111 protein-coding genes and 2 pseudogenes (1 of these 113 running past the window's edge) are annotated in these 112,412 nt (G+C 70.5%); 73 read left to right on the top strand and 40 right to left on the bottom strand.

Annotation, left to right across the window (positions count from 1 at the left end; translation table 11 throughout):
- Positions 1–115 precede the first annotated feature (115 nt).
- From ACWD4O_RS20900 to ACWD4O_RS20940, 9 genes are all read left to right on the top strand, one after another.
- Positions 116–760 (top strand): HAD family hydrolase, encoded by a 645-nt coding sequence (locus ACWD4O_RS20900; protein ID WP_451281739.1) that lies wholly within the window; start codon positions 116–118, stop codon positions 758–760.
- Positions 761–841: 81 nt separating this feature from the next.
- Complete coding sequence (locus tag ACWD4O_RS20905; RefSeq protein ID WP_451281741.1) at positions 842–1,567, top strand: VC0807 family protein; 726 nt, start codon at positions 842–844, stop codon at positions 1,565–1,567.
- A 75-nt stretch (positions 1,568–1,642) separates the two neighbouring features.
- Positions 1,643–2,863, top strand: coding sequence for an MFS transporter (locus tag ACWD4O_RS20910; RefSeq protein ID WP_451281743.1), 1,221 nt, complete (start codon positions 1,643–1,645; stop codon positions 2,861–2,863).
- Positions 2,814–3,986 carry an acetoin utilization protein AcuC gene (locus ACWD4O_RS20915; RefSeq protein ID WP_451281744.1) on the top strand — a complete coding sequence of 391 codons (1,173 nt, stop codon included), beginning with the start codon at positions 2,814–2,816 and terminating at the stop codon, positions 3,984–3,986. The genes ACWD4O_RS20910 and ACWD4O_RS20915 overlap by 50 nt, the downstream gene beginning before the upstream one ends.
- Before the next feature lie 183 nt (positions 3,987–4,169).
- On the top strand, positions 4,170–4,985 hold the full coding sequence (locus ACWD4O_RS20920) for a phosphatase (protein ID WP_451281746.1): 816 nt from the start codon (positions 4,170–4,172) through the stop codon (positions 4,983–4,985).
- A gap of 134 nt (positions 4,986–5,119) precedes the next feature.
- Positions 5,120–5,332 (top strand): helix-turn-helix domain-containing protein, encoded by a 213-nt coding sequence (locus tag ACWD4O_RS20925; RefSeq protein ID WP_004984898.1) that lies wholly within the window; start codon positions 5,120–5,122, stop codon positions 5,330–5,332.
- Between the two features lie 189 nt (positions 5,333–5,521).
- Positions 5,522–5,620: a 30S ribosomal protein bS22 gene (locus ACWD4O_RS20930; protein ID WP_003948845.1), complete on the top strand. Its 99-nt coding sequence runs from the start codon at positions 5,522–5,524 to the stop codon at positions 5,618–5,620.
- A gap of 284 nt (positions 5,621–5,904) precedes the next feature.
- Complete coding sequence (locus ACWD4O_RS20935) at positions 5,905–6,999, top strand: NAD-dependent epimerase/dehydratase family protein (RefSeq protein WP_451281747.1); 1,095 nt, start codon at positions 5,905–5,907, stop codon at positions 6,997–6,999.
- Positions 7,000–7,013: 14 nt separating this feature from the next.
- On the top strand, positions 7,014–8,075 hold the full coding sequence (locus ACWD4O_RS20940) for a lysophospholipid acyltransferase family protein (protein ID WP_451281749.1): 1,062 nt from the start codon (positions 7,014–7,016) through the stop codon (positions 8,073–8,075).
- 231 nt (positions 8,076–8,306) lie between these two features.
- On the opposite strand, the gene ACWD4O_RS20945 is transcribed toward ACWD4O_RS20940, so the two are convergent.
- From ACWD4O_RS20945 to ACWD4O_RS20955, 3 genes are all read right to left on the bottom strand, one after another.
- Positions 8,307–9,545 carry a DUF5667 domain-containing protein gene (locus tag ACWD4O_RS20945; RefSeq protein ID WP_451281751.1) on the bottom strand — a complete coding sequence of 413 codons (1,239 nt, stop codon included), beginning with the start codon at positions 9,543–9,545 and terminating at the stop codon, positions 8,307–8,309.
- Positions 9,546–9,824: 279 nt separating this feature from the next.
- The gene (locus tag ACWD4O_RS20950) at positions 9,825–10,601 is read right to left on the bottom strand and encodes an ECF subfamily RNA polymerase sigma factor, BldN family (RefSeq protein WP_398419161.1); all 777 of its coding nucleotides are present in this window, start codon (positions 10,599–10,601) and stop codon (positions 9,825–9,827) included.
- A 446-nt stretch (positions 10,602–11,047) separates the two neighbouring features.
- Complete coding sequence (locus ACWD4O_RS20955; RefSeq protein ID WP_451281753.1) at positions 11,048–11,995, bottom strand: HAD family hydrolase; 948 nt, start codon at positions 11,993–11,995, stop codon at positions 11,048–11,050.
- A 102-nt stretch (positions 11,996–12,097) separates the two neighbouring features.
- Here ACWD4O_RS20955 and ACWD4O_RS20960 point away from each other — a divergent pair, with 102 nt between their 5' ends.
- From ACWD4O_RS20960 to hemB, 6 genes are all read left to right on the top strand, one after another.
- Entirely contained in the window at positions 12,098–12,370 is a 273-nt protein-coding gene (locus ACWD4O_RS20960) for a glutaredoxin family protein (protein WP_451281755.1), read from the top strand.
- 261 nt (positions 12,371–12,631) lie between these two features.
- A complete protein-coding gene (locus ACWD4O_RS20965) occupies positions 12,632–13,396 on the top strand; it encodes a redox-sensing transcriptional repressor Rex (protein ID WP_450945947.1) in 765 nt (254 codons plus the stop codon).
- Positions 13,393–15,126, top strand: a complete 1,734-nt coding sequence (locus ACWD4O_RS20970; RefSeq protein ID WP_451281758.1) for a glutamyl-tRNA reductase — start codon at positions 13,393–13,395, stop codon at positions 15,124–15,126. Before ACWD4O_RS20965 ends, ACWD4O_RS20970 begins: the two co-directional genes overlap by 4 nt.
- Positions 15,127–15,131: 5 nt before the next feature.
- Positions 15,132–16,088: a hydroxymethylbilane synthase gene (gene hemC, locus ACWD4O_RS20975; protein WP_450945949.1), complete on the top strand. Its 957-nt coding sequence runs from the start codon at positions 15,132–15,134 to the stop codon at positions 16,086–16,088.
- Positions 16,085–17,791, top strand: a complete 1,707-nt coding sequence (locus ACWD4O_RS20980; RefSeq protein ID WP_451281760.1) for a uroporphyrinogen-III synthase — start codon at positions 16,085–16,087, stop codon at positions 17,789–17,791. The genes hemC and ACWD4O_RS20980 overlap by 4 nt, the downstream gene beginning before the upstream one ends.
- Positions 17,792–17,986: 195 nt before the next feature.
- Complete coding sequence (hemB, locus tag ACWD4O_RS20985) at positions 17,987–18,979, top strand: porphobilinogen synthase (RefSeq protein WP_451281762.1); 993 nt, start codon at positions 17,987–17,989, stop codon at positions 18,977–18,979.
- Between the two features lie 35 nt (positions 18,980–19,014).
- Here hemB and ACWD4O_RS20990 read toward each other — a convergent pair whose 3' ends face one another.
- Positions 19,015–19,749, bottom strand: coding sequence for a DUF4232 domain-containing protein (locus ACWD4O_RS20990; protein WP_451281764.1), 735 nt, complete (start codon positions 19,747–19,749; stop codon positions 19,015–19,017).
- 188 nt (positions 19,750–19,937) lie between these two features.
- On the opposite strand from ACWD4O_RS20990, the gene ACWD4O_RS20995 reads away from it, so the two are divergent.
- Positions 19,938–21,308 carry a helix-turn-helix domain-containing protein gene (locus ACWD4O_RS20995; protein WP_451281765.1) on the top strand — a complete coding sequence of 457 codons (1,371 nt, stop codon included), beginning with the start codon at positions 19,938–19,940 and terminating at the stop codon, positions 21,306–21,308.
- Here the strand turns inward: ACWD4O_RS20995 and ACWD4O_RS21000 are convergent.
- Positions 21,248–21,469 carry a hypothetical protein gene (locus ACWD4O_RS21000; RefSeq protein WP_451281766.1) on the bottom strand — a complete coding sequence of 74 codons (222 nt, stop codon included), beginning with the start codon at positions 21,467–21,469 and terminating at the stop codon, positions 21,248–21,250. The two genes, ACWD4O_RS20995 and ACWD4O_RS21000, sit on opposite strands and share 61 nt — an antisense overlap.
- A 191-nt stretch (positions 21,470–21,660) precedes the next feature.
- On the opposite strand from ACWD4O_RS21000, the gene ACWD4O_RS21005 reads away from it, so the two are divergent.
- A complete protein-coding gene (locus ACWD4O_RS21005; protein ID WP_451281768.1) occupies positions 21,661–22,884 on the top strand; it encodes an aminotransferase-like domain-containing protein in 1,224 nt (407 codons plus the stop codon).
- Positions 22,885–22,904: 20 nt separating this feature from the next.
- On the opposite strand, the gene ACWD4O_RS21010 is transcribed toward ACWD4O_RS21005, so the two are convergent.
- A complete protein-coding gene (locus ACWD4O_RS21010; protein WP_451281769.1) occupies positions 22,905–23,690 on the bottom strand; it encodes a DUF4253 domain-containing protein in 786 nt (261 codons plus the stop codon).
- A gap of 146 nt (positions 23,691–23,836) precedes the next feature.
- On the bottom strand, positions 23,837–26,941 hold the full coding sequence (locus ACWD4O_RS21015) for a DNRLRE domain-containing protein (RefSeq protein WP_451281771.1): 3,105 nt from the start codon (positions 26,939–26,941) through the stop codon (positions 23,837–23,839).
- 487 nt (positions 26,942–27,428) lie between these two features.
- On the opposite strand from ACWD4O_RS21015, the gene ACWD4O_RS21020 reads away from it, so the two are divergent.
- From ACWD4O_RS21020 to ACWD4O_RS21030, 3 genes are all read left to right on the top strand, one after another.
- Entirely contained in the window at positions 27,429–34,793 is a 7,365-nt protein-coding gene (locus ACWD4O_RS21020; RefSeq protein ID WP_451281772.1) for a ricin-type beta-trefoil lectin domain protein, read from the top strand.
- Between the two features lie 17 nt (positions 34,794–34,810).
- Entirely contained in the window at positions 34,811–35,377 is a 567-nt protein-coding gene (locus tag ACWD4O_RS21025; protein WP_451281774.1) for a hypothetical protein, read from the top strand.
- A 206-nt stretch (positions 35,378–35,583) separates the two neighbouring features.
- A complete protein-coding gene (locus tag ACWD4O_RS21030) occupies positions 35,584–35,901 on the top strand; it encodes a type II toxin-antitoxin system PemK/MazF family toxin (protein WP_351918729.1) in 318 nt (105 codons plus the stop codon).
- On the opposite strand, the gene ACWD4O_RS21035 is transcribed toward ACWD4O_RS21030, so the two are convergent.
- Positions 35,891–36,763 (bottom strand): DUF2690 domain-containing protein, encoded by an 873-nt coding sequence (locus ACWD4O_RS21035; protein ID WP_451281776.1) that lies wholly within the window; start codon positions 36,761–36,763, stop codon positions 35,891–35,893. The two genes, ACWD4O_RS21030 and ACWD4O_RS21035, sit on opposite strands and share 11 nt — an antisense overlap.
- Positions 36,760–37,602 carry a peptidoglycan-binding protein gene (locus tag ACWD4O_RS21040; RefSeq protein WP_451281778.1) on the bottom strand — a complete coding sequence of 281 codons (843 nt, stop codon included), beginning with the start codon at positions 37,600–37,602 and terminating at the stop codon, positions 36,760–36,762. The genes ACWD4O_RS21035 and ACWD4O_RS21040 overlap by 4 nt, the downstream gene beginning before the upstream one ends.
- A 269-nt stretch (positions 37,603–37,871) precedes the next feature.
- On the opposite strand from ACWD4O_RS21040, the gene ACWD4O_RS21045 reads away from it, so the two are divergent.
- On the top strand, positions 37,872–38,315 hold the full coding sequence (locus ACWD4O_RS21045) for a peptidoglycan-binding domain-containing protein (RefSeq protein ID WP_451281780.1): 444 nt from the start codon (positions 37,872–37,874) through the stop codon (positions 38,313–38,315).
- Positions 38,316–38,438: 123 nt separating this feature from the next.
- Here ACWD4O_RS21045 and argS read toward each other — a convergent pair whose 3' ends face one another.
- The gene (argS, locus tag ACWD4O_RS21050) at positions 38,439–40,208 is read right to left on the bottom strand and encodes an arginine--tRNA ligase (protein ID WP_451281782.1); all 1,770 of its coding nucleotides are present in this window, start codon (positions 40,206–40,208) and stop codon (positions 38,439–38,441) included.
- Positions 40,209–40,432: 224 nt separating this feature from the next.
- Between argS and lysS the strand changes: the two genes are divergently transcribed.
- The gene (gene lysS, locus ACWD4O_RS21055) at positions 40,433–42,178 is read left to right on the top strand and encodes a lysine--tRNA ligase (protein ID WP_451281783.1); all 1,746 of its coding nucleotides are present in this window, start codon (positions 40,433–40,435) and stop codon (positions 42,176–42,178) included.
- Between the two features lie 45 nt (positions 42,179–42,223).
- Here lysS and ACWD4O_RS21060 read toward each other — a convergent pair whose 3' ends face one another.
- The 3 genes from ACWD4O_RS21060 to ACWD4O_RS21070 all read right to left on the bottom strand — a co-directional run bounded on the left by ACWD4O_RS21060 (position 42,224) and on the right by ACWD4O_RS21070 (position 45,600).
- Positions 42,224–43,561: a DUF2637 domain-containing protein gene (locus ACWD4O_RS21060; RefSeq protein ID WP_451281785.1), complete on the bottom strand. Its 1,338-nt coding sequence runs from the start codon at positions 43,559–43,561 to the stop codon at positions 42,224–42,226.
- Between the two features lie 76 nt (positions 43,562–43,637).
- Positions 43,638–44,618, bottom strand: coding sequence for a DUF3558 domain-containing protein (locus ACWD4O_RS21065; protein WP_451281787.1), 981 nt, complete (start codon positions 44,616–44,618; stop codon positions 43,638–43,640).
- Positions 44,619–44,736: 118 nt separating this feature from the next.
- A complete protein-coding gene (locus ACWD4O_RS21070) occupies positions 44,737–45,600 on the bottom strand; it encodes a DUF3558 domain-containing protein (RefSeq protein WP_451281789.1) in 864 nt (287 codons plus the stop codon).
- Positions 45,601–45,828: 228 nt separating this feature from the next.
- Between ACWD4O_RS21070 and ACWD4O_RS21075 the strand changes: the two genes are divergently transcribed.
- The 3 genes from ACWD4O_RS21075 to ACWD4O_RS21085 all read left to right on the top strand — a co-directional run bounded on the left by ACWD4O_RS21075 (position 45,829) and on the right by ACWD4O_RS21085 (position 47,687).
- Positions 45,829–47,022, top strand: coding sequence for an RtcB family protein (locus ACWD4O_RS21075; RefSeq protein ID WP_451281791.1), 1,194 nt, complete (start codon positions 45,829–45,831; stop codon positions 47,020–47,022).
- Between the two features lie 198 nt (positions 47,023–47,220).
- Complete coding sequence (locus tag ACWD4O_RS21080) at positions 47,221–47,391, top strand: hypothetical protein (protein WP_451281793.1); 171 nt, start codon at positions 47,221–47,223, stop codon at positions 47,389–47,391.
- Positions 47,379–47,687, top strand: coding sequence for a hypothetical protein (locus ACWD4O_RS21085; protein ID WP_451281795.1), 309 nt, complete (start codon positions 47,379–47,381; stop codon positions 47,685–47,687). The genes ACWD4O_RS21080 and ACWD4O_RS21085 overlap by 13 nt, the downstream gene beginning before the upstream one ends.
- A gap of 3 nt (positions 47,688–47,690) precedes the next feature.
- On the opposite strand, the gene ACWD4O_RS21090 is transcribed toward ACWD4O_RS21085, so the two are convergent.
- Both ACWD4O_RS21090 and ACWD4O_RS21095 read right to left on the bottom strand, forming a co-directional pair.
- A complete protein-coding gene (locus ACWD4O_RS21090; protein WP_451281796.1) occupies positions 47,691–47,888 on the bottom strand; it encodes a hypothetical protein in 198 nt (65 codons plus the stop codon).
- Entirely contained in the window at positions 47,888–48,664 is a 777-nt protein-coding gene (locus ACWD4O_RS21095) for an SDR family NAD(P)-dependent oxidoreductase (protein WP_451281798.1), read from the bottom strand. The genes ACWD4O_RS21090 and ACWD4O_RS21095 overlap by 1 nt, the downstream gene beginning before the upstream one ends.
- A gap of 222 nt (positions 48,665–48,886) precedes the next feature.
- Here ACWD4O_RS21095 and ACWD4O_RS21100 point away from each other — a divergent pair, with 222 nt between their 5' ends.
- The 4 genes from ACWD4O_RS21100 (at position 48,887) to ACWD4O_RS21115 (ending at position 51,886) form a co-directional block, all read left to right on the top strand.
- Positions 48,887–49,366, top strand: coding sequence for a hypothetical protein (locus tag ACWD4O_RS21100; protein ID WP_451281800.1), 480 nt, complete (start codon positions 48,887–48,889; stop codon positions 49,364–49,366).
- Positions 49,367–49,474: 108 nt separating this feature from the next.
- Entirely contained in the window at positions 49,475–49,948 is a 474-nt protein-coding gene (locus ACWD4O_RS21105; protein WP_351918762.1) for a MarR family winged helix-turn-helix transcriptional regulator, read from the top strand.
- 127 nt (positions 49,949–50,075) lie between these two features.
- Positions 50,076–51,107 carry a permease gene (locus ACWD4O_RS21110; RefSeq protein WP_451281802.1) on the top strand — a complete coding sequence of 344 codons (1,032 nt, stop codon included), beginning with the start codon at positions 50,076–50,078 and terminating at the stop codon, positions 51,105–51,107.
- Positions 51,104–51,886, top strand: a complete 783-nt coding sequence (locus ACWD4O_RS21115; RefSeq protein WP_451281804.1) for a TIGR03943 family putative permease subunit — start codon at positions 51,104–51,106, stop codon at positions 51,884–51,886. The genes ACWD4O_RS21110 and ACWD4O_RS21115 overlap by 4 nt, the downstream gene beginning before the upstream one ends.
- A gap of 21 nt (positions 51,887–51,907) precedes the next feature.
- Here ACWD4O_RS21115 and ACWD4O_RS21120 read toward each other — a convergent pair whose 3' ends face one another.
- Complete coding sequence (locus ACWD4O_RS21120; RefSeq protein ID WP_451281806.1) at positions 51,908–52,729, bottom strand: DUF6597 domain-containing transcriptional factor; 822 nt, start codon at positions 52,727–52,729, stop codon at positions 51,908–51,910.
- Between the two features lie 62 nt (positions 52,730–52,791).
- Between ACWD4O_RS21120 and ACWD4O_RS21125 the strand changes: the two genes are divergently transcribed.
- The 8 genes from ACWD4O_RS21125 (at position 52,792) to ACWD4O_RS21160 (ending at position 60,493) form a co-directional block, all read left to right on the top strand.
- On the top strand, positions 52,792–53,409 hold the full coding sequence (locus ACWD4O_RS21125) for a TIGR03086 family metal-binding protein (protein ID WP_451281808.1): 618 nt from the start codon (positions 52,792–52,794) through the stop codon (positions 53,407–53,409).
- Positions 53,410–53,562: 153 nt separating this feature from the next.
- On the top strand, positions 53,563–54,654 hold the full coding sequence (locus ACWD4O_RS21130; protein ID WP_451281809.1) for an LLM class flavin-dependent oxidoreductase: 1,092 nt from the start codon (positions 53,563–53,565) through the stop codon (positions 54,652–54,654).
- Complete coding sequence (locus tag ACWD4O_RS21135; RefSeq protein WP_451281811.1) at positions 54,651–55,262, top strand: FMN reductase; 612 nt, start codon at positions 54,651–54,653, stop codon at positions 55,260–55,262. The genes ACWD4O_RS21130 and ACWD4O_RS21135 overlap by 4 nt, the downstream gene beginning before the upstream one ends.
- A gap of 142 nt (positions 55,263–55,404) precedes the next feature.
- The gene (locus tag ACWD4O_RS21140) at positions 55,405–56,124 is read left to right on the top strand and encodes a response regulator transcription factor (RefSeq protein ID WP_451281813.1); all 720 of its coding nucleotides are present in this window, start codon (positions 55,405–55,407) and stop codon (positions 56,122–56,124) included.
- A 28-nt stretch (positions 56,125–56,152) separates the two neighbouring features.
- Positions 56,153–57,580, top strand: coding sequence for a HAMP domain-containing sensor histidine kinase (locus tag ACWD4O_RS21145; protein ID WP_451282144.1), 1,428 nt, complete (start codon positions 56,153–56,155; stop codon positions 57,578–57,580).
- 197 nt (positions 57,581–57,777) lie between these two features.
- Positions 57,778–59,043, top strand: coding sequence for an ArgE/DapE family deacylase (locus tag ACWD4O_RS21150; RefSeq protein ID WP_451281815.1), 1,266 nt, complete (start codon positions 57,778–57,780; stop codon positions 59,041–59,043).
- Between the two features lie 91 nt (positions 59,044–59,134).
- Positions 59,135–59,830: a hypothetical protein gene (locus ACWD4O_RS21155; RefSeq protein WP_451281817.1), complete on the top strand. Its 696-nt coding sequence runs from the start codon at positions 59,135–59,137 to the stop codon at positions 59,828–59,830.
- Between the two features lie 69 nt (positions 59,831–59,899).
- Complete coding sequence (locus ACWD4O_RS21160) at positions 59,900–60,493, top strand: sigma-70 family RNA polymerase sigma factor (RefSeq protein WP_450946257.1); 594 nt, start codon at positions 59,900–59,902, stop codon at positions 60,491–60,493.
- A gap of 44 nt (positions 60,494–60,537) precedes the next feature.
- On the opposite strand, the gene ACWD4O_RS21165 is transcribed toward ACWD4O_RS21160, so the two are convergent.
- The 3 genes from ACWD4O_RS21165 to ACWD4O_RS21175 form a co-directional block, all read right to left on the bottom strand.
- A complete protein-coding gene (locus ACWD4O_RS21165; protein ID WP_451281818.1) occupies positions 60,538–61,359 on the bottom strand; it encodes an SAM-dependent methyltransferase in 822 nt (273 codons plus the stop codon).
- Positions 61,360–61,460: 101 nt separating this feature from the next.
- Entirely contained in the window at positions 61,461–62,735 is a 1,275-nt protein-coding gene (locus ACWD4O_RS21170; protein ID WP_451281820.1) for an acyltransferase family protein, read from the bottom strand.
- A gap of 302 nt (positions 62,736–63,037) precedes the next feature.
- The gene (locus ACWD4O_RS21175; RefSeq protein WP_451281822.1) at positions 63,038–64,675 is read right to left on the bottom strand and encodes a hypothetical protein; all 1,638 of its coding nucleotides are present in this window, start codon (positions 64,673–64,675) and stop codon (positions 63,038–63,040) included.
- Between the two features lie 239 nt (positions 64,676–64,914).
- Between ACWD4O_RS21175 and ACWD4O_RS21180 the strand changes: the two genes are divergently transcribed.
- A complete protein-coding gene (locus ACWD4O_RS21180; RefSeq protein WP_451281824.1) occupies positions 64,915–65,064 on the top strand; it encodes a hypothetical protein in 150 nt (49 codons plus the stop codon).
- Between the two features lie 56 nt (positions 65,065–65,120).
- On the opposite strand, the gene ACWD4O_RS21185 is transcribed toward ACWD4O_RS21180, so the two are convergent.
- From ACWD4O_RS21185 to ACWD4O_RS21195, 3 genes and pseudogenes are all read right to left on the bottom strand, one after another.
- The gene (locus ACWD4O_RS21185) at positions 65,121–65,585 is read right to left on the bottom strand and encodes a GNAT family N-acetyltransferase (protein WP_451282146.1); all 465 of its coding nucleotides are present in this window, start codon (positions 65,583–65,585) and stop codon (positions 65,121–65,123) included.
- A gap of 50 nt (positions 65,586–65,635) precedes the next feature.
- A complete protein-coding gene (locus tag ACWD4O_RS21190) occupies positions 65,636–66,622 on the bottom strand; it encodes an XRE family transcriptional regulator (RefSeq protein WP_451282147.1) in 987 nt (328 codons plus the stop codon).
- Between the two features lie 57 nt (positions 66,623–66,679).
- Positions 66,680–66,889 (bottom strand): annotated as a pseudogene (locus tag ACWD4O_RS21195) (helix-turn-helix domain-containing protein); the annotation flags it as partial.
- Positions 66,890–67,137: 248 nt separating this feature from the next.
- Between ACWD4O_RS21195 and ACWD4O_RS21200 the strand changes: the two are divergent.
- The 6 genes from ACWD4O_RS21200 (at position 67,138) to ACWD4O_RS21225 (ending at position 70,852) form a co-directional block, all read left to right on the top strand.
- The gene (locus ACWD4O_RS21200) at positions 67,138–67,560 is read left to right on the top strand and encodes an ATP-binding protein (protein ID WP_451281826.1); all 423 of its coding nucleotides are present in this window, start codon (positions 67,138–67,140) and stop codon (positions 67,558–67,560) included.
- Positions 67,554–67,916, top strand: a complete 363-nt coding sequence (locus ACWD4O_RS21205) for a hypothetical protein (protein WP_451281827.1) — start codon at positions 67,554–67,556, stop codon at positions 67,914–67,916. The genes ACWD4O_RS21200 and ACWD4O_RS21205 overlap by 7 nt, the downstream gene beginning before the upstream one ends.
- Positions 67,917–68,038: 122 nt before the next feature.
- Positions 68,039–68,341, top strand: a complete 303-nt coding sequence (tgmA, locus tag ACWD4O_RS21210; RefSeq protein WP_451281829.1) for a putative ATP-grasp-modified RiPP — start codon at positions 68,039–68,041, stop codon at positions 68,339–68,341.
- Positions 68,338–69,306, top strand: coding sequence for an ATP-grasp ribosomal peptide maturase (tgmB, locus tag ACWD4O_RS21215; protein ID WP_451281831.1), 969 nt, complete (start codon positions 68,338–68,340; stop codon positions 69,304–69,306). The genes tgmA and tgmB overlap by 4 nt, the downstream gene beginning before the upstream one ends.
- Positions 69,299–70,486 carry an ATP-grasp peptide maturase system methyltransferase gene (gene tgmC, locus ACWD4O_RS21220; protein ID WP_451281833.1) on the top strand — a complete coding sequence of 396 codons (1,188 nt, stop codon included), beginning with the start codon at positions 69,299–69,301 and terminating at the stop codon, positions 70,484–70,486. Before tgmB ends, tgmC begins: the two co-directional genes overlap by 8 nt.
- Positions 70,487–70,525: 39 nt before the next feature.
- Entirely contained in the window at positions 70,526–70,852 is a 327-nt protein-coding gene (locus tag ACWD4O_RS21225; RefSeq protein ID WP_451281835.1) for a DUF6087 family protein, read from the top strand.
- 53 nt (positions 70,853–70,905) lie between these two features.
- On the opposite strand, the gene ACWD4O_RS21230 is transcribed toward ACWD4O_RS21225, so the two are convergent.
- Positions 70,906–71,343 carry a hypothetical protein gene (locus ACWD4O_RS21230; protein WP_010353923.1) on the bottom strand — a complete coding sequence of 146 codons (438 nt, stop codon included), beginning with the start codon at positions 71,341–71,343 and terminating at the stop codon, positions 70,906–70,908.
- Between the two features lie 567 nt (positions 71,344–71,910).
- On the opposite strand from ACWD4O_RS21230, the gene hemL reads away from it, so the two are divergent.
- The 10 genes from hemL (at position 71,911) to ACWD4O_RS21280 (ending at position 81,760) form a co-directional block, all read left to right on the top strand.
- The gene (hemL, locus tag ACWD4O_RS21235; protein WP_451281837.1) at positions 71,911–73,230 is read left to right on the top strand and encodes a glutamate-1-semialdehyde 2,1-aminomutase; all 1,320 of its coding nucleotides are present in this window, start codon (positions 71,911–71,913) and stop codon (positions 73,228–73,230) included.
- Positions 73,227–73,919 (top strand): histidine phosphatase family protein, encoded by a 693-nt coding sequence (locus ACWD4O_RS21240; protein WP_451281838.1) that lies wholly within the window; start codon positions 73,227–73,229, stop codon positions 73,917–73,919. The genes hemL and ACWD4O_RS21240 overlap by 4 nt, the downstream gene beginning before the upstream one ends.
- Positions 73,920–74,087: 168 nt before the next feature.
- Complete coding sequence (locus ACWD4O_RS21245) at positions 74,088–75,401, top strand: hypothetical protein (RefSeq protein ID WP_451281840.1); 1,314 nt, start codon at positions 74,088–74,090, stop codon at positions 75,399–75,401.
- 66 nt (positions 75,402–75,467) lie between these two features.
- Positions 75,468–76,100: a TlpA family protein disulfide reductase gene (locus ACWD4O_RS21250; RefSeq protein WP_451281842.1), complete on the top strand. Its 633-nt coding sequence runs from the start codon at positions 75,468–75,470 to the stop codon at positions 76,098–76,100.
- 1 nt (position 76,101) lies between these two features.
- Positions 76,102–76,872 (top strand): cytochrome c biogenesis CcdA family protein, encoded by a 771-nt coding sequence (locus ACWD4O_RS21255; protein WP_451281844.1) that lies wholly within the window; start codon positions 76,102–76,104, stop codon positions 76,870–76,872.
- A gap of 3 nt (positions 76,873–76,875) precedes the next feature.
- Entirely contained in the window at positions 76,876–78,627 is a 1,752-nt protein-coding gene (resB, locus tag ACWD4O_RS21260) for a cytochrome c biogenesis protein ResB (RefSeq protein ID WP_451281846.1), read from the top strand.
- Positions 78,624–79,706: a c-type cytochrome biogenesis protein CcsB gene (gene ccsB / locus ACWD4O_RS21265; protein ID WP_451281848.1), complete on the top strand. Its 1,083-nt coding sequence runs from the start codon at positions 78,624–78,626 to the stop codon at positions 79,704–79,706. The genes resB and ccsB overlap by 4 nt, the downstream gene beginning before the upstream one ends.
- A 98-nt stretch (positions 79,707–79,804) precedes the next feature.
- Positions 79,805–80,401: an RNA polymerase sigma factor gene (locus ACWD4O_RS21270; RefSeq protein ID WP_451281850.1), complete on the top strand. Its 597-nt coding sequence runs from the start codon at positions 79,805–79,807 to the stop codon at positions 80,399–80,401.
- The gene (locus tag ACWD4O_RS21275) at positions 80,398–81,312 is read left to right on the top strand and encodes a CU044_5270 family protein (RefSeq protein WP_451281852.1); all 915 of its coding nucleotides are present in this window, start codon (positions 80,398–80,400) and stop codon (positions 81,310–81,312) included. Before ACWD4O_RS21270 ends, ACWD4O_RS21275 begins: the two co-directional genes overlap by 4 nt.
- Before the next feature lie 37 nt (positions 81,313–81,349).
- Positions 81,350–81,760, top strand: coding sequence for an SRPBCC domain-containing protein (locus ACWD4O_RS21280; protein ID WP_451281854.1), 411 nt, complete (start codon positions 81,350–81,352; stop codon positions 81,758–81,760).
- A gap of 25 nt (positions 81,761–81,785) precedes the next feature.
- On the opposite strand, the gene ACWD4O_RS21285 is transcribed toward ACWD4O_RS21280, so the two are convergent.
- From ACWD4O_RS21285 to ACWD4O_RS21300, 4 genes and pseudogenes are all read right to left on the bottom strand, one after another.
- Positions 81,786–83,345, bottom strand: coding sequence for a hypothetical protein (locus ACWD4O_RS21285; RefSeq protein WP_451281856.1), 1,560 nt, complete (start codon positions 83,343–83,345; stop codon positions 81,786–81,788).
- Complete coding sequence (locus ACWD4O_RS21290; RefSeq protein WP_451281858.1) at positions 83,345–85,495, bottom strand: hypothetical protein; 2,151 nt, start codon at positions 85,493–85,495, stop codon at positions 83,345–83,347. Before ACWD4O_RS21290 ends, ACWD4O_RS21285 begins: the two co-directional genes overlap by 1 nt.
- An 84-nt stretch (positions 85,496–85,579) precedes the next feature.
- Positions 85,580–85,696: pseudogene (locus tag ACWD4O_RS21295) on the bottom strand (DUF397 domain-containing protein); the annotation flags it as partial.
- Entirely contained in the window at positions 85,650–86,579 is a 930-nt protein-coding gene (locus ACWD4O_RS21300; protein WP_451281860.1) for a helix-turn-helix domain-containing protein, read from the bottom strand. The gene ACWD4O_RS21300 and the pseudogene ACWD4O_RS21295, both read right to left, overlap by 47 nt.
- 125 nt (positions 86,580–86,704) lie before the next feature.
- Here ACWD4O_RS21300 and ACWD4O_RS21305 point away from each other — a divergent pair, with 125 nt between their 5' ends.
- Positions 86,705–87,097, top strand: a complete 393-nt coding sequence (locus tag ACWD4O_RS21305) for a hypothetical protein (protein ID WP_451281862.1) — start codon at positions 86,705–86,707, stop codon at positions 87,095–87,097.
- Here the strand turns inward: ACWD4O_RS21305 and ACWD4O_RS21310 are convergent, their stop codons facing one another.
- Complete coding sequence (locus tag ACWD4O_RS21310) at positions 87,098–88,090, bottom strand: isopenicillin N synthase family dioxygenase (protein ID WP_451281864.1); 993 nt, start codon at positions 88,088–88,090, stop codon at positions 87,098–87,100.
- Entirely contained in the window at positions 88,083–88,541 is a 459-nt protein-coding gene (locus ACWD4O_RS21315) for a nucleoside deaminase (RefSeq protein ID WP_451281866.1), read from the bottom strand. The genes ACWD4O_RS21310 and ACWD4O_RS21315 overlap by 8 nt, the downstream gene beginning before the upstream one ends.
- Before the next feature lie 96 nt (positions 88,542–88,637).
- On the opposite strand from ACWD4O_RS21315, the gene ACWD4O_RS21320 reads away from it, so the two are divergent.
- Positions 88,638–89,423 (top strand): CDP-alcohol phosphatidyltransferase family protein, encoded by a 786-nt coding sequence (locus tag ACWD4O_RS21320; protein ID WP_351904226.1) that lies wholly within the window; start codon positions 88,638–88,640, stop codon positions 89,421–89,423.
- Here ACWD4O_RS21320 and ACWD4O_RS21325 read toward each other — a convergent pair.
- Positions 89,362–90,120 carry a MerR family transcriptional regulator gene (locus ACWD4O_RS21325; protein WP_451281869.1) on the bottom strand — a complete coding sequence of 253 codons (759 nt, stop codon included), beginning with the start codon at positions 90,118–90,120 and terminating at the stop codon, positions 89,362–89,364. The genes ACWD4O_RS21320 and ACWD4O_RS21325 overlap by 62 nt on opposite strands.
- Before the next feature lie 181 nt (positions 90,121–90,301).
- On the opposite strand from ACWD4O_RS21325, the gene ACWD4O_RS21330 reads away from it, so the two are divergent.
- Positions 90,302–91,012, top strand: coding sequence for an LppU/SCO3897 family protein (locus tag ACWD4O_RS21330; protein WP_451281871.1), 711 nt, complete (start codon positions 90,302–90,304; stop codon positions 91,010–91,012).
- An 18-nt stretch (positions 91,013–91,030) separates the two neighbouring features.
- Here the strand turns inward: ACWD4O_RS21330 and ACWD4O_RS21335 are convergent, their stop codons facing one another.
- Positions 91,031–91,468 (bottom strand): PLD nuclease N-terminal domain-containing protein, encoded by a 438-nt coding sequence (locus tag ACWD4O_RS21335; RefSeq protein WP_451281872.1) that lies wholly within the window; start codon positions 91,466–91,468, stop codon positions 91,031–91,033.
- Between the two features lie 88 nt (positions 91,469–91,556).
- Between ACWD4O_RS21335 and ACWD4O_RS21340 the strand changes: the two genes are divergently transcribed.
- The 9 genes from ACWD4O_RS21340 (at position 91,557) to ACWD4O_RS21380 (ending at position 98,338) form a co-directional block, all read left to right on the top strand.
- Complete coding sequence (locus ACWD4O_RS21340; protein WP_451281874.1) at positions 91,557–93,014, top strand: menaquinone biosynthesis decarboxylase; 1,458 nt, start codon at positions 91,557–91,559, stop codon at positions 93,012–93,014.
- A complete protein-coding gene (mqnP, locus tag ACWD4O_RS21345; RefSeq protein ID WP_451281876.1) occupies positions 93,011–93,913 on the top strand; it encodes a menaquinone biosynthesis prenyltransferase MqnP in 903 nt (300 codons plus the stop codon). Before ACWD4O_RS21340 ends, mqnP begins: the two co-directional genes overlap by 4 nt.
- Positions 93,914–94,001: 88 nt before the next feature.
- On the top strand, positions 94,002–94,658 hold the full coding sequence (locus tag ACWD4O_RS21350) for a UbiX family flavin prenyltransferase (RefSeq protein WP_451282149.1): 657 nt from the start codon (positions 94,002–94,004) through the stop codon (positions 94,656–94,658).
- 78 nt (positions 94,659–94,736) lie between these two features.
- Positions 94,737–95,192 (top strand): Lrp/AsnC family transcriptional regulator, encoded by a 456-nt coding sequence (locus ACWD4O_RS21355; RefSeq protein ID WP_319672767.1) that lies wholly within the window; start codon positions 94,737–94,739, stop codon positions 95,190–95,192.
- A gap of 42 nt (positions 95,193–95,234) precedes the next feature.
- The gene (gene mqnE / locus ACWD4O_RS21360; protein WP_351904201.1) at positions 95,235–96,398 is read left to right on the top strand and encodes an aminofutalosine synthase MqnE; all 1,164 of its coding nucleotides are present in this window, start codon (positions 95,235–95,237) and stop codon (positions 96,396–96,398) included.
- A gap of 2 nt (positions 96,399–96,400) precedes the next feature.
- Positions 96,401–96,925 (top strand): N-acetyltransferase family protein, encoded by a 525-nt coding sequence (locus ACWD4O_RS21365; RefSeq protein WP_451282150.1) that lies wholly within the window; start codon positions 96,401–96,403, stop codon positions 96,923–96,925.
- Positions 96,926–97,001: 76 nt separating this feature from the next.
- Positions 97,002–97,301, top strand: coding sequence for a DUF4229 domain-containing protein (locus ACWD4O_RS21370; RefSeq protein WP_450946013.1), 300 nt, complete (start codon positions 97,002–97,004; stop codon positions 97,299–97,301).
- Between the two features lie 38 nt (positions 97,302–97,339).
- Entirely contained in the window at positions 97,340–97,984 is a 645-nt protein-coding gene (locus tag ACWD4O_RS21375; RefSeq protein ID WP_451281879.1) for a TetR/AcrR family transcriptional regulator, read from the top strand.
- Positions 97,985–97,987: 3 nt separating this feature from the next.
- A complete protein-coding gene (locus ACWD4O_RS21380) occupies positions 97,988–98,338 on the top strand; it encodes a hypothetical protein (RefSeq protein ID WP_451281880.1) in 351 nt (116 codons plus the stop codon).
- On the opposite strand, the gene ACWD4O_RS21385 is transcribed toward ACWD4O_RS21380, so the two are convergent.
- Positions 98,314–99,213 carry a MaoC family dehydratase gene (locus ACWD4O_RS21385; protein WP_451281881.1) on the bottom strand — a complete coding sequence of 300 codons (900 nt, stop codon included), beginning with the start codon at positions 99,211–99,213 and terminating at the stop codon, positions 98,314–98,316. The genes ACWD4O_RS21380 and ACWD4O_RS21385 overlap by 25 nt on opposite strands.
- Positions 99,213–100,520, bottom strand: a complete 1,308-nt coding sequence (locus ACWD4O_RS21390) for a 3-oxoacyl-ACP reductase (RefSeq protein ID WP_451281883.1) — start codon at positions 100,518–100,520, stop codon at positions 99,213–99,215. Before ACWD4O_RS21390 ends, ACWD4O_RS21385 begins: the two co-directional genes overlap by 1 nt.
- A gap of 152 nt (positions 100,521–100,672) precedes the next feature.
- On the opposite strand from ACWD4O_RS21390, the gene ACWD4O_RS21395 reads away from it, so the two are divergent.
- The 3 genes from ACWD4O_RS21395 (at position 100,673) to ACWD4O_RS21405 (ending at position 104,651) form a co-directional block, all read left to right on the top strand.
- Complete coding sequence (locus ACWD4O_RS21395; protein WP_451282152.1) at positions 100,673–101,959, top strand: acetyl-CoA C-acetyltransferase; 1,287 nt, start codon at positions 100,673–100,675, stop codon at positions 101,957–101,959.
- A 211-nt stretch (positions 101,960–102,170) separates the two neighbouring features.
- Positions 102,171–104,105 carry an AMP-dependent synthetase/ligase gene (locus ACWD4O_RS21400; protein ID WP_451281884.1) on the top strand — a complete coding sequence of 645 codons (1,935 nt, stop codon included), beginning with the start codon at positions 102,171–102,173 and terminating at the stop codon, positions 104,103–104,105.
- Positions 104,106–104,111: 6 nt separating this feature from the next.
- Positions 104,112–104,651 (top strand): hypothetical protein, encoded by a 540-nt coding sequence (locus ACWD4O_RS21405; protein WP_451281886.1) that lies wholly within the window; start codon positions 104,112–104,114, stop codon positions 104,649–104,651.
- A 29-nt stretch (positions 104,652–104,680) separates the two neighbouring features.
- Here ACWD4O_RS21405 and ACWD4O_RS21410 read toward each other — a convergent pair whose 3' ends face one another.
- Both ACWD4O_RS21410 and ACWD4O_RS21415 read right to left on the bottom strand, forming a co-directional pair.
- Entirely contained in the window at positions 104,681–105,199 is a 519-nt protein-coding gene (locus ACWD4O_RS21410) for a GNAT family N-acetyltransferase (protein WP_451281888.1), read from the bottom strand.
- Between the two features lie 9 nt (positions 105,200–105,208).
- Positions 105,209–105,712 carry a hypothetical protein gene (locus ACWD4O_RS21415; protein WP_451281890.1) on the bottom strand — a complete coding sequence of 168 codons (504 nt, stop codon included), beginning with the start codon at positions 105,710–105,712 and terminating at the stop codon, positions 105,209–105,211.
- Positions 105,713–105,918: 206 nt separating this feature from the next.
- On the opposite strand from ACWD4O_RS21415, the gene kstD reads away from it, so the two are divergent.
- A complete protein-coding gene (kstD, locus tag ACWD4O_RS21420) occupies positions 105,919–107,703 on the top strand; it encodes a 3-oxosteroid 1-dehydrogenase (protein ID WP_451281892.1) in 1,785 nt (594 codons plus the stop codon).
- Between the two features lie 46 nt (positions 107,704–107,749).
- On the opposite strand, the gene ACWD4O_RS21425 is transcribed toward kstD, so the two are convergent.
- Positions 107,750–108,187 carry a hypothetical protein gene (locus ACWD4O_RS21425; protein WP_451281894.1) on the bottom strand — a complete coding sequence of 146 codons (438 nt, stop codon included), beginning with the start codon at positions 108,185–108,187 and terminating at the stop codon, positions 107,750–107,752.
- A 4-nt stretch (positions 108,188–108,191) separates the two neighbouring features.
- On the opposite strand from ACWD4O_RS21425, the gene ACWD4O_RS21430 reads away from it, so the two are divergent.
- Positions 108,192–108,662 carry a hypothetical protein gene (locus ACWD4O_RS21430; protein WP_451281896.1) on the top strand — a complete coding sequence of 157 codons (471 nt, stop codon included), beginning with the start codon at positions 108,192–108,194 and terminating at the stop codon, positions 108,660–108,662.
- A 400-nt stretch (positions 108,663–109,062) separates the two neighbouring features.
- On the opposite strand, the gene ACWD4O_RS21435 is transcribed toward ACWD4O_RS21430, so the two are convergent.
- From ACWD4O_RS21435 to ACWD4O_RS21445, 3 genes are all read right to left on the bottom strand, one after another.
- Complete coding sequence (locus ACWD4O_RS21435; protein WP_451281898.1) at positions 109,063–109,716, bottom strand: class I SAM-dependent DNA methyltransferase; 654 nt, start codon at positions 109,714–109,716, stop codon at positions 109,063–109,065.
- A gap of 81 nt (positions 109,717–109,797) precedes the next feature.
- On the bottom strand, positions 109,798–110,112 hold the full coding sequence (locus ACWD4O_RS21440; RefSeq protein WP_451281899.1) for an AzlD domain-containing protein: 315 nt from the start codon (positions 110,110–110,112) through the stop codon (positions 109,798–109,800).
- Positions 110,109–110,846, bottom strand: a complete 738-nt coding sequence (locus ACWD4O_RS21445) for an AzlC family ABC transporter permease (protein ID WP_451281900.1) — start codon at positions 110,844–110,846, stop codon at positions 110,109–110,111. The genes ACWD4O_RS21440 and ACWD4O_RS21445 overlap by 4 nt, the downstream gene beginning before the upstream one ends.
- 68 nt (positions 110,847–110,914) lie before the next feature.
- Here ACWD4O_RS21445 and ACWD4O_RS21450 point away from each other — a divergent pair, with 68 nt between their 5' ends.
- Positions 110,915–111,487, top strand: coding sequence for a helix-turn-helix domain-containing protein (locus ACWD4O_RS21450; protein WP_451281902.1), 573 nt, complete (start codon positions 110,915–110,917; stop codon positions 111,485–111,487).
- A 135-nt stretch (positions 111,488–111,622) separates the two neighbouring features.
- On the opposite strand, the gene ACWD4O_RS21455 is transcribed toward ACWD4O_RS21450, so the two are convergent.
- Entirely contained in the window at positions 111,623–111,826 is a 204-nt protein-coding gene (locus ACWD4O_RS21455) for a cold-shock protein (protein WP_003974443.1), read from the bottom strand.
- Positions 111,827–112,124: 298 nt separating this feature from the next.
- Here ACWD4O_RS21455 and ACWD4O_RS21460 point away from each other — a divergent pair, with 298 nt between their 5' ends.
- Positions 112,125–112,412, top strand: the 5' portion of a protein-coding gene (locus ACWD4O_RS21460) for a menaquinone biosynthetic enzyme MqnA/MqnD family protein (protein ID WP_451281904.1). The gene runs 570 nt beyond the window's last position; only the first 288 of its 858 coding nucleotides appear in the window; its start codon is at positions 112,125–112,127; the stop codon falls past the right edge of the window.

The following is a 112,412-nucleotide window of genomic DNA, read 5'->3' on the forward strand; positions in this document are numbered from 1 at the left end:
ACTGCAGGGGGGACCCTGTGGGAGAGTAGGACACCGCCGAACAAATATTACGGGGAACCCCCGCACCTTATGGTGCGGGGGTTTTCTGCGTTCGGGCTCGTTTAGGGTCTTAGTCATGCGCTATGACCTGGTGATCTTCGACAACGACGGTGTCCTCGTGGACAGCGAGCCGATCTCCAATCGGCTGCTGGCCGACTACCTGACCGAGCTCGGGCACCCCACCTCCTACGAGGACTCCATCCGGGACTACATGGGCTCCGCTATGCACCGGATCCACGATCTGGTCCAGGAGCGCACGGGGGAGCGGTTGCCGGCGGAGTTCGACGACACCTTTCACCGGCGGGTGTTCGCGGCCTTCGAGCGGGAGCTGGAGCCTGTGGCGGGTGCCGTGGACGTCCTCGCGAAACTGGCCGCGGACGGGGTGCCGTACTGCGTGGCCTCGTCGGGGAGTCATGAGCGGATTCGGGTGGGGCATCGGGCGACGGGGCTCGACCGGTGGTTCGACGACTCGCGGGTCTTCAGTTCGCAGGATGTCGGGAAGGGGAAACCGGCTCCCGATCTCTTCCTGCACGCGGCTGAGCGGATGGGGGTGACGCCGGAGCGGTGTGTGGTCGTCGAGGACAGTCCGCTGGGGGTGCAGGCGGCTGTGGCGGCCGGGATGGACGTGTACGGGTTCACCGCGATGACGCCGGCGGCGAGGCTGGCGGGGGCCACCCGACTCTTCTCCCGCATGGGGGAGTTGGCCGACCTGCTGATCTGACGGGGGGCCTGACATTTGTCATGCATAGCTCCGGACGATCGTTTCTACTGGGGGACCCGTCCCGGCGGCGAAGCTGAGGGCATGACGACGAACCAGCGCAAGAGCCGGCACCAGAAGCTGAACGCCTTCGCCCCGCTCATCGTGGACGTTGCGGTGCCGATCGGGTCGTACTACCTGTTCAAGAGCGCGTTCGGGATGAGCACGTTCGCCGCTCTCGCCTGGAGCAGTGTCGTGCCGGCCGGGCGGACGCTGTGGAGTGCGGTGCGGGAGCGGTCGGTCAACGGGCTCGCGGGGCTCATCCTCGTCGTCAACGTGGTCGGGCTGGTGCTGAGCTTCCTCTCCGGGGATCCGCGGCTGATGCTGGCCAAGGACAGTGGGGTGAGCAGCACGGTCGGGATCGGGATCCTGGTCTCCGTGGCGCTGGGGAGGCCGATGATGACCGCCGGGCTCAAGCCGTTCCTGGTGAAGGGCGACGCGGTCAGGGAGGCTGCCTGGGAGCGGCTGGAGAGCGGGGCGTCGGTCGCGTCGGCGGACTTCCGGCGGCGGGAGCGGGCCTTCTCGGTCGTGTGGGGTGTGGTGCTGCTCGCGGAGTGCGTCGTGCGGGTCGTGGGGGCGTACACGGTGCCGGTGGACACGATGGTGTGGCTCGGGTCGGTGGTCATGGTCGTGGCAATCGGTCTGGGGATCGGGCTCGGTGGGGCGCTCGGGGCGGGGCCGATGGAGGCGATGGTCAGGTTCGAGGCGGCGGCGGCCGGGGAGGCTGCTGAGGCCGAGGTCGGGAGGGCTGAGCTCGCCCTCGCCCGGTGAGCCAGGGAAAGCTGAGGGAAATTCATCTTTGGCTGGATCTACCCACGAGTACGCCGGGGCCCTACGCTCGCCGCCATGACAGATGTGCTGCGGCGCGGTAGGGCCTCTTTGGCGTTCAGCTTCTTCGCGCAGGGAGTCGCCTTCGCTCTGCTCGTGACCCGGATCCCGGCCATCCAGAACAGGTACGGGGTCTCCGACGCGCTGCTGCCCGTCTTCCTCGCCGCCGTGCCCATCCTGGCCGGGGTCGGGAGTGTGACGACCGAGCAGTTGGTGAAGCGGATACCGCCCAGCCGGGTGCTGCGCTGGGCCCAGCCGGTGGTGCTGCTGGCGCTGCTCGGGGTCGGGGCGGGGCGGGGGCTGCCCGAGCTGGGGATCGCCCTGGCCGTCTTCGGGCTTGCCGTGGGGGCGCTGGACGCCTCGATGAACATGCTCGGGGTGAGTCTGCAGCGGACGTACGGGCGCAGCATCATGCTCAGTTTCCATGCGGTGTTCAGCCTGGGCGGGATCGTGGGGGCCTCGCTGGCGTGGGCGGGGGCGCACTGGCATCTCGCGCTCTGGGTGTCGTATCTGCCGGTGGTGGCGGTGTTGCTGCCGCTCGCTCTCCTGGGGAGCCGGTGGTATGTCGACGGGGGTTCGGAGGCCGGTGCGGAGGACGGGAGCGGTGCCGAGGCGACGTCGGGTGTCGGCTTCAAGTTGTTGCTGCCGCTGTGTCTGGTGATGGCCTTCGCCTATATCGGGGACTCGACGGTCTCCAACTGGAGTGCGAAGTATCTGCAGGACGTGCTGGGGAGTTCGGAGCAGCTGGCGACCGTCCCGTACAACGTCTACATGGTGACCACGCTGCTCGGGCGGGCCATCGGGGATGTCGGGGTGCGGCGGTTCGGGGCTGCGGCGGTGGTGCGGCTGGGGGCTGTGGTGGCGGCTGTGGGGTTCGCGGTGGTGGCCGTCGCGCCCGGGGCGTGGGTGGGGATGCTGGGGTTCACGTTGGTGGGGCTCGGGTTGTGTGTGCTGGTGCCGCAGACGTTCGCGGCGGCGGGGCGGTTGTTCCCGGGGGCTTCGGACGCGGCGATCGCTCGTCTCAATATCTTCAATTACGTCGGTTTCCTGGTCGGTTCGCCGTTGGTGGGGGCGTTGGGCGATGCCTGGAGCTACCGGGGGGCGATGGCGGTGCCGATGGTGTTGGTGCTGGTGACGTTGGTGTACGCCCGGTCGTTCGCCGCTCAACCGGACCGATACGGTGGCGGGCATGAGCGGCCGCGCACAGCTGATGTGGGACGAGGCAGTAACGGGCTATGACTTCGGGCCCGAGCATCCGATGGATCCGGTCCGGCTGGATCTGACCCGGAGGCTGGTCGGTGCCCTGGGGCTCGACCGCGCGATGGACGTCGTCGCGGCGAAGCCCGCCGGGGAGTCGACGTTGCGGCTGGTGCACCGGGAGGACTACGTCGAGGCCGTCAAGGCGGCGTCGGCGGAGCCGGGGGCGGCGGACCAGTCGTACGGGCTGGGGACGATGGACGATCCGGCCTTCGCCGGGATGCACGAGGTGTCCGCGCTCATCGCCGGGCTCTCCGTGGGCGCGGCGGAGGCCGTGTGGCGGGGGGACGCGCTGCACGCGGTGAACTTCTCGGGCGGGTTGCATCATGCGATGCCGGGGGGTGCGTCGGGGTTCTGCATCTACAACGATGCCTCGCTGGCCATTGCCCGGTTGTTGGAGCTGGGGGCGGAGCGGGTCGCGTATGTGGACGTGGACGTGCATCACGGGGACGGGGTGCAGGCGGCGTTCTGGGAGGATCCGCGCGTGCTGACGATCTCGTTGCACGAGCATCCTCGGACGTTGTTCCCGCAGACCGGGTGGCCCGAGGAGACCGGGGCCGGGGCGGGGGAGGGGGCCGCGGTGAACGTCGCTCTGCCGGCGGGGACCGGGGACGCGGGGTGGTTGCGGGCGTTCCACGCGGTGGTGCCGGAGCTGATCGCCGACTTTCGGCCGGATGTGCTGGTGACCCAGCACGGGGCCGATACGCACTTCGAGGATCCGCTGGCTCATCTCGCGGTGTCTCTCGACGCGCAGCGGGCTGTGCAGGTGGCCTGTCATGAGCTGGCGCACGAGTACGCCGGGGGGAAGTGGGTCGCGCTGGGCGGGGGCGGCTATGCGGTGGTGGAGGTGGTGCCGCGGTCGTGGGCGCATCTGGTGGGGGTGGCGGCGGGGGCGCCGGTGGCTCCGGAGACGGTGATTCCGGAGAGCTGGCGGCAGGAGGTGTTCGCTCGTACCCGGCAGTTGGGGCCGGGGCGGATGACCGACGGGCGGTGGCCGGTGGGGTATGCGGAGTGGGATGCGGGATACGACCCCGCTGATCGGCTGGATCAGGCGGTGCTGGCCACTCGGCGGGCGGTGTTTCCGTTGCGTGGGCTGTTGGCGTAGTTTTTCGCCCCCGCCGCCCCTACCCGTCCCATCACTCAGGGGGCTCTGCCCCCTGGATCCCCGTGTCGGCCCTGAAAGGGCCTCGTCCTCAAGCGCCGGACGGGCTGGAAGTGCTTACGCCAACCGTGCGGTGTTCGCCTGATTTCAGCCCCGGCGGGGGCGGGGTGCGTCAGCATCGCTCACGTGCTCAGTTCCGAGGCCCTTCGGGCGCATCTGCTGGCTGCGCGGCTGGCCGGGGTGGTGGCCACCTCGCGGGAGGAGAGTCTGCGGAGTTATCGGCTGTTCGCTGCCCGGGATCCTCGGGTGATGATCGGTCTTGATCCTGAACGGAGTTGGGGGCAGCGGGACCTGATCGCGTTGATGGCGGACAGGTGTGGGGTTTCGGCCGATCCTGAATGCGTGTCCGGGCATGATGTGATCGATCCCGAGCGGACGGTCGCCGCGCTGGACGCGTTCGCGGCGCGGCTCGCCTCGGTTGCCCAGCGTGGTGCTCCCGTGCTCCTCGGCACCGGGCATCCCCATCGGCTGCTGGGGTTCTACGCCGGTCTTGCAGACGCTTTGTCGGCGGCGGGATGTGATGTCCTCACCCCGGCGCAGGGTCACTGTGTCGACATAACGACCCGGTTCGGTCTACGTACGCACAACCTTGATTACGTACGGGGGGTCGCGGTCGTCCGGGAGGCCGGGGTCGAACGCGCCGGTTGTGCGACCGGTGTGCACAGTCATTCTCCGCTGCCGGTTCGGGTCGCTCTGGCCGCGGCCGCCGAGGGCGGTGGGCCGCTGCCCGAGCTGGTGATCGGGGACCACGGGTGGGTCTGCGGGGCAGGTCAGCTGGGGTTCGAGGCCATCGGGCTGGCGGACACCGATGACCCCGCGCTGTTCGTGGGGGAGGCCGAGGGGGTCGTCTCCGTCGTCGTTCCACTTGATGACGCTGTGCGGTCCGGTTACTACAGGCCGCTGACCCGCTACGTACTCAATCGAGCGTGTCTGTCACAGTAGGCCGCTGATGGGTGCACCTCTTCCCCACTCGCATCACCCGCCCCTACATTGGGGAGTGAGCACGCAGCGACGAAGAGTCACCGGAAGGGGAAGCCGGTGGCCGAAGAGTCGAGTGCGGAAGGTTCAGGTGTGTCATGGCTGCAGCTGGCGAGAGGCCTCTGAACGAGGTTCAGTTCCTTACCGTGGCGGAAGTCGCCTCGGTGATGCGAGTGTCGAAGATGACCGTGTACCGACTGGTGCACAGTGGTCATCTGCCCGCGATTCGGGTGGGGCGGTCCTTCCGCGTCCCCGAGCAAGCGGTTCACGAGTACCTCCGCGAGAGCTACGTGGGGGTGGAAACCGCCTGACGGCCGAGGTCCCGGGGCCTGTCCGCAGGGGCAGGCCTCAGGCTGGAGGGGGCCGGCCTCAGGGCCGTCTCGGGCCCCTCCAGCCCCTCGATTACGACCTCAGCCCGTAGGCGGGTAGGCTAGCCCCTCGTAGGTCGTATGGGCCCATGGCGCCCAGCACCGAGTGATGAGAAGTGAGCGAGGGTAGTCGTGGGCTCTGTTATCAAGAAGCGGCGCAAGCGGATGGCCAAGAAGAAGCACCGCAAGCTGCTGAAGCGCACCCGCGTTCAGCGTCGCAACAAGAAGTAAGCGCAACTCTTACTTCGCGCGACGCGAGCCGCGTTGGCGTCGTGTGGCCCCCCATCGTGTTATCGGTGGGGGGCCACACGTATATGCACGTGTCGTGCGGTCGGTTGAACGCCGTGCGTATGCCTGGACGGGCACCATGGCTGATCTGGGCGTACGACCGCACGTTCTGGTCACCTCGTGCATCGGGCGGTCATCACAGCGCAACACCGACCCGCTAAGTTGGCCCGCAGACGGGGAACTCGGCAGGGCGGCAGCGGTTCCAGGACGGAAGGAAGGCGCTGATCTTGGGGAAGGTCGTGCTCGTTACCGGAGTGGCCCGTCAGCTGGGGGGCCGGTTCGTACGACGGATCCAGCGTGACCCACAGGTCGACCGGGTGGTCGCCGTGGACGCCGTGCGGCCCGAGCACCATCTCGGAGGCGCCGACTTCATCCAGGCCGACATCCGGCAGCCCACCATCGCGCGGGTGCTGGCCGAGACCGGTGCGGACACGGTCGTCCACCTGGACGTGACCGCGACCGCGCTGGGCAGCGGCAGCCGGACCACGGTCAAGGAGACCAACGTCATCGGGACGATGCAGCTGCTCGGGGCGTGTCAGAAGTCGCCGAACGTGAAGCGGCTGGTCGTGAAGTCCAGTACGAACGTGTACGGGTCCGCGCCGCGTGATCCTGCCGTGTTCACCGAGACCACGCCGGCCAAGTCGCTGCCGAGCGGCGGCTTCGCGAAGGACACGGTCGAGGTGGAGGGGTATGTGCGGGGCTTCGCCCGGCGGCGGCCCGACGTCGCCGTGTGCGTGCTGCGGTTCGCCAACATCCTCGGGCCCACCGCCGAGACGCCGCTCGCCTCGTACTTCTCGCTGCCCGTGCTGCCGACCGTGTTCGGCTACGACCCCCGGCTGCAGTTCGTGCACGAGGACGATGTGATCGAGGTGCTGCGGATCGCCTCGCACGATCCGCAGCGGGGCACGCTCAACAGCGGCACCTTCAACATCGCCGGTGACGGCGTGCTGCTGCTGTCGCAGTGTTCGCGGCGGCTAGGGCGGCCCACGGTGCCGCTGTTGCTGCCGGCGGTCACCTGGGCGGGGTCCCTGGTGCGTACGCTCGGCATGACGGACTTCTCGCCCGAGCAGATCCGGCTGCTCACCCACGGCCGGGTCGTGTCGACGGTCCAGATGCGCGAGACGCTGGGGTTCATGCCCCGGTACACCACGGCCGAGACGTTCGCGGAGTTCGCGCGCAGTCACGGACCCGGACTGCTGCCGCCCGAGGCCGTCGCCGGGGCCGTCGACCGGATCGCCGCGGTGCCGCTGCCGCTGCCGGGCGGCGGCGGCCGGTCCCCGGCCCGGCGGCCGGCCCACCCCCCGACGCAGAGCGCCAACTGAGGAGCGCATCAACGATGGCGGACGCCAAGGTCATTCCGTTCGACGACGACCGGACCCGGGGGAGCGCCGTAGCTCGGCCGCCCCGGCGCCGGGGCGCGGGGAGCCGGCGCAGGAACGGCGAGCCCGCGCCGGTCCGGGAGATCGGCGAGTTCGGTGAGGTCCAGCCCCTGCCCACCAGGGCGATCGGGCAGGATGATGTTCCTGTGACGGGTGAGGAACGGCCGGGCCAGGACGGGGGCGGCCTTGAGCGGCGGATCGCGGGCGGGTTGTCCTTCCTGCGCCGGCGCCTCACGGGCGACTACGAGGTCGACGACTTCGGCTACGACGAGGAACTGACCGACCAGGTCCTGATGTCCCTGCTGCGGCCGCTGTACGAGAAGTACTTCCGGGTCGAGGTGAAGGGCGTCGAGAACATCCCGGCCGAGGGGGGCGCGCTGATCGTCGCCAACCACTCCGGGACGATCCCGATGGACGGCCTGATGATGCAGGTCGCCGTCCACGACCATCACCCCGCGGGACGGCATCTGCGGCTCCTCGCGGCCGACCTCGTCTTCATGCTGCCGGTGGTCAACGAACTGGCCCGCAAGCTCGGGCACACCCTTGCCTGCGCGGAGGACGCCGAACGGCTCCTGGCGCAGGGCGAGGTGGTCGGGGTGATGCCGGAGGGCTTCAAGGGCATCGGGAAGCCCTTCAGCGAGCGCTACAAGCTGCAGCGGTTCGGCCGGGGCGGCTTCGTCTCCACGGCCCTGCGGCAGGGCGCTCCGATCATCCCCTGCTCGATCGTCGGGGCGGAGGAGATCTACCCGATGATCGGCAACGCCAAGACGTTGGCGCGGGTGTTGGGCTTCCCGTACTTCCCGCTGACGCCGACCTTCCCGTGGCTGGGGCCCTTGGGCGGCATCCCGTTGCCGACGAAGTGGACGATCCAGTTCGGCGAGCCGATCCCGACGGACGGCTTCCCGCCGGAGGCGGCGGAGGACCCGATGCTGATGTTCAACCTTACGGACCAGGTCCGGGAGCAGATCCAGCACACGCTGTACAAGCTGCTGGTGCAGCGGCGGTCTGTGTTCTTCTGACGGGGCCGGTTCGGCGGGGCGGCGGGTCTTTGGCGGGCTGAGTGGAGTCGGCGGACGGAGTCCGGCGCAGCTGGGCGAAGCCTGCGAAGCAGTGCGAGGGCAGCAGACAGGAGGGGCCAAGTTGCTGGTGCAGCGGCGGTCGGTGTTCTTCTAGGTCAGCGTCAGCAGTGCGGCGGTGGGGTTGCCCCTTTCAGAAGGGCAACCCCACCGCCGTCGCATGTGGTGCTGGTGTTACTCCGCGTCCTCGCTGTCGATGCCCAGGCCTGGGAGCAGGCCGGGGAGGAGGGGTGGGAGGGTGACGTCCGGTTGGGTGGTGGGGATGCTGGTGGTCGGGGCGGTGGCGCCGGTGTCCTTCGGGGGGTCGAGCAGGCCGCCGGTGTTGCCGCCGAGGAGGCCGTCGTCGCCGGTGCTGCCCGAGGTGGAGGACTTGCTGGGGCTGCCGGCGCTGCTGCCGGTGCCGTCGGAGGTGTCGGCGCCGGTGCCGGGGCTGGTCGAGTGGTCGGTGTCCGAGGCGCCGGTGGATGCCGAGCCGGGGCCGCCCTGGCGGGTGCCGCCGCCACCCTGGGCCGGGGGTTGCGGGAGCAGGGACTGCAGCGGGGCGACCTCTTCGTCTATGGCTTCGAAGACCGACGAGACCTGTTGACTGACGTCGCCGAGCTGGACGGGCAGGCGGTCGCGCAGGGCGCCCCAGACCTCGCGGTGCGAGCGGGAGAAGGCTTCCAGGGCCTGGATGGGGCCGAGGGAGTTCGGGTCGCGTTCGTACGCCTCGTGGAGAAGGCGGTGGCCTTCCGAGGCGTCGTGCTGCATGCCGTTCAGGGCGCGGCGGATCTCGCCGAGGGACTCGTGGTCGAGGTCGCCGCTGCGGCCCCGTTCCATGAGCCGGCGGGCTTCGCTGAGCCGGGTGGAGGCCTGGTCGAGATATGTGCGTCCGCGCTCGCCGTCCCCGTCGGCCAGGTAGTTGAGCTTGAAGTCCTCGATGCCACGCTTCAGCCCGTAGAGCCCGTCGCCCGGGAGGGCGTCGGAGCTCGCGGCGGCCACGCCGCCGAAGGCGCCCGCCGCGACGCCGACGCTGAGGCCGCCCGCGGTGAGGCCCTTGGCGAGGCGGGAACGTGGTCGGAACTTGCCCAGGGGACCGGCCCGGTGAGTGCCCCTGGCTCGGTGGGAGCGTGGCTCCGGTACCGAAGGGTCCGACGCTTCGCCTCCCGCGGTGCCCGCCTGCAGCATGGCCTCCATTGCGGCGACCAACTGGGCCCGCTGGACGACCTTGACCTCGGGGTCGAATTCCGGCTTGGGCAGCTCGGCGAGACTCGTGGCGAGGGCCAGTAGCTGGCCCTGCCCGGTCTGGTCCGCAGCGGCCGGTGCCGGTGGTGATCCTTCGGTCTGCTCGGCCGCCGTGCCCTGGTCGGACTGCTCCTCCAGGGCCTGGGCGAAGGCGTTCGCCCGCCGGTGCGCCGATACGTTCGCGATCACTGGCGGCACCTCCTCTCGTCATGACGGTCGACTCCCCGGGGGTCCTGAGGGTTGCACGCTCCCGGCCGGGTCCACACGATCGAGTGATCGGGGTCGGCCGGGAGGTGACCACAGGGAGCCTGTATCCCGCACAACGACTGGCGCGGCACTTGGGTTACGGACTGCGGATGATCGGATCGGGAAGGCAACGGACTTTCACTGAAGGTGAGTTGGCGTCACGGAGTGTGTGGCGTCGGCGGTGGGCGGGGGGATTGCGGAAAGAGAGAGGAAGGGGCGGGGTCAGCGGGCGTCTTCCGGGAGGAGACGGGCGAGGGTGCGGACGGCCCGGTACTGGAGGGTCTTGATCGCGCCCTCGTTCTTGCCCATCACGCGCGCGGTCTCGGCGACGGACAGGCCCTGGAGGAAGCGCAGGGTCACGCACTCCTGTTGCTGGGGGTTGAGCCGACGCACGGCGTCCAGCAGCGCGGCGTTGGAGAGGGACTCCAGGACGGAGTCCTCGGGGGAGCGCTCGACCTCGTTGGCGTCGAGCATCTCGCCGGTCGTCACCTCGAGCCGGAAGCGGCTCGACTTGAAGTGGTCGGCGACGAGATTGCGGGCGATGGTGACGAGCCAGGCGCCGAAGTCGCGGCCCTGCCAGGTGAACGTCCCGATGCGGCGCAGGGCGCGCAGGAACGTCTCGCTGGTGAGATCTTCGGCGGTCGCCTTGCCGCCCACTCGGTAGTAGATGTAGCGGTAGACCGTGTCGCTGTACTGGTCGTACAGGCGTCCGAACGCGTCGGCCTCGCCGGCCTGGGCGCGTTCGACGAGGTCCATCATCCGGGCGCTGTCGCTGTCGGCGGCGGGTCGGCGGGCCGCGGGCGCGCCGGCCGTGCGTCCTCGTCTGCCGACCGCGGCGGTGCCGTCGGCCAGTGCGTAGCACGGGCCGACGGGTGCGGCGACGAAGGCGGGGACGGCGTACGCGGTGGGGACGAAGCCGCGCAACAGGTCCTGGACCGTAGCGACCGTTGCGCGCAGCGTAGCCAGGCCCGAGGTGTCAACCCCGACGTGTGGGTACACGGGACTCCCAGAGGCAGAGCTTCCATCACGTGCAGTACGGAACCGTTCACCCGTCGTAGCGACAGGAGGGGTACCGGATTGCGTTTGAGGAGAATAACGCTTCGTGCAGGCCCTGCTACACCGAGTTGCTCAAATCATCGATTACGTCGCTTCTGTGGCCTATTGACGCTCGATCAAGTTGCGTAGGGTGACAGATTGTTGATCGAAACGGTTCGAGTTTCGGGTCGGTACGGGGCGTCTTGTGGCTGTGCGCGGACAACAGGACTGGATGTGGGGTTACGGGGGTACGACCGTTGGATTGGCCGGGTTTGCTCGTGGGTGTGGGGTGTTGTCGGGCGGCATGACGAAAGCGGCCGAGGTGGTTGTAGTACCGCCTCGGCCGCTTCTCGTGTGCCTCGTGTGTCTCGTGCGTCTTGCGTGCCTCGTGTGTCTGGTCCCGGGTCGGGTTACCGCCGTCGGCGGGACAGGGCGATCGCCGCCGCCGTGCCGCCGGCCACCGCGCCCACGCCGGCCGCCGCCGGGATGCCGACCTTCGCCGCCTTGCGGCCCGTGCGGTAGTCGCGCAGCCGCCAGTCGAGCTTGTGGGCGTGCTTGCGGAGCTTGGTGTCGGGGTTGATGGCGTAGGGGTGGCCGACCAGGGACAGCATCGGGATGTCGTTGTGGGAGTCGCTGTAGGCGGCGCAGCGGGAGAGGTCCAGGTTCTCCGCCGCCGCCAGTGCGCGTACCGCCTCCGCCTTCGCGGGTCCGTGCAGGGGCTCGCCGACCAGCTTGCCGGTGTAGACGCCGTCGACCGACTCCGCGACCGTGCCGAGCGCGCCGGTGAGGCCGAGGCGGCGGGCGATCACCTGGGCGATCTCGACCGGGGCGGCTGTGACGAGCCACACCTTCTGGCCGGCGTCCAGGTGGGCCTGGGCGAGGGCGCGGGTGCCCGGCCAGATGCGCTCGGCCATGTACTCGTCGTAGATCTCCTCGCCGATGGACATCAGCTCGGCGACGCGGTGGCCCTGGACGATCGACAGGGCCGAGTCGCGGGCCTCCTGCATGTGTTCGGGGTCCTCGACGCCGGCCAGCCGGAACCACGCCTGCTGCCAGGCGAAGCGGGCCAGGTCGCGGGTCTCGAAGAACTTCCGTTTGTACAGGCCGCGGCCGAAGTGGAAGAGCGCGGCGCCCTGCATCACGGTGTTGTCGAGGTCGAAGAAGGCGGCGGCCAGCGCGTCGCCGTGCACGGGGAACTGCGGTTCCCGGTCGGAAGCGTCCAGGGTGTCCTGGGTGTCGAGCGCGTGCTGTGCTTCCTGCGTGGACTTGCGGGCTGCCTCCGCCGAGGCCTCGCCTGCCAACACGCTCCGCGCCGTGGCGGAGCGCCTACGGGGAGTGAGCCATCCTAGAGCGGCCATGGCGTGAGCATAGCCAGTCTGTTCGGCGGTTCCGCAGGCGCGAGGTTTGAAGGGTGTGAACTCTCCGCGACCGGGCCGTTAAAGAAGCGCGAGAATGGCGGTATGACTCCCCTCTTTCGACGTAAGGCCGATCCCCGCGAGCGGTCGGTCACGCTCATTCGCAAGTCCGGTTGTCATCTGTGCGACGACGCGGAGCTCGTGATCGAAAAGGTCTGTGCGGAACTCGGTGTGTCCTGGGAGCAGAAGGACATCGCCGAGGACCGGGAACTGTACGACCAGTACTGGGAGCAGATCCCGGTGGTCCTTGTGGACGGCCGTCAGCACACGTTCTGGCGGGTGGACGAGGGGCGGTTGCGCAAGGAGTTGGCCGGGTGAGCCGGTTGGCCGAACTGACCAAGCAGTACAAGGCTGTACCGAACGTCGTTTAGGATCGATGGCGGTTTTGTCTCGGGGGCGGGATTCACGAGGAGAGTGGCGGTTTTGCCCCCTGGAATGACGCGCGTGACCCCGGTCACGTTGGGCGGGCAAATCGGACACCATCTTTGTGCACGCGTTCACAAAGACATAGCCTGCTGTCGACGGGGCGGTCCGGGTACGTGTGACCGCCTGCAGCCCCGCTCTACCCGCAGGAGCACCGTGGCAACTGGCCGAACTCACCGACCGGCGACCCGTAGCCGAGGGATTCCCGAGGCCACCGTCGCCCGGCTTCCGCTGTACCTTCGCGCGCTGACCGCACTGTCGGAGCGCTCGGTACCCACGGTCTCCTCCGAGGAGCTCGCGGCCGCGGCGGGGGTCAACTCCGCCAAGCTGCGCAAGGATTTCTCCTACCTGGGTTCTTACGGAACGCGGGGTGTCGGCTACGACGTCGAGTATCTCGTCTACCAGATCTCCCGTGAGCTGGGCCTCACGCAGGACTGGCCGGTTGTGATCGTCGGGATCGGTAACCTCGGCGCGGCGCTCGCCAACTACGGGGGGTTCGCCTCGCGTGGATTCCGGGTCGCGGCGCTCATCGACGCCGATCCCGCGATGGCCGGGAAGCAGGTCGCCGGGATCTCCGTGCAGCACAGCGACGGCCTGGAGAAGATCATCTCCGACAACGGCGTGTCGATCGGCGTGATCACCACTCCGCCGGCCGTCGCCCAGCAGGTCTGCGACCGGCTCGTGGCCGCCGGGGTCACCTCCATCCTGAACTTCGCGCCCACCGTGCTGTCCGTGCCGGACGGCGTCGACGTGCGCAAGGTCGATCTCTCCATCGAGCTGCAGATCCTCGCCTTCCACGAGCAGCGCAAGGCCGGCGAGGAGGCCGCGGCGAACGAAGCCGCCGTGGCCGCGCCCGTCAGCCGCGACGACTCCACCGACCAGGGGCCCGACGGGGACGTACCCGCCGTGATGCCGGCATGAGTCTCCTCGTCGTCGGACTGAGCCACCGCAGCGCACCCGTGAGCGTGCTGGAGCGGGCCTCGCTGTCCACGGACGCCCAGCTCAAGCTGCTCCAGGACACGGTCGCCGCGGAACCGGCCGCCGAGGCCGCCGTCCTCGCGACCTGCAACCGGATCGAGCTGTACGCCGACGTGGACAAGTTCCACGCGGGCGTCGCCGAGCTGTCCACGCTGCTCGCCCAGCACAGCGGCGTCGGCCTGGAGGAGCTCACCCCTTACCTCTACGTGCACTACGAGGACCGGGCCGTCCACCACTTCTTCTCGGTGGCCTGCGGGCTGGACTCCATGGTCGTCGGCGAGGGGCAGATCCTCGGGCAGATCAAGGACTCGCTGGCCCGGGCGCAGGAGCTGCACACCGCCGGGCGGCTGCTGAACGACCTGTTCCAGCAGGCCCTGCGGGTCGGCAAGCGCGCTCACTCCGAGACCGGCATCGACCGCGCCGGGCAGTCCCTGGTCACCTTCGGCCTGGAGCAGCTGGCCGCGGGCGGGGACGTGCAGGACTGGGCGCGGGGCAAGCGGGCCCTCGTCATCGGCGCCGGCTCCATGTCCTCGCTGGCCGCCGCCACCCTCGCGCGCGCCGGGGTCGCCGAGGTCGTGGTCGCCAACCGGACCCTCGACCGCGCAGAGCGGCTCGCCCAGATACTCGTCGAAGCCGACGGTACGGGCGTGTCGGCCCGTGCGGTACCGATGGAATCGGTGCCGGCCGAGCTGACACGTGCCGACGTGGCCGTCTCCTGTACCGGGGCGACGGGCCTGGTCCTGACGGCGGAGGCGGTCGCCACGGCCGTCGAGGGCCGCACGGGCGTGCCCGCCGCCTTCACCGTCTTCGACGCCGAGGCCCCGGTGACGGACGACGTGCGGCCGCTGCCGCCCACCTCCGTCGGGACCGAGGAGGGCTGTCCGCTCGACCTGGCCGCCGTCCAGCAGGCTCCCGTGCAGCCGACGTCCGGCTTCTCCGTGACGGGGGAGGCCGCCGTGGCCGGCATGGACGCGGCCACCCTGGAGCAGCACGCCGCCTGGGTCGACAACGCGACCGTGGACCGGCGGCTCGCCGCCCGCCGCAGCCCCGAGGCCGACGCCGAGCTGATCACCGCGCTCGCCGCGACGGCAGCCACCGTCGGCCGGATCCCCGAGCGCCGTCGGCCCGAGGCGGCTCCCCTGCCCGTCCGCGCGCAGCCCGTCCTGTTCCTGCTCGACCTCGCGATGCCGCGGGACGTCGACGCGGCCGCGCACCGGCTCGCCGGGGTGCGGCTGGTGGACATCGAGTCGCTGGCGGAGGCCTCGGCCGACGCGCCGATGGCCGCCGACGTCGACCAGGTGCGGCGGATCGTCGCCGACGAGGTCGCCGCGTTCGGCGCCGCACAGCGGGCCGCGCACATCACGCCGACCGTGGTCGCCCTGCGCGCCATGGCCGCCGATGTGGTGGCGAACGAGATCGCCCGGCTCGACGGGCGGCTGCCCGGGCTGGACGACAAGCACCGCGCCGAGATCACGCAGACCGTGAAGCGGGTCGTCGACAAGCTGCTGCACGCACCGACCGTACGGGTCAAGCAGCTCGCGGCCGAGCCCGGCGGCGCCGGGTACGCGGACGCGCTGCGAACCCTGTTCGACCTCGACCCGGAATCGGTGGCCGCCGTGTCCCGGGCCGAGGACAGCACCGAGAAGAACGCAGAGAACCGAGGGCCGGCATGAACGGCATGAGTAAGGCACTGAGACTGGGGACGAGGCGAAGCAGACTCGCCATGGCCCAGTCCGGGCAGGTCGCGGACGCCGTGAGCCAGGTGACCGGACGGCCCGTGGAGCTCGTCGAGATCACCACCTACGGCGATGTCTCCCGCGAGCAGCTCGCACAGATCGGCGGCACGGGCGTCTTCGTGACCGCGCTGCGCGAGGCGCTGGCCAAGGGCGAGGTCGACTTCGCGGTTCACTCGTTGAAGGACCTGCCGACCGCGCAGCCCGAGGACCTCGTCCTGGCCGCCGTACCGGTGCGCGAGGACCCCCGCGACGTGATCGTCGCCCGGGACGCGCTGAAGTTCACCGACCTGCCGCGCGGGGCGCGCATCGGCACCGGTTCGCCGCGCCGCATGGCGCAGCTGAACGCGTACGCGCGCGCCCACGGGCTGGACATCGAGACGGTGCCGATCCGCGGGAACGTCGACACACGGATCCGGTACGTGCACGACGGCGAGCTGGACGCGGTGGTGCTGGCCGCGGCCGGCCTGAGCCGCATGGGCCGCCTCGACGAGGTCACCGACTTCCTGTCGATAGACACGGTTTTGCCCGCTCCCGGCCAGGGAGCACTGGCGATCGAATGCGCCGCGGTCAACGCGGACCTCGTCGCCGCACTCGGTGAGCTCGACGACCCGTTCACCCGGGTCGCCGTGACCGCCGAACGGTCCCTGCTCGCCGCCCTGGAGGCCGGTTGCAGTGCCCCTGTGGGCGCGCTGGCCGACCTGCTGGCCGACGGGCAGATTGTCAGAGAAATGCGCCTGCGGGGCGTCGTCGGCACGACCGACGGCACTCGTACGGTGCAGCTGTCCACCACCGGTCCCGTGCCCGAGACGCACGACCGGGCAATGGCGCTCGGTCGCGAACTCGCCGCCGAGATGCTTGCCCAGGGCGCGGCCGGTCTGATGGGGGAGCGAGCACAGTGAGCCCCACCACCCTTCCAGCCGCTGGTCCTGAACACGGGCACGTCACCTTCCTGGGTGCCGGACCCGGGGATCCGGGACTACTGACTCTGCGCGCCGTGGAGGCGCTGGCGCACGCGGACGTCCTCGTCGCCGAGCACGAGGTGCTCGACGTCGTACGGGCGCACGCGAGGCCGGGCGTCACCGTCGTGAACGCGGAAGCGGGTCCTTCGTCGGACCCTCTTCCGGGCACGGGCGCGCCCCTCCCGACGATTGTTGACGGTAAGTCAACAACCGCTGAGGTACCCGCTGTGCGCGATGCCGCACATCTTGTCATGGAGGCCGCACGGGGCGGCAGGCGGGTCGTCCGTGCGGTGTCCGGGGACCCGGGACTGGATACGTACGCGGCGGAGGAAATGCTCGCGTGCGCGGCGGCCGGTGTCCCCTTCGAGGTCGTACCCGGTGTCGCGGCCGCCGTCGGCGTGCCCGCGTACGCCGGTGTGCCGCTGCGGGACGCGCAGGGCGCGGACGTCCGCTTCGTCTACGCGCGGACGGCTTCGGACCGTTGCTGGACCGAGGTCGGAGCGTCCGACGGCACCGTCGTCGTGTCGACGACCCTGGACTCCGTGGCCTCGGCCGCCGGGGAACTGGTGTCGGCGGGACGCAAGCCCGATACACCGATGACGGTCACGGTGGCCGGGACGACGACCCGGCAGCGCACGTGGACGGCGACCCTGGGCACGATCGCGCAGACCCTGAAGCAGGCGAAGGTGCTGCCCTCGCCCGAGGGCGGCCGGCCGGTGATAGTCGTGGTCGGTGAGCGTTCCGCACCCGCCCAGCGCGACCAGCTGTCGTGGTTCGAGTCCAAGCCGCTGTTCGGCTGGAAGGTGCTCGTGCCGCGTACGAAGGAGCAGGCGGTGTCGCTCTCCGACCAGCTGCGGTCGTACGGGGCCGTGCCGCACGAGGTGCCGACGATCGCCGTCGAGCCGCCGCGGACCCCGCAGCAGATGGAACGGGCGGTCAAGGGCCTGGTGACGGGCCGGTACGAGTGGATCGCCTTCACCTCGGTGAACGCGGTCAAAGCCGTACGGGAGAAGTTCGAGGAGTACGGGCTCGACGCGCGTGCCTTCGCGGGCATCAAGGTCGCGGCCGTGGGCGAGCAGACCGCGAAGGCGCTGGTCGCGTTCGGTGTGAAGCCGGACCTGGTGCCGAGCGGCGAGCAGTCCGCGGCGGGGCTGTTGGAGGACTGGCCGCCGTACGACCCGGTCTTCGACCCGATCGACCGGGTGTTCCTGCCGCGTGCCGACATCGCCACGGAGACGCTGGTCGCCGGGCTGATCGAGCTGGGCTGGGAGGTCGACGACGTCACCGCCTACCGGACCGTGCGGGCCTCGCCGCCGCCGGCGGAGACCCGGGAGGCGATCAAGGGGGGCGGGTTCGACGCCGTTCTCTTCACCTCGTCGTCCACGGTGCGCAACCTGGTCGGGATCGCCGGCAAGCCGCACAACGTGACCGTCATCGCGTGCATCGGGCCGGCCACCGCCAAGACCGCGCAGGAGCACGGTCTGCGGGTGGACGTGATGGCTCCGGAGCCGTCCGTGCACAAGCTCGCGGAGGCGCTGGCCGACTACGGGTTGCGGCGGCGGGCGGCTGCGCAGGAGGCGGGCGACCAGGTGAGCCGGCCCAGCGAGCGGCGGCCGGGGGCTCGGCGACGCAGGGCTACCTGACGTAGTGGAGTGGGGTGGGGCGGTGGGGGGTTTCGCCCCCGCCGCCCCTTCCCGTTCCCGTCCCTGGGGGCTGTGCCCCCAGACCCCCCTTTCGGCCTGAACGGCCTCGTCCTCAAACGCCGGACGGGCTGGAAGGGCGGTCCCCCGACTGGGCGTCGGCAAGGGCATCGTTGGGGCGGGCGTAGCGTTAGGCGTATGACGACGTACGGATCCTTTCCCGGTTCGCGGCCTCGTCGGCTGCGGACCACTCCCGTCATGCGGCGCATGGTCGCGGAGACCCGGCTGCACCCGGCTGACTTCATCCTGCCCGCGTTCGTGCGGGAGGGCGTGAGCGAGCCCGTGCCGATCCAGGCCATGCCCGGGGTCGTGCAGCACACGCGCGACAGTCTGAAGAAGGCCGCGCTGGAGGCCGTGCAGGCGGGGGTCTCCGGGATCATGCTCTTCGGGGTGCCGGAGGAGTCCAAGAAGGACGCGGTCGGGACGGCCGGGACCGATCCGGACGGGATCCTTCAGGTCGCCATCCGGGATGTCCGGGCCGAGGTCGGCGACGAGCTGCTGGTGATGTCCGATCTGTGCCTCGACGAGACCACCGATCACGGGCACTGCGGGGTGCTGGACTCCGAAGGGCGCGTCGACAACGACGCCACCCTCGAGCGGTACGCCGAGATGGCTCAGGTCCAGGCCGATGCCGGGGCGCATGTGGTGGGGCCCAGCGGGATGATGGACGGCCAGATCGGGGTCGTCCGCGATGCCCTTGACCAGATCGGGCGGGAGGACGTCGCCGTCCTCGCCTACACCGCCAAGTACTCGTCCGCCTTCTACGGGCCGTTCCGGGAGGCCGTCGGGTCCTCGCTGAAGGGGGACCGGAAGACCTACCAGCAGGATCCGGCCAATGCCCGGGAGTCGATGCGCGAGCTCGCGCTCGATCTGGAAGAGGGCGCCGACATGGTCATGGTCAAGCCGGCCGGGCCCTACCTCGACATCCTGGCGCGGGTCGCGGACGCGGTGGACGTGCCCGTCGCCGCCTACCAGATCTCCGGCGAGTACTCGATGATCGAGGCCGCCGCCGAGAAGGGCTGGGTCGACCGGGACCGGGCGATCTTCGAGACGCTGACCGGCATCAAGCGGGCCGGGGCGCGGAACATCCTCACCTACTGGGCCACCGAGGCGGCCCAGAAGCTGCGGTAATTCCCCCATATCCCCGTGCCTGCCGCTTGCGCGGGTCACCAGGACAGGACGTCCTCCATGCTCTGCTGCCAGTACGTCACCGTCAGGGAGCTGTCGTAGTAGACGCCGCCGGTGGGCAGTGACGGCTTCGCGGACGCGCCGCCGTCGCTGCCCGGGTTCCTGCCCTGGAAGTAGATCGTCAGGTTCTTGGAGGTCGTGCCGCCCTCGCCGCTGCCGTCGGCGGCCGACAGCCGCACTCCCGCGTAGCCGGACTCGCCGGGCGCGAGGGTCGTCACGGCCTGCGGCTGCGTGTCCTCGTCCACCGGCGGCACCGACTGCGCGCCGTCGAACTTCAGGGACGGGTAGTAGTAGAGGTCGCACATCTTGCTGCCGGTGTTGGTGACCGTGAGCAGCATGTGGTTCAGGGGGCGCGTGAGGGTCTGCGCGGTGACCTTGGTGTTCGAGCCGTTGCAGGTGACTCGGTTCGCGGGGTCCGTGTCGTCGGCGGCCTTCGTCGCCCCGGCGGCCGCGGCCGGCGGGTTCTTCGCCGGGGTGCCGGAGGTGCCGGAGCCCGTTCCGGTCGTCGTGCCCGTCCCCGTTCCGGTCGTCGTGCCGGCGTCGGTGGTCGCGTCCGTGGCGGGGGTCGGCCGGCTCGCGGTGGGCTTCGTCGTCGACGATGCCGGCTGCGACGCGCCCTCGTCCTGGACGCCCGTCCCGTTCTCGCAGGCCGTGAGTGCGAGGGCCGTCAGGGCGGTGAGCGCGAGCAGGTGGCGGGTGCGGCGGATGCGCATGGTCAAGTCCTCTTCCGGGATGGCGGGTTGAAGCGACGTGCTTGGATGGCTACAGCTTGGGAGGGGATCCGTCCCAGCTGCCATGCCTGGCGGACCATCCGGGAAGCTGGAACGCTGGCAATGGGTCTGACCTGGGCAAACACGCCATCCCTGGAACGCCGGGATGGGACATGGGGAGTGGGGAAACGGTGTCTACGGCCGAGTTCGCGGAGTTGCTGCGGGAGTTGAAGGAGCGGTCCGGGCTCAGTTACGGGACGCTCGCGAAGCGGCTCCACATGAGTACGTCGACGCTGCACCGCTACTGCAACGGGGACGCCGTCCCCACGGACTACGCCCCCGTGGAGCGGCTGGCCCGGCTCTGCAAGGCATCTCCGCAGGAGCTCGTCGAGCTGCACCGGCGGTGGGTGCTGGCGGATGCGGTGCGGGGGAGGAAGCCGGCCGCCGACGGTGGTGGCAGTGGCAGCGGCAGCGGTGGTGGCAGTGGTGGTGGCAGTGGTAGCGGGGGTGATGGCGCGGATACCGCCGCGGAAGCTGTGGTGGAAGAGGCCGGCGATGTGGGTGCGGGCGTTCTGGACGCCGGCGTCGTGGATGTCGGGGTCGTGGACGTCGGCGTCGTCCCGCAGGAGAGCGGTGGGCGGGGGTGGAGGAGGCGTCGGCCGTTGCTGCTCGCCGGTGTCGGGGTCGTGGCCGGTCTCGGTTCCGTCGCCCTCGCGCTCTCGCTGACTCTGCCGTCCGGTGGCTCGGGGCGGGACGGGGACTCCGACGGCAGTCCCGTGGGGGCGGCCGCATCCGTGCAGGGGAAGGGCGCGGCGAGCGGTTCGCCGTCCGCCTCCGCCTCGCCGTCCGTCTCGGCTTCCGCCTCGGTCTCGAGGTCCGCGTCCCCGTCGGCCGCGGACTCGCCGTCGGCTGCGGCGGCGGGCGGCGGTGCGGAGGACTCCGACGCCGTCCCCCTGACCGTCAGCGCCCGGCCCTACGCCTGGGAGAGCCCCTGCTCGCAGCACTACCTGATCGACCGGGAGCCGGGGCAGGTCGCCCCGCCGCCCCTCGAACAGGACGCGCCCGCCTGGGTGGCCGCGCACGGGGCCGTGTCGTCGGGGAACCAGTTCCTGGAGTTCACCGTGCAGGGGACCGGCGCGGAGACCGTCGTCGTGGAGGACGTCAAGGTCCGTACGGTGGCGAAGCGTTCGCCGCTGGAGTGGAGCGACTTCGCGATGGGCTACCCCGGGGTCGGCTGCGGCGGCGGGGTGCCGACGCGCTACTTCACCGTCGCCCTCGACGCGGCGCGGCCCGCGCTGGTGCCCGAGGCGGGGCACCCCGACTTCCCGTTCAAGGTGAGCGCGTCCGACCCGGAGATCTACTACGTGACCGCCGACGCCTCCGCGTACGACGTGAGCTGGCAGCTGGAGCTGTCCTGGTCCAGCGGGTCACGGCACGGCACGCTGACCCTCGACGACGACGGCAAGCCGTTCCGCACCAGCGGCAACAACGGGCGGCCCGCCTACGAGTTCCCGCTGGGCGGCTCCGCGTGGGGGCCGGCGGGGTCGTTCGACACGCCGTAGGAGCCGGTCCGGGGGCCGGAGCCGTTCAGGGTGCTGGAACTCGACGGGCCCTCGTCGCGCAGGCCCTGGCCGTCGTCGCATGCGGTCAGGGTGAGCACGGCGGCGGCGGTCAGGGCGGCGGCCAGCGGACGGACGCGGCGGCGGGTACGGCGTGTGGGCATGGGGCCAGCCTGTGCCGTATCGCCCGTGGACTGCCATGCTCGGCGGGCAAGTCGGGACGCCGGTTCGGTCCCATGGCGTTCGACCTGCGGAAACAGTGCCGGTCCGGGACGGGTCGTGGGACGCCCGTGCCGGCCGTCCAGATGTCAGAAACCCGTGTGTAGACCGCATCCATCTCTCTAGGGTGCCTCGCATGACCTTCGCACCCGTCTCCGCTCCTGTCTCCGTTCCCGTCTCCGCTCCCGTCCCTGAACTGGCCGGGCGTGCCCGGTCGATCGGCGGCTCGCCCGTGCGGGACATCCTCGCCGTCACCGCCCGCCCCGAGGTGATCAACTTCGCGGGCGGGCTGCCCGCGCCCGAGCTGTTCGACCGCGCGGGCGTCGCCGCCGCGTTCCGGTACGCGCTGGAGGAGGCCCCGGCGCAGGCCCTGCAGTACTCCACGACCGAGGGCGAGCCGGAGCTGAGGGAACGGCTCGCCGCTCGGACGACGGCACGCGGACTGCCCACGACCGCCGACGACCTGCTCGTCACCACCGGCTCCCAGCAGGCGCTGTCCCTGCTCGCGACCGCGCTGCTCGAGCCCGGCGACACCGTCCTCGTCGAGGCCCCCTGCTATCTGGCCGCCCTCCAGGTGTTCGGCCTGGCCGGAGCGAGGATCCTCGCCGTGCCCGAGGACGCGGACGGCCCCGACCCCGAAGCGCTCGCGGAACTGGTCGTCCGGGAACGGCCGAAGCTGCTCTACACCGTCCCCACCTTCCAGAACCCCACCGGCCGCACCCTCCCCGCCGAGCGCCGTGCCGCCCTCGCCTCCGTCGCCGCCCGGCACGGCCTGTGGATCGTCGAGGACGACCCCTACGGCGAACTCCGTTACGACGGCGAGCGCCTGCCCTGGATCGCCGCCCACCCCGACGCCCGCGACCGCACGGTCCTGCTCGGCTCCTTCTCCAAGGTCATGGCCCCCGGCATACGGCTGGGCTGGCTGCGCGCCCCCGCGGAGCTGCGACGGGCCTGCACGGTCGCCAAGCAGGCCGCCGATCTGCACACCCCGACCGTCAACCAGCTCGCCGCCGCCCGCTACCTGGCCGTCAACGACCTCGACGCCCATGTGGCGCGGGTGGCCGCCGTGTACCGCGAGCGGCGGGACGCCATGCTGGCCGGGCTGGGCGAGGCGCTGCCGCCGGGGTCGCGGTGGGACCGGCCCGAGGGCGGCATGTTCCTCTGGGCCCGGCTGCCGCGGTCGTACGACACCGCCGCGCTGCTCCCGCAGGTCGTCGCACAGGACGTCGCCTATGTGCCCGGCGCGCCCTTCTACGCCGGTGAGCCCGACCGGTCGACGCTGCGGCTGTGCTTCGTGACGCAGACGCCGGAGGAGATCGGGGAGGGGCTGCGCAGGCTGGGGCGCGGGTTGACCGGCTAGGACAGGTCCCTAGGTGCGGGTCAGTCCCACCAGAAGGTCCAGGTGGGTTCGCCGACGAGCTGCTGGGCGTAGGCCGCCAGGGTGCCCGGGCCCTGGAGGACGTTGTCCGGGCAGAACGCGAAGTGCTCGGCGGCGATCCGCTCCGCTTCCTCGACGGTGCTGGGCGGGGCCGCGACGGACACGGCGAGGACGTCGAAGCCGAGGCCGACGACCCGTATGCCGAAGCGGTCCTCCCAGGAGCGCAGGACGGCGCTCAGCCGTGCCGTGTCGTCCTCGTGGTTGACCGGGCCGGACCAGCCGAGGGCCGCCGGGACGTCCGCGCTGCGCCGGGCGGGGACCAGTGCGAGGTAGGGCGACCTGAACCAGGAAGGCCCCTGCTCCGCAAGGGTGTCGGCGATCTGCGCGGCGCGTGCGTCGGGGTCCGCCGTCAGGGCGGGGGAGGCGGCGAGGCCCGGCCACTCCTCGCCCTGCGCCGCGCACTCCTCCCAGTACTCCGCGAGGACCTCCTCCGCGTCGTGGTCCCCCGGGTAGGAGACCTCGTCGGGCATCAACTCCCATTCCTGCGGGCCGCCCTGGGATCCGCCGAGGTCGACCAGGACCGGGAGCAGCCCGGCCCGCGCCGCCGGTGCGCCCAGGGCCGTCCAGTTGCCGGAGGACGCGGACTGGTCCGAGTGCCACAGCAACGGCTCGTGCCACGGACCGTCGCAGGTCGCGTCGATCAGTCTCCCGGGCGGGAGTTGGAGCCCGAGGGAACGCCCGCTCGGGTCGGACGCCAGCTTGGGCAGCGGGTTGGGAAGAGTCGCCATGGTGGTGACTGTAAGGGGCGGCACTGACATCGGCACGGGCCGGCGAGCGGGCAGCCGAGCCGGCAGCCGAGCGGGCGGACGGCGAGCCCCGGCCGCCCCCTCGCGGGGACGACCGGGGCTCGGTGGGCTTCGCCGCGACGGGCGGGTCAGCCGAGGGCCTTGACCGTCCTCCAGTCCAAGGTCAGGACGATCTTCACGGCCGCATTGGTGTTGGTCCTCGACGGGTTGTAGATGCGCATCTGTCCGTCGGCGCCGAAGCGGGCCCAGATGTCGGGGATGTCGTCGTTGTTGACGTCGGGGATGCCGAGGGCCGTCGACACGCCGGCCTCGGTCCAGCTGGTGCCGTAGGCGACGTCCCCGTTGAGGGAGTTGGAGGCCAGCTTGAGCGATTCGAGGTCGACGCTGCCGCTGACGGTGCCGGGCTTGCCGTGGCGGACGTACATGTTGCCGTTGTCCAGGTTGCGCCACAGCAGGTCGGGCGTGAGGTCGTCGTTGATGTCGGCGACGTTGACGATGTCCCGGCGGGCCCAGGCGTCGGCGTTCATCTGCGTGGCCGCCTGGAACTTGCCGCCCGTGTAGCCCGAGAGGGTCCAGAAGGCGGGTCCGGCGCGCAGGACCACGTCCGGGAGCTTGTCGCCCGTGATGTCCCCCACCGCCTTGATCTGGGTCCAGGTCGAGGGGGCCGGGGCGTTGGACGGGAGGAGCACCTTCAGGCGCTTGTCCACGTCGAAGCTGCCGTAGCCGTCGCCCGGGTAGAGGTGGAAACCGCCGTCCGGGGTCACCGCGAACAGGTCCGTCGTGCCGTCGCCGGGGTAGGCGTCCCCGTAGTGGGTGATCAGGGCGGCCTTGCCGGTGGTCGCGTTGTACCAGTGGCCCGGCGGGTTGAGGCCGCCGGCCGAGGAGTAGGCCGCGTCCAGGCAGGTGTCGAGTTCGCCGCCCTCGTTGCCGGGGCAGTTGATCAGCTTGCCGGACGCGTCCACCGCCAGCAGGTCCGCGATGGCGTCGCCGCTGGTGTCGCCGGGGCTGTCGGCGACGGCGCTCGGCGGGACGTAGAAGGAGTAGTGGGTGGTCTTGCTCGGGTTGCCGGCCGAGTCGTAGGCGATCGCGTTCAGAGTGTTGGGGCCCGCGTGCTTCGGGGCCAGGTCGGGGACGCTCGACACGCCCGCCACGGGTGCCGGGGCGTCCTTCCAGCCCAGGCCGTCGATGGCGTACCGGATCTTCGCCGCGCCCGTGGAGGTCAAGGTCACCGGGCCCGTTTTGCCGAACTCCACCGTCGCCCAGGTCGCGCCGTCGTCCGTGGCCTCCAGGAAGACGTCGCTCTCCACCGTCGGCGGCGGCGGACCCGAACCGTCCACGGTGAGCGTGCAGTTGCCGCTCGCCGGGTAGTACGCGGAGCGGCCGTCACCCGAGTCCTCGGCCCGTACGTTCCAGTAGTAGACGCCCTTGTCGACCAGGGTGCTGGACGCGATCGTCAGTGTGGCCTTGCCGGCGGAGAGGCTGGTCACCAGCGTGCCCGCGGGCACGGCCGCGCCCGACTTCCAGAACCGGAAGCGCAGTCCGGCGAGGTTGCCGTCGGGGTCGGTGGACTTCGCCGACAGGACCACGTTGGTCTTGCCGACCGTCGCGCCCGCCGTGCTCGTGTTGCAGGCGCCGCCGGGCGTGCTGGTGACGCTGCTCGGCACGGCGGGCTTGCGGTTGTAGGCGACCTCCATGGTCGCCGACTTGGCGTTGAACTTCCGCCAGGTCTGGGTGTCGCTCTCGCTGGTGGCCCGCATCCCGAAGGTGATGTTGGACCAGCCCTTGTCGGCGCCCGTCTGCGCGGCCGACTTCACGTTGAACGCCTCGTACTCGTCCGGGCAGTCGGCGGACGACCAGCCGTGGGCGAAGGACTTGCGCTGGATCTCGTCCGACCAGCTCGGCTGTTTGTTCCAGGTGGTGCCGGACGAGATCGAACCGGTCAGCCAGAACTGGAACTCCCGCTTGGTGCACGACCAGGAGTGGTTGTTGAGCACCTTGAAGGTCGCCGAGGTGATCGAGGCGCCCTTCAGGCTGCTGCTGTAGTTCATCCGCCAGAACGAGCGGGCCGTGCCGTTCGTGTCGTTCTCGCGGCCCACCCGGGCGTCCGAGGTGCCCGAGCTGAAGTTGGTGCCGTTCCAGAAGCTGGAGTTGGGGTACGGCTTGTAGGCCACCGTCCAGGCCAGCCAGGCCGAGATCAGCGGCGGGTCGACGAACACCGGGAACTGCACGTCCGGGTCGCTGAGCAGGCCTGTCTCGGCGACGCGCAGGTTCAGCCGCGCGGTGCCGGTGCCGTCGCCGTCCAGCCGTGTCGGGGCCGGCGCCTGCCGGGCGCCCGGCTCGACGCCGCTCAGCCCGGACAGCTTCAGGACGTCGGCGGGCGTGGCCACCGAGGTGTGCGCCGCGCTGCCCGCGGGCAGTTCCGGGTCACGGCCGGCGGAGTCCCAGGCGAACGGGGTCGGGATGGACCCGGCCTCCTTGCCCGCGGCGTCCAGGACCAGGACCCGGCTCGCCTTGGCGTCGTGACGGAAGCGGGCCGTGGGCGACTTCAGGCCGTACGACACCGTCGCCAGCGCCGGGTTCTGCGCGGCCTCGCGGGTCTTGACGACGAGCAGCTGTGCGAAGCCGCCCTCCTCCCGGGCGACCAGCAGCAGGTCCACGCCGGGCAGCACCTCGGAGTAGAGGGCGCGCGGTCCGTCGAGCACCGGCTCGGGCAGCGGGCCCGGCCAGGTGTAGGAGACGGTGTGGCCGCCCAGCACGGTTTCGGCCAGGAAGGTGTCTTCGGCGGCGGCCAGGGGCTGCCGGGCGTACGAGCGGTCCGCGCGGTCCGCGTCGGCCGTTCCCGCCGAGAAGCGCACCGGCTGGGCCGGGTTGACCGGGCGGATGCCGTCGGCCGTGCGGCGCAGGCGGTTGTCGATCGGCGCCCACCTGCCGGCCGCGTTCTTCGCCCGTTCGGGCAACGCGGTGATCCGGGTGCGCAGTTGGCCGTCCGGCCGGGCCCAGGTCAGTTCGGTGGCGGTGGTCGCGGTGTCCACGGCCACCTCCTTGCCGGTGCGCCTGGCCTCGGCCGCGGCGGCGGCCTCGTCGCGCGGGCCCGTGTCGGCCTGTCGGGCCTCGGCAGGCTTGCGGGACTGCGGAGTCGACGGGTCGTCGGGGTGCCACCAGGGGAGCAGGGCAGCGGTCAGGGCGGCCAGTACCAGGCCGAGAGTGAGGGTCAGCCGGGTGCGCGTGCGCACGAGGGGACTGAGAAAGCGAGGCGGCGCGGACACGGCGGTCTACTCCCGTGTGGTCCAGGCGGATGAGGACATGGGCGCGGCACACGATCACACGCTTTGCGCAGGCCGTCCATATATGAAGATTTTATAAATCCGTGATCATCGCTTGGCGGGGACTTGACCGTCGGTCTCCGATGTCGAAAAAGCACCCCTTGTCCATCTGTTGTGTATTCATGGGGTCGGATTTCGGGCGACTTTCGCATTGGTCAATCGGTGTGTGCTTCTGTTCGGAAATCGCCTGTGACGGACCTCTCAAAAGGACCCTTTCCGTCCACTTCAACTGCCTTGATGCGTGTGGCGGTCATGACAGAAGGTGCTGACCACCTCTGTTGTTTGCATCGCCTGGGTGGAGTCGACGCGTATGCGTGCTCAAGGTCCACTGTCATGGCTGGGGCGCCCACGCCCCGCCCTGACGGAGTCACTACGACGGCGCCGGCGGCTCGGCCGCGTGGCGACCGTCCTTTTGTTGTCCTCGACGCTGACGGTGACAAGCCTGGGCGGGGAGGCGTGGGCGGTACCCGGCCCCGGGATGACCCGGACGATCGACCTGCCCGACCTCCCCGAGAGCACCGAGATCGACGGTGACGAGGAGGCCGACAAGACGATCACCACGGCGCCCGAGGTCCCCGTCGACCCGTACGCGCCGACCGCCGTCACCCCGTGGACGCAGGACACCGGCGTCGCCACGCTGACGGCCGACTCCGCACCCGGCGCCACCGTCCCGGTCGACGATCTGCCGATCGCCGTCGGCGTCCCCGAGGGCACCGCCCCGGCCGCCCTCGCCGGCGACTGGAAGGTCGACCTGGCCCCGCCGGACACCTCCCAGGACGCGGGCGTCTCCGGCCTGATCATGCGGATCACACCGCCGGCCACCGCCGACCCGACCGCGCAGGTCGCGGTCGCCGTCGACACCACCGCCTTCGCCGACCTCTACGGCCCCCAGGCCGCCGACCGCTTCGGGCTGATGCTGCTGCCCGACTGCGTCCTGGACGCCCCCGGCACCGGCGACTGCGCGCCCGAGGGCGCCACGACCATGTCCGGCAAGGCCGAGGACACGGCCGAACGGCTGGCCAGCTCGGTCGAGCTGGTCCCCGCCGGTGAGGCCCCGACCCGGACCAAGGCCGCCAAGCAGGCGACCACCCGCAAGATCCTCTCGGGCTCGGTCCCGGTCGCCGAACTGCTCGGCGGCGACGCGGGCACGGAAGCGACGACCTCCGGCGCGTCCGTGCGCACCGCGGCCGCGCGGACGAGCACCGCCGCCGGCACGGTCCTGCCCGCCGTGGACGCCTCCGGCCCCCAGGTCGTCGGCGCCATGGACACCGGCGCCTCCGCCTCCGGCGACTACACCGCCACCCCGCTGCTGTCCTCGGGCTCGTGGTCGGCAGGCTCCTCCTCGGGCGCCTTCACCTACGGCTACCAGGTGCAGGTCCCCGAGTCGGCGGGCGGCCCGACGCCGAAGGTGAGCCTCAGCTACTCCTCCCAGACGGTGGACGGCCGCACCTCGGCCACGAACAACCAGGCGTCCTGGATCGGCGACGGCTGGGACTACAACCCCGGCTCGATCACCCGCACCTACGCCAACTGCCGTGAGGACTCCAAGAAGGACGGGTCGAACAACAAGACCCACCGCACGGCCGACCTGTGCTGGGGTTCGGACAACGCCACGCTCTCCCTCGGCGGTTCGACGACCGAGCTGGTGTGGGCGGGCGGCAAGTGGACCACCGCCAACGGCGACGGCGCCAAGGTCGAGCGGATCACGGACAACACCAGCGGCAACGGCGCGAAGGACGGCGAGTACTGGGTCGTCACCACGCGCGACGGCACCAGGTACCACTTCGGCAAGCACAAGCTGCCGGGCTGGTCGTCCGGCCAGGACGTCACCGACTCCGTCCTGACGGTCCCGGTGTACGGCAACCACAAGGACGAGGACTGCTACAAGGCCGACGACTGGAAGTCCTCCGCCTGCACCCAGGGCTGGCGCTGGAACCTCGACTACGTCGAGGACGTCCACGGCAACGCCATGTCCCTGTGGTGGAAGAAGGAGGACAACTACTACGCCCGCAACTTCAACTTCAAGGACCCGGTCAAGTACGACCGGGGCGGCTGGCTCGACCACATCGACTACGGCCAGCGCAACACCCTGGGAAGCGTTTTCACCGCCCCCGCCACCTCCCGGGTCTCCTTCGCGGTCGCCGAGCGCTGCATCGACGCCGCCAAGTGCACCGAAGCCAACTTCACCGACAAGGACCCGGGCAAGTACCGCATCTGGTACGACACCCCGGCCGACCTGCGCTGCCAGTCGAAGAAGATGTGCTGGAACGCGGGCCCGTCCTTCTGGACCCGTAAGCGCCTGACCTCCATCACCACCGAGACCCAGCGCGTCGCGGGCAGCACCGCGCGCCAGACGGTCGACAAGTACGCCCTCACCCAGAACTTCCCGGTCCTGAAGACCGGCCCGAACACGGCCCTGTGGCTGGAGTCGGTCCAGCGCACCGGTTACGACCGCGGCGGCGCGAGCGCGACCCTGAACGCGGTGCGTTTCGAGTCCAACGCCGAGGACATGCCCAACCGCGTCAAGGAGGACTCGCGTCCGGGCTTCTCCCGGCTGCGGATCGGGCGCGTCATCAACGAGTACGGCGGCGAGACCGTCGTCACGTACAAGAAGCCCGAAGGCCAGTGCCAGACCGGCGTCGGGCTGCCCGGCAAGGACGACAAGGCGGAGCTGAAGGCCAACACGCGGCTGTGCTACCCGTCGTTCTGGCACCCGGACTCCGAGGTCGAGGACATCGACTGGTTCCACAAGTACGTCGTGGAAACCGTCGAGGAACTCCCCAACGTCGACGGCGCGTTCGCCACGCAGACCGCGTACCAGTACAAGAACGCGGGCTGGAAGCTCGCCGAGGCCGAGTTCACCAAGAAGTCCACGCGCACCTACGCGCAGTTCGCGGGCTTCGAGCAGACCGCGGTGATCACCGGCACCGACGAGCCCGCGATCGGCAGCAAGAAGTCGAAATCGGTTACCCGCTATTTCCGCGGCATGGGCGACGACGTCCCGGTCAAGGACATCACCGGCGCCGAGATCGCCAAGGACCTCGAACCGTTCGCCGGCCGTATCGCCGAGGAACTGACCTACACCAACGCCTCCGACGCCGACACCGACTGGCTGTCGCGCAGCGTCACCGTCCCGGCCGCCACCGAGCTCGCCCGGCGCAACCGCGACGACGGCCTGACCGCGCTGCGCGCCTGGCGCGTCACCGAGCCCGAGGAGTACGCGTACACGCGGTCCTCCGGGACCGGCGACGACACCCGCACCCAGCGCGTCGTCAAGTCGACGACGACGTACGAGCCGGAGTACGGACTGCCCACCCTCGTCGAGTCGCTCGGCGACACCGGCAAGGCGGGCGACGAGTCCTGCACCAAGCTCGAGTACGTCCACCAGACGGCCAAGCACCTCATCGGCCTCAGCAAGCAGGTCCTGGTCTCGCCGACGACCTGCGCCACCGCCGCGTTCGGCGACCTGAAGACGCTGAGCGGCGCGGCCCGTACGGCGTACGACGGCCAGGACTACAACGTCCCGCTCGGCGCCGGCAGCCTCGGCGAGGCGTGGAAGACATGGTCGCTGAACGGCGACGGAACCGCTTTCCAGAGCGAGGGCCGGACCGAGTTCGACGCCGTCGGCCGGGTCGTCAAGCAGTTCGACCCGGACGACAAGCCGTCCTCGATCACCTTCACCCCGCCCACCGGCCAGGTCTTCACGGTCACCCAGACCAACGCGGCCGGCCACACCCAGACGCAGGAGCTGGAGCCGGGCCGGGGCACCTCCCTGAAGACGACGGACGCCAACAGCCTGGTCAGCGAGGCCAGGTACGACCCGCTGGGCCGGCTGATCGAGGCGTGGGCGCCGGGCCGTACCCCGTCGGCCTCGGCCGTGCCGGACTTCAGGGCCGTCTACACCGTCCCGAAGTACGACGAGGACAACCCCGACCGCAAGCCGCCGTACGTCACCACCTACGCGCGCGGTCACGAGAACCGCGTGGAAACGTCGGTAACCCTTTACGACGGTCTCGGCCGGGAACGCCAGACGCAGGAGGAGGCCGACGGCGGCGGTCATCTGATCACCGACACCCTCTACAACAGCTCGGGCGAGGTCTGGCAGACCAACAACTCCTACCTCACCCACGAGGCGAAGTTCGGCGAGCTGTTCAGCCCCCTCGCGGACACCGCCGTACCGAACATCACGCGCTACGCGTACGACGGTCTCGGCCGTGTGGTGACGGAGACCCCGGTTCTCAAGGTCACCGACCCGCTGACCCAGGAGTCCTCGTCCCAGCCGGTCCCGGAGCGGGCCACCCGCTACGAGTACGGCCAGGACTGGTCCAAGGTCGTCAACCCGACCGGCGCCTCGTCCTACCGCGTGTACACGGACGCCCTCGGGCGCACCGCCCGCGTCGACACCTTCAACCCCGAGGCCCCGGGCGGCTTCACGTCGATGCGGTACGCGTACGACAAGCACGGCCGCATGGAGAAGGCGACCAGCTCGGCCGACGCCACGCACCCGTGGACCTGGACCTACGACCACCGGGGCCGTCAGCTCACGGCCACCGACCCGGACACGGGCACCACGGAGACCAAGTACGACGCGCGTGACCGCGTGTCGACGACGAAGAACGCACGCGGTTTCGTCGTCTGGAACGGTTACGACGTTCTTTCCCGCCCCACCGAGCAGCGTCTGAACGGCGCGGACGGCACCCTGCTGTCCACGTACGAGTACGACAAGGCGCTCGGCGGCAAGGGCATGCCGTACCTCGCGACCCGCTACACCGACGACGAGGCGTACTCGCAGCGGATCGACGGCTACACCAAGGACTACCAGCCGATCTCGACGACCCTGACCCTGCCGCAGTCCGCCAAGGACACCTGGGGTCTGGACCTGACGTACAGCTACGGCTACTCGTACACCGACACCGGCATGCTCCAGGAGGCGACGCTCCCGAAGGCGGGCCGCTTCGCCTCCGAGAACCTGGTCGTGCGCTACAACGAGGACGGCAAGCCGCTCTCGCTGTCGGGCAAGGACTGGTACGGCTCGGAAACCGAATACGACGCCTACGGCCAGGTCCTGCGCTCGACGCTGGGCGCGCAGCCGTACCGGGTGTGGACGCAGTCGACGTACGACGAGTCGAGCGGCGAGCTGACGGACCAGTCGGTCTACCGCGAGCAGACCGTCGACAAGAACGTCGTCGCCGACAACCTCGTCTCCAAGCGGGGGTACACCTACGACCCGGCCGGCAACGTCACCTCGATCCGCGAGCAGGCCGTCGGCCTCGCCACCGAGCGCCAGTGCTTCACGTACGACCCGCTCGGCCAGCTCAAGACGGCCTGGACCGCCAAGGACCAGAAGGCCTGCACCACGCCGAAGAACTCCGACGGCTCCCTGAACGTGGACGCCGGCAAGGACAACTCCGGCTACTGGCAGGAGTACGAGTACGACCTGGTCGGCAACCGCAAGACGCTGACCGAGAAGAACCTGGCCGGTGACACCGGGCGGGACGCGGTCACCTCCTACGCGTACGGCAAGGCCGACGGCAGCCAGCCGCGCGCCCTGACCAAGGTGACGAAGAAGTACAAGACGCCGCAGGGCGTCGACGTGACCGCCGAGGCCGAGCGGCTGTACGAGCTGACCGGCGAGACCAAGACGATCACCTCCCTCCAGAACGGCGACAAGCAGGAACTGTCCTGGACCTACGACGGCAAGGTCGACCGGATCGCCGGCCAGGGCCAGGGCGGCAAGACGCCGTACGTCGGTCTGGCGGACAAATGCCTCGACCTGAAGAGCGGGGTGGCCTCGGCCGCCCAGGCCATCCAGCTGTACCCCTGCAATGTGACCCAGGCCCAGAGCTGGCGCTTCACACCGGCTCCGGGCACGGACTCGAACAAGGGCACGCTCACCGTCTACGACGACTGGTGTGTGCAGCCGGCGGCGAACGCGGTCGGTTCGGCGGCGCAGGTCCAGAAGTGCAACGGCACCTCGGCGCAGAACCTGAAGCGCACCCCGTCCGGTCAGCTGATCCATGCCGACTCGGAGCTGTGCCTCGCGGTGAAGGACGCCAACTCGGCGAACACCACCCCGATCGTGCTCGCCGCCTGTGACGCCGCCAAGGCCGAGCAGCGCTGGGCCCCGCAGAACGACACCCGGCACATCTACGGCCCCGACGGCACGCGACTGCTGACCATCCAGGGCAAGCAGGCCACGCTCCACCTCGGCGACACCGAGGTGACCGTGGCGGCGGGCGGCGCACTGATCAACAGCCAGCGCACCTACTCGGCGCCGGGCGGCGCCGTGATGCGGTACGCGTACGGGCTGGGCCCCGAGACGCTGGTCGCGCTGGCGGGCGACCACCAGGGCAGCGCCTACGTGGAAGTGGGCCTGAACGCCTCGATGCCGGTGCGCATCCGCAAGCAGGACCCCTTCGGCAACCAGCGCGGGGCCGGCACGGTCGGCCTCAACTACCAGTCCCGCACGGGCTTCCTGGGCGCGGCGCGTGACGACGCCTCCGGCTTCCAGCCGCTGGGCGCACGCCTGTACGACCCGGTGGTGGGCCGCTTCCTGTCCGCCGACCCGGTGGTGGACCTGAACGACGTCCTGCAGTCCAACGGCTACGCCTACGCGCACAACAACCCGGTGACGATGTCCGACCCGACGGGTCTGGCCATCAGCCTGACCGCCTCGGAACGGGCGGCGGCCCTCGCGGGCGCGGGACTGTCGGCGGCGCAGGTCGCGCAGGCGCAGTCGATGATGGGCAAGTCCCTCACCTCGGTGATCCTCGCGGTCGCCTGGGAGACGCTGAAGGACTTCATCGGCATCAACGACGCCATGGCCTGCTTCGGCGGCGACATGTGGTCCTGCGGCAGCCTGATCATCGGGGCGATCCCCTGGACCAAGCTGGGCAAGATCCCGTCCGTCCTGAAGGCCGTCAACCGCACGATCAAGGCGATCGAGTCCTTCCGCGCCGCGAAGAAGGCGGCGGAACTGGTCCTGAAGGCGGCGAAGGCCGCCGAGGCGGCCGCCCTGCGGGCCAAGAAGGCGGCGATCGAGAGAGCGAAGAAGGAAGCAGCCCAACGGGCGAAGAAAAAGGCGGCCGAACAAGCGAAGAGAACCGCCGACAAGGCGGTCGCCCAGACGAAGAAGACCGGTAACGCGGTCCAGAAGCAGGCACAGGCGAAGGCCGCGCCGAAGGTCTCCACCAGCAAGGGTTCCGGTGGCGGCGGCGGGTCCAAGCCGGGCGGCAACTCCGGCGGGTCCTCGCGCGGCAGCGGCGGTTCCAGCGGCGGCGGCGGTTCCGGCAAGGCCGGCAACGGCGGCGGTGGCGGTGGCTCGGGCGGGGTGCCCAGCACCCGGGGCGAGGCCAACGACCGTCCTCCGCTCGTCGACGTGGACTCCGCGCCGGCGAACTGGAACCTCGACGACCGGCTCGCGGAGGTCGAGGCACGCGTCCCGACCTACGCGGTGCTCGGCGCCAGCGCCCGGACGCGGAGCCGTACCTACGTCGGCGCCGTCAACACCCGCACCGGAGACTCGGTCTGCGCCTCCTCGGGCGGCGGGTACTGCGCGGAGGGCAACGCGCTGCTCGCCCTGGGCGGAAACCCGGACGAGGTCATCTTCACCAATGCGTATACCTTGGCCCGCGACGCCGAACGGAACTGGACGGCCGTCCTACGGAAGGTGTGCGTCAGATGCCAGGCTGACTATCCCGACCGTGAAGGCAACTTCGTGCCCGGCATCCAAGGCGATCCGGGTGGCCCGTGGGGAGACTAGAAGAGGTGACGAACCCCTTGAGCAGTCCTGTCGAGAAGAGTCCTGCCGACGACAGTCCTGTCGACAACAGCCTCTTCGAGATCGAGCTGCTGAAGTACGACTGGGAGCGGATGGAGTGCGGCTGCGGTGAAAGCGCCGCACACCTCCCGCCCAGGATCAGAGAGCTGATCACCCTGGACGAGGCCCACGGCGGCGGCGAGGCATTCCTCACCGCCCTCCACGACCACGTCATGACCCCGGCCGACGAGCTTCTCCCGGTGTCCGCGGCCTTCGTCTCGGTGGCTTTCGCCGCTCTGACGGGTCCTCTGTCCGAGCCCGCCCGACGGGAGACGCTCGGCTGGGTGCTCCGCATCCTCGGCCCGGCCGTGGACTCGGGCGGCCCGGTGGCCGAGGCCTGTGTCGCCGCCGCGCGGGAGGGGCTGTGGGTGCTGTACTCCGAGGTCATGCAGGGCGCGTCGGCGGCCGGCGCGGCCTACGCCTTCGAGGCGCTCATGCTGATCGAGGAGGACCTGGACAGGCTCCGCGCGGTGCAGGCCGCCGCGGGGGACCGGCTTCCGGGGGATCTGGCTTCGGAGGAGATCTGACGCCGTAGGAGATCTGACGGCGGAGGAGATCCGACGGCGGAGGGGCGAGGGCTCCTGTCGTTCTGAGTGGGTGGGCGGTGCCCGGGGATTCCCGGGCACCGCCCATTCGGATTTCCTGGGGAGATCCGGCGCCGCCGGCGGGAGTGCGGGCGCTCGGGAAGGTGGTGTGGTGCGAGTTCGCGCGCCCCGCCCAGTAAGCTCACGGGGTGGGACAACTCAAGCGTGGACAGGTGTGGACGGTCTCCACGGTGGGCCGGGATCGCACGGTCGTCGTCGTGCAGAACGACCATGTGGCCGAACTGCACTCGGGCGCTGTCCTGTGCGCCCTGCTCGACACCTCGGGGGAGCGGCCGGAGTCGCTGGTCACCGTGCGGGTGTCGATGCCGCTGCGGGGGATGGTCGTGGCCCCGGATCTGTACAACTTCCGGCTGACCCGCTTCGAGGACGGCAAGTACCACGGCGACGTCCCCGTGGACGAGATGGAGAGCGTCGACACGGCGCTGCGGGCCGTCCTCAGCCTCTGACCGCCGCCCGGGCCTCGAAGCACTCCTTCGCGCCGCCCGCCACCGGCAGGAAGCAGGCCTCGACGACCGTGCCGAGGACGGTCGCGGTCATGCCCGTGGTGACGTAGGTGTCCGCCTCGACCCGGTCCTCGACCCGCGCGGTGTGGAGACGGCCGGCGCTCGTGGCCGCTCTTGATTCGATGCGGTCGCCGATCCGCGCACCCCACATCCGCGCCCAACTCGTCCCGCACGCCCTGCTGTAGCGCAGCTGGATGGAGGCTCCGGTGGCCGTGATGTGCTCGGCGAGCGTGTCCGGCGAGCCCGCGCAGTTCATGGCCGCCGGGTTCTTGCCCTCGCAGGTGGTCGTCCTGCACTGCGGGCCGCCGGTGGACGGGGTCGCCGACGGCCGGGGCGCGGGGCTCTTCTCCGGGAGGAGGACAAGCGTCAGGGCGACGGCCCCGAACACCACCGCGCACACCGACGCGAGGATCGCCGCGGCCGCCGCACCCCGATGCCCGACCGGAACCGGAGCGCTTTCTTCCGGGGGCGGGGAAGGAGAATGGGAGGGAGAGGGAGGCTCGGAGGGAGACGGGGACTGGGACGGGGACGGTAGTGGGGGTGGGGGCGGGGCCTTCGGGCGGTCCGCTCCCTCCGACTTCGCGATCTCCCACAGCGCCAGGCACCGCCCGTCCGGCTCGCCGGCCAGGCGGCACAGCTCCTGCACCGCCTGGCGGGGCGGCAGCGACCTGCCGTTCAGGTAGCGCTCCCAGGAGGATTTGCTGAACGTGGTCTCGGCGGCGAGGCGGGCCAGGCTGAGGCCCGTGCGGTCCTTCAGCTCCTTCAGCGCCGCCGTCAGTCGCGCGCCTCCCGGTGACGGCGTCATCCGCGCAGCGCCTTCCAGGTCTTCGGGCCGACGATGCCGTCCATGATCAGACCGGACCGCTTCTGCATGGCCTTGACCGCGCGTTGCGTCAGCGGACCGAACTCCCCGTCGATGCCGCCCGGCGAGATGCCCGCCCGGCGCAGCAGGCACTGCGCCTCGGCCACATCGGGGCCGACGCTGCCGTAGAAGATCTCGGTGTTCTGCGTGCGGCTGATGCCCGCGTACCAGAGGCCGCCGGTCCGCTCGATCGCGCAGGTGTACACCGGAGCAGGCGAGGAGGCCGGGGCGGTGGACGGGACGGCGGCGGCCGCGTGCCGGTCGCCGCCGTCGTTGAGACGGATGACGAGGAGGACGGTCGAGGAGACGGCCAGGACGAGGGCGACCGCGCCCGCCCCGAGCGCGATGCGCAGCGAGCGTCCGGGGACGCGCGTGTCCACGGCGGCCGGTTGCTCGGCAGTGGTGGCGGGGGGCTCCGACCCGGCGTGCGCGTGCGGTTCGGATTCGGCGGGGGACGACGGGGACGAGTAGGACGACGGGGCCGACAGGGACGACAGGGATGCCGTCGGGTGGGGGCCGGGCCAGGTGTCGGCGGCCACCTCGTGCAGCGCGAGCAGGCGGACCGGGTCGTCGCCGCAGATCCGGGCCAGTGCCTCCACGGCCTCGCGCGGTGGGAGCGACCTGCCGCCCAGATACCGCTCCCACGACTTCTGGCTGTACCCCGTCTTCGTCGCCAGCTGACGCATGCTCAGCTCGCTGTGGTCCTTCAGTCGTCGTAAGTGCTCCACCAACTGCCGGGCGTTCGGGTCGAGTTCGTCGGGCAGCGCTTTGCGGCGCGACATGGTGTTCCCCCCAGATGGTCATGGCCATGATCAGCGACCCCCCGCTTGGTCGATTCTGCATGAGCGGAACCACGTCTGCCACAACTGTCCCGCCAGACCGTCCCGGGCGGCGGTGTTCGCGCAGGTCAAAGGGTGGGACGTCCCAGGAAGCCGTCACTTGCGCGGCGGCTGTGGCGGCCGTCGCCGACCGCCCCGCACTCTCTTGTCGTCACCGACGAACCGAAGGCCGAAAGCCGCAAGCCAAAAGCCGCAAGCCGAAAGAGGAACACATGCGACCGAACGTCTTGGCCAGGACCATCGTCAGTCTCACCGCCGTCGTCGGCATCGCCGCCGGAACCCTGGCGGCCGCGGGCACCGGCTACGCGGCCCCCGCACCCGCCGCCAAGACGGCGGTGAGCGCCGACGCCGCCATCCTCGCGACGGAGAACTTCGGACTCACCTCCGCCGAGGCCAAGAACGTGCAGGGGTGGCTGGCCGAGTACTGGGGCTACACCGGCTCCATCGACGGACAGCTGGGCACCAACAGCTGGAAGGCGTTCCAGCGCTGCCTCGCGCAGTACTGGGGCTACACCGACTCCATCGACGGCGACCCGGGCCCCAACACGATCAAGGCGCTCCAGCGGCTCCTGAAGGACAGCTACGGCTACACCGGCGCCATCGACGGCATCGCCGGCAGCGGCACCCGCGCGGCGTTCAAGCGGTTCGCCGCCTGACGCACCGCCCGACCCACGGTCTGACGTACGTACGTCACCATGCGGCCGCGGCCCGTTCTCCTCGGGGGTGGAGGACGGGCCGCGGTTCGTCGTGCGTCGGGTGCGTCAGGTGGGTCAGGTGCGTCAGAGCTTCTCGGGGGTCCTGATGCCCAGCAGGGCCATGCCCAGGTGGAGCGTACGGGCCGTCAGGTCCACCAGGAAGAGACGGTTCTCCACGACCTCCGGCGGGTTGTCGGCCGACAGCACATGGCACTGGTCGTAGAACGTCGTCAGATGCGAGGCCAGCTGGTACAGGTACGCCGCCAGCTTGTGCGGCTCGTACGCCGCCGCCACCTCCGACACCGTCTCCGCGAACTGGTCCAGGTGCAGGCCCAACGCCCGCTCCGCCGGGGCCAGTGCCAGCTCCGGGTGAGCGACCGGGCGGGTCTCGCCGGCCTTGCGCAGGATCGACTGGATACGGGCGTACGCGTACTGGAGGTACACGGACGTGTCGCCGTTCAGCGAGACCATCTGGTCCAGGTCGAACTTGTAGTCCCGCACCGCCGACGTCGACAGGTCGGCGTACTTCACCGCGCCGATGCCCACGTACCGGCCGTTCTCCACGATCTCCGGCTCGGTCAGACCGACCTTCTCCGCCTTCTCCCGGACCACGGCCGTCGCCCGGCCCACCGCCTCGTCGAGGAGGTCGACCAGCTTGACCGTCTCGCCCTCACGCGTCTTGAACGGCTTGCCGTCCTTGCCGAGGACCGTGCCGAACGCCAACTGGTGCGCCTTCACGTCCTCGTTCAGCCAGCCCGCCCTGCGCGCCGTCTCGAACACCATCTTGAAGTGCAGCGACTGGCGCGCGTCCACGACGTAGATGAGCGAGCTCGCCTTGATGTTGAAGACGCGGTCGCGGATCGCCGACAGGTCCGTCGCCGCATAGCCGTAGCCGCCGTCCGACTTCTGGACGATCAGCGGGACCGGATTGCCGTCCGGGCCCTTCACGTCCTCGAAGAACACGCACAGCGCGCCCTCGGAGCGGACCGCGACCCCGGACTCCTCCAGCAGCCGGCAGGTCTCCGCCAGCATGTCGTTGTAGCCCGACTCGCCGACGATGTCCTCGTCGCGGATCTCCATGTCCAGCTTCTCGAAGACCGAGAAGAAGTAGATCTTCGACTCGTCCACGAACTTCTGCCAGGTCGCCAGCGTGTGCGGGTCGCCCGCCTGGAGGTCGACCACCCGGCGACGCGCCCGGGTCTTGAACTCCTCGTCGGCGTCGAACAGCTTGCGCGCGGACTTGTAGAGGCGGTCGAGGTTCGACATCGCCTCCTCGCCGCTGACCTGCGACTCCTTGTGGTCCAGCTCGTGCGGATGCTCGTCCAGATACTGGATGAGCATGCCGAACTGGGTGCCCCAGTCGCCGATGTGGTGCCTGCGGACCACGCTCTCGCCGGTGAACTCCAGGATCTGCACCATCGCGTCGCCGATGACCGCCGACCGCAGATGACCGACGTGCATCTCCTTCGCCACGTTCGGCTGCGCGTAGTCGATCACCGTCGTGCCGGCGTGCGCGGCGTGCGGCACGCCGAGGCGGGCCTCGTCCGCGTACCGCGCGGCCAGGTTCTCGGTGATCGCCCGGTCGGTGATCGTCACGTTCAGGAAGCCGGGGCCCGAGACCTCGATCTCCCCGATCACGTCACCGGTCGTCACGTTCGCCACGACCTGCGTCGCCAGCTCCCGCGGGTTCGCCTTCGCCTTCTTGGCCAGCGCGAGGATGCCGTTGGCCTGGAAGTCGGCCCGGTCGCTTCGTCGCAGCAGCGGGTCGACTCCGTCGGCTTCCGGGAGGGTGGAAGCGAGGGCGTCGGCGAGGCGCTGGTGGACTTGGTCGGTGAGCGACGGGACCGAGGTCATGGAGTGGGAGCCGTTCTCCTCGTGGGATTGATAGACCTGGTCAGTATCCCACGGGGCCGCAAAGGGGTTTTTCGGTCTCGTTGCCGGGTGCGGGGCGGTGGGGGCTGGTCGCGCAGTTCCCCGCGCCCCTGAATAAGCGGCTGCGCCGCTTATCGGGTCTGGGAGAATGGGCGCCGCCGCCGTAGACCGTATCGGCTGCTTCAGGAGAAAGAAGGACGTGCCCCGTGGCTCAGAGCACCGAGACCACCGACTGGGTCTCCCGTTTCGCGGATGAGGTCATCGAGGAGTCGGAGCGCCGAGCCCCCGGCAAACCTGTGGTCGTCGCGTCCGGACTGTCCCCCTCCGGGCCCATCCACCTCGGCAACCTGCGCGAGGTCATGACCCCGCACCTCGTCGCCGACGAGATCCGCCGCCGCGGCCACCAGGTCCGCCACCTGATCTCCTGGGACGACTACGACCGCTACCGCAAGGTGCCGGCCGGCCTCGACGGCGTCGACGACACCTGGGCCGAGCACATCGGCAAGCCGCTGACCTCCGTCCCGGCGCCGCGGGGCTCCGCCCACCCGAACTGGGCCGAGCACTTCAAGGCCGCGATGGTCGAGTCGCTGGCCGAACTCGGCGTCGAGTTCGACGGGATCAGCCAGACCGCGCAGTACACCTCCGGCGTCTACCGCGAGCAGATCCTGCACGCGATCAAGCACCGCGGCGACATCGACGCCATCCTCGAGCAGTACCGCACCAAGAAGGCCCCGGCCGCGGCGAAGAAGCAGCAGCAGAAGCCGCTCGACGAGGCCGAGGTCGAGGCCGCCGAGGGCTCGGGCGCGGCCGCCGAGGACGACGGCTCGTCCGGGGCCGGGTCCGTCGGCTACTTCCCGTACAAGCCGTACTGCGGCAACTGCGAGAAGGACCTGACCACGGTCACCTCCTACGTCGACGACACCACCGAGCTGTCGTACACCTGCACCGCCTGCGGCTTCGCCGAGACCGTCCGGCTCAGCGAGTTCAACCGCGGCAAGCTGGTCTGGAAGGTCGACTGGCCGATGCGCTGGGCGTACGAGGGCGTCGTCTTCGAGCCGAGCGGCGTCGACCACTCCTCCCCGGGCTCCAGCTTCCAGGTCGGCGGCCAGATCGTCGGCATCTTCGGCGGCAAGCAGCCCATCGGGCCCATGTACGCCTTCGTCGGCATCAGCGGCATGGCCAAGATGTCCAGCAGCAAGGGCGGTGTGCCCACGCCCGGTGATGCGCTGAAGATCATGGAGCCGCAGATCCTGCGCTGGCTCTACGCCCGCCGCCGGCCCAACCAGTCCTTCAAGATCGCCTTCGACCAGGAGATCCAGCGGCTCTACGACGAGTGGGACAAGCTCGACGCCAAGGTCGCGGAGGGGGCCGCCCTCCCGGCCGACGTCGCGGCACACGCGCGTGCCGTGGGCACGGCCGGCAGTGAGCTGCCGCGCACCCCGCGTCCACTGCCGTACCGCACGCTCGCCTCCGTCGCCGACATCACCGCCGGGCACCAGGACCAGGCCCTGCGCATCCTGAGCGACCTCGACCCCGAGAACCCGCTCGCCGCCCTGGACGAGGCCCGGCCGCGGTACGACAAGGCCGAGGCCTGGATCAACACGCACGTCCCCGCCGACCAGCGGACCATCGTGCGCGAGGAGGCGGACGCCGAACTGCTGAAGTCCCTCGACGAGGCCACCCAGCAGTCCCTGCGGCTCCTGGTCGACGGACTCGCCGACCACTGGTCCCTGGACGGCCTCACCCACCTCGTCTACGGCGTCCCCAAGGTACAGGCCGGGTTCTCCGCGGACGCCACGCCCAAGGAACTCCCGCCGGAGATCAAGACCGCCCAGCGGACGTTCTTCGCCCTGCTCTACCACCTGCTGGTCGGGCGGGACACGGGACCGCGGCTGCCCACACTGCTGCTGGCGGTGGGGCAGGAACGGGTACGGGCCCTGCTCGGGGAGTGACGCAGTGAGGAAAGCGCCCGGTGCCGTGGGGCACCGGGCGCTTTCTCATGCGATGTGCTCGTCCGCCATTTCAGCGTTGAGACGGTTGGAGAAGCGGTTCACCATCCGCTTGGCCTCGGCCTCGGGAAGGGTGATGCCGTACGTCGCCTCGACATCGAAGATGAACCCCTTGGGGCTCGGCGCTCCGTTCCCGCCCTTCGTCGACTCACGGAAGACCTGGTAATAGTCGTCCTCGTCCGGCTCGGGCGGGCCGCCGCCCTCGCCCAGCTCACGGCTGCGACCCGGGCCCACCGGGATGGGGAAGCTGCCCGTCTCCTCCGGGGAGGGTTCCTGGACCGGGGGCTCCTCCTGGTACTGGTCCTGGTACTGCTCGGCCCGCCGCTGCTCCTCGTACCACTGGGCGTACTGCTCCGTGGGGTCGTAGCTGGGGTCGTAGCCGCCCTGGTACTGCATCTCGCTCGGAGGCGCCTGGAACCAGGGGCTCTGGTCCTCCTCGGGCGGGACGGGCGCGGGCGCGTAATCGGCCTGCTGGGCCTGCAAGGCAGGCTGCTGCCCTTGCTGGGGCTGCTGCGCCTGCTGCGCCTGCTGCGCCTGCTGGGGTGCAGGGGCCGCCGCCAGTTCCGGGTGAGGCGCGGACGCGGACACCGGAATCGGCGCTGCAACCGGCACGGGGGCCGGAGGCAGCACGGCCGGCTCTATGCCCGCCGCCGCCAGACCCGCAGGGGCCGTATCCGCCAGCGGGACGCCGTAACGGGCCAGCCGCAGCGGCATCAGCGACTCCACCGGAGCCTTCCGACGCCAGGCGCGACCGAAGCGGGAACGCAGCCTCGCCTGATAGACGAGACGTTCCTGCTCCAGCTTGATCACCTGGTCGTAGGAGCGCAGCTCCCACAGCTTCATCCGGCGCCACAGCAGGAACGTCGGCAACGGGGAGAGCAGCCAGCGCGTGATGCGCACGCCCTCCATGTGCTTGTCCGCCGTGATGTCCGCGATCCGGCCGATCGCGTGCCGGGCTGCCTCGACGGCGACCACGAACAGGATCGGGATCACCGCGTGCATACCCGTGCCCAGCGGGTCCGGCCAGGCGGCCGCGCCGTTGAACGCGATCGTCGCCGCCGTCAGCAGCCACGCCGTCTGCCGCAGCAGCGGGAAGGGGATGCGGATCCAGGTCAGCAGCAGATCCAGGGCCAGCAGGACGCAGATACCCGCGTCGATGCCGATCGGGAAGACATAGGAGAACTTCCCGAAGCCCTTCTCCAGAGCCAGTTCCCGGACCGCCGCGTACGAACCGGCGAAGCCGATGCCGGCGATGATCACGGCGCCGGTCACGACCACGCCGATGAGAACGCGGTGCGTCCGGGTGAGCTCTATTCGCTCCGACACCCGTACTCCCCTCCCCTTGCGTGTTCTTGCGCGCAACAGGGTGGCACATGTGTGCGGCGCACGCGTTGCCGGTCCGTCAGCTCTTCGCGGAAGCGGAAGCCTTCGGAGCCGCCGCGGCCGTCGTGGCCTTCCCCGTGGCCGACGCCGACCCGGAAGGCGTCGCCTTCGGAGCCGACGAGGACGACGCCCCCGACGAGGCCGTCTTCGAAGGGGCCGGGCTCGAGGTCGACGCACCCGAACCACCGCCGGTGCCCTCGCCGTTGGCCGACTGCACCGAGGCCACCGCCTCCTTCGCCGCCTTCTCCGCCGACTTCGTCAGCGTGTCCGCGCTCGGCGTCTTCTCGCCCGCCAGACCGGCGCCGTTGTAGTCGAGCGTGATCACCACGTTCTCGACCCGCGCCACGACCGTCTGCTGCTTGAAGGCGCCCTCCGTCTTCTTCAGGTCGTACGCCACCAGCGTCGCCTCGTCGCCCGTCCCCGCGACCGCCTGCGACTTCGCGTTCTTCGCGCCCGACACCGCCTGGGCTTCCTTGACCTGCTTCGCGTAGTACGTCTTCGCCTGCGACTCGCCGTCGCCCGTCGTCGCATCCGACTCGAAACGCAGCAAGGACACGTTCAGCCAGCGGAACTGGGAGCCCTTCACACCGTTGTTCGCCAAGCTCGACCAGGAACAACTGGTCCGGGCCGCGGTGTCACTGGACGTCCCCTCCTTGCCCGAGGCCGCACCCTTCGGCACCAACTCGGTCAGCGTCTTCTTCGACAGCACCGCACACGCCTCCGGCAGCGTCTTGTACGCCGCCGCCTGCACGGTCGGCGCGGCGCTCGCGGCCGAGTCCGTACCGGAGCCGGCCGACGCGCTCGTGTCCTGCGCGCCGTCGTCGGAGCCGGAGTCGGAGGAGCAGCCCGCGGCGAACAGCATCACCGGGACGGCCACGGCTGCGACGAGAAGGCGGCTGCTGCTGCGCCCTCCGGCACGCCTCACTCGCTCCGCACGCTGCTCGCACTGGTCAAACTGGCCGTCACGCTGGGCTCGTCGCTGCATGGTTCCTTCACTCATGACGCTCGTGGTTCCTGCGGTCGGATCGGGTCCGAGGGGCCACGGTACGCGGTGAAGAAGCTGTGCGGTTCCCCTTCGAAGGCTTTACGAGGGGGGTGCGGACGGGACCGAAGTGGCCTCAGCCGGCCAGGGAGTCGGCCAGCTGCGCGGCCAGTTTCCGGGCCTTGTCCTGCATTTCCTCACTGTCCGGCACCACACCGACGGTCGCCGGCTGCTCCTCGTACTCGATGGTCACAATGACGTTCGACGTGCGGAACGCCACAGTCACGGTGCGCTGCTTGGCCGTCGAACCGGAACTGCTGAGCAGATCGTCGACGAACGCCTCGTCGCCCAGATCGTCCAGCAGCCGGGGCTGGATGTCGGCGGAGGAGGACGGCGAGGGGGAGGCGGAGGCGGACGCGGAGGAGGAGGGGGATGCGGCGGCGGTCGAGGCGGAGGGCGAGAGGGTCGCCGAGGAGGAGGGGCCCGTGGTCGTGCCCGTGGTCGTGGACGTGGACGGGGACCCGGTGGTGGTCGGCGAGGAGGCGACCTGGGCCGGGAGGTCGGCAGCCGTCACCTTCGTCGCGAAGAGCGTCTCGGCCTGGCTGTCGTCGCTGACGGCGTTGTCGTAGGAGACGACGCGCTCGAAGTCGACGAAGAGATGGTCGGTGGCGTCCGTCGACTCCACCTTCCAACGGCAGCCCACCTTGCGGTCCGTGTCGTACGTCAGCGTCGCCGCACCCGCGTAGGCCGTCTCGCGCTGCGTCTCGTCGGCGAGCTGTTTGACGCCGGGGAGCAGGGAGTCGAGCGTGGACCGGTCCACGACGCCGCACGCCTCCGGGAGCGTGGCGTACTTGCCGGGCTGCGCGGCGGAGGTGGCGGTGCCGGCCTCGCCCGGGTTGGAGTTGTCCGTCGAGCCGCCCTCCTCCGAACCACTGGTGCAGCCGGCCAGCAGCGCCGCGAGGAGCGCGACGACGCCGGGTACGTACGCCTTCCGCTGCACGGTCGGCTCCTCTCGAAGGTTCTGGCTCGACGGTGAGTCGCTTTTTTTTGGTGGTGGGTGGTCCAGTGTCCCCGCTGGTTATTCGCTTGCCGGGCGGGGGCGGCCCCTGCAGACAATGTGTATCGCACGCAACACCGTGGACGCCGGTCCGCCGTCCGATTTAGTGGATCTTGGCTCCGGTTTTGCGATAACTGACTTCTGTAGTTGTTCCGGGGGAATGAGGACGATATGTCGTACGTGGAAATGCCGGGCGCGAAGGTACCCATCCGTATGTGGGCCGACCCGACGTCGGTCGAGGAGGGCGCGCTTCAGCAGCTGCGCAACGTGGCGACCCTGCCGTGGATCAAGGGCCTGGCGGTCATGCCGGACGTCCACTACGGGAAGGGCGCGACGGTCGGCTCGGTCATCGCGATGCAGGGGGCGGTGTGCCCTGCGGCGGTGGGCGTGGACATCGGCTGCGGGATGTCGGCGGTCAAGACGTCGTTGACGGCGAACGACCTGCCGGGGGATCTGTCCCGACTGCGGTCGAAGATCGAGGAAGCCATTCCGGTCGGGCGGGGGATGCATGACAGCCCCGTCGAGCCGGGTCGGTTCCATGGACTGGCCACCGGGGGGTGGGACGACTTCTGGGGGCGGTTCGACGGGGTCGCCGAAGCGGTCAAATTCCGGCAGGACCGTGCCACAAAGCAGATGGGAACGCTCGGCAGCGGCAACCACTTCGTCGAGGTCTGCATCAGTGGCGACGACTCGGTCTGGCTCATGCTCCACTCCGGCTCCCGGAACATCGGCAAGGAGCTGGCCGAGCACCACATCGGCGTGGCCCAGAAGCTCCCGCACAACCAGGGGCTGATCGACCGCGACCTCGCCGTGTTCGTCGCGGACACGCCGCAGATGGGGGCGTACCGCAATGACCTGTTCTGGGCCCAGGAGTACGCGAAGTACAACCGCACGCTGATGATGGCGCTCCTGAAGGACGTGGTCCGCAAGGAGTTCAAGAAGGCGAAGCCGAACTTCGAGCCGGAGATCTCCTGCCACCACAACTACGTGAGCGAGGAGCGGTACGAAGGCATGGACCTGCTCGTGACCCGCAAGGGCGCGATCCGGGCCGGTTCCGGCGAGTACGGGATCATCCCGGGCTCGATGGGGACGGGTTCGTACATCGTGAAGGGACTCGGCAACGAGAAGTCGTTCAACTCGGCTTCGCACGGGGCCGGTCGGCGGATGAGCCGCAACGCGGCCAAGCGCCGCTTCACGACGAAGGACCTGGAGGAGCAGACGCAGGGCGTGGAGTGCCGTAAGGACTCCGGCGTCGTGGACGAGATCCCGAGCGCCTACAAGCCGATCGAGCAGGTCATCGATCAGCAGCGGGACCTCGTGGAGGTCGTCGCGAAGCTGAAGCAGGTCGTCTGCGTGAAGGGCTGACGGAGCGCGGCGCCCCCGGCGGAACCGGGGAACCGAACGGGGGTGCGGTGCTGTCTTCAGATGGGCCAGTTCGGGGCGATGACACGGGGGTGTCTGATGAAGCGGATATGCGCTGTGGTGTGCGTGCTCGTCATGGGGGGCCTGCTCGCCGGGTGTTCGCAGGGGTATGAGGACAAGCGGGGGAGGGGGGACGCCCCGGTGCAGGGGAACGCGGGGGACGACACTCCTGCCGAGGTGTTCAACATGCCCGACGGGTTCGGGAACCTCGCCACGAAGTGTGTGGGGCACGGGTTTCGGGCGTATGTGACGACCAACGCCACCGGTCCGTCCAATGTGCAGATCGTGGAGGACAAGACGTGCGGCGGGTGAGCGGCGTCGGCCTGGTGGCCGTTCTCGTTCTCGCGCTCGGCGCCTGTTCGCAGGAGCACTACGACGAGCGTGGGAAGGCCGACGCTCCGGTGGCGGGGCAGCGTGGGGAGGACGGTCCGGCCGAGGTGTTCAACTTTCCGGACGGGTTCGGGAACCTCGCCACGAAGTGTGTGGGGCAGGGGAAGCGGGGCTACGCCACGACCAAGTCCGTGCAGGCCGACGATGACGACGACGAGGTCGTCGTCATTCCGGCCAACGCGGTGATCGTGGACGATCCGACCTGCACGGCGCCTTGAGCGTCACTTCGCGTGGCGGACCGCGTAGATCATGACGAACGCGATGAAGTGGATGCCGAAGAGGAAGTAGGCCAGGAAGCCCCACATCTTGCGTTCGTCCCTGGTCTCCTGGGCGAGGCGGCGCTGTTCCTGCGCCTTCAGCGCGTTCTGCGCGTCCGCCGCCGCGTCCGCCGCCGGGTCCGTGGTGTCCTCCGGGGGCATCACAGCTCCCTGTGGACCTTGGTGTTCGATGCCTGGGCGCGGGGGCGCAGGACCAGGAGGTCCACGTTGACGTGGCTCGGGCGGGTCACCGCCCAGGTGATCGTCTCGGCCACGTCGGAGGCGGTGAGGGGTTCGGCGACGCCCTCGTAGACCTTGGCCGCCTTGTCCTCGTCGCCGTTGAAGCGGGTGAGGGCGAACTCGTCGGTCTTGACCATGCCGGGGGCGATCTCGATGACGCGGACCGGCCGGCCGACGATCTCCAGGCGGAGGGTCTCGGCGAGGACGTGGGCACCGTGCTTGGCGGCGACGTAGCCCGCGCCGCCCTCGTACGTGCCGTGTCCGGCGGTGGAGGAGACGACGACCACCGTGCCGTCGCCGCTCGCGACCAGCTGGGGCAGGAGGGCCTGGGTGATGTTCAGGGTGCCGAGGACGTTCGTCTCGTACATCGTGCGCCAGTCGGCGGGGTCGCCGGTGGCGACGGGGTCGGCGCCGAGTGCGCCGCCCGCGTTGTTGACGAGGACGCCGATGGTCTTGAAGGCGGTGGCGAACTCGTCCACGGCGGCGCGGTCGGTCACGTCCAGCTGGTAGGCGGTCGCCTGGTGGCCGGCCGCGTTGATCTCCTCCGCGAGCGCCTCGATGCGGTCCTTGCGGCGGGCGGTCAGGACCACGCGGTAGCCGGCCGCGGCGAGTTGCCGGGCGGTGGCGGCGCCGATTCCGCTGCTCGCACCGGTGACGATCGCGATGCGGGAGGGTGCGGACGGGGCGGCGGCGGGCATGAGCGCTCCTCGGACGTGCGTGCGGCTGGCTCTCGCCAGGATAAGCCGCTGCTCAGTTCCCTCGGGGCGTGTACATGATGACCGCCAAGGACTCTGTCACCTGTTGGAGGGCGCCTGCGGGGCGCCGGGCGTGGGATACATCCCTTGCGTAGGGCCCGGCTGTTCCGGCTGTTCCGGCTGTTTCCGGTGGTTTCCGGTGGTTTCTGATCTAGGAGTGGTGGCATGCGCAGGTTGCGGGGTCTCGTGGTGTGGGGTGCGGGTGCCGTGCTGGCGGTGGGCGCGGGTGTGGTGCCCGCGCATGCGGTGGGGGAGGAGACCGAGGCCGACCTGTCGTATCACGGCTTCGCGGTCATGGACGGAGGCCGGGTCGACGTACGGCTGACTCCGCGCAACCACGGTCCGGGCGCCGTCGCCGACTCGACGGTGCGGCTGCGCTGGTCGGTGCCGTTGGCGGCGGGGGAGCAGTGGCTGCCGGCCGGGTGTGCGCGCACGGGTCGCCAGGAGGTGGTGTGCCGGACGGGGGCGCTGGCCGCGGACGGGCTGGGGGAGCAGCTGGCGTTGCGGGTGTGGCTGCGGGGGCGGCCGGCGGAGGTGACGATGCAGGTCGACACCTTGTGGGGCGGTGGGGCCGTGGACCGAAATCGGTCCAATGACCGGCAGCAGGTGCTGGTGCTGGACACCGGGGACGCCTATTTCTTCTGACTTCCTCCGACTTCCTGCGACTTCTTCTGACGCCCGTGGGGTCGGTGCGTCGTCGTACCATCTGCGGACGGCAGCCGACGGCGGCGCCGGCGCCGGCGAAGGGAAGCGATGTCGGGGAACGTGCGGTCTCGGCTGCTGGACGAGCTGTCCGTGGTCTCCCGCCGGTACATGGCCGCGTATGCCCTGTTCAACCAGGCGCTCGCCGACCGTCTGGGGCTGCATCCGACCGATCTGCAGTGTCTGAACCTGCTCACGCTGGAGCGGGAGCCGGTGACGACGGGTCGGGTAGCCGAGCTGACGGGGCTGACCACCGGGTCGGCGACCCGGCTGGTGGACCGGTTGGAGCGGGCGGGTTACGTGGTCCGGGAGCGGGACGCGGCCGATCGGCGGCGGGTGCTGGTGGCGACGGTGCCGGAGCGGATCGCGGAGTTCGGGCGGATGTGGGAGCGGCTGGGCGGCGACTGGATGCCGCTCTTCGACGATCTAGCGGACGCCGAACTCGCGGTGATCGTGGGGCACATGCGGCGGACGGTGGAGTTCGGCGCGGAGCAGGTCGTGCGGTTGCGGGAGGGCCGGATCTAGGACAGGCCCCAGGGCCGGATCCAGGGCCGCACAGCCCCTGGGCGTCGGGGCTGAGGGGGCGGGTCTAGGGTCGGGGTGGTCCTGCGGCCGGGACGGTCGGGTGACGCAGGGGACTTCTGGGGGCGGGATGCAGGAGACGGAGATACGGGCGTCCTCGGCGGGGGTGGCCGAGGAGGTTCGGGGCGGTGGCCGTCCGGGGCGTGAACTGCCGCGGCACTGGCCGCTGTTGCTGCTGGGCGCGGCCGTGTTGCCGGGTGTGCTGCTGGTGCTCGTGGGGCGGTCCCTGGACGAGCCGGCGGGGCAGGCGTGGCGGACGGTGTGTCTGGCCGTGATCGTGCAGGCGCTGCCGTTCCTGCTGTTGGGCACGGCGCTGTCGGGGGCGATCAACGCGTTCGTGCCGGCGAGTGTGTTCCAGCGGCTGCTGCCGAAGCGGCCGGCGCTGGCGGTGCCGGTGGCGGGGCTGGCGGGGGTGGTGCTCCCGGGGTGCGAGTGCGCGTCGGTGCCGGTGGCCGGCAGTCTGATCGGGCGGGGGGTCGCGCCGGCGGCCGCGTTCGCTTTTCTGCTGTCCGCTCCGGCCATCAACCCGATCGTGCTGACGGCGACGGCCGTGGCGTTTCCGGGCAGTCCGGAGATGGTGCTGGCCCGGTTGGCGGCCTCGCTGGTCACCGCGGCCGCGATGGGCTGGCTGTGGCTCTGGCTGGGGAAGTCGGAGTGGCTGCGGCCGGCCGTGCGGCACACCGGGCATCAGGCCGGGCACAGCCGGTGGACGGAGTTCCGGCAGGGCTTTCAGCACGACTTTCTGCACGCGGGCGGTTTCCTGGTGGTGGGCGCGATGGCGGCGGCGACCTTCAATGTGGCGATGCCGCGGTCGGTGCTGGACACGTTCTCCGGTTCGCCGTGGCTGTCGGTGCTGTTCCTGGCGGCGCTGGCGATCGTGCTGGCGGTGTGCAGCGAGGCGGACGCGTTCGTGGCGGCCTCGCTGAGCGGGTTCTCGCCGACGGCGCGGCTGGCGTTCATGGTGGTGGGGCCGATGGTCGATCTGAAGCTGATCGCGTTGCAGGCGGGGACGTTCGGGCGGGCCTTCGCGTGGCGGTTCTCGGCGGCCACGACGGTGGTCGCGGTGGTGTGCAGCGTGATCGTGGGAGGGGTGCTGCTGTGAAGCGGTTGGTGCAGGTCGTGCTGCTGGTGCTGAGCGGGGTCGGGTTGCTGCGGACCTCGCTGTTCACCGAGGAGTACCTGCGGTACGTGAAGCCGGGGATGCGGCCGTTGCTGGTCGCGGCCGGGGTGGTGCTGGTGGTGCTGGGGGCGGTCGAGGCGTGGACCGCCGTCAGACGACGGCGGGCCGACGACCACCAGGACCACCACGAGCACCACGAGCACGAGCACGAGCAGGGGCACGAGCAGGAGCACGGGCACGATCACTCTCGGGTGCCCCGGGTCGCCTGGCTGCTGTTCCTGCCGGTGCTGAGCCTGCTGTTCTACGCGCCGCCCGCGCTCGGGTCCTACACCGCCTCGCGGGAGCCGGCGAAGGCCGTCGCGACGGTGGACGACGACGGGTTCGATCCGCTGCCCGCGACCTCGCCGCTGCCGATCACGCTGACCGACTTCACGCAGCGGGTGCAGCAGGACCGCAGCCTCGCCGTGAAGGGGCGGGCGGTGCAGCTGACCGGGTTCGCGTCCCCTGCCGGTGACGGCGCGGACGGGTGGTATCTGACGCGGATCCTGGTCAGCTGCTGCGCGGCGGACGCCACGACGTTGAAGGTGCGGATGTACGGGGTGGCCGCGCCCGAGGCGGACACCTGGGTGGCGGTCACGGGCGTCTGGCACGCGGCCGGGAAGCTGGGGACCTCGTCGGCGCCGGTGGCGTTGGACGTGCGGAGCGTGCAGAAGATCCGCAAGCCGACGAACGCCTACATGGACGCGCTACCGCTTGGCTGAGCGCCAGCGCCAGCGCCAGTGCTACCGCTTGGCTGAGGCGGGCGCGTAGGCCGTGGGCGGTACGCCGATCGTCGCCTTGAAGTCGCGGATCAGATGGGCCTGGTCGGCGTAGCCCAGGTCGGCCGCGAGGGAGGGCCAGTCCAGCGCCTGCTCGGTCTCCGCGCGCTCCAGGGCCTCGTGGATGCGGTAGCGCAGGATGACCCACTTGGGGCTGACGCCCACGTAGGTGGCGAAGAGGCGTTGGAGGAGTCGTACGGAGACGCCCTCCTGGTCGGCCAGGTCGGTGACCCTGCGGAGGCTGCGGTCGGTGCGCACGCGCTGGACGAGGTCCATGGCGTGGTCGGCCCGGGGGTCCGGTGCGGGGTCGAGGGAGAGCAGGAACGCGTCGAGCGCGGCGATCCGGTCGAGATCGTCGGCGGGGGTGACGACCGACCGGGCGGTGGCGTCGTCGGCTCGCGGGAAGACGTCCCGGGCGGGCAGTGCGCGGCCGGTCCAGTGCGAGACGGGCACGTCGGGGGCGTAGGGCCGGAAGCCGCCGGGCCGGAACTTCGCCCCGCACACCCGGCCCTGTCCGGTCAGCTTCCGGGTGAAGAGGCCGAGCGCGACGCCGGTCAGCTCGCCGTAGGGCGGACCGTCGTCGGCGTCCCACTGGAAGGTGAGGTTGACGGAGGGGTGCGGGACGACGTGGGAGGCGTAGGGCTCGGGCAGGTCCCAGTCGATGAACCAGTACGTCTCGACATGGCGGCGCAGCGGCTCGGCGGGCCGGTGGCGGCGGAACCGCACACGGGTCAGCAGGCCGGCCGGGTCGACGATCCCGCGGGTGTCGCGGCGGGGGGCGGCCATGTCCGGATCGTACGTCGCGTTTCTTCAAGAGGGGCGGGGTCCGGCGTCCGTACCGTCGAGGCATGGACACGAACGCGAACACGACGGCGAACACGACGGCGACCACGACGGCGTACAGCATGGGTGAGCTGCTGGGCATGGCGCGTGAGCGGGCCGTGCCGGTGGTGCGGGGCATTGCGGACGCGACGCTGGCCGCTCCCACGCCCTGCGCGGAGTACGACGTGAAGGCCCTGGTCAACCATGTCTTCCAGGTGATCGTGCAGTTCCAGCGGCTGGCGGCGAAGGAGGCGTCGGAGTTCGGCGAGGCCCCGGACCGGGTGGGCGACGGGTCCGACTGGCGGGCGGAGCTGCTCGCGGAGGCGGACCGGCTGGTGGCGGCGTGGTCCGCGCCCGGCGCGGAGGAGGGCACGACCGGGGCGATGGACATGCCGGCCCGGTTGGTCGGCTCGATGGCGTTGCTGGATCTGACGGTGCACCTGTGGGATCTGGCGCGGGCCACGGGCCAGGAGTACCGGGCGGCCGACGACGCGGTGGTGGCGGAGCTGGCGGGCGCGGTCGCGCAGCTGGAGCCGACGGCCCGGAAGATGGGGGTGTTCGGGGCGCCGGTGGCGGTGGCGGAGGGGGCGTCGGAGTTCGAGCGGCTGCTCGCGCGGACCGGCCGGGATCCGTACGGGAAGTGACGTCCACCGGACGGGGCCGGGGATGAGGGGCCGGGGTGACCGGGGCGGGGGTCTTCGGCCGCCGGGCGGGGCGACCGGGGTGGGAATAGCCGGGGAGGGGGCGCCGTTCTGCAGGTATAGTTGAAGCGTAAACAACCTGGAGGGTGAGCGACCATGCAGTTCGGGATCTTCAGCGTCGGCGATGTCACGCCGGACCCCACGACGGGCCGTACGCCGAGCGAGCGTGAGCGGATCAAGGCCATGGTCGCCATCGCGCTGAAGGCGGAAGAGGTCGGCCTGGACGTCTTCGCCACCGGCGAGCACCACAACCCGCCGTTCGTGCCGTCGTCCCCGACCACGATGCTCGGCTACATAGCCGCGCAGACGGAGAAGCTGATCCTCTCCACCTCCACCACCCTGATCACCACCAACGACCCGGTGAAGATCGCCGAGGACTTCGCGATGCTCCAGCACCTGGCCGACGGCCGGGTGGACCTGATGATGGGGCGCGGGAACACCGGCCCGGTGTACCCCTGGTTCGGGCAGGACATCCGGCAGGGCATCAACCTCGCCATCGAGAACTACGCCCTGCTGCGCAGGCTGTGGCGCGAGGACGTCGTCGACTGGGAGGGGAAGTTCCGGACCGCCCTTCAGGGGTTCACCTCGACGCCCCGGCCGCTGGACGACGTGCCGCCGTTCGTCTGGCACGGCTCCATCCGGTCCCCCGAGATCGCCGAGCAGGCCGCGTTCTACGGCGACGGCTTCTTCCACAACAACATCTTCTGGCCCGCCGACCACACCAAGCAGATGGTCGAGCTGTACCGGACGCGCTACGCGCACTACGGGCACGGCACGCCCGAGCAGGCCATCGTCGGGCTCGGCGGCCAGGTGTTCATGCGGAAGAACTCGCAGGACGCCGTCCGTGAGTTCCGGCCGTACTTCGACAACGCGCCGGTCTACGGGCACGGGCCGTCCCTGGAGGACTTCACCGAGCAGACCCCGCTGACCGTCGGCACGCCCGAGCAGGTCGTCGAGAAGACGCTCAAGTTCCGCGAGTACGCCGGCGACTACCAGCGTCAGCTGTTCCTCCTGGACCACGCGGGGCTGCCGCTGAAGACCGTGCTGGAGCAGCTCGACCTGCTCGGCGAGGAGGTCGTGCCGGTGCTGCGCAAGGAGTTCGCCGTCGGGCGGCCGGCCGATGTGCCGGACGCGCCGACCCACGAGTCGCTGCTCAAGGCCACCCGGGAAGGGGTGAACGTCGCATGAAGCTCGTCGTCGTCTCGGCGGGACTGAGCGTCCCGTCGTCGACCCGGCTGCTGGCCGACCGGCTGGCGGCGGCCACCGCCGGGCGGACGCAGGCGGAGGTGGAGGTCGTGGAGCTGCGCGACCTCGCCGTGGAGATCGCCCACAACTTCACCAGCGGCTTCCCCGGACGCAAGCTCGCGGCCGCGCTGGAGGCGGTGACGGCGGCGGACGGGCTGATCGTCGTCACGCCCGTGTTCAGCGCGTCGTACAGCGGACTGTTCAAGTCCTTCTTCGACGTGCTCGACCCGGACGCGCTGGCCGGCAAGCCGGTGCTGATCGCCGCCACGGGCGGCTCGGCGCGGCACTCGCTGGTCCTGGAGCACGCCCTGCGGCCGCTCTTCTCCTACCTGCGGGCCGTGGTCGTGCCGACGGCCGTCTACGCCGCCTCGGAGGACTGGGGCGCCGAGGGCCTGCCCGACCGGATCGAGCGGGCGGCGGGGGAGCTGGCGGCGCAGATGACTCCGTCGGCGTCGGCTCCGGCTCCGGCTCCGGCTCCGGTGAAGGAGCAGTTCACGGTGGTGCCGTTCGCGGAACAGCTGGGGGCGCTTTCCAGCTCGTCCGGCGTTTGAGGACGAGGCCGTTCAGGCCGACAGCGGGGGTCTGGGGCGGCAGCCCCAGAAACGCCCACCCGACGGTGAGAGCCGAGTAAGAAGGGTGATCGTAGGACCGTCCGAACCGCCCAACCGCCGGAGGCCTTGGCAGACTGGGCTGGTGCCTCCCACTGTGCTGCTCGCCGAAGACGACCGTGCCATCCGCAACGCCCTGGAACGCGCCCTGTCCCTGGAGGGCTACCGGGTCACCGCGGTCGCCGACGGGGTCGAGGCGCTGGCGCACGCCCACAAGAATCCGCCGGACGTGCTCCTCCTCGACGTGATGATGCCCGGGATCGACGGCCTTCAGGTCTGCCGGGTGCTGCGCGCCGAAGGGGACCGCACGCCCATCCTGATGCTGACCGCGCTGGTGGAGACCGCCGACCGGATCGCCGGTCTCGACGCGGGCGCCGACGACTACGTCGTCAAGCCGTTCGACGTCGAGGAGGTCTTCGCCCGGCTGCGGGCGCTGCTGCGCCGGACCAACCCCGACGCCGCGACGCCCGTGGTGCCCGACGTCCCCAGGCAGCTGCCCGAGCAGCGGTATCTGGAGGCGGCCGGGCTGCGGATGGACCCGCAGGCGCGGCGGGCCTGGCGCAGCGGGCGGGAGCTGGAGCTGACCCGGACCGAGTTCGAGCTGCTGGAGCTGCTCGTGCGCAACGCCGGGATCGTCCTGGACCACTCCACGATCTACGACCGCATCTGGGGCTACGATTTCGGGCCCGGCTCCAAGAACCTCGCCGTCTACGTCGGCTACCTGCGCCGCAAGCTCGACCAGCCGGGCGCCCCGCAGCTGATCCACACCGTGCGCGGGGTGGGTTACGTGCTGCGGGAGGACTGAGGGCGAGCGGGTGAGCGGTCCGGACCTGATGCGTCGGCTGCGTCGGGTCGTGTCCCGGCCGCGGCCGAAACTGGTGTCGCTGCGCACCACCTTCGCGGTGTCCTTCGCGGCCGTCACCGCCGCCGTCACCGTCCTGATCGGCGTCCTGTCGTACTCGGCGGCCGCCCGGCTGGTCCGGGTCGACCAGGAGACCGTGTTCGACGAGGTCGTGCAGGATCTGCGGGACGAGGTGCGCGACACCCGGATGGCGCCGGAGGACTTCTCCTCGGCCGCGCCGGGCCACGACCTCGTGCGGCCGGCCCGGACGGACGTGCAGGTGCTGGGTCCGGCCGGCTCGGTCGTGGACCACGGCACCCCCGGGCTGCCGGTCGTGGCCGCCGACCGCACGATCGCCGCCGCCGCGGCGTCCGGGCGGATCATCGAGCACAAGGATGTGGACGTCGGCAGCGACGTCTACCGCATCGCGACCGTCTCGCTGGGCGGCGGCCGGGGCGCGGTGCAGGTGGCACAGGAGTTCAGCGACACCGAGGACCTGCTGCGGGCGCTCCAGCAGCGCACGCTGGTCCTGATGATCGCCGTGGTGACGGCCGCCGGGCTGTTCGGCTGGTGGCTGGCCCGGCGCATCACCCACCGGCTCGTCATCCTCACGACCGCCGCCGAGGACGTCGCCCGCACGCGCCGGCTCGGCGTGCAGGTGCCGGTCACCGGCTACGACGAGGTGGGCCGGCTGGGCCGCGCCTTCGACCGCATGCTGGGCCGGCTCGCCCAGTCGGAGGAGGACCAGCGGCGGCTCGTCCAGGACGCGGGGCACGAACTGCGCACACCGCTGACGTCGTTGCGGACGAACATCTCGCTGCTGCACCGCATCGACGAGCTGCCGCCCGACGCCCGCGCCGAGCTGGTGGCGGATCTGGGCCAGGAGGCCCGTGAACTGACCGACCTGGTGAACGAGCTGGTCGATCTCGCGGCCGGCCAGTCCGACACCGAGCCGCCGCGGAAGCTGGACCTCGCCGACATCGCGGAGGAGGTCGCGGGCCTCGCCCGGCGCCGCACCGGACGGCAGGTCGTGCTCCGGGTGAGCGGTGCCACCACCACCCACGGGCGGCCGGGCATGCTCCAGCGGGCGGTGTCCAACCTGGTGGAGAACGCGACCAAGTTCGACCGTGAGGGCCGGGCGCCGGTCGAGATCGCCGTGACCGGGCCCGCCCGGCCGGGCGTCGTCCGCGTCGAGGTCCTCGATCGCGGGCCCGGCATCGCCGAGGCCGACCTGACCCGGGTCTTCGACCGCTTCTACCGTGCCGCCGACGCCCGTTCCCTGCCCGGCTCCGGCCTCGGCCTGTCGATCGTGCGCGAGGTGGCGCTGGCCCACGGGGGCGGGCCGTTCGCCTTCCGGCGGGCGGGCGGCGGCTCGGTGATCGGGTTCACGGTGGGCGGCGGGCCGCCGGACACGGCATAGCTCCGCTGGAAGTGCCGCGAAGTGCCGTCGTTTTGCTGCGGCTCCGTCGTGGCTGGTCGCGCAGTTCCCCGCGCCCCTTGAGGGGCGCTGCCGAACCGGAGCCGACATCGCTGGACCCCCTTGGCGCCCCCGGCGTAGCGGCGGGCCGGGGTGAGCAGGTATGTCTTCTGGAGTTGTGGAAGCGGAGGGAGTGGGGCGTGCTCGATGACCGGGAGGCCGCGGTGCTGGCGGCGGTGGACGAGGAGGCCGTCGGGCGGACGCTGGCGGAGCTGATCGCGATACCGAGCGTCGGCGGGAGCCCGGCCGAGTCCGAGATCCAGCATCACCTCGCCGGGCGGCTGGAGCGGCTCGGGCTCGACGTCGACCTGTGGTCCATGGACCTGCCCGCCCTGCGCGCCGACCCCGGCTTCCCCGGCGCGGAGGCCCCGCGCGACGAGGCGTGGGGGCTGGTGGGCCACACCCCCGGGGACGGTGCCGGGCCGACGCTGATCCTGCAGGGCCATGTGGACGTCGTCCCGCCCGGCGACCCCGCCGCCTGGGACGGCGACCCGTTCGTGCCACGGGTCACCGGGGATCTCGTGCACGGGCGGGGCGCGTGCGACATGAAGGCCGGGCTCGCCGCCCACCTGGGCGCGCTGGCCGCGATCCGGGCGGCCGGGGTGCGGCTGCGCGGACGGGTCGCCGTGCACTTCGTCGTCGGCGAGGAGGACGGCGGACTGGGCGCCTTCGGCACCTTGCGGCGCGGGTACGGCGGCGACGCGTGCGTCATCGCCGAACCCACCTCGCGGACGGTGATCACCGCCAACGCGGGCGCGCTGACCTTCCGGATCGCCGTCCCCGGCAAGGCCGCCCACGCCAGTTCGCGGGAGGCCGGGGTCAGCGCGATCGACGCCTATCTGCCGCTGCACCGGGCGCTGGCCCGGCTGGAGGGCGAGCGCAACCGGGACCCGGATCCGCTGCTCGCCGAGTACCCGATCCCGTACTCCCTGTCCGTCGGCACCGTGCGCTCCGGGGACTGGGCGAGCAGCGTGCCCGATCTGCTGGTCGCGGAGGGGCGGCTCGGGGTGCGGCTCGGGGAGGACCCGGCGGTGGCGCGGGCGGCGCTGGAGCGGTGCGTGGCCGAGGCGTGTGCGCAGGACGACTGGCTGCGCGCGCATCCGGCGACCGTGACCTGGCCCGGCGGCCAGTTCGCGAGCGGCCGGCTGGCGGCCGGGCATCCGCTGCGGGACGTCGTCGCGGACGCGTACGCCGACGCGACCGGCGCGGCGCGACCGCGCGAACGCGGGGCCACCTACGGGAGCGACCTGCGGCTCTACGCCGGGGCCGGGATTCCCACGGTGCAGTTCGGGCCGGGGGACATCGGCGTCGCCCACAGCGCACGCGAACACGTGTCCCTCCGGGAGGTGGTGGAGACGGTGCGGGCGCTGGCGCTGACGGCGGTGCGGACAGCGGGCATGAGGTGAGGCAGGTCACAGTCGCCGATTGAGGTGCGGACCGGGGTGAATTCCGTACCCCCGCACGACGACCGATGTCCGGATGCGAGGATGAGTCGCCATGGCCGCTGGGTGGTGTTCTCGCACGCTACGGGCCGCGCTGTTCGCGGCCGTCTGTGTGCTGCTCGCCGCCCTGGGACACGTGATGATGTCCGGCTCCGAGGTGCCCGCGTGGGCGTTGGCCGCGAGCGTGGCCCTCACCGGTGCCACCGGCTGGAGCCTGGCGGGCCGGGAACGCGGACTCCCTCTCATCGTGACGGTCGTGCTCGCCGCCCAGACGGTCCTGCACACGGCGTTCTCACTGACGGAACGTCAACCATCGGCCGGGGCCGTGGAGATCGACTCCATGGACATGGGCGGCATGGTCGGCATGAGCGGCATGGGCCGCATGCGCCATGCAGGGCACATGGAGCACATGGAGCACATGCAGCACACGGGCCCCATGGACCCTTGGGGTGAGGCCGTCGGCATGGGCGTCTCGTCCTCGTTCGGCATGCTCGCCGCCCACCTGCTCGCCGCGCTGCTGTGCGGACTGTGGCTGGCCCACGGCGAGAGGGCCGTGTTCCGGATCCTGCGGGCGGTGGCCGGCTGGCTGGCCGCGCCGCTGCGCCTGCTGCTCCTCGCCCTGCCCGTCGTCCCGGAACGCCCGCGCGTCAGGGTCGGCCGCCGCGGATCGGAGCGGGCGCCGCGGCTTCTCCTTCTCAGCTACGCGATCACCACGAGGGGCCCACCCCTGAGGACCGCCGCCGCCGTCTGACGACACACGTCCGTCGACGGCCGTCATTTCCTCATGCCCTCAGGCATGCCCACACGCGTGCCCTCATGGATGATCCGAGAAGGACACCAGGTGATCAGTACTGCCCCAAAGCCGTCCCAGGCGTCCCACGCCTCCCGGGACGAGTCGATAACGGCCTGGGCGCTCGCCGCCCGTGCCGGTGACGCGGACGCCGTCGAGCAGTTCGTCCGCGCGCTGCACCGCGACGTCCTGCGCTACGTCGCCCATCTGTGCGCCGATCCCCAGGCCGTCGACGACCTCGCCCAGGACACCTTCCTGCGCGCCCTCGGCAGCCTGCACCGCTTCGAGGGCCGTTCCTCGGCGCGGTCCTGGCTGCTGTCCATCGCCCGCCGGGCGGTGGTCGACAGCCATCGGTACGCCGCCGCCCGCCCCCGGCTGTCCGACGTCCCGGACTGGCAGGTCGCCGCGGAGCGCGTCCAGCCGCGCGACCTGCCCGGCTTCGACGACGGCGTCGTCCTGCTGGATCTGCTGGCCTCGCTGCCGGACGAGCGGCGGGAGGCGTTCGTCCTCACGCAACTGGCCGGACTGCCCTACGCGGAGGCGGCTCGGGCGAGCGACTGCCCGGTCGGCACGGTCCGTTCGCGCGTGGCGCGGGCGCGGGCGACGCTGGCGGAACAGTTGTAGGAACCGTTTCCGGGGGCGGTGGCCGGTGCCACCGCCCTCGGGTCTCAGCCGTTCTTGCGGGCCACTGCGCCGTAGATGCCGATCGGCGGGGTGCCGGGCTTCGGGGGCTCTTCGGGGCGCCAGTCCGGGACCAGGACCAGGCCCGGCTCGATCAGGGTGAAGTCGCCGAAGAAGTCCAGGACGCGGGCGCGGGGCCGGGGGTTCATGCTGGCGGTGGCGCTCTTGTAGACGGCGGCCGCGTCCTTGCGCCCGTCGTCGTGGAGGTCGCCCGTCGCATGCGACAGGACCAGGTAGGAGCCGGTGGGCAGCGCGTCGCGATAGGTGGCGAGGAGGGCGTCCGGGTCCTCCGCCTCGGTGATGAAGTGCATGATCGCGACCAGCAGCAGGGCGACCGGCTGGTCGAAGTCGATGAGCTTGCGCACGTCGGGGTGGTCGAGGATCGCCCGGGGGTCGCGCAGGTCGGCCAGGGCGACGGAGGTGTCCGTGTCGTCGTCGCCGATGAGGGCCATCGAGTGCGTGCTGACGATCGGGTCGTTGTCGACGTAGGCGACGCGGGTCCCGGGGGCGATGGCCCGTGCGATCTGGTGCACGTTGGGCTCGGTCGGCAGGCCGGTGCCGATGTCGAGGATCTGGCGGACACCGCCCTCGGCGACGACGTGCCGGACGGCGCGGTGCATGAAGCTCCGGTTGGCACGCACGGCCAGCCGCACCTCCGGAGCGGCCTTGATGAACTTCTCGGCGGCCTCCTGATCGACCTCGTAGTTGTCCTTCCCGCCCAGGAAGTAGTCGTACATCCGGGCCGGATGGGGCTTGGTCGTGTCGATCTTCAGAGAGGGACTGCTGCTGCCGTCGTGGGGAGAGCTCATGGCGCCCGGCTCCGTCCTGGATTCGCGTCCTGCCGCCGCCCCGAACCGCCGTGAGCGACTGTCAGATGTCAGATCATCATCCTGACACGCCCGGACCAACGTCACTGCCCATCAGCCTCGTTGACCTCGTTCACCCCACCCGCTTGCACGCACGACCTGAGGTGGCCAGCCCTGGATCCTCGAGCGCGGCGGGTCAGTTTCCGGCCCCACGCCTGGCCCGGAACTTCGACGTAACGGTAGGTCAACGCGCTCACAGGCAACAGCACGGCGTAGAACGCCACTTCGAGCACGAGGTTGTCCTGCCGCCACCGACCGATCGTGCCGTCGGTCACCGCCAGCAACGCCGGATGCACCAGGTAGACGGAGTAGCTGATGGTTCCCAGCCCGAGCAGCCACCGCGGTATCCGTCGGCGGCGAAGCGCCAGTCCGGCGCCGAAGGTGACCACGGCCAGTAGGAACGCCGCGATCCAACCGCGCCGAGTGAAGTTCGACCCGTCGCCGTACCCGTACGCGCTCCCCACGGCGCAAGCCACCACGACGGCCCCGGCGCAGGCCGCGTATCGCCAGGTGTTCTGGCCGCTCTCGGCGCGATGGACGGCGGTGCCGAGGAACATCACGGCAAGGATCACGAGCCCCTCCCACGGGGGGACCGTGCCGTTGCCCGCGACCAGGACGAGTGCCAGCACCCCGCCGAGCACGGCCCCGAAGACGCGGAGCACGGGTGATCCCGCGATCGCGCAGCAGATGGCGACCGCCATGGTGATCGCGGCAACAGCCACCAGGGGGCCGACGCCTACCGCGTCGGACAGGGCGGACACGGGGAGGCTGATGCCTGCCGCCACGCCGGCCGCGGCCAGCACCGCCAAGGTGCCGGCGACCGATGCCGAACGTCGGTGCAGCCGGACCGAGAAAAGGGCCACCACCAGCAGGTAGAAGGCCATCTCATAGGAGAGCGTCCACAGGACGAGAAGAAGGTTGGGAGTCCCCAGCAATTCCTGGAACAGGGTGGCATGGGCGACGGCGACCACAGCGGTGTTCTCCCCGCCGAAGTCGCGAATCTGCGCGAAGCCCAACAGATTCGCGGTGAGGACTGCGGCGACGACGGCCGCCCACAGCGGGTAGATCCGGAAAATCCGTCCGACCCAGAAAGTCCGGACGCATCCGCGTCGCTCGAGCGAGGCGGGGATGATGTAACCGCTCACTAAGAAGAACACCATGATGCCGTACCGGCTGGTGTTGAACTCCGGCATGAGGTCCTGCCGGAACTCGGCCATGAACGAGTACGACGAGTGATCGAAGACCACGACGAGCGCTGCGATTCCGCGTAACGCGTCTAACCAGCCCAAGCGTAATGGGCCGACCGGAGCGGCGGTCACGGGTAACTGAATCGGTACAGAGGGTGATCTCTCCAGTGCCGGAGAAGCGGCGGTGAGGGGTTCCATACCCATAGTCACGTCCAGCCCTTCGCCCGTGTTCACCTGCGCACATGACGAAGGGCGGGGGCCCGGAGAACCCCGCCCGCCGGCACGCACGACCTCAGGTCAGGGCCACACCAGGCAGTACGGCTGATGCCCCGGGTGCGGGTGGCACTCAGGCACCATGCTGCGAAATGCGGGCCAACGTCGAACTGCCTTGCCACGTCCGCGTGGAAGGCGTGCCGCTCGATCAGGGGCAGCCCTTACCGCGGCACGGTCACTGCCATAAGTTTGCCGTCCCCAAGGTGGAGCCAACCTCGGCCGGGCGTGACTGGATTGCCGACAACGGAGTCTCCCGTCCTGGTGCCGATCCAGTCACCGGCATGCCGCTCTTGAGGAGACAGGAGAAGGCCACGGTGGGCTCTCTTCGCCCCGTTTAGCCAGCGGTAGCTCGTCTGGAGCTTTTCTTCATCGCCTGCCAGGATCAGCGCCGTACCCTCGTCAAAGCCGTGCTCCAAAAGGTTCCGCAGAACTCGCCAGGCACTGCACTCGCCCAAGAGTTCCGCGTCGTCCATCACGACGACGATCGGCTGTTCAGCAGTCGCCACAGACACTCGGCTTTCAAGCTCGTCCTGCCCGATGTCGTCCTGATCGAAGTAGGCCAGCACGCCCTCCTGGCCAATCAGCTCTCGTAGAGGCGACGGCCTGGGCGTGGCCAACACGAGCGGAATGCCAGCTGCGAGCAGAGAGCGTGCCATGCTCACCAGCGCCGTGGAGCGACCCGACCTTGCCGGACCGGCCACAACGAACGCGGGAGCTGTACCGGAGGCCAGATCAGGGCCGTATGCAGCCAGGTTGTCGCCTCCGACACCCGTAAGTGCCCACAACCTCGGTGCAGCCAGGTCCCGCATGGCCCACGCCTCGTCGAAACTGATACTCGACGGCAATACGTCAGCGCGTTTCTGTATCTCCAAGGCGTCGCGGGCGGCCTCCCACAAGCCGAGCAACAGAACATGATCCTCTAGTGTCAGCCGCGCCATGTGAGAAAACGCGACGATCGCCTCACGCTCGGGCAGCTCATCGTGGGTGTACCAGCGGATCCACGCATCCGACGAGACGCCCGTCTGCTCTTCCATGTAAGTGAAGGACCATTTGCGCTTCAGCCTGTGTTCGTCAAGGCGGCGACGCAGCGTGACCAGCTCCAATCGCGCCGGAGAGTCGGGCACCTCGAATTCGCTGCTCTTCACACCGTAGAAAGTCGCGTTTGCCGGACGTCGCTCCTCTGCGGCATCAGCCATCCTGGCGAAGCCCTTACTGCGGCGCACCACACCAAGAAACACTCTCAGAGCATCCTTGTCGTGCCAAAGGGCCTGTGCTGCGTTGAGGATCAGTCCCTTCAAGGATTCCTCCGCGTAGTTGGACTGCGCAGCGCTTCGGCCGGGGTTGGATCGCGTCTCCGTGCCGGCCGATGGCTCTTCCGCTGCCCGCCCGCTTGGATCCTTGGCGTCCTGCTTGGGTGAGTCCTCGGAAGAGCCAGCCGTGTCGTCCGCGTCGTCATCGGCAGCAGGGCTGGGGCTATCTGCTGGAGGATCTACCGCTGCTTGGGCGACCCTCTCGCTGACGACTTGCTTCCACAGGCCCTTGAATCGGTCGACCTCGCCGTCTACGTCGTTGTGCCGACCGGCTTCGGCCAGGACGCGGACGATGGCCTCAAGGCGGCCCCACGGTGGGAGATCTGGCTTCTGGAAGGCGTCCAGCACTGCCTGGTGATTCACGATCCAGTAGTCCTGCGCATCCTTCCCGACGTGATCGCGAATAGTCCGCGCTGACGGGAGCCCCGCGTCCAGCCGCAGATCATGGAGTTCATCGTTCAGCTTCTTCAGGTCAGGCTGGTCAGCCAACTCGGGCCTCTTCCATGGCTGAGCAACCACCGTCACTGCCCCCTTGGCGCTTCTGTGTCAGGTCTTGTAGATCAGGCGCGTCGGCGCCCGCACTCACAGGCGTCAGGATCAGTCATGCCCGTCATTCAGCGGCTGTTCCTGGCCGATGTTGTCAGCGATCGTCTTGGGGCGTCAGGACCGTCCGTGAGGCACCCACGCTGGATGCACCACAGTCAGTGCCACACAGAAGGTAGGTCCTCATGGAACAGATCAGCGTGCGCCTCGTAGCCCTCCTGCTGGTCGGAGTCCTCGTCGTCGCCCTGACCCTGCATGCACCCGAAGTTGGGACGGCCTTGGCGGTAGCCACTGCGGTGGTAGCACTACTCGCCCAACTGATGCGTCGTGAATGACTCTTGGGCGAGCGGAGATGCTTGCAGCCATGAGTCACCCGGTCAACGGTGAGCGCTCAGCTTCGGAGGCCCTTGATCATGACTGCGTACACCGGTGAGTCGGCGAAGGGTTGTTGTTCGCCCGCCTTGGAGTACCCCCACGACTCGTAGAGCACCTGCACCTTGGGGTGGGTCACGTCGACCAGGAGTACTGCGAGGTCTTCGGTGCGCTCCTTCAGCAAGGCTTCGTGGAGACGATCGGAAATGCCCTGCTTGCGCCAACTCGGACGCACCATCACCTCGGAGACCGCGTAGGTGGAGGAGTAGCCGTTGTTCGGCTCGTATGTGGTGGAGCGCCACCATTCTCGGCCCGGTGCGAGGGGGGCGCCGTAGGCGAAGCCGACCGGTTCGTCTTCGTCGTACGCCACCACGCAGGAGAAGCCGTCCATGCCGGTCCAGTGGTCGACGAACCAGGCGAAGCGCTGGTGGAAGGGGTCGTCCATCTGGTCGGCGTAGGCGTCGGCGTGTACGACGATGAGCATCTGCCGGAAGCCTTCGGGAAGATTTCCGTGCTGGAAGTGACGCAGTTCGGTCACACTCGGCTCCTTTCGGTTCGCGCACGGTCTGCCCAGTCTCGTGCGTAGGAGGCGGAGGGGGCCATGACGAACAGGCTTCGGTGGAAGTCGCCCATGAGGGTGCGCATACGGCCGGGCAGTGGGTCGCCATCCATGATCGTGAAGACGTCGGTGGCTGAGGCCGTGGCCTGTTCGGCCTCTCCCTGATGGAGCTGCGCGAGGGCGAGCTGGGCGGTCGCGAGGGCTCTGTTGCGCCGGAAGGAGGTCGGAATCCTGGCCAGAGCGCGGTGTGCCATGGCTTCGGCATGAGGGTGGCGTCCGCTGTTGAACTGGACGATCGCGGCGAGGTGGTCGAGTTCGGCCTGCCCGTAGAAAGCCGTCCAGCGTGGGCGCTCGCGGTCGGCCACCCTGGTGAAGGCGTCCTGGGCCGATCCCAGAGAGCGCAGGCCCGCATGCCCGTCACCGAGGGCCGCGTATGCGAGAGCGACGCGGACTCGGCCCAGCGAGTCGAAGAACGGGTCTCGGCGAGCTGCTGAGGAGGCTTGCGCGGCCTGAGCTGCCGCGAGCGCTTCGGGCCAGTTCTGTCGCTGGTAGGCAAGCATCGAGAGGTTGACCCAGACCCGCATTTCGGTGGGGCCGTCCTGGGAGAGGCCGGCGTATGTCGCTGATTCGTTCAGGTAGCTCTGGGCCTGGTCGAGATTGCGGGCGTCGATGCAGGACCAGGCGGCGATGGTGGTGTACTCGGCGGCCAGTGCGTACAGGGCTCGGCGGACACGTTCGCCGGCGTTGCGCTGCTGTAGCTCCAGGACCCTGTTGCGGCCCTGGGAGGCGGCCTTCTCCAGTTCCGTGTGTCCGCCCTGGCGGTCGTCGGCTTCGACAAGGGCGTTCATCCCGGCAGCGACCCGGGCCACGTCCGACATGCCGACCGTTCGGCGTTGGGCCACCAAGGGAACAGCGGCGGCCGCGCTCCCGGTCGTTGAGGTGAGGAAAGTGCGACGCCGCACGGGGTCCTCCTGCGGGTGTTGCATGGTGCGTGGTGCGCTGAACCCTAAGTCCTCGACGGGACAACCGAACACTCGCTCCAGGGCTGCACAGGTGCGTCCGATGGGGCGGCGGGAGGTCCCATTGAGGAGGTTGCGGATTGTGCGGTCGGAGACGTCACCGGGCCTGCCGGTGATCTCTGCCAGCGCAGCGTTCATCCGACCAGCCAATTCTTCCTGGGTGAGCCCGAGTTCCTCCATCCGGCTCTTGAGGATGGCGTTCGCTCCCATGGACCGACCGTAGCCCTGTGGTCACTGGCCGAACCAGACCCGAGGTCATCGGAGCGTAAAGTCTTCCGGTTCGCGGAGGTACGGCGAGGCACGACATTTCCTGTTCGCCGTCGGCCACGGGCCGTTGACTCGGTACCAGCCGTTGAGCAGGCGAGATTCCCCTTCTTGCCTCTCGATGGCGTGGAGGAAAGCCCGCCCCCTGTGCACCCGTTGCGGGGCCGGCGTCCCAGCCTCGGAGGGATGACCCCTTGACCAAGACCGCCGCCAAACCAACAGCGACCGGTGTCCCGGGCTACACCGAGACGATGCCGTGCGAGCCGGAGTCCGCGCGCCGCGCGCGTCTGCTGGTCTCTGCGGCTCTGGACACCTGGGGCATAGACGAGTTGGCCGAGGTGGGCACTCTGATCGTTTCCGAGCTGATCAGCAATGCCGTCGGCCACACGCCCTGTCGCGTGATCCGTGTGGTGATTCGGCGCGAGTCGGCCGAAGTGATTCGGATCGGCGTTGCCGACAAGTGCCGAGAAACCCCGGAACAGGGCTGCCCTGAGGGTGACTCCGAGGGCGGCCGAGGTCTGCTTCTGGTGGAGTCGCTGAGCTGGCGGTGGGGCTACGACCTGGATCGTTGGGGCAAACTCGTCTGGGCAGAGCTGCGGGTGTCGGCCGCATGCTGATCTCGCGTATCTCCTTACGGCTCCTGACCTCGGAGGAGCTTGTCGGCGACCCGTTCCCGGACGCGTGCGTGGAGTTGTCCTTCGGCCCGGCGCGTCCGTCTGACGAGGTCGGCGCGGTGGTTGTTCCAGAGCCGGTCCGGATAACTTCCCCCGACCTTGTGCGGCTTCGCGTCGAGTCAGGACTGGCTCTCAGCGAAATCCGCGCCGAGGTGCAGCGTGCCGAGATCGCGTGGCGGCAGCAGCTCAGCCGCTGGTACGGCGACGTCCGATTGGCGGTCGAGGCCCGCGCACCGGACATCAGCCTCCTTCAACGGGTCCTGGGCGGACTCCGGAATCCCGGTCCGGGTTCGACGTAGGCCCCGGCGCCTCTTCTTCCCGGCGCCCCCGAGACTCCCGCACAAGCAGGACCGCGTTCCTCGATGCCGTGCGGGTGAGCAAGTCACACGAAGGACAAGAACTTCCGACAGGAAGGAAGACCGTGTTCAACCACATGGATCGCTTTCCCACGGGCAGCCCGCTCCCACAGGGGCATCTGACCGTGGCCCCGTGGGCTCTGCGTCGCATCGCTTCGTACCCGCCCGTCGAGGGCCCCGCCTACGCGACGGTGACACTGGATCCGGAGACGCAGACCGCCCGGTACTTCGACACTTCCGGGGCGCCCACCATGTCCCCGGGCCACGGCACGTCCTCCGGCACGAATCCGGCGACCGGCACTACGGGCCAGGGTGACCGCAATAGCGACTCCCCGGACAGCGATACGGGGAACGACACCGACCAGTGACCGTGGTGACGAACGACGATCGTCCGGTCCTGGTCGTCACCAACCTCGACGACCCGACTGCGGACTTCGTGATCGCCGAGCTGCACGACCGGGGTGTCCCGGTCGTGCGGTTCGACTCCGGTGACTTCCCCGCCACTCTGTCGTGTTCGGCCGCCATCGGCGGCACTGACAGATGGCGGGGAAGCGTGCAGACCCCGAGCCGACGTGCCGACCTGGGCGCGGTGCGTTCCGTGTACTACCGGCGCCCCTCCGGGTTTGCCTTCCCCCACCTCGACAAGCAGGACGAGCGATTCGCCGTGGCCCAAGCGCGCTACGGGCTCGGCGGCATCCTGGCCTCTCTGCCTGGCTGCCTTTACGTCAACCACCCCAATCGCATCGGCGATGCCGAGTACAAGCCATCCGGGCTCGCTGCTGCGGCGGCGGCCGGCTTCACCCTGCCGCCCACACTGATCACCAACGTGCCTGACGACGCTCGGGCGTTCATCGAGGCGCACGGCCCGGCGATCTTCAAACCCATCTCGGTGCCGCTCTACCTGGTCGACGGCGAGGCCCAGACGGTTCCCGTGACCGAGGTGACCGCCGACGAGATCGACGAGTCAGTGGCCGGCACCATGCACCTGTTCCAGAAGCGTGTGGACAAGGTCGCGGACGTCCGGGTCACGGTCATCGGTGCGCGGGTCTTCGCCGTGCGGATCGAGTCCGGTCTCCTCGACTGGCGTACGGATTACGGCACTCACACGTACCTGCCCCTGATCGCGCCACCTGCCGTGGAGCAGGCCATGCGTGCCTATCTGAAGCACTTCGGGCTCGTCTTCGGGGCGTTCGACTTCGCTCTGACCGACCGCGGCGAGTGGATCTTCATCGAGTGCAATCCTTCCGGGCAGTGGGCATGGATGGAGTCGCCGACCGGTCTGCCGATGACTGCCGCACTCGCCGATCTCCTGGAAGGAGGACTCCGTGGCTAGTGAAACCGACATCGAGGCAGCCGCAGCCGATCTCCGGCGCCGGCTCGCCCGACAACTGGAGAAGGACGGCTGGCTGCGCTCGCCGCAGTGGCGGGTCGCCGTGGAGGCTGTGCCCCGCCACAGATTCATCCCGCGCTTCTACCGGGAGAGCCGTGCCCCGGGCGTCACTACCTGGGAGCCGGTTACACCGGAGACGGTCGGCAAGGAGGACTGGCTCCGGCTCGTCTACACCGACGAGACATGGATGACTCAGTTCGATGGCCGGGACATCGACTGGGCCGATCCGAAGCCGATCAGCAACGCGGCCCCGACCTCGTCGTCGACGTTGCCGAGCCTCGTGGTCCGGATGCTCGAGGACCTGGATGTGCAGGACGGCATGAATGTGCTGGAGATCGGCACTGGAACCGGTTACTCGACAGCACTGATGTGTCACCGGCTCGGTAGCGAGGGCGTGACCTCGATCGAGACGGACGAGGGCGTGGCCCGACGGGCCGGCCACGCCCTCACCGGATCCGGTCATACCCCCCACCTGCTGGTGGGGGACGGCCGCGCCGGCCACCCCGACGGAGCCCCGTACGACCGCCTGATCGCCACGTGCGGCTTCCGCAGCATCCCGCCCGCCTGGCTGGAACAGGTCCGGCCGGGCGGCGTCATCCTCACCACCCTTCGCGGCTGGATGCGCTCCCTCGGTCTGGTCAAGCTCATCGTCACGGGTGACAGCGCGAGCGGCTGGTTCAGCGAGGACGACCCAAGCTTCATGATCGCCCGCCAGCAGGACGCACCGGAGAACCTCGGCATGGTGCCGGGCCCCGACGACGGGACGGCACGGAGAGCCGTACGCGGGCCAGAGGTTCTCACCAGCTCCGGGTCGGCGTTCATGGCGCAGCTCGCGGCACCGGACGCCCGTTTCTTCTCGATGGCGGTCGACGGCGGCCCGGTCAGCACGTTTCTACTGGACAGCGGTACCGATTCCTTCGCCGTCCTCGCTCCCACGGACGGCGGCTGGCAGGTCCGCCAGGGCGGCCCCCGCCGCCTCTGGGACGCGATCGAGTCGGCAGCGGCCACCTGGGAGGAGTACGGCTCGCCGAGCGCCGCCGCGTTCGGGTTGACGGTGTCCCGAGATGCGCAGGTGGCCTGGCTGGGGAATCCGAGCGGCCCGCAGTGGCCGCTACCCTCCTGAGGCAGCAGACAGCCACCACCGACGGGAGGAACGCCCAGGATGGACGACGAACCGCTGGAGGACTGGGCGGAACGCCGGGACGCGAAGGTCGGCCGACTTCGCGCCGTGCCTGTCGTCTCCGGTGACGGCCCGAGGGGGTCGCATCTGAACCCGGACGCGCCCCGAGCCATCGAGCGGTGGAACGGACACACCTGGGAGCCGTACGGGTTCGCCGCCGACCTTGCCGAAGCAAAGGCCGTCCTCTACCCGCAGGCCATCGAGCCCCCGACCCCTGGGCCGCTGCCGAAGCCACTCGGATCCGGCACCGGCAAGCACCGCAAGCCGCAGGCGCCCAGGACGGAAGGCGACGGTCGGGCACGGTCGTGATGACGAAAAGGGCGAGGCCCGAAGACCTCGCCCGCTACTACTGAAACCCCAGCTCAGGGCCACACCAGGCAATAAGGCTGATGCCCCGCCTCATGCAGGCGGTGGCTGAAGTCCTGCCATTCGTGGAGCAGCTGGTAGACGTTGAACGCGTCTCGGGGGCCGCCGCGGTCCGGGACCGTGGACCAGATGAAGGCGGCCGCGCCGACCGCTTCCTCGCCGATGTCGCGGAGCGGGTCGACCACCGTCATGGGGAGCTTCACGACCGCGTAGTCGGGGTGCAGGACGACCAGTTCCAGCGGGGGCACCTTGTGGAGCGGGACGCCTTCGATGCCGGTCAGGACCATCGCGGCCATCGTCTCCGGCTTGATCTTGGTGAACATGCCGTTCATGCCGAGCTCGTCGCCGCCGAGTTCCTCGGGGCGCATCGAGATCGGCACACGGGCCGCGGTCGCGCCGTCCGGCGCGCCGAAGTACTTGTACGTCACCCCCACCCGACCACCATTCCTGCTCCCCGCCCGGAGGCGGTCGACCCGTTGGTCAACGCGCCGGTCGATCCGTTCGGGCTCGTTCGGTACATCTTGTGCCTGTGTCCGACGCGCTTCGCCTGCTTCCTCCGCGTCGCGCCGGTGCCTTCCCCGCTGGGCACGTCGAGGACCCAGATCGTCAGTCCCCTCGCCCAGTCCGCCACCGCGATGCATATCTCCACCCGACTGCTTTTCTAGGCCGCGTGGTCCCGCCGCGCAACCCGATCATCGTGTCAGTGACCTCCCCCACGGCCGCTCGCCGAAACGTGCGTTGAAACACCTGTCCGCAGGATCTTCGCAGCCCCTCGACACACGGTCGGTGTGAGCTACGTCTATCAGGCCCGTTCCGACTCAGTTTCGCAGATGGCCGAGTGGAGGATGGAGGGGAAGGGGCCCCGGCCTCCCTCGGCCCGACGCCGGCCCGACGTCGGCCCGGGGGCGGGGCTCGGCTGCCTTCGTAGCCGCTGGCCTACCCTGGGAGGTCATTGGCACCGGAGCCCAGCAAGTCGGAGAAGGTCGGAGAAGCCGCAGGTCATGAGCGAACTGCCCTATTCATACGATGCGCCTGTCTCGCAGGCCCTGTTCGACCGTGCGTCCGTCGTCACGCCCGGCGGGGTGAACTCCCCGGTGCGTGCCTTCCGCGCCGTGGGGGGAACGCCCCGGTTCATGGTGTCCGGTACGGGGCCGTATCTGACCGACGCCGACGGGCGGGAGTACGTCGACCTGGTCTGCTCCTGGGGTCCCATGATCCTCGGGCACTCCCACCCCGAGGTCATCGCCGCCGTTCAGGACGCCGTCTCCCGCGGCACCTCCTTCGGCACCCCCGGTGAGGGCGAGGTCGCGCTCGCCGAGGAGATGGTCGAGCGCATCGCGCCCCTGGAGCAGGTGCGGCTCGTCTCCAGCGGCACCGAGGCCACCATGTCGGCCATCCGGCTCGCCCGTGGGTTCACCCGGCGCGCCAAGGTGATCAAGTTCGCCGGCTGCTATCACGGGCATGTGGACTCGCTGCTCGCCTCGGCCGGGAGCGGGGTGGCCACCTTCGCGCTGCCCGACACCCCCGGTGTCACGGGTGCGCAGGCCGCCGACACCATCGTCCTGCCGTACAACGACCTGGAAGCCGTGCAGGAGGCCTTCCACCGGCATCCCGGTGAGATCGCCTGTGTGATCACCGAGGCCTCGCCGGGCAACATGGGCGTCGTGCCGCCGCTGCCCGGGTTCAACCAGGGGCTCAAGGACGCCTGCGCGAACAACGGCGCGCTCTTCATCTCCGACGAGGTCATGACCGGGTTCCGGACCAGTCGGAGCGGCTGGTTCGGGATCGACGGGGTGCGGCCGGATCTGATGACCTTCGGGAAGGTCATGGGCGGCGGCTTCCCCGCGGCCGCCTTCGGCGGGCGGGCCGACATCATGGCGCACCTCGCGCCCGCCGGGCCCGTCTACCAGGCCGGCACGCTCTCGGGGAACCCGGTCGCCACCAATGCCGGGCTCGCCCAGCTGCGGCTGCTCGACGAGGACGCGTACGCCAAGATCGACACCGTCTCCACCCGGATCCAGTCGCTGGTGTCGGAGGCGCTGACCAAGGAGAGCGTGGCGCACACGCTGCAGAGCGCCTCCAACATGTTCTCCGTCTTCTTCACGGACCGGCCCGTCCGCAACTACGCGGACGCGAGGACGCAGGAGTCGTTCCGCTTCAACGCCTTCTTCCACTCGCTGCTGGCGAACGGCGTCTATCTGCCGCCGTCGTCCTTCGAGTCCTGGTTCGTGTCCACGGCCCACGACGACGCGGCCGTCCAGAGAATCGCCGACGCCCTTCCGGCGGCGGCCCGAGCGGCTGCGGAGGCCACAGCAGCATGACCAGCCCCAAGAGCAACAGCGACCTCACCGTCGTCCACCTGATGCGGCACGGCGAGGTCGAGAACCCCGACGGCGTCCTCTACGGCCGGCTCGGCGGTTACCACCTCTCCGAGCTGGGCCGGCAGATGGCCGACCGGGTCGCCGAGCACCTCGCGCCCCGCGACGTCACCTACGTCTGCGCGTCCCCGCTGGAGCGGGCGCAGGAGACGGCGACGCCGATCGCCAAGGCGCACGGTCTGGACCTGGCCACCGACCCGCGGCTCATTGAGGCCGACAACGTCTTCCAGGGCAAGACCTTCGGGGTGGGCGACGGCGCCCTGAAGAACCCGGAGAACTGGAAGCATCTCGTCAACCCGTTCAAGCCGTCCTGGGGCGAGCCGTACGTGGACCAGGTCGTCCGCATGATGGGCGCGCTCGACGCGGCCAAGGACGCGGCACGCGGCCACGAGGCCGTGCTGGTCAGCCATCAGCTGCCGATCTGGATCGTGCGGTCCTACGTCGAGCGGCGGCGGCTGTGGCACGACCCGCGCAAGCGGCAGTGCACGCTCGCCTCGCTGACGACCTTCACGTACCAGGGCGACCGGATCGTGTCCGTCGGCTACGCGGAGCCGGCCATCGACCTCGTGCCGGTCCATCTGCGCGCCGGCGCCAAGCACGCGAAGGGCAAGAGCAAGGCCTTCGGGGCGTAGGACCACCGGCCCTGGCCCCGACCTTCCTCCACGACCTTCACCACCCCTCCCACCTCGTGGCTTAAATCGGATTGTCTGTTACCGAATCCGGAACAACCGGCGGAACCCCCTCGTTCGTCGTGTCCTCTGAATGGGTGACCACCAGAGGCACTGACGAACGAGGACGCCATGCGCACGATCACGCGAAGGGGAGCACTGGGGCTCGGTGCCGGTGCCGCCGCCGCTGCCGGACTCACGGGCTGCGGCAGTCTCACGAGCTCGGACCCCAGCCCCGCCGACGGCTCGAAGTCGGGCGGATCGAGCAAGAGTCCCTCCGGCAGCCCCAAGGCCACCGCGCGCCCCCTCGGCGACGGCTCCACCTCCTTCACCGGCAAGCAGCCCCACCAGCCGGACAAGCCCGTGCCGCTGGAGGCCGGCCAGGAGCCGCCGCAGTTCGTCGTCTTCTCCTGGGACGGCGCCGGCGAGGTCGGCAACGGCCTCTTCCCGCGCTTCCTGGACCTCGCCAAGGAGCACGGCGCGAGCATGACCTTCTTCCTCTCCGGGCTGTATCTGCTGCCCGAGTCGAAGAAGCGGCTCTACGACCCGCCGAACAACCCGCGCGGCGCCTCCGACATCGGCTACCTCACCGACGAGCACGTCAGGATGACGCTCACCAACATCCGCCGCGCCTGGCTCGAGGGTCACGAGATAGGCACCCACTTCAACGGGCACTTCTGCTCCGGGCACGGGACGGTCGGCAACTGGACGGCCAAGCAGTGGCGCAGCGAGATCGACCAGGCGAAGTCGTTCGTGAAGAACTGGCGGACCAACACCGGCTGGACGGAGGAGGCCGCGCTGCCCTTCGACTACGACAAGGAACTGATCGGCGGCCGCACGCCCTGCCTCCTCGGCCAGGACAACCTGCTGCCCACGGCCCGCGCCCTCGGCTGGCGCTACGACGCCTCCTCGCCGGGCGGGCGTCAGGTGTGGCCGCAGAAGAAGGACGGCATCTGGGATCTGCCGCTGCAGCAGATACCGTTCCCCGGCCGTAGCTTCGAGGTCCTGTCGATGGACTACAACATGCTCGCCAACCAGTCGATCAACACGACGAAGGCGCCCAGCCACAACTACCCCGGCTGGCGCAAGCAGTCCGCACAGGCGTACATACAGGGATTCAAGCGGGCATACGAGTCGAACCGTGCGCCGTTCTTCGTCGGCAACCACTTCGAGCAGTGGAACGGCGGCATCTACATGGACGCCGTCGAGGAGTCCTTCAAGTACATCGCGGCGGAGAAGGAGAAGGGCGCGGACGTCCGGCTGGTCTCCTTCCGGCAGTTCGTGGACTGGATGGACGTCCAGAAGCCGGAGGTGCTGGAGCAGCTGCGCACCCTCGACGTCGGGCAGCAGCCGGCCGCCGGCTGGAAGGCGTTCCTCAAGGACAACAACACCCCCGGCTCCTCCGGTTCCTCCGGCTCCGCCGACCCCTCCGCATCCGCCGCCTGAAATGCGGGTTTCCGCCCGCAAGGGGGGTGCGCAAGATCCTCAGAACGGGCATGCGAAACTTTTCACATGAGTGCCGCCAGCCGCGCCCCCCTGTGCTCGACCTCCTCGATCCGCTCGCGCCGTGCCGCCCTGACCACGGCCGCCGGCGGAGCCGTCGCCGCACTGTTGCTGTCCGCGTGCACCTCTGGCGGCACCGCCGGGGGAGGTGGTGACACCAACTTCGTGATGGGCAAGGACGGCATCTCCACCGCGGAGAAGGGGGAGCGCGCCGCGGCCCCCGATCTGTCCGGCGACACCGTCGACGGCAAGCAGCTCGACGTCGCCGACTACAAGGGCAAGATCGTCGTCCTCAACGTGTGGGGCTCCTGGTGTTCCCCGTGCCGAGCGGAGGCACCCAACTTTCAGAAGGTCTACCAGGACCTCCAGGCGGACGGCGTCCAGTTCGTCGGCATCAACACGCGCGACACCAAGGCCGCCAACGCCGTCGCCTTCGACAAGCAGTTCGGCATCACCTACCCGAGTCTGTACGACCCGACCGGGAAGCTGATGCTCCGCTTCGAGAAGGGCACCCTCAACCCGCAGGCCATCCCCTCCACGCTGGTCATAGACCGGGAGGGGAAGATCGCCGCCCGTTCGCTGGCCGCGCTCAGCGAGGAGCGGCTGCGCAAGATGATCGCTCCCGTCCTCGCGGAGAAGTGACGTGAGCGCGGTCACCCTGCTCGCCGCGGACGGCTACAACGGCACCGTGCTCAACGGCGCGTTGCTGCTCGCCCTGCCCGTCGCCGTCCTCGGCGGTCTCGTCTCCTTCTTCTCCCCGTGCGTCCTGCCCCTCGTCCCCGGCTATCTGTCGTACGTCACCGGGGTCACCGGCACCGACCTCGCCGAGGCCCGCCGCGGCCGGATGGTCGCCGGCGCCTCCCTGTTCGTGCTCGGCTTCACCGCGGTGTTCGTCTCCAGCGGGGCCCTGTTCGGCTACTTCGGCCAGACGCTCCAGGAGAACCAGGGCGTCCTGTCCAAGGTGCTCGGCGTGCTCATGATCATCATGGGCGTCTTCTTCATGGGCCTGATGCCCTGGATGACCCAACGGGAGTTCCGCTTCCATCAGCGGCCCGCCGCCGGACTGGTGAGCGCCCCCCTGATAGGCGCGCTGTTCGGCATCGGCTGGACCCCGTGCATCGGCCCCACCCTCGCCTCCGTGATCGCGCTGTCCTCCCAGCAGGGGAGCGCGGGCCGCGGTGCCATACTGACCGTCGCCTACTGCCTCGGCCTCGGCCTGCCCTTCGTGGTCGCCGCGGTCGCCTTCCGCAAGGCGCTCGGCGCCTTCGGCTGGGTCAAGCGTCACTACGTCTGGGTGATGCGGATCGGCGGCACGATGATGATCGTGACCGGTCTGCTGCTGCTGACCGGTGCGTGGGACCGCCTCGTGCAGGACATCCAGTCCTGGTCCGCCGGCTTCACTGTGGGGATCTGATCGATGAGCAAGACCACGACGACCGACGAGACGACCCCGGTCGACGGGACGACTCCGGTCGACGGGACGAAGACCGACGACCAGGAGCTCGGGGCCGCCGGCTCCCAGCTGTCCACCGCGCCCACCGACTCGCTCGCGAACATGCCCGGCCTGGGAGTGCTCGGCTGGGCGCGCTGGTTCTGGCGTCAGCTCACCTCGATGCGGGTCGCGCTGCTGCTCCTGCTGCTGCTGGCGCTCGGCGCGATCCCCGGTTCGCTGATCCCGCAGTCGGGCACGGACGATGCGAAGGTCGCCGACTTCCGTCAGGCGCACGACACGCTCGGGCCGATCTACGACCGGCTCGGCCTCTTCCACGTCTACAGCTCGGCCTGGTTCTCCTCGGTCTACATCCTGCTGTTCATCTCCCTCATCGGCTGCATCGTGCCCCGCACCTGGCAGTTCGTGGGCCAGCTGCGCGGCCGGCCGCCGGGTGCGCCGAGGCGGCTGACCCGGCTGCCCGCGTACACGACGTGGCGCACGCAGACGGAGCCGGAGCAGGTCCGTGAGGCCGCGCTCGCCCTGCTGAAGAAACGCCGCTTCCGCGCGCAGCTCACCGGGGACGCCGTCGCCGCCGAGAAGGGCTACCTCCGCGAGGTCGGCAACCTGGCCTTCCACATCGCGCTGATCGTGATGCTGGTCGCCTTCGCCTGGGGCCAGCTCTTCAAGACCGAGGGCAACAAGCTGGTCGTCGAGGGCGACGGCTTCTCCAACACCCTCATCTCCTACGACGACTTCAAGTCCGGCACCCTCTTCAGCACCGACGACCTGACGCCGTTCAGCTTCACCCTGAACAAGTTCACCGGCACCTACGAGAAGAGCGGCCCGAACACCGGCACCCCGCGCGTCTACCAGGCCGCCATCACCTACAGCGTCGGGGCCTACGGCAAGGACCAGAAGACCCTCGTCAAGGTCAACCAGCCGCTGGAGATCGGCGACTCGAAGGTCTATCTCACCGCGCACGGCTACGCGCCCTTCGTCACCGTCCGCGACGGCAAGGGCAACGTCGTCTACAGCGACGCCGTGCCGCTGCTGCCGCTGGACTCCAATGTGACGTCCACCGGTGTGATCAAGGTCTTCGACGGCTACAAGGACGCCAAGGGGCTCAGCGAGCAGCTGGGCATCTCGGCCTTCTTCCTGCCGACGTACACGCAGGGCATGGAGACCGCCTCGACGTTCCCGGCGCTGAACAACCCGGTGCTGAACCTGACCCCGTTCCACGGTGATCTGGGCGTCAACTCGGGCATCCCGCAGAGCGTGTACCAGCTCGACAAGACGCACATGAAGGAGTTCAAGGACTCCAAGGGCGCGCAGGTGCGGGAGAACCTCAAGCCCGGCGAGACCATGACCCTGCCGAACGGCGCGGGCTCGATCACCTACGAGGGCACCCGGCAGTGGGCGAACTTCCAGGTCACCCAGCAGCCCGCGAGCGGGTGGGCGCTGGGCGGCGCGACCGTCGCGATCTTCGGCCTGGCCGGTTCCCTGTTCATCCAGCGCCGCCGGGTGTGGGTGCGCGCCGTGCGCGGCGACGACGGGGTGACGGTCGTCGAGATGGCCGGTCTCGGCCGCAGCGAGTCCGCGAAGGTGCCCGAGGAACTCGGCGACCTCGCCGAGATCCTCTACGACCGGGCCCCGGGCGCGCCCGACCCCACAGATTCCTCCGATCCCTCCGATTCCTCCGATCCTCAAGCCGTACCTGCCGAAGGGGCTGAGAAATGACTCTCGCCGCCGCCACCAACGAGAATCTCGCGAGCATCAGCAACACGCTGATCTACTCCGCGATGGCCGTCTACACCCTGGCCTTCTTCGCGTACATCGCGGAGTGGCTCCTCGGCAGCCGCAGCAAGGTCGGCCGTACCGCCGCCGCGCTCACGCCCGAGGCGAAGGCCAAGGCCAAGGGCCCGGCCGTCACCGTCAAGAAGAACGGCGGCACCGCCGTTCTGGAGCGCCCGCAGGTCGTCGTGCGCTCCGCGGCCGGCGCGCGGGACGTGCCCGACGGGCCCGGCGCGCACGGCGGCGACGAGCAGGGCGACATGTACGGCCGGATCGCCGTCTCCCTCACGGTGCTCGCGTTCCTGGTCGAGCTGGGCGGCGTGATCGCCCGCGCGGCCTCGGTGGAGCGGGCCCCCTGGGGCAACATGTACGAGTTCAACATCACCTTCTCCACGGTGGCCGTCGGCGTGTACCTCACGCTGCTGGCGCTGAAGAAGAACGTGCGCTGGCTCGGGCTGTTCCTGATCACCTCGGTCCTGCTCGACCTGGGCCTCGCGGTCACCGTGCTCTACACGGCGAGCGACCAGCTGGTCCCGGCGCTGCACTCGTACTGGCTGTACATCCACGTCTCCACCGCGATCCTGTGCGGAGCGGTGTTCTACGTGGGCGCGGTCACCACGATCCTGTACCTGTTCAAGGACTCGTACGAGAACAAGCTCGCGACCGGCGGCAAGCCCGGCAAGTTCGCGGACTCGGTGCTGGACCGCCTGCCTGCCGCGGCCTCGCTCGACAAGTTCGCCTACCGCGTCAACGCGGCCGTCTTCCCGCTGTGGACGTTCACGATCATCGCGGGCGCGATCTGGGCGGGCGACGCGTGGGGCCGCTACTGGGGCTGGGACCCCAAGGAGACCTGGGCGTTCATCACCTGGGTCGCCTACGCCTGCTACCTGCACGCCCGCGCCACGGCCGGCTGGAAGGGCCGCAAGGCCGCCTACCTGGCCATGATCGCCTTCGGCTGCTGGCTGTTCAACTACTACGGCGTCAACATCTTCGTCTCCGGCAAGCACTCGTACGCGGGCGTGTAACTCCCGTACACCGAAGGCCGGTTCCCGTGACCCACGTCACAGGAACCGGCCTTCGTCGTACGGACAGGTAGAGGGGTGTGGATACGCATCTGAGCATCTTGAGGAAACGCATCCGCGCGGGGGACCACGACGCCTTCGGCGAGCTCTTCGACGCATACGCGCGCTCGGTCTACAACCACGCCTATCGGCTCACGGGGGAGTGGACGACCGCCGAGGAGATCGTCTCGCTGACCTTCCTGGACGCCTGGCGGCTGCGCGAGCGGCTGGACGAGGACGGCGGCTCCCCGCGCCCCTGGCTGCTCGGCATCGCCACCAACGTCACCCGCAACGTCCGCCGCGCGGCCCGAAGACACGCGGCCGCGGTGGCCCGGCTGCCGCGCGAGGAGACGGTGCGGGACTTCGCCGACGAGGTGGCGGACCGGGTGGACGACGCCGTGCAACTGACCGCCGTGCGCACCGCGCTGGCGCGGCTGCGGCGCGCCGAGCGCGAGGTGCTGGCGCTGTGCGTGTGGTCGGGCCTCGGCTACGAGGCGGCGGCCGAGGCGCTGGGGGTGCCCGTGGGCACCGTGCGATCACGGCTCTCGCGGGCGCGCGCAAAGCTCGCGAAACATATGGAACCGCCTGCCGTGCGCGGACAGGTGAGAGGTGAAGACCGCACCTCGGCGGTCAGGCCCATCAGGGAGGGAAACCGATGAACCAGCTCCCCGAACTTTCGGAGCGAGACCTTCCGCCGGGCCGTCACCGACTCCTCAAGGAGCATCTGATGACCGAGATCCGGCACACCGACGAAGCCGTCGCGAAACCGCGGAAGCGGTGGGTGCGACCCGCGCTCACGGCGGCGGCCGTGGCGACCGTCGCCGCCGTCACGTTCACCGTCCTGCCGGCCGAGCCGTCGGAGCCGGCGAGGTCGACGGAGGCCGTGCGGCTGCTGGAGGACATCGCGCTGGCCGCCGAGCACGCCGACATGCCGGCCGACATCCGCGACGACCAGTTCGTGTACATCAAGAGCAAGGTCGCCTGGAGCGCCGAGGAGGCCGGGCAGCCCGCGAAGCTCGAACCGATCCACGAGCGTGAGGTGTGGCTGTCGGTGGACGGCAGCCGGCAGGGCATGCTGCACGACCCCGCCGTCCGCTCGGACCACCAGCTGCTGGAGAAGCCGACGCCCGGCGTCGCGTCCAACACCGGCTACCGCCACCTCCAGACCCTGCCGACCGACCCCGACAAGATGTTCGAGTGGCTCAACAGCGTCAGTCGGGGCAGCAGCAGCAAGGACGAGGCCAACTTCGTCCTCGTCGGCGACCTCGCCCGGGAGTCCCTGATGCCGCCCGCGCAGGCCGCCGCGCTCTACCGGGCCGCAGCCAAGATCTCCGGGGTCTTCGTGATCGACGACGCCGTGGACGCGGCCGGTCGGCACGGGGTGGCCGTGGCCAAGATCGACGACGGAGAGCGCCGGGAGCTGATCTTCGACAAGAAGACCAGGGAGTTCCTCGGTGAGCGCGAGGTCGCGGTGAAGGACCTGCCCTGGGGGTTCAAGAAGGGGGACGTGACCGCCCGCACCGCGGTCCTGGAGCGCACGGTCGTGGACAAGCGGGGCGAGCGCCCGTAACCGTGCGGAACCGGTTCCCACGGGTCAGGCTGGTGTCATGAGCGGTTCCGTCGAACAGGGCACCAGCCAGACCCACGGGAACACGCACATCCTGCATTTCCTGGTGCGGCTCCCGGGGGTCGTGGAGACGGTCTGGCCCGCGTTGACCACCCCGGAGGGGCTCGCGCTCTGGTGGACGCCCGTGGACGTCCTCGAACACCGGCTCGGCGGCGCGGTCGCCCTGCGGGGCCTGGGGGAGGGCCGGGTCACCGCGTGGGACGTGGACCGGGTCGCCGAGTACACCGTGGCGGGCGGCGGCCGGATCCGGTTCCATCTGGAGCGGGACGGGGCCGACGGCTCCCTCCTGCGCTTCACCCACGAGTTCCAGGGGCGACTGGGAGACGGCGGCACCGAACCCGGCTGGCGCGCCAGATTCGAACGCCTGATCGAAATCCTGGCAGGCTCCTGAGCCGCTAGGGCAGCGGCCCGAGCCGTTACGACGGCGGGAGGCACTCCTTCCCGGGCGGCTTCCCCTCCGGCCAGGCGATCCGGACGAAGCGCGAGCCGCCGTCCGCGTGCAGCTCCACGATCGGGACGGCCTTGTCGTACGGGTTGCCGTGCACGTCCAGGCAGATCCAGCCGCTCGCCCCGTTCACCCGCAGCGAGCCCTTGACCTGCGGCCACTGCAGGCCGACGTCCGCCAGCGGCGGGACCGTCCCGCCGTCGGGGGTGGCCTCGCGGATGCCGTGGACGGCCAGCGTCGCCGCGTCGTAGCCGATGATCAGCTGGCCGTCCTCCAAGCCGATCTCGCCGATCGGGCCGACCGGCTCACGGGCGCTGCGGGCGAGCAGGTCGGTGAGGACCTTCGCGTCCGCCGCCGATCCGCCGACGGAGCCCGCGGGCGACTTCGTCCAGGCGTCCGGGTGGGCCAGGGCGGTGTAGCGGACGGCGAGATTGTGGGTGAGGGCGGTGCGGTCCAGCTTCTTGTCGCCGGACAGGTAGGAGCCCTCGTCGCCCGTCAGCACGGTGAACTTCCGGTCCTGGCAGCCCCGGGTGCCCAGCGCGTTGACGAACTGGCGCAACTGCGTGTGCCGCCCGGCGAACAGGATCGTGTCGGTCGCCGCCGAGGTGTCGCACACCAGGTGGGTGATCTGCCGGAAGGTGTTCGCGGTGGTGCCCTCCTGGGTGCGGTCGGCGGGCGGGGTGAACGGCTGCGGCTCGTAGGGCGAGCCCTTGAGCAGCACGGCGAACGACGCTTGCAGGGTCCGCGTGTACGGGTCGCCGGGCTTGTCGTAGACCAGCAGCGCCCGTCCCGCGTCGACCTTGGCGAAGGAGGCCAGGGCACGCGCCTCGTCGGTGTTGGTGGGCGAGACCCGGGCCAGTCCGGGGAAGGGGTCCTTGCCGTTCTGCCCGTTGGCGAGGTCGTCGGCGGTGATGGACGCGCCGACCACCGGGATGCCCCGCCGGGTCAGTTCCGCGACCGCCTTCTTGTTGTTGTCGGTGCTCTGACCGACCCCGGTCACCGCGCGCAGCCGGTCGGCCCCCTGCGCCATCCGCTCCAGCTGGTCGACCATCACCGCCCAGTGCTCGCTGGTGGCACCCGGGTTGGCGAGCACCAGCCGGATCAGCGGAGCCTGGCCGTTGGAGGTGTGGTTGGCCTGCCACTGCGCCAGGTACGCGCCCTGCAGCTCGTGCTGGATGTCGCTGAGCGTCGAGGCGGTGGTGGCGGTGTACGGCAGCATCAGCGCGACCGTGACATAACTGCCCGCCTTGAGCCGGTCGTTCTCCCGGTCGATCGCCTTCACCGCGTCCCGCAGCTGGGCGTGTCCGAAGTCGTACGCGTCGGTGGCCACGCCCACGCACTCGTCGCTGTCGGCCGGACGGGCCACCCCCGGCGCGCACGAACGGTCCTCGTCGGTGACCGCCAGCCCGGCGAACACCAGCCCGGTCACCACGGCCGCCGTGACCAGCACCGTCAGATAGCGGTAGAGGCGGATCTCCCAGACCTCCCGCAGCCACCGCACCAGCGGGCTTCCGACCCCGTCCGCCGCCATCACGCCACCCCGTCCCCGTCGCCGTCCCCGTCTCCGTCTTCGGCCGGTATGTGCAGCGGGCGGCCCGCGAGGGCGTCCTCGGGCCAGGCCTGGGAGGTCGCGAACAGCAGCGCGCCCCCGGCCGGCCGCAGGTCGGACAGCTGGAGCAGCTCGAACCCCAGCCGCCCGCACACCCTCGGGTCCGGCAGCACCAGCGGGTCGGTCACCTGCCACACCGCGTGCAGCAGCCGCCGTATCCGCAGATGCAGGGCCGCGTTCACGCCCTCCGGCGGCGGCCGGCCCGCGTCCGTGCGGCCCAGCGCGATCGCCGTCCGACGGTCGTCCCGGCCGTCCGCGTCCCGGCCCTCGGGGTCGTGCGCGTGGAAGTAGGGCGCGGACGCCAGGAAGCGGAGCGTCTCCAGCCAGGTGCGGGTGCGCAGGGTGGCGAAGGCGTCGCGCAGGTGGGCCACCGCCGCGTCCGTGTCGCCGAGGGAGAGCTCGTGGTGCAGGCGGAAGGCGTCGACACCGGGATGCGGGGTCCGGAAACCGAGCCCGCTCGCGAAGTGGGCGATCATCGTCTCGTGGACCTCGCGCCACTTGGCGTGGTCGGCGTGCCGGTGGTGCAGGCGGAGCAGCAGCAGGGTGCGGATGAACGGGTCGCCGACGAAGTGACCCGCTTCGGCCGTCAGCCCCTCCTCGGCGAGTCGCGCCCGCAGGGCCCGTACGCCCGACGAGCCGAAGTCGTCCGGGAGTTGGGCGTGCGCGAGGGCGACGGCGGAGTCGTGGCCGTGCGCGGCCGCCAGGACCGTCAGCTCGTCGAGCCGGTCCTCGGGGACCAGCCGGGCCAGCAACTCGGCATAGGCGGGACGGCCCTCGTCGGCCTGTCCCTCCTCCATCCTGACCTTCTCCGTGAGCAGCCGCCCCAACGAGGCGGCCGACTCCGGGTGTTGTCGGGCGACGGTCGCCAGCAGCACGATCCCCAGCGGGTTCCCGCCGGTCAACCGGTGGGTGGCGTGCGGGAGCCGCGGCGGCAGTTCGACGTCGTCGCAGACCGCGCCGACCATGTGCAGGGTGTCGTCGGGGGAGAGCGGCGGCAGCGGCACCAGCAGCGCCCGCGAGGAGGGCGAGCTGCCCGGCTCCCAGTCCGTGGCCCGCGCGACCTCCGGCAGCGCCCGCCGTACGGCGTCCCCGAGCGCCGGATGGTCGGTGCCGCGCACGGTCGCCACCCACACCACCTGGTCGGCGACCCCGTCGGCCCGGTCGCGCAGGACGGCGTCCAGCAGCCCCGGCCCCGGACCACTACGCGCGTTGTCCAGCAGCACGAGCGGCCGGCCCAGGCGGGTGAGATGCGAGCCGATCCCCGAGTACGCCTCCGCCAGGTCGGCGAGCAGCGCCCGCACCAGCCAGCGCTCGGCGTGCTCCCGCGAGGTGCCGCCCGCCCGGAAGTTCCCCGCGAGCAGCAGCAGGCCCCGCTTGGCGTTGCCGCCCGCGTTCGGATACGAGCGGTACCAGGTGGCCGGGCGCTGCTCCTTGCGGTGCGTGACCCCCTCCGACAGCGCCTCCAGGGTCGCCTCGACCGTCGCCGCCACGAACGGGCCGCCCCCGCTCGCCGCCGCGATCACCTTCGACGCGACCTTCGCCGCCCACCGCCCGGCCAGGTTGAACCGCGAGGCCCGCTCGTTCAGCAGCAGGATCCGCACCAGCTCACGCCGGATGCGGTCCGAGTCGGTCCGCCCGCTCCAGTCGCTCGCCCGGACGGCCACGAGGCCCGCCGTCAGCCGGGGGAAGGTGAGCTGCCCGGCCGCCCGCACGGGCTCCGTCAACTGCTCGGCCACCACCAGCAGCGCCTGCCACACCGGCGACCAGGACTCCGGGCTCTCCTCGTGCGGCGGCCGCGCGAACTGCTCGTCCTCGCAGTCGATCAACGCGACGGGGGTGCGCCGACGGGCCTCGCCCCGGCGGTTGTGGTCGGTGTAGGCGTCCCACAGCTCGGCGAGCACCGCGCTCTTGCCCAGCCCCCGACCGCCCGCCAGCACCAACAGGGGTGGGCCGGTGGGGTGTTCGAGCTTCTCCGCGTGGAGTTCGTAGGGACGGATCCCGACGAGTCGCGGTACGAGACCGGGCGGCTCGACGTCGAACAGCGCACCACGCCCGTACAACCGTCTGTGCACCGCGCACCTCCCCCAGGCCCGGTTCCCAACGCAAGGGTAAGGAGGGGGAGTTGGTATTAGCCAGATCGCGTGATGTCCGTTGAGTTACGAAAGTTCCGCGATGCCGCCGACGAACGCGGCCCAGGCGCTCCGCTGGATGAGCAGGACATCCCCGTCAGGGTTCTTGCTGTCGCGGACGGGGATGACGGAGATGAACTCGGGGGCGAATTCGAGGCAGTCGCCCGCGTTGTCTCCGCTGTGGCTGCTCTTTATCCAGGTCGCCGCACTCAGTTGCTGCTGGTTCATGGTCGCCGTACTCCTCCATCACGTTGCCGATCAGAGCGGCGGATTCGCGAGCAGACGGAGTATCTGCCCTGAGCGCATCATAGATTTGGCTGTACTCGGCGTAGCCTTCCGGATCGTTGTGGAAGTGGCCGCGAATCCGCGATTCCGAGTAGATCCAGCGTTCGCCGTCGGGCAACGTGAGCAGCAACATCGACTTGTCGGGGCGGTAGATGTCGAAGCGGCGCGCTGGGATCACCTGGATGCGGACGTTGGGGAGTCGTCCCACGCGCAGCAGGTGCGCGCACTGATCCCGCATCACGGTGGGACTGCCCACCGGGTTGCGCAGACAGCTCTCGTCCATCACGGCGACATACATGGGCCCGCCTTCGGCGAAGTAGCGTGGCTGTCGGCTCAAGCGGGCCCGGATCCGGTTTTCGAGCGCGTCGCCGCTGGCTCGCTGGGAGAGCAGCGCTCGCGCGTAGTCCGGTGTTTGCAACAGGCCGGGCACCAACATCACTTGGTACACGTGCAGCGCAACAGCCTTCGCCTCCATGTCCACCATGCGCTGGAACCAGTTCGGATGCTCCACCTCTGCGTACCAGTCGATGCGCGCCCACAACCGCGCCAACGCCCCGCCCGCATCCAGCACTTCGTCGCACTTCTTCGCGAACGACTCCTGCGGGACCCGCGTCCCCGCCTCCACTCTCGCCACCAGTGACCGGTCGCACGGGATCGCGCTCGCCAGGGCTTCCTGCGTCAGCAGTGCGGCCTCGCGGAAGTGGCGTAACAGCTCTCCGAACAGAACGGCGTTGGTGGTCACAGGTCAGTCCCCCTCCGTGACAAGCGGCCTTGGCACGCGTTCGACATTGATACGCAGGGTGCCCATAGGCAACGCTCGAAACACCCAGAGTGATGGCATCGGTACGGAGAGGGCATGGACGGGGCATGATCGAACACACCGAGAGCCAGTTCGAAACGGGAACGGTCGTCTACGACCCCAGGTCGGACAGGGTCGGCGAGTACCGGGGCAAGGCCGGCCCCTACGCGTTGCTGCGCCCGCTCGGGGGTGGACGGGAGTGGGAGGCTCACCCGGAGCTGATCCGCCCCGCCACCCCCGCCGAACGGCTCGCCGCAGGCGTCCGTGCCGCCAACTCCCGTTCGCTGTACCCGCCGGACGTGCCCGTTCCCGTCCGCGACTGCGCAGCCTGCGCGGATCTGGCCGCGCTGCGCACGGAGGCCCGGGCCCGCCACGACGGCAGCGCCGAGACCGACGCGAACGTCCTGCTCAGCCGCCATCAACGCCGGTACCACGCAGCCTTTCTGGGGCTCCGGGAGTGATCAGTCCACGGTGATCGAGTCCAGCTTCTCGCGCAGGTACACATGTGAGCTGACCGGCTCGTACGCCACCCGCCCGACCGGGGCCGGGACGGACTCCACGAGCGTCCCCGGGGTGCACTCGCCGAAGTAGACGAGGGACATGAGCTCCTCGGTGGGCGCGTCGGCGGGCGGAGGCAGTACGCGGTGCCGTCCCGACCGCCACCGGTCACCGGTCCAACGGGCCATCAGATCGCCGAGGTTGATCGTGAACGCGTCCGGGTCGAAGGGCGCGTCCTCCCAGCCGCCCTCGTCCGTCCAGACCTGGAGCCCGCCCTTGCCCGCCTGCCGGTCGAGGATCGTCACCGTGCCGAAGTCGGTGTGCGGACCGATGCGGAACTGGCCGGGCTCCGGTTCGCCGATGACGTCCGTCCCGGGATACCAGTTGATGTTGAAGCCGTAGGTCGGGTGGTCCATGTGCCGGGAGAAGAAGTCGGGTTCCATGCCCAGGGCCTCCCCGAGGAGGGAGAGCAGCCGCTTCTCCAGCTCGCCCATCCGGTCCAGGTACTCCTCGCAGAGCGCGCGCAGCTCCGGCACCTCCGTCGGCCAGACGTTGGGCGCGTACCACTCCGCGTCGACGACAGGATCGTCGAAGGGCTCGCGCGTGGCGAAGGTCAGGGACTCCTTCAGGTCCGGCGGGGTCTCGGTCCCCTCCGAGTAGCCGTTGGCCTCCGCGCCGGGCCCCAGCCATCCCCGTCCGCCGACCTTCGCGGTGTACCGCTCCTTGACCTCGGCGGGGAGCGTGAAGAACGCCCGGGACGCCGCCCGGACGCGGTCGCGCAGGGCGGGATCGACGCCATGGCCGGTGACGAGGAGGAACCCGGCGGACCGGAGGGCGTCGTCGACGGTGCGGGCGATGGCGGCGCGCGTCCCGGGATCGCCGTCCAGCCAGGGCCGCAGATCGATGGTCGGGATGCGCGGGCTGCTCGGGGTGTTCGGGGTGTTCGGGCTACTCACCGATGTCCTCGTTCCACAGTGCCGGGTTGCTCTTGATGAAGTCGCGCATCATCTCCACGCACTCGGGGTCGTCCACAAGCACGATCTCCACGCCGTGTTCCGCCAGCCAGTCGTGCCCGCCGTGGAACGTGACCGCCTCGCCGACGACCACCCGGGAGATGCCGAACTGCCGGACCAGCCCGGAGCAGTACCAGCACGGCGAGAGGGTCGTGACCATCGTCGTGCCGCGGTACGAGCGCTGCCGCCCCGCCGCGCGGAACGCGGCCGTCTCCGCGTGCATGGAAGGGTCGTCGTCCTGCACACGCCGGTTGTGGCCGCGCCCCAGCAGCGTGCCGTCCGGGCCGTACAGCGCGGCCCCGATCGGAATGCCGCCCTCGGCGAGCCCGGCACGGGCCTCGGCCACGGCCGCGGCCAGCCAGTCACGTGCCGTCGCCTGATCCAAAGGGTTCATACGCCTACTCTCCCGAACCCAACCGCCCCGCCGCGAGGGCCTCTTGAGCGATCTGTACCCTGGCCCGATCGTCGACGGCTTGTGGAAGGAACGTTCATGGTTGCTGCTCCGGTACTGGAGGAGCTGCGGGAGGTCTGTCAGCCGCAGGCCAAGCTGGCGAGCCGCAACGGCGAACACTGGGCGGGCCGGCTGTACATGCGGCGGATCTCCCTGCGCTTCACCCGTCAACTGGTGCGCACCCGCGTCACGCCGGACCAGCTGACCTGGACGATGGTGGCGTGCGGGGTGCTGTCGGGCGCGGCCCTGCTGATCCCGGGCCTGGCCGGGGCCGTCCTCGCCGCTCTTCTCATGCAACTGTTCCTGCTCTTCGACTGCGTGGACGGCGAGGTCGCCCGCTGGAAGGGGCAGAACAGCGCGACCGGCATCTACGTCGACCGGCTCGGCGCGTATCTGGCCGACGCGGCGCTGATGATCGGCTTCGGCTTCCGGGCCGCCGAGTCCGGGCTGGGGGAGTGGAACGGCTTCAACGGGTGGGTGTCGCTCGGCCTCGTCACCGCGCTCGGCGTGGTGCTGCTGAAGGCCTCGACCGACCTGGTGGACGTCGCCCGGGCCCGGCGCGGTCTCCCCGTCGCCGACGACGAGGCCGCCGCGCCGCGTTCGCAGGGCGTCGCCTCGGTGCGTCGTCTCGCCGCCGCCTTCAAGATCCACCGGGTGACCAACGGCATCGAGGCCTCGCTGGTCCTCCTCGTCGTGGCGTTCGCCGACGTGGCGACCGGCGGCATCGAGCCGACCCGCTGGGCGCTGGCCGCCATCGCCGCGATCACCTGGCTGATGGTTCCGGCCCATCTGCTGTCGATCCTGTCGTCGTCCCGGCTGCGCTGACGACGTCCAGGTACGCGTGGAGACGGCCCGCCCCCGCCAGCATCGCGCGGGTGCGGGCAGTCAGCGTCTGTGCGCGGGCCGCGAGCGCCGACCGCAGCGCCGTCTCGCTGCCGCCCTCCCGGCGCAGCTCCGCCAGCACCGGCCCGATCTGCGCGAAGAGATGGCCGCCGCGGCGCAGACTGTGCACGATCCGGGCGTCCCGGACGTCGGCGGGGCCGTAGAGCCGGTAGCGCGTCCCGCGTTCGCGCGGCGGGTCGATCAGTCCGGCCGCCTCCCACACCCGCAGCGCGGACGTCCGCACGCCGAGCAGCCGGGCCACCTCCCCGATGCGCAGGCTCGCCCCATGGTGCGGCGGCGGCGCGGGTTCCGCCCGCAGCGCCTCCAACGCCTCGCCCGTCGCCCGCAGCGCGAGGCGCTCCTCGTGCAGGGCGGCATGGGCCGCGTCGACGAGGGCGAGCGCGGCCGGGGTGTCGCCCTCGTGCAGGGTGCGCATGATCCGGGCCGCCGGCACCGGGCCGTAGCCCTGTGCCAACGCGCGGTAGGCCAGCAGCGCCTGCCGGTGCAGCTCCGTGAAGGTGCGGTAGCCGGACGCCGTGCGCTCGGCCGGCGGGAGGACGCCCGCGTCCTCGTAGTTGCGGATCTGCTGCGTGGACAGCCCGGCGAGCCGGGCGAGATCGACGGAGCGCAGGCGCGTCATGGACTCAGAGAGTGCCAGATGCGGTCGGGCAGGAGCCGGGCGGGCAGCGGGAGGGGGCCAACTCCCCGGCCTCGATGCGGGGTTGGATCCAGTGGGCGAAGGCCGGCAGCCCCCGCTGGCCTTGGTGACGATTTCTGGAAAAGCACTTCGATTGTGGCGCAAGCCGGTTCACACTGGGCGCGTGTCCTTGCCGGAGATTCCCATATCGCTCACGCGACAGCAGGCCGCGGCCGGTGTCGTCCTCACCGTCCCGCTGGACGTCGGCTCCGTACAGGTGCGTATCCCGCCCGCCCGGGACGGCGACCTCGTCCGGGCCTGGATCGGAGACCAGGAGGTGCTGCTGCGCATCCGGGTCGTCGGCTCGGGTCGCAGCGTGCGCAAGGTGCTCACCGTGCTCGGGGCCGTCGCCGCGCTCGTGTTCTTAGTGGTCCTGATCGACTCGGGCGGCGGCGACGGCGACACCGTCGGCTCCCCGGGCAGCACCTCGACGTACGAGCCGTACAGCCCCGATACCTCCTACAGCCCCTACGACCCGTACACCGCGGACCCGTACACCGACGATCCGTACACCGAGGACCCCTACACCCAGGACCCCTACGCGGACGAGACCGAGGCCGAGGCCCCCGACCCCTTCGAGTCCGGGACCTGTCTCAACGGGACCCTGCCGGACTCCACGGTCGCGCAGCCGGTCTACAACGTGGACGAGGTGTCCTGCTCGGCGTCCGACGCCCACTACAAGGTGATCCAGACGTTTTCGTTCACCTCGGACATGAGCAAGTGCGAGGCCAACTCCCGGACGCAGTACGCGTTCTCGTACAGCTACACACTCAACGGATCGGCCGTCAACGAGTACGTGTACTGCCTGATCGGCCTCGGTTCGTACGCGCGCTGAGCCCGTCGAGCGCCGCTCCTAGGCGGGCGGCTGCGGGTCCTCGCCGGACTCGCGGCGCTTCAGCTCCTCCTCGCGGCGGCGCAGATCGGCCTCCCAGTCCTTGAGGAGGGCGTCGTCGTCCTTCGCCGTGTCCGCCTTGTCCCCCTTGTTCCCTTCGCTGTCCTTGAGGGACTTCAGGAACTCGGGGTTGTCGTCCGGGGCGACCCACTCGGTGCGGCGGGTCCTGGCCGTGCCGCCCGCCGCGCCGCCGGCCGCGCCGCCCGCCGGCGCGTGCCGCACCTTCCCGGCCACCAGCCAGGCGATCGGACCGACGAGCACCTCGCCGAAGAGCAGGATGATGATGACCCAGACCACCTTCGGCAGCCCGCGCACCTCCTCCTCGGGGGTGTTCAGACAGTCGATGAAGGCATAGATCCACAGCGCCAGGACCAGCAGGAACGGCAGATACCTGAGCATGGTGGCGGGTTCCCCCAAGTGACGGCGGCAGGGCTTGGGACGGCCCCGGTGACGGGGCCAGGGTAGCCGGTGGCCGATACTGGGACACATGGCTTACGACGATCTTCGTTCCCTGCTCAGGGCACTGGAACGCGAAGGCGACCTCAAGCGCGTCAAGGCAGAGGTCGATCCGTATCTGGAGGTCGGGGAGATCGTCGACCGGGTTCAGAAGGCCGGCGGCCCCGCGCTCCTCTTCGAGAACGTGAAGGGGTCGAGCGTGCCCCTCGCGATGAACGTGTTCGGCACCGACCGACGGCTCCTGAAGGCCCTCGGGCTCAAGTCGTACGCGGAGATCAGCGAGAAGATCGGCGGCCTGCTGCGGCCCGAGCTGCCGCACGGCTTCGTGGGCGTGCGCGAGGCGTTCGGCAAGCTCGGCGCGATGGCGCACGTCCCGCCGAAGAAGGTGAAGTCCGTCGACGCCCCGGTGCACGACGTCGTACTCCACGACGAGGAGGTGGACCTCGACCAGTTGCCCGCCCTCTTCACCTGGCCGCAGGACGGCGGCTCCTTCTTCAACCTGGGGCTCACCCACACCAGGGACCCCGAGAGCGGCATCCGCAACCTCGGCCTCTACCGCCTCCAGCGCCACGACAAGCGCACGATCGGCATGCACTGGCAGATCCACAAGGACAGTCGCAACCACTACCAGGTCGCGGCGCGCCGGGGCGAGCGGCTGCCGGTCGCGATCGCCTTCGGCTGCCCGCCCGCCGTCTCCTACGCCTCCACCGCCCCGCTCCCCGGTGACATCGACGAGTACCTCTTCGCCGGGTTCCTCGCGGGCAAGCGGATCGAGATGGTCGACTGCAAGACCGTGCCGTTGCAGGTGCCGGCGCAGGCGGAGGTGGTCCTGGAGGGCTGGCTGGAGCCGGGCGAGATGCTCCCCGAGGGCCCCTTCGGCGACCACACCGGCTTCTACACCCCGCAGGAGCCCTTCCCGGCGCTGAAGATCGACTGCGTGACGACGCGGCACCGGCCGCTCCTCCAGTCGATCGTCGTGGGCCGCCCCCCGACCGAGGACGGCCCGCTGGGCCGCGCGACGGAACGCTTCTTCCTCCCGCTCCTGAAGATCATCGTCCCGGACATCGTGGACTACCACCTGCCCGAGGCCGGCGGCTTCCACAACTGCGCGATCGTCTCGATCGACAAGAAGTACCCCAAGCACGCGCAGAAGGTCATGCACGCGGTCTGGGGCGCGCACATGATGTCCCTGACCAAGCTGATCGTGGTCGTCGACTCCGACTGCGACGTCCACGACCTGCACGAGGTCGCCTGGCGGGCGCTCGGCAACACGGACTACGCCCGCGACCTGTCGGTCGTCGAGGGCCCGGTCGACCACCTCGACCACGCCTCCTACCAGCAGTTCTGGGGCGGCAAGGCGGGCATCGACGCGACCCGCAAGTGGCCCGAGGAGGGCTACACGCGGGACGGAGGCTGGCCGGAGATGGTCGTCTCCGACCCGGAGACGGCGGCCACGGTCGACCGCCGCTGGAAGGAGTACGGCCTGTGAGCTCCGCCTCCGCCGCGCTCCCGCAGCCGGGGCGCACCAAGGCGTTCCTGCGCCTGGTGATGATCGAGCACTCCGTCTTCGCGCTGCCCTTCGCCTACATCGCCGCGCTGACGGCGATGTTCCGGCTGGACGGGAACATCCACTGGGGACGGCTGCTCCTCGTCACGATCTGCATGGTGGGTCTGCGCACCTTCGCGATGGCCGTCAACCGGATCATCGACCGCGAGATCGACGCCCGGAACCCGCGGACGGCCCACCGCGAGCTGGTCACCGGCGCGATGTCCGTCCGCCACGCCTGGACCGGCGCGCTGATCGCCGTCGTGATCTTCCTCGGCTCGGCGGCGCTGCTCAACCCGCTGTGTCTGGCGCTGGCCCCCGTCGCGGTCGTCCCGATGGTGGTCTACCCCTACGGCAAGCGGTTCACGAACTTCCCGCAGGCCATCCTGGGGCTCGCCCAGGCGATGGGGCCGATCGGCGGCTGGCTGGCGATCACCGGCGAGTGGTCCTGGGACGCGGTCGTCCTCGGACTCGCCGTCGGCATCTGGATCGGCGGCTTCGACCTGATCTACGCCTGCCAGGACGTCGACACCGACCGGGAGACCGGCGTCCTGTCGGTGCCGGCCCGCTTCGGCATCCCGGCGGCGATCACCGGCGCGCGCGTCTGCCACGCCATCACGACGGCCCTGCTGGTCTGGTACGCGCTGCTGACCGACGCGGGCGCGTTCTTCTGGCTGGGCCTGGTCGTCGTCGCCGGCGCGTTCCTCTACGAGCACACGATCGTGCGCCCGCACGACCTGTCCCGTCTGAACAGGGCGTTCTTCTCCGTCAACGGCTTCATCGGCATCGCCCTCTTCGGGTGCGCGCTGCTGGATCTCCTGGTGCGGGGGCTCACGGTGTAGCCACCCGCGTTGACTAGGGCCCACCGGTCCTGAAGACCCCCGCGCTCACCGGTACGCTCAAGGTGTGAACGCAGGAGAAACGCAGCGCGTGCCTTGGATCGTGGGGGTGTCCGGGGCGTCCGGTACGCCCTATGCCGCCGCCGTGCTGCGTGCACTGCTCGCCGGGGGCGAGAGCGTGGACCTGGTGGTCAGCCGGGCCTCGCGGCTCACGCTGCTCGACGAGACCCAGATCTCCTTCCGGGACGCGCACTGGCGGGACGACCTGCGGGAATGGCTGGCGCGCGGGGCCGATGGAAAGCCCGACACGTTCGAGCCGACCGATGCGGCTCTCGACCGGGTGCGGTACTGGGGCGCGGGGGATCTCGCCGCCGGGCCGTCCTCGGGGTCGTATCCCGCGAAGGGGATGCTGATCGTCCCCGCCTCGACCGCCTGCGTCGCCGGAGTCGCCCTCGGGCTGTCGAAGGACCTGCTCCAGCGGGCGGCGAGCGTGACGCTCAAGGAACGCCGGGCACTCGTCGTCGCCGTCCGCGAGACGCCGCTGAACGGGCAGACGCTGCGTCATCTCGTCGCCCTGGACGACGCGGGCGCGAGCGTCGTGCCCGCCTCCCCGGCCTTCTACGCGGGGGCGACCCACATTCAGGACCTGGTCGACTTCGTCGCCGGCCGGGTGCTCGACGCGGCGGGGGTCGCGCACGGGCTGTACCGCCGGTGGGACGGCGAACTGGGCGGAACGCGGGCGGGCTGAGCACCGTCTTGCCCTGGATCGTCAGGATCGTCAGGAACTTTTTTCTTCAGGAACTTTGATCGGAAGGCTTCGATTCGCATGGACGCGGTGGACAGGCAGCTCATCCAGGCCCTGAGGGAGAACGGCCGGGCCTCGTACGCGGAGCTGGGGCGCCTCGTCGGTCTGTCGGGACCCAGCGTCACCGACCGCATCAACCGGCTGGAGGCGGCCGGCGTCATCACCGGCTACCGCGCCACGGTGAACGCGGCTCAGCTCGGCCTCGGCGTCACCGCCCTCATCGGCATCTCCCTCTCCGACGCCGCCGACCACGAGGACGTGGCGAACCGGATGAAGGACCTCAGCGAGATCGAGGACTGCTGGTTCATCGCCGGCGACGACTCCTTCATGCTCAAGGTGCGGGCGAACGACGTGGACGGCCTGGAGAAGATCATCAGGCGGCTCAGCGGGACCAAGGGCGTGTCCCGGACCCGTACCACGATCGTGCTCTCCACGAAGTGGGAGAACCGGGTCGGAGAGCTGCCCGAAGAGGTGTAGCCGTACGGTGGGGATGTCGTCGGAGAAAGGTGTGGTGCGGGCATGGACGTCGGGCTGAAGCGCGAGCTGGAGGAGAAGGTCGGGGCCGGTGAGCGGCTGACCCGTGAGGACGGCATCGCGCTGTACGAGTCGGACGACCTGGCCTGGCTCGGGGGGCTCGCGCACGAGGTGCGCACCCGCAAGAACGGCGACGTCGTGCACTTCAACGTCAACCGTCACCTCAACATGACGAACGTGTGCACCGCGTCCTGCGCCTACTGCTCGTTCCAGCGCAAGCCGGGCGAGAAGGACGCGTACACGATGCGCATCGAGGAGGCGGTGAAGCTCGCCAAGGCGATGGAGGGCGAGAACCTCACCGAGCTGCACATCGTCAACGGCCTGCACCCCAGCCTGCCGTGGCGCTACTACCCGCGCTCGCTGCGCGAGCTGAAGGCCGCCCTCCCGGACGTCTCGTTGAAGGCGTTCACGGCGACGGAGATCCACCACTTCGAGACGATCAGCGGGCTGTCGGCGTCGGAGATCCTGGACGAGCTGATCGACGCGGGCCTGGAGTCGCTGACCGGCGGCGGCGCGGAGATCTTCGACTGGGAGGTCCGGCAGCACATCGTCGACCACCGCACCCACTGGGAGGACTGGTCGCGCATCCACCGCCTGGCGCACGAGAAGGGTCTCAAGACCCCGTGCACCATGCTGTACGGCCACATCGAGGAGCCGAAGCACCGCGTCGACCACGTCCTGCGGCTGCGCGAGCTCCAGGACGAGACCGGCGGCTTCCAGGTCTTCATCCCGCTGCGCTACCAGCACGACTTCGTGGACATGAAGGACGGCAAGGTCCGCAACCGGCTCCAGGCCCGGACCCAGATGGCGACCGGTGCCGAGGCCCTGAAGACCTTCGCGGTCTCCCGGCTGCTCTTCGACAACGTCCCCCACGTCAAGGTCTTCTGGGTCATGCACGGCGTCCAGACGGCGCAGCTGGCGCTGCAGCACGGCGCGGACGACATGGACGGCTCGGTCGTCGAGTACAAGATCACCCACGACGCGGACAACTACGGCACGCCCAACAAGCTGACCCGCGACGACCTGCTGGACCTCATCCGGGACGCCGGCTTCCGCCCGGTGGAGCGCAACACGCGCTACGAGATCATCCGCGAGTACGACGGCCCGGACCCGGCGCGCCGGGAGTCGCCGCAGCCGATGCGGGTGTGAGCGTGGCGCTTGCCTTCACCCTCGACCCCGCCCTCACCCCCGATCTGCGGGACGGCATCCTCGACCTCTGGACGGACGCCTCCAACGCCGGCGGAGCCATCGGCTTCGTGCCGCCGGTGGACCGCGAGGCGGTCCGGCCGGAGCTGGTCAAGCACCTCGTGGCGATGGCCGAGGGCCGCCACCGGCTGCTCGTCGGGCGGGACGCCGGTGGCGAGGTCGTCGCCGCCGCGTTCTTCGCCTTCAACACGCACCGGCTCCAGACGCACTGGGTCTGGCTGTACACGGTGATGGTGCACCCCCGTCACCAGGGCCGGGGGTACGGCCGTGGCCTGCTGGCGGCCGCCGCCGACGCGGCCCGCGGCTTCGACGGCATCGACGCGATACGGCTCTCCTGCCGCGGCGGACTCGGCCTGGAGAGCTTCTACGGCTCCTGCGGCTACCAGGAGGTCGGCCGGATACCCGGCGCGATCAGGGTCGCTCCGGACGACCACCGCGACGACGTCATCATGCTGCTGCCGTTGGGCTGAACCCCGCTGAGAGATCGACCGCCGGGCATGCTTCACTGGACGAAGGCCCCTTTTGGAATCGGAAGAGTGGATTGACATGCTCCGCTACACACTGATGCGTCTCGGTGTCCTCGCCGGCTGCCTCGTGGTCGTCTGGGGCCTTGTCTACTCGGGCGTCTTCCCGCGCGGCCTCGGCGACTCCAACGGCATGTGGATCATCCTGCTCTCGCTGGTGATCTCCGCGCCGATCAGCTTCGTCGTGCTGCGCAAGGAACGCGACCGCGCCTCGGTGACGGTCGTGGAGCGGGTGGACCGCATGAAGGCCAACCTGGAGGCCAACCGCTCCCAGGAGGACGAGGCGATCGACTCGACCCACGCGCAGGGCCAGACGTCGTAGGGGAGTTGCTCCCGTCCGGGCCGAACTAGGCTGGTCCCATGGGTGCCGTGAAGACCAAACGGATGCCGCGTGCGGTCCGTGAGCAGCAGATGCTGGATGCCGCCGTGGAGATCTTCGGGCGGCGCGGGTACATGGCCGCGTCCATGGACGAGATCGCCGAACTCGCGGGCGTGTCAAAGCCGTTGGTGTACCTGTACCTGAACTCCAAGGACGAGCTCTTCACCGCCTGCATCCGCCGGGAGGCGGCGGCGCTGGTGGCCGCGGTGCGGTCCGGCGTCCGTACCGATCTGCCCGCCGACCGACAGCTCTGGGACGGGCTGCTGGCCTTCTTCGCGCACACCGCGGCCCACCCGCACGCCTGGTCCGTCGTGCACCTCCAGGCCCGTACCCACGGCGAGACCTTCGCCGCCGAGGCCGCCGCGATGCGCGAGGAGATCGTCGCGTTCGTGACACAGCTGATCGCCGTCGCCGCCCGCGAGGCACACCGGGATCCCGACCTCCCCGAACGCGAGGTCGCCGGTCTCGCCGAGGCCCTGGTCGGCGCGGCCGAGTCCCTCGCCACCTGGGCCAACACCGCCGACGGCATCACGGCCCGGCAGGCGACCACGACCCTGATGAACTTCGCCTGGGCGGGCCTGGGCAACCTGATGGAAGGCCGTCCCTGGTCCCCGCAGGAGGGCTAGCCCATGGACCACGACGACATCGTGCTCGTGATCGCCCACCCGTTCGGCGACGTCGAGCGCTCCCTGGCCGACTGGATCGCGCGCGGCCCGGGGCGGCCCTACGTACGCCCGGTCCGGGCCCGGTCGCGCACGACGGGCGAGGAACTGCCCCTGACCGTGATCCCGCTCCGGTACCGCAACACGCGGGCCGCCCGCCGGGCGATCCGGGAGGGCCGGTTCCCCAACCCCTGGCCGCGGACCTGGCCCATGCCGAGCCAGGAGGAAGAGGACGCGACGGATGCGTCCCCCTTCTCCCGGCCCGCCTCGGACGACGCCTACGAGAACGACGCCTACGAGAACGACGACGGCTCCTGAGCGGGAGGACCCCCGCGGTCCGTGAGCGGGTCCACGCGGCCGCTCACATGGACCCGGCCCGCCTCCCCGGTCCCGCGCAGCTCGAACCGCTCGCCGTCCGAAGCGAACGCCACCGTCCCCGGCAGCAGGACCGGGGCCCGGAAGTCGGCGTGGGCGTGGACGGCCGACGGGGTGCCGTGGGCGGCGAGGCAGCGGGCGACGGTCCACATGCCGTGCGCGATGGCGCGGGGGAAGCCGAAGAGGCGGGCGGTGAGCGGGTGCAGATGGATGGGGTTGCGGTCGCCGGAGACGGCCCCGTACCGGCGTCCCACGTCCCCGCCGAGCCGCCACTCGTCCAGCACCGCCGGCGGCTCCCGCTCCGGTTCCGGTGCGGGTTCCCTCGGCTCGGCGGACGTCCCGGTGCGGTGCCGGGCCAGATAGGCGCTCGTCGACTCCCAGACCACGGCCCCGCCGGGCCGGTCCCGTAGCTCCGTGACGACCGACGCCTGCGTCCCCCGTCGATGCGGTGTCAACTCGGCTACGCGCACGGAGAGTTCGTAGGCGTCCGCGGACGCGAGCGCGCGGTGGCGGGTGATGTCGATCGACGTGTGGACCAGGCCCAGCAGCGGGAGCGGGAAGTCCCGGCCGCTCATGATGCGCATGGCCAGCGGGAAGCCCAGGACGTGGGGGTAGGTGATCGGCAGGCCGTCGCCGCCGGTGGCGAACCCGCACACCCGTTCGTAGCAGGACAGCCGGTCGACGTCGACGCGCAGGTCGGGCACGACCAGGCGGCCCCCGGCGAACGCGGCTCCCGGGCGGGGTCTCTTGAACGGCGAGAGCAGCGCGCCCCGCGCGAGCAGCGGCCCCAGCGACGGCGTGCTGCGCAGTGCGGTCATCACGCCCCCAGCAGGCTCTGGCCGCACACCCGCACGACCTGCCCGTTCACCGCGCCGGACGCCGGATGGGCGAGCCAGGCGGTGGTCTCGGCGACGTCCACGGGCAGTCCTCCTTGCGCCAGGGAGTTCATCCGGCGGCCCGCCTCGCGGATGAACAGCGGGACCGCGGCCGTCATCCTCGTCTCGATGAAGCCCGGTGCCACCGCGTTGACCGTGACCCCGTGCTCGGCGAGCGCGCGCGGCGCGAGGGCGCGGACCAGGCCGGCGACCCCCGCCTTGCTCGCGCCGTAGTTGGTCTGCCCCGCGTTGCCCGCGAGCCCGGCGATGGAGGCGGTGGCCACGATCCGGCCGCCGGTCCGCAGGGCCCCCTTGGCGAGCAGTGCGTCCGTGGTGCGGAGCACGCTCGCGAGGTTGACGTCGAGCACCGGACTCCAGCGGTCGGCGGGCATGTTGACCAGTCGCCGGTCCCGGGTGATCCCCGCGTTGTGGATCAGCACGTCGATTCCGTCGGGGAGTTCGGCGGCGATCCGCTCGCCCGCGTCGGCGGCGGTGATGTCGAGGGCGAGGGCGCTGCCGCACAGCCGCTCGGCGACCCGGCGGGCGTCCGCCTCGGCCTGCGGTATGTCGAGCACGACGACATGCGCGCCGTCCCGGGCGAGGGTCTCGGCGACCGCCTCGCCGATGCCGCGCGCACCGCCGGTGACGAGCGCGGTGCGGCCGGCGAGCGGAAGCGCCCGGTCGACGGTTCCTGCGGGCCCCTCGGCCCCCACCCCGATCACCTGGCCGCTGACGTACGCAGACCTGGGGGAGAGGAGGAAACGCAGGGTGGACTCGGCGGCCCGGGCGTCGGCCAGCCGGACCAGGTTCACGGTCCTGCCCCGCCCGATCTCCTTGCCGAGGGAGCGCACGAACCCTTCCAGGGCCTGCTGCACGGCCGCCCGGTGGTGGTCGTCGTCGGCGTCGAGGGGCGAGCCGAGGACCACGACGCGTCCGCTCGTCGCGACCGACCGCACGACCGGGTGCAGGGCCGCGTGCACCTCGGCGAGCGTCTCGACGTCCCGGACGCCGGTCGCGTCCAGCACGACCGCGGCGGGGTCGGGGGAGCCGTCGAGGGGCAGCCCGGTGCGGGCCAGGACCGGCGCGAGATCAAGGGCGGTCGTCCCGGCCGTAAGGTGGAGCAAACTGCCTGTGAGGGACGGGTGTTCGGGTGACCATCGCCTGAGCGCCGCCGGCTGCGGAAGGCCGAGCCGTCGAGTGAGGAAGCGGCCGGGTGCGGTGGCGGTGAAGCTCAGATAGCGGTCGGCCATGTTCGTCTCCCACGGGCTCGGCACACTTGCTTACTCCGGAGTAAGGTTACCGTGGGTAAGTCTAGGTCAAGGGCGAGGAGCAGGTCGAGATGAGTGCCCAGGAACCGTCGGAGCCGTCACGGCTGAGACTCGTGGAGTCGACGCCGAAGCAGCTGACCCCCATCGAGCCCCCGAGGGCCCGCCGCGTCGCGATCGTCGGCGGCACGCGCATCCCCTTCGCCCGCTCCGACGGCCCCTACGCCACCGCCTCCAACCAGGAGATGCTGACGGCCGCGGTGAACGGGCTGGTGAACCGTTACGCCCTCGACGTCCCGGGCGTGGTGGGCGAGTTCGTCGCCGGCGCCGTCCTCAAGCACAGCCGGGACTTCAACCTGGCCCGCGAGACCCTCCTCGGCTCGAAGCTGGACGCCCGCACCCCCGCCTACGACATCCAGCAGGCCTGCGGCACCGGTCTCCAGGCCGTGATCGCCGCCGCCAACAAGATCGCCCTCGGCCAGACCGAGTCCGCGATCGCGGGCGGCGCGGACACCGCCAGCGACGCCCCGCTCGGCGTCAACGACCGGCTGCGCCGCATCCTGCTTCAGGCCCGCCGGGCGAAGTCCACCGGCGCCCGCCTCAAGGCCCTCGCGCAGATCCGCCCCGCCCATCTGATCCCCGACATCCCGCGCAACGCCGAACCGCGCACCGGCCTGTCCATGGGCGAGCACGCGGCGATCACCGCCCGCGCCTGGGGCGTCGAGCGCGCGGCCCAGGACGAACTGGCGGCCACCAGCCACCAGCGGCTCGCCGCCGCCTACGAGCGGGGCTTCTTCAGCGACCTGGTCGTCCCCTTCCGCGACCTGGCCCGCGACCAGAACCTGCGCCCCGACTCCACGGCCGAGCAACTGGCCCGCCTGAAGCCCGTGTTCGGAACCGACGGCCCCGACCCGACCATGACGGCGGGCAACTCGACCCCGCTCACGGACGGCGCGGCCGTCGTGCTCCTCGCCTCCGAGGAGTGGACCGAGGCGCGGGGCCTGGAGCCGCTCGCCTATCTGACCGCGTACGAGACGACGGCCGTGGACTTCGTGCGCGGCGATGTGGCCGGCGGCGAGGACGGCTTGCTGATGGCCCCCGCCTACGCCGTCCCGCGCATGCTGGAGCGGACCGGTCTGACGCTGGCCGACTTCGATCTCGTCGAGGTCCACGAGGCGTTCGCCTCCCAGGTGTTGGCGACGCTCGCGGCCTGGGAGAAGCAGGGCCTCGGACCGGTGGACCGGGACCGGCTGAACGTCGCCGGCTCCTCCCTGGCGACCGGTCACCCGTTCGCCGCGACCGGCGCCCGCATCGTCGCGACGCTGGCCAAGCTGCTCGCCGAACAGGGCGGTCCCGCACGGGGGTTGATCTCGATCTGCGCCGCGGGCGGACAGGGCGTCACCGCGATTCTGGAACGAACGTGAAGGATCCTCATATAACCCCCGAGATTGCACAGCCCTAGCCCCGGAACATCCCGGAACACGCACAGGCTCCACACGTGAGCGCCGTACGATCCCCTACCTAACCGGGGGTAACCCCTGTCATCAGGGGCACACCGGTTGAACGCGTCGGTGCGCGAAGCACGTACGTAAATGCAGCAAGCAGTTTCGTAGCTGCACGCCCAGGGAGCCGCCCGTGTCCACCCCGTCTTCAGCTTCAGCCGCAGGGTCGGCCTTCGCCGACTTCGACGCTCCCCCCACCCTCGTCGCACCCGAGACGCGACGACTCGACGGCGCCGTACGGGAGGCGTCCGTCCCGGCCCTCGCGCGCCCGGTGACGTACGGCTCGCTCGCCGACCTGCCCTACGACAACGCGGCCGCCGCCCCCGCGGCGGTGGTGCTCAGCCGCAAGGCGCAGGACGGCGAGTGGGCCGACATCACGGCGGAACGTTTCGCGGCCCAGGTCCACGCGGTCGCGAAGGGGCTGATCGCGGAGGGCCTCGCCCCCGGCGACCGGCTCGCCATCATGGCCCGCACGAGATACGAGTGGACGCTGCTCGACTTCGCGGCCTGGGCGGCCGGGCTGGTCACCGTCCCCATCTACCCCACCTCCTCCGTCTTCCAGACCCGCTGGATCCTCCACGACTCCGGAGCGGTCGCCCTGGTCACCGAGACCGCCGGCCAGGCCGCGGCCCTCGGCCCGGAACTCGACCGGCTGCCCGACCTCCACCACCTGTGGGTCATGGAGAAGGGGCATGTGGACCGGCTGATCGAGGCGGGCGAGCATGTCCCGGACGCCGAGGTCGAGATCCGTCGCGGGATGCTCGTCCCCGACACCCTCGCCACCCTCGTCTACACCTCCGGCACCACCGGCCGCCCCAAAGGCTGCGCGCTCACCCACGGCAATTTCTTCGCCGAGGTCGACAACGCGATCGAACTCCTCTACCCGGTCTTCAAGTCGAAGAACGACGACGAGCTCTCCGTCCTCCTCTTCCTCCCCATGTCCCATGTCTTCGGCCGCATGGTCGCCATCGCCTGCGTCCGCGCCCGGGTCCGCCTGGGCCACGCCCCGAGCCTGAAGGCGGACGAACTCCTGCCCGACATGGCGGCCTTCAGACCCACCTGTCTGCTGGCCATCCCGTACATGCTGGAGAAGGTCTTCAACACGGCCCGCGCACGGGCGGAGTCGGGCGGCCGACTGTCCTCCTTCGACCGCGCGGTCGGCGTGGCCCGCCGCTACGGGGAGGCGGTGGAGGCCCAGAAGACCGGCGACGGCTCCGGCCCGGCGGCCACCCTCCGCGCCGCCCGCACCTTCTACGACCCGCTGGTCTACCGCCGCATCCGCAACGCGATGGGCGGCCGGGTCCGCCACGCGATCTGCGGCGGCTCCCCGCTGGGCCGCCGCCTCTCCTCCTTCTACCTGGGCGCGGGCATCGAGATCTACGAGGGCTACGGCCTGACGGAGACCACCGGCGCGTCGACGGTCACGCCCCCGATGAAACCCCGCCTGGGAACGGTGGGCTGGCCGCTGCCGGGCACGAAGATCCGCATAGCCGCGGACGGCGAGATCCTCATCGCCGGCGAACACGTCCTGCGCGGCTACTGGGACCCGGCGGCCGGGGGAGTGGTCCCGGCGGCCCCCGACGGCTGGCTGGCCACCGGCGACCTGGGCGAACTGGACGACGAAGGCTTCCTGACCATCACGGGCCGCAAGAAGGAGATGATCATCACCGCGGGCGGCAAGAGCGTCGCGCCCGCGCCCCTGGAGAACTGGCTGCGCTCGCACCCCCTGATCTCCCAGGCGATGGTCCTCGGCGACGGCCGCCCCTACGTCTCCGCCCTCCTCACCCTCGACCCCGACGGCCTCACCCACTGGCGTCAGATGAACGGCAAGCACCCGGTCCCGGCGGAGCTCCTGATCGACGACGCGGATCTGAACGCCGTGCTCCAGCGCGCGATCGACGAGTCCAACAAGCTGGTCTCCCGCCCGGAGTCCATCCGCCGCTTCGCCATCCTCCCGACGGACTTCACGGAGTTCTCCGGCCACCTCACCCCGTCGATGAAACTCCGCCGCGAGGCGATCCTGCGCGACTTCGCGGAACAAGTGGAAGGCCTGTACACGCAGCAGTAGGAGAAGATGCCGCTCGTGAACGGCATGAACGCCATGAACGGCATAAGCGGCATGAACATCATCGAGTTCCTCCACCACCCCGACGACGAACACCCGTCCTCCCCCGTCTGGGGCATCCGGGTGGACGGCGCCGATCTGCGCGCGCTGACGGCCTGGGCGACGCGCGAACTGCGGCGGCCGGAGCTCGAGGACCAGTTCGAGGACCAGGAGCGTGAGTCGGCCGAGCTGATCTGGCAAGGCCACGGGGGCCTGGGCGTCCGGGAGTTCGAGGACACCCCGAACCACTTCCTCACCGAGACGGCCCCGGTCCCGCTCCTCGGCTGCCGCTGCGGCCTGTGGTTCTGCGCGCCCCTGATGACCCGCATCGCCGCGACGTCGACGACGGTCACCTGGACGTCCTTCCACTACCCGGAGCGGGAACACTGGGGCGAACTGCCGCTGGGCCCGTTCACCTTCGACCGGGAGGCGTACGAGCGCACGCTGAGATCCCCGACGGCCCTGCCGGAGGACCCCCTGGGCCCGCCACCGCCCGGACTGGGGGTGTAGTCAGGCGGGTGGGTCGGCGTGCCGGTCGCTCAGGGCGCGTCGTCCCGCAGCACGCTGTAGGACACGCTGTCACGCCAGCGCCCGTCCCGGAAAATGACGCTGCGCAGGACGCCCTCGCGGGTGAAACCGACCTTCTCCAGGGCGCGTTGCTCGGCGATGTTCTCCACGTCGGTGTGCGCCTCGATCCGCGCGGCGGGCGTGTGCGCGAACAGGTAGCGGGCCAGGAGGCGTTGGGCCTGGGTGCCGACGCCACGCCCCTGGGCCTGCGGCAGCAGTTGGATGCCCATGTTCCAGTAGTACGAGTGGGGCACGGTGACGACCTTGCGCCAGGCCACGAAGCCGAGCGTGTCCGTGTCGGTCGTCACCATCAGCTGGCCGCCGTCGGCGGAGAGCATGCCGTTCTCGGCCCAGCGGCGCCTGAAGCGCCCGGGATCCGTCCACCCGAACCACGCGAACGGCCCAGCGGCCTCGGGGTCGACCATGAACCGCTCCAGCATCGGCAGATCACCCTCACGAACGGGCCGCAGTCGCACAACGTCGTCAATCACCCGAACACGCTAACCGTGCGCGCGCTGCATCACATAGGTGTTTCCGGCGTCGGGATCGCTGTAGAAGAAGAACAGCACGAGCTTGCTGCGGGCATCGCGGTCCACGTAGAACCGCCAGGTGTAGGCCGAGGGCACCTCGGACGACTCCGTGGGCGCCGGTGTGGCGGCCCGTGTCCCGACCGCCGTCCGGGTCGTCATGGTGAGGCTGATCGTCTGGCCTCCGGCCTGGTCGGCCAGTGCCCAGGTCCCCGTGCCGGTCACGCGCCAGGCGTCGTCGAAGTCGAAGTCCTGGCCGTCGAGTTGCCGAAAGGCCGCAGTCCCGTCCGGGCGGAGGGTGAGCCGCGTTCCCTCGACGCACTCCCAGGTCCCGACGGCCTCGGCCGCTTCGGCGTCGTGCAGCCCGGTGCCGTTGTAGTACTGGTAGGGACCGGCGAGGCCGGCGGTGCATGCGCTCAGTGCGGCGATCAACGCGACGGACGACGCGAGTGACGCACCTGCAAGAGGCCATCTCATGGCCACACCCTCGCAGAGTTTTTGAACGTGTTCAACTCAAGCGGGGTGCGCGATCACGTCGAGGCGGGGTGCCGGCGCGGCGTCGCGCCCTGCGCGTCGTACGTCGACCTTGCACGGGCATTGACTTCACAAGACCCTCGCGGGACATTCCGGGCTCCGCACCCGAAATCATTCATCCATGCGTTTTCTGCGGGCTGGAGTGGGCCATGAACACGAGCGCGGACCCTGCGAGATCTGTCGGACTGCCCTCCCGTAGGGCCGTGCTCGGGGCGGCCACCGCCGGGGCCGGGCTTGCGGTCGCCGGTGGAGGGGCGCGGGCGGCGGATCTTCCGCTTCTCGGTACCTATGACGTCGTCGTCATCGGGTCGGGGGCCGCGGGGATGACCGCCGCGCTCACGGCCGCCAAGCGGCAACTGACGTGTGTCGTCGTCGAGAAGGCGCCGACCTTCGGGGGGTCCGCCGCCCGGTCGGGCGCCGGGATCTGGATCCCGAACAACTCCGTCATCCTGGCCGCCGGGGTGCCGGACACGCCCGCGAAGGCGGCCGCCTATCTCGCCGCCGTCGTCGGGGCGGACGTGCCCGCCGACCGGCAGGCCGCCTTCCTCGCGCACGGGCCCGCCATGCTCTCCTTCGTCATGGCCAACAGCCCGCTGCGCTTCCGCTGGATGGAGGGGTACAGCGACTACTACCCCGAACTGTCCGGCGGACTGCCCGGCGGGCGGTCCGTCGAGCCCGATCAGCTCGACGGCAACCTCCTCGGCGCCGAACTCGCCCGGCTCAACCCCCCGTACCTCGCAGTCCCGGCCGGCATGGTCGTGTTCAGCGCCGACTACAAGTGGCTCGCGCTGGCCGCCGTCAGCCTCAAGGGGGCCGCCGTCGCCACCGAGTGTCTGGCCCGGGGCACGAAAGCCGCCCTGCTCGGGCAGAAGCCGCTCACCATGGGCCAGTCCCTGGCCGCCGGCCTGCGCGCCGGACTGCTCGCCGCCCAGGTCCCGGTATGGCTGAACACCCCGCTCACCGACCTGTTCGTGGAGGGCGGCGTGGTCACCGGGGCCGTCGTCACCCGCAACGGCGTGCCGGGGCTGGTGCGGGCGCGGCGGGGGGTCGTCGTCGGCTCGGGCGGGTTCGAGCACAACGCGGCGATGCGGGCGCAGTACCAGCGGCAGCCGATCGGGACCGAGTGGACGGTCGGGGCGAAGGAGAACACGGGGGACGGGATCCGTGCCGGCCAACGAGCCGGAGGAGCCGTCGCGTTGATGGACGACGCCTGGTGGGGGCCCGCCATCCCGCTCCCCGGCGAGCCGTACTTCTGCCTCGCCGAACGCACCCTCCCCGGCGGCCTGTTGGTCAACCAGGCCGGCGCCCGCTTCGTCAACGAGGCCGCCCCCTACAGCGACGTCGTCCACACGATGTACGACCGGAATCCGACCGCCCCCGACATCCCGGCCTGGCTGGTCGTCGACCAGAACTACCGCAACCGGTACCTCTTCAAGGACGTCGCCCCGACCTTCGCGTTCCCCGCCGACTGGTACAGCTCGGGCGCCGCCCACAAGGCCTGGACCCTGGACGCCCTCGCGGCCTCCATCGGCGTCCCGGCCGCCGCCCTGCGCGCCTCCGTCGACCGGTTCAACACCCTCGCCCTGCACGGCAAGGACACCGACTTCCAACGCGGCGACAGCGCCTATGACCACTACTACACGGACCCGTCCGTACTGCCCAACTCCTGCCTCGCACCGCTCTGGCTGCCCCCGTACCACGCCTTCCGGATCGTCCCCGGCGACCTCGGCACGAAGGGCGGCCTGCGCACGGACGCCCGGGCGCGGGTCCTGCGGGCGGACGGCTCCGTCGTCCCCGGGCTGTACGCCGCCGGGAACGCCGGCGCGGCCGTCATGGGCCACAGCTACGCGGGCGCCGGTTCGACGATCGGGCCCGCGATGACCTTCGGGTACATCGCGGCCCTCGATCTCGCAGCCACGCCCACGCCGGGTTGAGCGCGCCTACGCGGGGTTGAACACGCCCACGCCGGGTTGAACACGCCTACGCGGGGTTGAAGGTGATGACGGCGGTGTAGTCGGAACCGGCGTGGAACTCCACCCGTTGGGTGCGGGACGGTGAACCGATTTTGCTCAGCGGCAGGACCCAGGTCTGCGTGCCGCCGCTGACCGTCCTCGTGGGGCGGGCCGAGGTCTCCGTCCAGCTCCAGTCCGCCGACCGGCTCCGGAAGAGGCCGCCGTTCTCGATCATGTAGTCGGCGCCGAGGGCCGAGGGGGAGGGGTAGGGGAGCTGGTAGCCGGTCTTGGTGTTGCCGTCGGTGTCGATGAACACGTGGTAGAAGGGCTTCGCCGAGCGGAAGGTCACCTTGAACGTCACGGTTCCGGAGGACACGCACGCCGAGTAGTCGGTGAGCGGGCCGGAACCCGCGGCCGAGGTGCAGGAGGGGCCGTCGTCGCTGCCGCCCGCCTTGACGTCGGCCACGTCGGTGCCTGCGCCCGAGCCGGTGTCGGCGTCCTGGCCGGTGGACGGCCCGGCCTGGGTGGGCGCGCCGGCGTTCTTGGCCGACCCCGTGGCCGACGCCTTCGGCGACGCGCTCGTGGCGCCGGGCGACGGCGACGCGGACGGTGCGGTCGACGCCGAGGCCGAGCCGGACCCGCTCGGCGCGCTCGCGTCCGGCCCGGTGCCCCGCGCGTTGTCCGCCGGGCCGCCGCCCGGCATCGAGGTCGCCGACCGCGAGTCCCCGTCACCGCCGCCGGTCCCCACGAAGGCCGCGCCACCGATCAGGGCGGCCACGAGCACAGCGGCCCCCGCCAGCAGCACCGGCCGCGACAACCGCCGCCGGTCCCGGGCCGGGGCAGGGGACGAGGCCGGGTCCGGGTCCGGGGGCGAGGCCGGAGGCGTGGTCGCGGTCGTGGTCGCGGTCCGGGCGTCGGCCGAGGTCCGAGGTGCCGTCTGAGACCGGGGGGTGGCCGTCCCGGTCGGTGGCGTGGCGGAGGCCTCCGCCGCGAACGCGGCCGCCGCCTCGGACATCGGCGGCGCTGCGGCCCCGGACTCCGGGGAGGACGCTGAATCGTCCTCTGCGCCGGTGCGGCCGGGCGGGGCGACGGCAGCCGACGCCGCGGCGATCGCCGACGGTCCCCTCGACCGGCGGGGCAGCGGAGACTGCACTGTTTCGCGTCCTTCCAGCATCCGGGAGAGGGCTGCCGAACACGGCCGGCAGCCCTGAGGCGCCGATCGTACCTGGGTTCGATTGGGATCCAGGTCCAAACCGGCGTCCCGATGTTGTCGCCAAGTTGCTTGCGGAGAACCCCCGTTGGGCCCGACGGCTGCGTGCCTTCCTCAGGGCCTGTCCGGCGCTACAGCGGCTTGCGCAGGATCAGGAAGGCCTGCGGGACCTTCTCCCCGCGGTCGGTGTTCGGCTCCCGTACCGTGCGGGACTGCTCGGTGAAACCGGCCGCGGTCAGCAGCTCGACCATCTGCTCCGGACGGCGCCGCAGGAAGTCGAGGGCGACCGGGTGACCCCAGGGGCGGTCGTGGCGGCGGGGCACGTCGCCGACCTGGAAGCCGAGGAGGAGGTGGCCGCCGGGGGCGAGAACCCGGTGGAACTCGGCGAAGAGGGCGGGGAGTTCGTCCACAGGGGTGTGGATGGAGGAGTACCAGCTGACCGCGCCGTCGAGGGAGCCGTCCGGATGGCCGTCCAGCTTCAGCATCGAGCCCTGCTCGAACCGGATCCCCGGGTTCTCGCGCCGCGCGATCGCCAGCATCGACTCCGAGAGGTCGAGCCCCGACACGGACAGTCCCAGGGTGGCGAGGAACCCCGTGACCCGGCCGGGCCCGCACCCGAGATCGACCACCCGGCCACCGGTGCCGACGAACTCGGAGTACGCCCGCATCACGGCCCGCTCAAGCGGCTGAGCCGCGACCTCGTCACGGAGGAGGTCGGCGTAGTCGTCGGCGATGGCGTCGTAGAAGGTGCGGGTGGCGGTGAGGAAGTCATCGGTGTCCGTCATGGGCGGGGACCCTAGCCGCCCCCACTGACACCAGGTCCCTTCCAAGCCACCCCTGCTGACGATGCGTCCCTTCCGGCATTTCTAGGCGACCCCCAGCGCCCGCAGCCCCCCGGCCGTCGCCGCAGCCGCCAGCACCACCACCGCGAACGGGGCCCTGATCCACGCCAGCACCCCGGCGACCAGCACCCCGGCCGGACGCGCCCACCCGGCGAAGCCGCCGTCCTCGGTCAGCGCGCCCGTCGCCAGCAGCGCGACCAGCAGGACCACCGCCCCGGCGGAAAGCAGCTCCTGGACCCGGGCGGGCAGTTCCAGCCGCCCGTGCAGCGCGGGGCCGATCAACCGGAGGGCGTACGTTCCGACGGCCAGCATCAGGATCACGGCCACCGTCGCACTCATGCCGCGACCTCCTTACGGCCGTATCCGTATACGGCCAGGCCGGCCAGCGCGAGCAGCACCGGCGCTCCGGCCGGGACGAACGGCGTCGCCGCGAGTGCCAGGACCGCGCCGAGGGCCGCCGGACGGCGCAGGCGCGCGTCCTTGCGGAGAGCGGGCAGGACCAGGGCGACGAGGACGGCCGGGAAGGCGGCGTCCAGCCCGTAGACGGCCGTGTCGCCGAGGGCGCTTCCGGCGAGGGCCCCGACGAGCACGCCCGTGTTCCAGACGGCGAACAGGCCGATGCCGGAGATCCAGAACGCGGCGCGGCGGCGGGCGGGGTCCGGCTGGGCGAGGGCGAACGCGACCGTCTCGTCGGTCACCAGGTGCGCGCCGAGGAGCCGCGTCGCCCGGCCGGGGCCGAGGAGGTCGGCGACCGCGAGGCTGAACGCGGCGTTGCGGGTGTTGAGCAGGAGCCCGGTCGCGGCGGCGGCGAGCGGACCGCCCCCGGCGATCAGGATGCCGACCGCGCTGAACTGGGCGGAGCCCGCGTACACCACCAGGGACATCACCACGGGGGCCCAGACCGGCAGCCCGCCGGCCACGGAGATCGCACCGAAGGACAGGCCGACGACGCCGCTGGCCACCCAGACGAGGGAGGCGTCCCGGGTGAGCCGGGCCGACTGGGCGTCCCGGGTGAGCCGGATCAGGCCGGCCCGCTCGGATCGCCACCAGGGTGTTCGTTCTGCCGTACGCATGTTCTCTACAATGAACAGAAGCATCCGAGTTCGTCAAGGCGAACGATCGTACCGATGGAGCGAACGAGATGTCCGAGACGGCCGGAAGCCCGCCCAGACTCCCCCTGGACTGGATCGCCGCGTCCCTGCGGCGCGAGCGCACCCGCGCCGGGCTGTCCCTGTCCGAGCTGGCCAAGCGGGCCGGCATCGCCAAGTCCACGCTGTCCCAGCTGGAGGCGGCGAGCGGGAATCCGAGCGTCGAGACGCTGTGGGCGCTGGGCGTGGCGCTCGGCGTGCCCTTCAGCGCGCTCGTCGAGCCGTCGGCGCCGTCCGTGCAGGTGGTCCGGGCGGGCGAGGGGCCGACCGTCGTCTCCGAGAAGGCCGAGTTCGCGGGCACCCTGCTGTCCGCCAGCCCGCCCGGCGCGCGGCGGGACATCTATCACCTGCGGGTCGAGCCCGGGGCCGTCCGGGATTCGGAGCCGCATATTCCCGGCACGGTGGAGCACCTGATCGTGAGCACGGGGAGAGTGAAGGCCGGACCGGCGGGGGAGACCGTGGAACTCGACCCCGGGGACTACATGACCTACCGCGGGGATGTGCCGCATTCGTACGAGGCGCTGACGCCGGGCACCACGTTCATCCTGGTCATGCAGCACGTCTGACGGTCTCGTCATGCAGTACGTCGTACGTCTGACGTGCTGCATATGCCGGGGCAAAGGCAGGAGCCCCGTGCCGAAAGGCACAGGGCTCCTTGGGTACTGCTCTCAGACTTGCGATCTCACGGGTGTGAGGGAGGTTCAGACGGGAGTGACGTTCTCCGCCTGCGGACCCTTCGGGCCCTGCGTCACGTCGAAGGAGACCTGCTGGTTCTCCTCGAGCGAACGGAAACCCTGCGCGTTGATCGCGGAGTAGTGGACGAAGACGTCGGGGCCGCCGCCTTCCTGGGCGATGAAGCCAAAGCCCTTTTCGGCGTTGAACCACTTCACGGTTCCGGTAGCCATAAGCCCTCCTTGGGCCCAAAGGGTTGCCCTGCTCCAGAACCCTGCAAGCGTGAAAGCAAGTGCCGCACAACTGCATACGTCTGAAAACGACGAGAGCCCGCGGTTACATGCTCCGCAGGCTCTGTACTGCAAGGGAAACCAAACTGCAACTTGCGGCGAGCCTAGCACGCAGGCTGCCGAATGCAATAGAGGTCAAGATCACGTCACCCGGATGTTTGAAGATCCCTGAAAGAGGTTGACCCGGAGGCGCTCGGGGGTCGGAGTCCGGCGCGCCCGGGACGGGGTCTAGCCTCACGATGTGGACAATTCTCGCACCCGGCCGCGCGTCGGCCACATCCAGTTCCTCAACTGCCTGCCCCTCTACTGGGGGCTCGCGAGAACCGGCACCCTCCTCGACTTCGAGCTCACCAAGGACACCCCGGAGAAGCTGAGCGAGCGGCTGGTGCACGGCGACCTCGACGTCGGTCCGATCACCCTCGTCGAGTTCCTCAGGAACGCCGACGACCTGGTCGCCTTCCCCGACATCGCCGTCGGCTGCGACGGCCCGGTGATGTCCTGCGTGATCGTCTCGCAGGTCCCGCTGGAG

The organism is Streptomyces sp. NPDC002623, from assembly GCF_053592635.1.

Coding starts and splice junctions, on each gene's coding strand:
- ACWD4O_RS21250 (WP_451281842.1), top strand. CDS start 75,468: ATGAGTGCCGCCAGCCGCGCCCCCCTGTGCTCGACCTCCTCGATCCGC.
- ACWD4O_RS20990 (WP_451281764.1), bottom strand. CDS start 19,749: ATGCGCATCCGCCGCACCCGCCACCTGCTCGCGCTCACCGCCCTGACG.
- ACWD4O_RS20910 (WP_451281743.1), top strand. CDS start 1,643: ATGACAGATGTGCTGCGGCGCGGTAGGGCCTCTTTGGCGTTCAGCTTC.
- ACWD4O_RS21045 (WP_451281780.1), top strand. CDS start 37,872: ATGCGACCGAACGTCTTGGCCAGGACCATCGTCAGTCTCACCGCCGTC.
- ACWD4O_RS20955 (WP_451281753.1), bottom strand. CDS start 11,995: ATGGCCGCTCTAGGATGGCTCACTCCCCGTAGGCGCTCCGCCACGGCG.
- kstD (WP_451281892.1), top strand. CDS start 105,919: ATGAACACGAGCGCGGACCCTGCGAGATCTGTCGGACTGCCCTCCCGT.
- ACWD4O_RS21450 (WP_451281902.1), top strand. CDS start 110,915: ATGTCCGAGACGGCCGGAAGCCCGCCCAGACTCCCCCTGGACTGGATC.
- hemB (WP_451281762.1), top strand. CDS start 17,987: ATGACGACGTACGGATCCTTTCCCGGTTCGCGGCCTCGTCGGCTGCGG.
- ACWD4O_RS20915 (WP_451281744.1), top strand. CDS start 2,814: ATGAGCGGCCGCGCACAGCTGATGTGGGACGAGGCAGTAACGGGCTAT.
- ACWD4O_RS21165 (WP_451281818.1), bottom strand. CDS start 61,359: ATGAGCTCTCCCCACGACGGCAGCAGCAGTCCCTCTCTGAAGATCGAC.
- ACWD4O_RS21090 (WP_451281796.1), bottom strand. CDS start 47,888: ATGCCCCCGGAGGACACCACGGACCCGGCGGCGGACGCGGCGGCGGAC.
- ACWD4O_RS21390 (WP_451281883.1), bottom strand. CDS start 100,520: ATGGCCGACCGCTATCTGAGCTTCACCGCCACCGCACCCGGCCGCTTC.
- ACWD4O_RS21145 (WP_451282144.1), top strand. CDS start 56,153: ATGCGTCGGCTGCGTCGGGTCGTGTCCCGGCCGCGGCCGAAACTGGTG.
- ACWD4O_RS21380 (WP_451281880.1), top strand. CDS start 97,988: ATGGACCACGACGACATCGTGCTCGTGATCGCCCACCCGTTCGGCGAC.
- ACWD4O_RS20905 (WP_451281741.1), top strand. CDS start 842: ATGACGACGAACCAGCGCAAGAGCCGGCACCAGAAGCTGAACGCCTTC.
- ACWD4O_RS21455 (WP_003974443.1), bottom strand. CDS start 111,826: ATGGCTACCGGAACCGTGAAGTGGTTCAACGCCGAAAAGGGCTTTGGC.
- ACWD4O_RS21010 (WP_451281769.1), bottom strand. CDS start 23,690: ATGGCGACTCTTCCCAACCCGCTGCCCAAGCTGGCGTCCGACCCGAGC.
- ACWD4O_RS21000 (WP_451281766.1), bottom strand. CDS start 21,469: ATGCCCACACGCCGTACCCGCCGCCGCGTCCGTCCGCTGGCCGCCGCC.
- ACWD4O_RS21370 (WP_450946013.1), top strand. CDS start 97,002: ATGCTCCGCTACACACTGATGCGTCTCGGTGTCCTCGCCGGCTGCCTC.
- ACWD4O_RS20900 (WP_451281739.1), top strand. CDS start 116: ATGCGCTATGACCTGGTGATCTTCGACAACGACGGTGTCCTCGTGGAC.
- ACWD4O_RS21135 (WP_451281811.1), top strand. CDS start 54,651: ATGAAGCTCGTCGTCGTCTCGGCGGGACTGAGCGTCCCGTCGTCGACC.
- ACWD4O_RS20970 (WP_451281758.1), top strand. CDS start 13,393: ATGAGTCTCCTCGTCGTCGGACTGAGCCACCGCAGCGCACCCGTGAGC.
- ACWD4O_RS21435 (WP_451281898.1), bottom strand. CDS start 109,716: ATGACGGACACCGATGACTTCCTCACCGCCACCCGCACCTTCTACGAC.
- ACWD4O_RS21340 (WP_451281874.1), top strand. CDS start 91,557: ATGGCTTACGACGATCTTCGTTCCCTGCTCAGGGCACTGGAACGCGAA.
- ACWD4O_RS21035 (WP_451281776.1), bottom strand. CDS start 36,763: ATGACGCCGTCACCGGGAGGCGCGCGACTGACGGCGGCGCTGAAGGAG.
- ACWD4O_RS21075 (WP_451281791.1), top strand. CDS start 45,829: ATGTCGTACGTGGAAATGCCGGGCGCGAAGGTACCCATCCGTATGTGG.
- ACWD4O_RS21155 (WP_451281817.1), top strand. CDS start 59,135: ATGGCCGCTGGGTGGTGTTCTCGCACGCTACGGGCCGCGCTGTTCGCG.
- argS (WP_451281782.1), bottom strand. CDS start 40,208: ATGACCTCGGTCCCGTCGCTCACCGACCAAGTCCACCAGCGCCTCGCC.
- ACWD4O_RS21245 (WP_451281840.1), top strand. CDS start 74,088: ATGCGCACGATCACGCGAAGGGGAGCACTGGGGCTCGGTGCCGGTGCC.
- ACWD4O_RS21110 (WP_451281802.1), top strand. CDS start 50,076: ATGCAGGAGACGGAGATACGGGCGTCCTCGGCGGGGGTGGCCGAGGAG.
- ACWD4O_RS21095 (WP_451281798.1), bottom strand. CDS start 48,664: ATGCCCGCCGCCGCCCCGTCCGCACCCTCCCGCATCGCGATCGTCACC.
- hemC (WP_450945949.1), top strand. CDS start 15,132: ATGAGTAAGGCACTGAGACTGGGGACGAGGCGAAGCAGACTCGCCATG.
- ACWD4O_RS21065 (WP_451281787.1), bottom strand. CDS start 44,618: ATGAGTGAAGGAACCATGCAGCGACGAGCCCAGCGTGACGGCCAGTTT.
- ACWD4O_RS21285 (WP_451281856.1), bottom strand. CDS start 83,345: ATGGCGGCGGACGGGGTCGGAAGCCCGCTGGTGCGGTGGCTGCGGGAG.
- ACWD4O_RS21385 (WP_451281881.1), bottom strand. CDS start 99,213: ATGACCGCACTGCGCAGCACGCCGTCGCTGGGGCCGCTGCTCGCGCGG.
- ACWD4O_RS21375 (WP_451281879.1), top strand. CDS start 97,340: ATGGGTGCCGTGAAGACCAAACGGATGCCGCGTGCGGTCCGTGAGCAG.
- ACWD4O_RS21120 (WP_451281806.1), bottom strand. CDS start 52,729: ATGGCCGCCCCCCGCCGCGACACCCGCGGGATCGTCGACCCGGCCGGC.
- ACWD4O_RS21100 (WP_451281800.1), top strand. CDS start 48,887: ATGCGCAGGTTGCGGGGTCTCGTGGTGTGGGGTGCGGGTGCCGTGCTG.
- ccsB (WP_451281848.1), top strand. CDS start 78,624: ATGACTCTCGCCGCCGCCACCAACGAGAATCTCGCGAGCATCAGCAAC.
- ACWD4O_RS21355 (WP_319672767.1), top strand. CDS start 94,737: ATGGACGCGGTGGACAGGCAGCTCATCCAGGCCCTGAGGGAGAACGGC.
- hemL (WP_451281837.1), top strand. CDS start 71,911: ATGAGCGAACTGCCCTATTCATACGATGCGCCTGTCTCGCAGGCCCTG.
- ACWD4O_RS20940 (WP_451281749.1), top strand. CDS start 7,014: ATGGCGGACGCCAAGGTCATTCCGTTCGACGACGACCGGACCCGGGGG.
- ACWD4O_RS21205 (WP_451281827.1), top strand. CDS start 67,554: ATGCTGATCTCGCGTATCTCCTTACGGCTCCTGACCTCGGAGGAGCTT.
- ACWD4O_RS21185 (WP_451282146.1), bottom strand. CDS start 65,585: ATGCTCATCGTCGTACACGCCGACGCCTACGCCGACCAGATGGACGAC.
- ACWD4O_RS21325 (WP_451281869.1), bottom strand. CDS start 90,120: ATGACGCGCCTGCGCTCCGTCGATCTCGCCCGGCTCGCCGGGCTGTCC.
- ACWD4O_RS21315 (WP_451281866.1), bottom strand. CDS start 88,541: ATGAACCCTTTGGATCAGGCGACGGCACGTGACTGGCTGGCCGCGGCC.
- ACWD4O_RS21305 (WP_451281862.1), top strand. CDS start 86,705: ATGATCGAACACACCGAGAGCCAGTTCGAAACGGGAACGGTCGTCTAC.
- ACWD4O_RS21040 (WP_451281778.1), bottom strand. CDS start 37,602: ATGTCGCGCCGCAAAGCGCTGCCCGACGAACTCGACCCGAACGCCCGG.
- ACWD4O_RS21240 (WP_451281838.1), top strand. CDS start 73,227: ATGACCAGCCCCAAGAGCAACAGCGACCTCACCGTCGTCCACCTGATG.
- ACWD4O_RS21005 (WP_451281768.1), top strand. CDS start 21,661: ATGACCTTCGCACCCGTCTCCGCTCCTGTCTCCGTTCCCGTCTCCGCT.
- ACWD4O_RS21130 (WP_451281809.1), top strand. CDS start 53,563: ATGCAGTTCGGGATCTTCAGCGTCGGCGATGTCACGCCGGACCCCACG.
- ACWD4O_RS20960 (WP_451281755.1), top strand. CDS start 12,098: ATGACTCCCCTCTTTCGACGTAAGGCCGATCCCCGCGAGCGGTCGGTC.
- ACWD4O_RS21415 (WP_451281890.1), bottom strand. CDS start 105,712: ATGAGATGGCCTCTTGCAGGTGCGTCACTCGCGTCGTCCGTCGCGTTG.
- ACWD4O_RS21125 (WP_451281808.1), top strand. CDS start 52,792: ATGGACACGAACGCGAACACGACGGCGAACACGACGGCGACCACGACG.
- ACWD4O_RS21335 (WP_451281872.1), bottom strand. CDS start 91,468: ATGCTCAGGTATCTGCCGTTCCTGCTGGTCCTGGCGCTGTGGATCTAT.
- resB (WP_451281846.1), top strand. CDS start 76,876: ATGAGCAAGACCACGACGACCGACGAGACGACCCCGGTCGACGGGACG.
- ACWD4O_RS21320 (WP_351904226.1), top strand. CDS start 88,638: ATGGTTGCTGCTCCGGTACTGGAGGAGCTGCGGGAGGTCTGTCAGCCG.
- ACWD4O_RS21405 (WP_451281886.1), top strand. CDS start 104,112: ATGCCGCTCGTGAACGGCATGAACGCCATGAACGGCATAAGCGGCATG.
- ACWD4O_RS21440 (WP_451281899.1), bottom strand. CDS start 110,112: ATGAGTGCGACGGTGGCCGTGATCCTGATGCTGGCCGTCGGAACGTAC.
- ACWD4O_RS21225 (WP_451281835.1), top strand. CDS start 70,526: ATGGACGACGAACCGCTGGAGGACTGGGCGGAACGCCGGGACGCGAAG.
- ACWD4O_RS21445 (WP_451281900.1), bottom strand. CDS start 110,846: ATGCGTACGGCAGAACGAACACCCTGGTGGCGATCCGAGCGGGCCGGC.
- ACWD4O_RS21180 (WP_451281824.1), top strand. CDS start 64,915: ATGGAACAGATCAGCGTGCGCCTCGTAGCCCTCCTGCTGGTCGGAGTC.
- ACWD4O_RS21160 (WP_450946257.1), top strand. CDS start 59,900: ATGATCCGAGAAGGACACCAGGTGATCAGTACTGCCCCAAAGCCGTCC.
- ACWD4O_RS21105 (WP_351918762.1), top strand. CDS start 49,475: ATGTCGGGGAACGTGCGGTCTCGGCTGCTGGACGAGCTGTCCGTGGTC.
- ACWD4O_RS20925 (WP_004984898.1), top strand. CDS start 5,120: ATGGCTGCAGCTGGCGAGAGGCCTCTGAACGAGGTTCAGTTCCTTACC.
- ACWD4O_RS21275 (WP_451281852.1), top strand. CDS start 80,398: ATGAACCAGCTCCCCGAACTTTCGGAGCGAGACCTTCCGCCGGGCCGT.
- ACWD4O_RS21280 (WP_451281854.1), top strand. CDS start 81,350: ATGAGCGGTTCCGTCGAACAGGGCACCAGCCAGACCCACGGGAACACG.
- mqnE (WP_351904201.1), top strand. CDS start 95,235: ATGGACGTCGGGCTGAAGCGCGAGCTGGAGGAGAAGGTCGGGGCCGGT.